Annotated in this window: 89 protein-coding genes and 2 pseudogenes; 52 read left to right on the top strand and 39 right to left on the bottom strand. The window is 73.8% G+C overall.

Annotation, left to right across the window (positions count from 1 at the left end; genetic code table 11):
- Positions 1–238: hypothetical protein (locus ACFZAU_RS30875; RefSeq protein WP_500554903.1), on the top strand; the 238-nt coding region annotated here is incomplete at its 5' end.
- A gap of 310 nt (positions 239–548) precedes the next feature.
- Here ACFZAU_RS30875 and fes read toward each other — a convergent pair.
- Positions 549–1,901, bottom strand: a complete 1,353-nt coding sequence (gene fes, locus ACFZAU_RS30870; RefSeq protein WP_500554870.1) for an enterochelin esterase — start codon at positions 1,899–1,901, stop codon at positions 549–551.
- Between the two features lie 172 nt (positions 1,902–2,073).
- Between fes and ACFZAU_RS30865 the strand changes: the two genes are divergently transcribed.
- The 3 genes from ACFZAU_RS30865 to ACFZAU_RS30855 all read left to right on the top strand — a co-directional run bounded on the left by ACFZAU_RS30865 (position 2,074) and on the right by ACFZAU_RS30855 (position 5,590).
- Positions 2,074–3,945, top strand: coding sequence for a DUF5107 domain-containing protein (locus ACFZAU_RS30865; protein WP_500554869.1), 1,872 nt, complete (start codon positions 2,074–2,076; stop codon positions 3,943–3,945).
- Between the two features lie 72 nt (positions 3,946–4,017).
- The gene (locus ACFZAU_RS30860; RefSeq protein ID WP_500554868.1) at positions 4,018–5,088 is read left to right on the top strand and encodes an RNA ligase (ATP); all 1,071 of its coding nucleotides are present in this window, start codon (positions 4,018–4,020) and stop codon (positions 5,086–5,088) included.
- Between the two features lie 88 nt (positions 5,089–5,176).
- Entirely contained in the window at positions 5,177–5,590 is a 414-nt protein-coding gene (locus ACFZAU_RS30855; protein ID WP_089222759.1) for an SseB family protein, read from the top strand.
- A gap of 75 nt (positions 5,591–5,665) precedes the next feature.
- Here ACFZAU_RS30855 and ACFZAU_RS30850 read toward each other — a convergent pair whose 3' ends face one another.
- Together ACFZAU_RS30850 and ACFZAU_RS30845 are read right to left on the bottom strand one after the other, a co-directional pair.
- The gene (locus ACFZAU_RS30850; protein WP_500554867.1) at positions 5,666–7,135 is read right to left on the bottom strand and encodes a bifunctional phosphatase PAP2/diacylglycerol kinase family protein; all 1,470 of its coding nucleotides are present in this window, start codon (positions 7,133–7,135) and stop codon (positions 5,666–5,668) included.
- Between the two features lie 162 nt (positions 7,136–7,297).
- A complete protein-coding gene (locus ACFZAU_RS30845; RefSeq protein WP_406270809.1) occupies positions 7,298–7,678 on the bottom strand; it encodes a DUF2795 domain-containing protein in 381 nt (126 codons plus the stop codon).
- 160 nt (positions 7,679–7,838) lie between these two features.
- Here ACFZAU_RS30845 and ACFZAU_RS30840 point away from each other — a divergent pair, with 160 nt between their 5' ends.
- Complete coding sequence (locus ACFZAU_RS30840) at positions 7,839–8,099, top strand: DUF6158 family protein (protein ID WP_361793579.1); 261 nt, start codon at positions 7,839–7,841, stop codon at positions 8,097–8,099.
- An 89-nt stretch (positions 8,100–8,188) separates the two neighbouring features.
- Here ACFZAU_RS30840 and ACFZAU_RS30835 read toward each other — a convergent pair whose 3' ends face one another.
- Positions 8,189–8,350, bottom strand: coding sequence for a hydrophobic protein (locus ACFZAU_RS30835; protein ID WP_499601368.1), 162 nt, complete (start codon positions 8,348–8,350; stop codon positions 8,189–8,191).
- Between the two features lie 169 nt (positions 8,351–8,519).
- On the opposite strand from ACFZAU_RS30835, the gene ACFZAU_RS30830 reads away from it, so the two are divergent.
- Positions 8,520–9,758, top strand: coding sequence for an aminotransferase class I/II-fold pyridoxal phosphate-dependent enzyme (locus tag ACFZAU_RS30830; RefSeq protein WP_500554866.1), 1,239 nt, complete (start codon positions 8,520–8,522; stop codon positions 9,756–9,758).
- A 337-nt stretch (positions 9,759–10,095) separates the two neighbouring features.
- Here ACFZAU_RS30830 and ACFZAU_RS30825 read toward each other — a convergent pair whose 3' ends face one another.
- Positions 10,096–10,758, bottom strand: coding sequence for a DedA family protein (locus tag ACFZAU_RS30825; RefSeq protein WP_500554865.1), 663 nt, complete (start codon positions 10,756–10,758; stop codon positions 10,096–10,098).
- Positions 10,755–11,537 (bottom strand): MBL fold metallo-hydrolase, encoded by a 783-nt coding sequence (locus ACFZAU_RS30820; protein WP_500554864.1) that lies wholly within the window; start codon positions 11,535–11,537, stop codon positions 10,755–10,757. The genes ACFZAU_RS30825 and ACFZAU_RS30820 overlap by 4 nt, the downstream gene beginning before the upstream one ends.
- A 146-nt stretch (positions 11,538–11,683) precedes the next feature.
- On the opposite strand from ACFZAU_RS30820, the gene ACFZAU_RS30815 reads away from it, so the two are divergent.
- Complete coding sequence (locus ACFZAU_RS30815; RefSeq protein ID WP_500554863.1) at positions 11,684–13,897, top strand: phage holin family protein; 2,214 nt, start codon at positions 11,684–11,686, stop codon at positions 13,895–13,897.
- Positions 13,898–14,085: 188 nt separating this feature from the next.
- The gene (locus tag ACFZAU_RS30810) at positions 14,086–14,517 is read left to right on the top strand and encodes a DUF7919 family protein (protein ID WP_500554862.1); all 432 of its coding nucleotides are present in this window, start codon (positions 14,086–14,088) and stop codon (positions 14,515–14,517) included.
- 12 nt (positions 14,518–14,529) lie between these two features.
- Here ACFZAU_RS30810 and ACFZAU_RS30805 read toward each other — a convergent pair whose 3' ends face one another.
- Together ACFZAU_RS30805 and ACFZAU_RS30800 are read right to left on the bottom strand one after the other, a co-directional pair.
- Positions 14,530–15,633, bottom strand: coding sequence for a calcium:cation antiporter (locus ACFZAU_RS30805; RefSeq protein WP_500554861.1), 1,104 nt, complete (start codon positions 15,631–15,633; stop codon positions 14,530–14,532).
- 62 nt (positions 15,634–15,695) lie between these two features.
- Positions 15,696–18,080 (bottom strand): SpoIIE family protein phosphatase, encoded by a 2,385-nt coding sequence (locus tag ACFZAU_RS30800; RefSeq protein ID WP_500554860.1) that lies wholly within the window; start codon positions 18,078–18,080, stop codon positions 15,696–15,698.
- Positions 18,081–18,238: 158 nt separating this feature from the next.
- Here ACFZAU_RS30800 and ACFZAU_RS30795 point away from each other — a divergent pair, with 158 nt between their 5' ends.
- Positions 18,239–19,252, top strand: a complete 1,014-nt coding sequence (locus tag ACFZAU_RS30795) for a helix-turn-helix transcriptional regulator (RefSeq protein ID WP_500554859.1) — start codon at positions 18,239–18,241, stop codon at positions 19,250–19,252.
- Between the two features lie 109 nt (positions 19,253–19,361).
- Here the strand turns inward: ACFZAU_RS30795 and ACFZAU_RS30790 are convergent.
- Positions 19,362–20,471: pseudogene (locus tag ACFZAU_RS30790) on the bottom strand (MFS transporter); the annotation flags it as partial.
- 7 nt (positions 20,472–20,478) lie between these two features.
- Here ACFZAU_RS30790 and ACFZAU_RS30785 point away from each other — a divergent pair.
- The 3 genes from ACFZAU_RS30785 (at position 20,479) to ACFZAU_RS30775 (ending at position 22,420) form a co-directional block, all read left to right on the top strand.
- Entirely contained in the window at positions 20,479–20,982 is a 504-nt protein-coding gene (locus ACFZAU_RS30785; protein WP_500554858.1) for a DinB family protein, read from the top strand.
- Between the two features lie 74 nt (positions 20,983–21,056).
- Entirely contained in the window at positions 21,057–21,908 is an 852-nt protein-coding gene (locus ACFZAU_RS30780) for an SCO4651 family lipoprotein (RefSeq protein WP_500554857.1), read from the top strand.
- Positions 21,909–22,021: 113 nt separating this feature from the next.
- Positions 22,022–22,420, top strand: a complete 399-nt coding sequence (locus tag ACFZAU_RS30775) for an OsmC family protein (RefSeq protein ID WP_500554856.1) — start codon at positions 22,022–22,024, stop codon at positions 22,418–22,420.
- A 15-nt stretch (positions 22,421–22,435) separates the two neighbouring features.
- On the opposite strand, the gene ACFZAU_RS30770 is transcribed toward ACFZAU_RS30775, so the two are convergent.
- From ACFZAU_RS30770 to rhaI, 3 genes are all read right to left on the bottom strand, one after another.
- The gene (locus tag ACFZAU_RS30770) at positions 22,436–23,923 is read right to left on the bottom strand and encodes a rhamnulokinase (RefSeq protein ID WP_500554855.1); all 1,488 of its coding nucleotides are present in this window, start codon (positions 23,921–23,923) and stop codon (positions 22,436–22,438) included.
- Between the two features lie 136 nt (positions 23,924–24,059).
- Positions 24,060–26,105, bottom strand: coding sequence for a bifunctional aldolase/short-chain dehydrogenase (locus ACFZAU_RS30765; RefSeq protein ID WP_500554854.1), 2,046 nt, complete (start codon positions 26,103–26,105; stop codon positions 24,060–24,062).
- A gap of 50 nt (positions 26,106–26,155) precedes the next feature.
- The gene (rhaI, locus tag ACFZAU_RS30760; RefSeq protein ID WP_500554853.1) at positions 26,156–27,322 is read right to left on the bottom strand and encodes an L-rhamnose isomerase; all 1,167 of its coding nucleotides are present in this window, start codon (positions 27,320–27,322) and stop codon (positions 26,156–26,158) included.
- Between the two features lie 311 nt (positions 27,323–27,633).
- Between rhaI and ACFZAU_RS30755 the strand changes: the two genes are divergently transcribed.
- From ACFZAU_RS30755 to ACFZAU_RS30730, 6 genes are all read left to right on the top strand, one after another.
- On the top strand, positions 27,634–29,154 hold the full coding sequence (locus ACFZAU_RS30755; RefSeq protein WP_499601354.1) for a sugar ABC transporter ATP-binding protein: 1,521 nt from the start codon (positions 27,634–27,636) through the stop codon (positions 29,152–29,154).
- Positions 29,151–30,206, top strand: coding sequence for an ABC transporter permease (locus tag ACFZAU_RS30750; RefSeq protein ID WP_499601353.1), 1,056 nt, complete (start codon positions 29,151–29,153; stop codon positions 30,204–30,206). The genes ACFZAU_RS30755 and ACFZAU_RS30750 overlap by 4 nt, the downstream gene beginning before the upstream one ends.
- The gene (locus tag ACFZAU_RS30745) at positions 30,199–31,230 is read left to right on the top strand and encodes an ABC transporter permease (RefSeq protein WP_500554852.1); all 1,032 of its coding nucleotides are present in this window, start codon (positions 30,199–30,201) and stop codon (positions 31,228–31,230) included. The genes ACFZAU_RS30750 and ACFZAU_RS30745 overlap by 8 nt, the downstream gene beginning before the upstream one ends.
- A gap of 98 nt (positions 31,231–31,328) precedes the next feature.
- Positions 31,329–32,414, top strand: a complete 1,086-nt coding sequence (gene rhaS / locus ACFZAU_RS30740) for a rhamnose ABC transporter substrate-binding protein (protein ID WP_500554851.1) — start codon at positions 31,329–31,331, stop codon at positions 32,412–32,414.
- A 10-nt stretch (positions 32,415–32,424) separates the two neighbouring features.
- Complete coding sequence (locus tag ACFZAU_RS30735) at positions 32,425–33,453, top strand: LacI family DNA-binding transcriptional regulator (RefSeq protein WP_499601350.1); 1,029 nt, start codon at positions 32,425–32,427, stop codon at positions 33,451–33,453.
- A 558-nt stretch (positions 33,454–34,011) separates the two neighbouring features.
- Positions 34,012–34,596: a GNAT family N-acetyltransferase gene (locus tag ACFZAU_RS30730; RefSeq protein WP_500554850.1), complete on the top strand. Its 585-nt coding sequence runs from the start codon at positions 34,012–34,014 to the stop codon at positions 34,594–34,596.
- A gap of 57 nt (positions 34,597–34,653) precedes the next feature.
- On the opposite strand, the gene ACFZAU_RS30725 is transcribed toward ACFZAU_RS30730, so the two are convergent.
- Positions 34,654–35,997 (bottom strand): diacylglycerol/lipid kinase family protein, encoded by a 1,344-nt coding sequence (locus ACFZAU_RS30725; RefSeq protein ID WP_500554849.1) that lies wholly within the window; start codon positions 35,995–35,997, stop codon positions 34,654–34,656.
- A 154-nt stretch (positions 35,998–36,151) separates the two neighbouring features.
- On the opposite strand from ACFZAU_RS30725, the gene ACFZAU_RS30720 reads away from it, so the two are divergent.
- Positions 36,152–36,502, top strand: a complete 351-nt coding sequence (locus ACFZAU_RS30720; RefSeq protein ID WP_500554848.1) for a hypothetical protein — start codon at positions 36,152–36,154, stop codon at positions 36,500–36,502.
- Between the two features lie 28 nt (positions 36,503–36,530).
- Here the strand turns inward: ACFZAU_RS30720 and ACFZAU_RS30715 are convergent, their stop codons facing one another.
- The gene (locus ACFZAU_RS30715; RefSeq protein ID WP_500554847.1) at positions 36,531–37,724 is read right to left on the bottom strand and encodes a glycoside hydrolase family 3 N-terminal domain-containing protein; all 1,194 of its coding nucleotides are present in this window, start codon (positions 37,722–37,724) and stop codon (positions 36,531–36,533) included.
- 63 nt (positions 37,725–37,787) lie between these two features.
- Here ACFZAU_RS30715 and ACFZAU_RS30710 point away from each other — a divergent pair, with 63 nt between their 5' ends.
- A complete protein-coding gene (locus ACFZAU_RS30710) occupies positions 37,788–38,276 on the top strand; it encodes a TIGR00725 family protein (RefSeq protein WP_500554846.1) in 489 nt (162 codons plus the stop codon).
- A gap of 36 nt (positions 38,277–38,312) precedes the next feature.
- On the opposite strand, the gene ACFZAU_RS30705 is transcribed toward ACFZAU_RS30710, so the two are convergent.
- The gene (locus ACFZAU_RS30705; RefSeq protein WP_500554845.1) at positions 38,313–39,746 is read right to left on the bottom strand and encodes an aldehyde dehydrogenase; all 1,434 of its coding nucleotides are present in this window, start codon (positions 39,744–39,746) and stop codon (positions 38,313–38,315) included.
- Positions 39,747–39,911: 165 nt separating this feature from the next.
- On the opposite strand from ACFZAU_RS30705, the gene ACFZAU_RS30700 reads away from it, so the two are divergent.
- Complete coding sequence (locus ACFZAU_RS30700; protein ID WP_500554844.1) at positions 39,912–40,835, top strand: helix-turn-helix domain-containing protein; 924 nt, start codon at positions 39,912–39,914, stop codon at positions 40,833–40,835.
- 49 nt (positions 40,836–40,884) lie between these two features.
- Here the strand turns inward: ACFZAU_RS30700 and ACFZAU_RS30695 are convergent, their stop codons facing one another.
- A complete protein-coding gene (locus ACFZAU_RS30695; protein ID WP_500554843.1) occupies positions 40,885–42,528 on the bottom strand; it encodes a carboxylesterase/lipase family protein in 1,644 nt (547 codons plus the stop codon).
- A 253-nt stretch (positions 42,529–42,781) separates the two neighbouring features.
- Between ACFZAU_RS30695 and ACFZAU_RS30690 the strand changes: the two genes are divergently transcribed.
- The 6 genes from ACFZAU_RS30690 to ACFZAU_RS30665 all read left to right on the top strand — a co-directional run bounded on the left by ACFZAU_RS30690 (position 42,782) and on the right by ACFZAU_RS30665 (position 52,775).
- Positions 42,782–43,729 carry a MerR family transcriptional regulator gene (locus tag ACFZAU_RS30690; protein ID WP_500554842.1) on the top strand — a complete coding sequence of 316 codons (948 nt, stop codon included), beginning with the start codon at positions 42,782–42,784 and terminating at the stop codon, positions 43,727–43,729.
- Positions 43,730–44,016: 287 nt separating this feature from the next.
- Positions 44,017–47,880 (top strand): S8 family peptidase, encoded by a 3,864-nt coding sequence (locus ACFZAU_RS30685; RefSeq protein ID WP_500554841.1) that lies wholly within the window; start codon positions 44,017–44,019, stop codon positions 47,878–47,880.
- Positions 47,881–48,058: 178 nt separating this feature from the next.
- Positions 48,059–49,060 carry a helix-turn-helix domain-containing protein gene (locus tag ACFZAU_RS30680; protein ID WP_500554840.1) on the top strand — a complete coding sequence of 334 codons (1,002 nt, stop codon included), beginning with the start codon at positions 48,059–48,061 and terminating at the stop codon, positions 49,058–49,060.
- A 74-nt stretch (positions 49,061–49,134) separates the two neighbouring features.
- Positions 49,135–49,971: a PP2C family protein-serine/threonine phosphatase gene (locus ACFZAU_RS30675; RefSeq protein ID WP_500554839.1), complete on the top strand. Its 837-nt coding sequence runs from the start codon at positions 49,135–49,137 to the stop codon at positions 49,969–49,971.
- Positions 49,968–50,963: an MASE1 domain-containing protein gene (locus ACFZAU_RS30670; protein WP_500554838.1), complete on the top strand. Its 996-nt coding sequence runs from the start codon at positions 49,968–49,970 to the stop codon at positions 50,961–50,963. Before ACFZAU_RS30675 ends, ACFZAU_RS30670 begins: the two co-directional genes overlap by 4 nt.
- A gap of 87 nt (positions 50,964–51,050) precedes the next feature.
- On the top strand, positions 51,051–52,775 hold the full coding sequence (locus ACFZAU_RS30665; protein ID WP_500554837.1) for a GAF domain-containing sensor histidine kinase: 1,725 nt from the start codon (positions 51,051–51,053) through the stop codon (positions 52,773–52,775).
- On the opposite strand, the gene ACFZAU_RS30660 is transcribed toward ACFZAU_RS30665, so the two are convergent.
- From ACFZAU_RS30660 to ACFZAU_RS30650, 3 genes are all read right to left on the bottom strand, one after another.
- Complete coding sequence (locus ACFZAU_RS30660; RefSeq protein WP_500554836.1) at positions 52,776–53,669, bottom strand: hypothetical protein; 894 nt, start codon at positions 53,667–53,669, stop codon at positions 52,776–52,778.
- A 157-nt stretch (positions 53,670–53,826) separates the two neighbouring features.
- The gene (locus ACFZAU_RS30655) at positions 53,827–54,528 is read right to left on the bottom strand and encodes a response regulator (protein WP_500554835.1); all 702 of its coding nucleotides are present in this window, start codon (positions 54,526–54,528) and stop codon (positions 53,827–53,829) included.
- Positions 54,529–54,656: 128 nt separating this feature from the next.
- A complete protein-coding gene (locus ACFZAU_RS30650; protein ID WP_500554834.1) occupies positions 54,657–55,121 on the bottom strand; it encodes a Crp/Fnr family transcriptional regulator in 465 nt (154 codons plus the stop codon).
- 112 nt (positions 55,122–55,233) lie between these two features.
- On the opposite strand from ACFZAU_RS30650, the gene sulP reads away from it, so the two are divergent.
- Positions 55,234–57,012, top strand: a complete 1,779-nt coding sequence (sulP, locus tag ACFZAU_RS30645; protein ID WP_500554833.1) for a sulfate permease — start codon at positions 55,234–55,236, stop codon at positions 57,010–57,012.
- A 91-nt stretch (positions 57,013–57,103) separates the two neighbouring features.
- Positions 57,104–59,098, top strand: coding sequence for an ABC transporter ATP-binding protein (locus ACFZAU_RS30640; protein ID WP_500554832.1), 1,995 nt, complete (start codon positions 57,104–57,106; stop codon positions 59,096–59,098).
- A 36-nt stretch (positions 59,099–59,134) separates the two neighbouring features.
- Here the strand turns inward: ACFZAU_RS30640 and ACFZAU_RS30635 are convergent, their stop codons facing one another.
- Positions 59,135–59,488 (bottom strand): Zn-ribbon domain-containing OB-fold protein, encoded by a 354-nt coding sequence (locus ACFZAU_RS30635; RefSeq protein WP_499601330.1) that lies wholly within the window; start codon positions 59,486–59,488, stop codon positions 59,135–59,137.
- 72 nt (positions 59,489–59,560) lie between these two features.
- Positions 59,561–60,265 (bottom strand): TetR family transcriptional regulator, encoded by a 705-nt coding sequence (locus tag ACFZAU_RS30630; RefSeq protein ID WP_500554831.1) that lies wholly within the window; start codon positions 60,263–60,265, stop codon positions 59,561–59,563.
- A gap of 104 nt (positions 60,266–60,369) precedes the next feature.
- On the opposite strand from ACFZAU_RS30630, the gene ACFZAU_RS30625 reads away from it, so the two are divergent.
- Genes ACFZAU_RS30625 through ACFZAU_RS30615 form a run of 3 tightly spaced genes read left to right on the top strand, consistent with a single transcriptional unit; the run spans position 60,370 to position 63,341 of the window.
- Complete coding sequence (locus ACFZAU_RS30625; RefSeq protein ID WP_500554830.1) at positions 60,370–61,521, top strand: acyl-CoA dehydrogenase family protein; 1,152 nt, start codon at positions 60,370–60,372, stop codon at positions 61,519–61,521.
- Between the two features lie 31 nt (positions 61,522–61,552).
- Positions 61,553–62,338, top strand: a complete 786-nt coding sequence (locus tag ACFZAU_RS30620) for an electron transfer flavoprotein subunit beta/FixA family protein (RefSeq protein ID WP_500554829.1) — start codon at positions 61,553–61,555, stop codon at positions 62,336–62,338.
- Between the two features lie 40 nt (positions 62,339–62,378).
- Positions 62,379–63,341 (top strand): electron transfer flavoprotein subunit alpha/FixB family protein, encoded by a 963-nt coding sequence (locus ACFZAU_RS30615; protein ID WP_500554828.1) that lies wholly within the window; start codon positions 62,379–62,381, stop codon positions 63,339–63,341.
- Between the two features lie 75 nt (positions 63,342–63,416).
- On the opposite strand, the gene ACFZAU_RS30610 is transcribed toward ACFZAU_RS30615, so the two are convergent.
- Positions 63,417–64,049, bottom strand: a complete 633-nt coding sequence (locus tag ACFZAU_RS30610; RefSeq protein WP_500554827.1) for a TetR/AcrR family transcriptional regulator — start codon at positions 64,047–64,049, stop codon at positions 63,417–63,419.
- An 89-nt stretch (positions 64,050–64,138) separates the two neighbouring features.
- Here ACFZAU_RS30610 and ACFZAU_RS30605 point away from each other — a divergent pair, with 89 nt between their 5' ends.
- The 3 genes from ACFZAU_RS30605 to ACFZAU_RS30595 all read left to right on the top strand — a co-directional run bounded on the left by ACFZAU_RS30605 (position 64,139) and on the right by ACFZAU_RS30595 (position 67,939).
- Entirely contained in the window at positions 64,139–65,515 is a 1,377-nt protein-coding gene (locus ACFZAU_RS30605; RefSeq protein WP_500554826.1) for a GH1 family beta-glucosidase, read from the top strand.
- Between the two features lie 94 nt (positions 65,516–65,609).
- Positions 65,610–66,875: an MFS transporter gene (locus tag ACFZAU_RS30600; RefSeq protein WP_500554825.1), complete on the top strand. Its 1,266-nt coding sequence runs from the start codon at positions 65,610–65,612 to the stop codon at positions 66,873–66,875.
- 509 nt (positions 66,876–67,384) lie between these two features.
- Entirely contained in the window at positions 67,385–67,939 is a 555-nt protein-coding gene (locus tag ACFZAU_RS30595) for an HPP family protein (protein WP_500554824.1), read from the top strand.
- A 4-nt stretch (positions 67,940–67,943) separates the two neighbouring features.
- Here the strand turns inward: ACFZAU_RS30595 and ACFZAU_RS30590 are convergent, their stop codons facing one another.
- The 3 genes from ACFZAU_RS30590 to ACFZAU_RS30580 all read right to left on the bottom strand — a co-directional run bounded on the left by ACFZAU_RS30590 (position 67,944) and on the right by ACFZAU_RS30580 (position 71,079).
- Positions 67,944–69,332, bottom strand: coding sequence for an FAD-binding protein (locus ACFZAU_RS30590; protein WP_500554823.1), 1,389 nt, complete (start codon positions 69,330–69,332; stop codon positions 67,944–67,946).
- A 269-nt stretch (positions 69,333–69,601) separates the two neighbouring features.
- A complete protein-coding gene (locus tag ACFZAU_RS30585; protein ID WP_500554822.1) occupies positions 69,602–70,366 on the bottom strand; it encodes an alpha/beta hydrolase family protein in 765 nt (254 codons plus the stop codon).
- Between the two features lie 236 nt (positions 70,367–70,602).
- Positions 70,603–71,079, bottom strand: a complete 477-nt coding sequence (locus tag ACFZAU_RS30580) for a hypothetical protein (RefSeq protein ID WP_500554821.1) — start codon at positions 71,077–71,079, stop codon at positions 70,603–70,605.
- Positions 71,080–71,311: 232 nt separating this feature from the next.
- On the opposite strand from ACFZAU_RS30580, the gene ACFZAU_RS30575 reads away from it, so the two are divergent.
- A complete protein-coding gene (locus tag ACFZAU_RS30575) occupies positions 71,312–72,175 on the top strand; it encodes an alpha/beta fold hydrolase (RefSeq protein WP_500554820.1) in 864 nt (287 codons plus the stop codon).
- A 106-nt stretch (positions 72,176–72,281) separates the two neighbouring features.
- Positions 72,282–72,665 (top strand): nuclear transport factor 2 family protein, encoded by a 384-nt coding sequence (locus ACFZAU_RS30570; protein WP_500554819.1) that lies wholly within the window; start codon positions 72,282–72,284, stop codon positions 72,663–72,665.
- Here the strand turns inward: ACFZAU_RS30570 and ACFZAU_RS30565 are convergent.
- Positions 72,631–73,467: a helix-turn-helix domain-containing protein gene (locus ACFZAU_RS30565; RefSeq protein ID WP_500554818.1), complete on the bottom strand. Its 837-nt coding sequence runs from the start codon at positions 73,465–73,467 to the stop codon at positions 72,631–72,633. The genes ACFZAU_RS30570 and ACFZAU_RS30565 overlap by 35 nt on opposite strands.
- A 54-nt stretch (positions 73,468–73,521) precedes the next feature.
- Between ACFZAU_RS30565 and ACFZAU_RS30560 the strand changes: the two genes are divergently transcribed.
- The gene (locus ACFZAU_RS30560) at positions 73,522–74,508 is read left to right on the top strand and encodes a phosphotransferase family protein (RefSeq protein WP_500554817.1); all 987 of its coding nucleotides are present in this window, start codon (positions 73,522–73,524) and stop codon (positions 74,506–74,508) included.
- Here the strand turns inward: ACFZAU_RS30560 and ACFZAU_RS30555 are convergent.
- Positions 74,489–75,241, bottom strand: coding sequence for a class I SAM-dependent methyltransferase (locus ACFZAU_RS30555; RefSeq protein ID WP_500554816.1), 753 nt, complete (start codon positions 75,239–75,241; stop codon positions 74,489–74,491). The genes ACFZAU_RS30560 and ACFZAU_RS30555 overlap by 20 nt on opposite strands.
- A gap of 62 nt (positions 75,242–75,303) precedes the next feature.
- On the opposite strand from ACFZAU_RS30555, the pseudogene ACFZAU_RS30550 reads away from it, so the two are divergent.
- A pseudogene (locus tag ACFZAU_RS30550) lies at positions 75,304–75,959 on the top strand (exonuclease/endonuclease/phosphatase family protein); the annotation flags it as partial.
- Between the two features lie 53 nt (positions 75,960–76,012).
- Here the strand turns inward: ACFZAU_RS30550 and ACFZAU_RS30545 are convergent.
- From ACFZAU_RS30545 to ACFZAU_RS30535, 3 genes are all read right to left on the bottom strand, one after another.
- A complete protein-coding gene (locus tag ACFZAU_RS30545; RefSeq protein WP_500554815.1) occupies positions 76,013–76,840 on the bottom strand; it encodes an aldo/keto reductase in 828 nt (275 codons plus the stop codon).
- 141 nt (positions 76,841–76,981) lie between these two features.
- A complete protein-coding gene (locus ACFZAU_RS30540; RefSeq protein WP_500554814.1) occupies positions 76,982–78,814 on the bottom strand; it encodes an AMP-dependent synthetase/ligase in 1,833 nt (610 codons plus the stop codon).
- 214 nt (positions 78,815–79,028) lie between these two features.
- Entirely contained in the window at positions 79,029–80,552 is a 1,524-nt protein-coding gene (locus ACFZAU_RS30535) for an MFS transporter (RefSeq protein ID WP_500554813.1), read from the bottom strand.
- A gap of 123 nt (positions 80,553–80,675) precedes the next feature.
- Here ACFZAU_RS30535 and ACFZAU_RS30530 point away from each other — a divergent pair, with 123 nt between their 5' ends.
- Positions 80,676–81,650, top strand: a complete 975-nt coding sequence (locus ACFZAU_RS30530) for an Lrp/AsnC family transcriptional regulator (RefSeq protein WP_500554812.1) — start codon at positions 80,676–80,678, stop codon at positions 81,648–81,650.
- On the opposite strand, the gene ACFZAU_RS30525 is transcribed toward ACFZAU_RS30530, so the two are convergent.
- Positions 81,628–82,482, bottom strand: coding sequence for a LysR substrate-binding domain-containing protein (locus tag ACFZAU_RS30525; protein WP_500554811.1), 855 nt, complete (start codon positions 82,480–82,482; stop codon positions 81,628–81,630). The two genes, ACFZAU_RS30530 and ACFZAU_RS30525, sit on opposite strands and share 23 nt — an antisense overlap.
- Before the next feature lie 123 nt (positions 82,483–82,605).
- On the opposite strand from ACFZAU_RS30525, the gene ACFZAU_RS30520 reads away from it, so the two are divergent.
- Positions 82,606–83,658: a bile acid:sodium symporter family protein gene (locus tag ACFZAU_RS30520; RefSeq protein WP_500554810.1), complete on the top strand. Its 1,053-nt coding sequence runs from the start codon at positions 82,606–82,608 to the stop codon at positions 83,656–83,658.
- Between the two features lie 31 nt (positions 83,659–83,689).
- On the opposite strand, the gene ACFZAU_RS30515 is transcribed toward ACFZAU_RS30520, so the two are convergent.
- Together ACFZAU_RS30515 and ACFZAU_RS30510 are read right to left on the bottom strand one after the other, a co-directional pair.
- Positions 83,690–84,061: a DoxX family protein gene (locus ACFZAU_RS30515; RefSeq protein ID WP_500554809.1), complete on the bottom strand. Its 372-nt coding sequence runs from the start codon at positions 84,059–84,061 to the stop codon at positions 83,690–83,692.
- 30 nt (positions 84,062–84,091) lie between these two features.
- Positions 84,092–84,946 (bottom strand): MBL fold metallo-hydrolase, encoded by an 855-nt coding sequence (locus tag ACFZAU_RS30510; protein ID WP_499611522.1) that lies wholly within the window; start codon positions 84,944–84,946, stop codon positions 84,092–84,094.
- Between the two features lie 75 nt (positions 84,947–85,021).
- On the opposite strand from ACFZAU_RS30510, the gene ACFZAU_RS30505 reads away from it, so the two are divergent.
- Together ACFZAU_RS30505 and ACFZAU_RS30500 are read left to right on the top strand one after the other, a co-directional pair.
- Positions 85,022–85,267: a hypothetical protein gene (locus tag ACFZAU_RS30505; RefSeq protein WP_500554808.1), complete on the top strand. Its 246-nt coding sequence runs from the start codon at positions 85,022–85,024 to the stop codon at positions 85,265–85,267.
- Complete coding sequence (locus ACFZAU_RS30500; protein ID WP_500465974.1) at positions 85,267–85,860, top strand: histidine phosphatase family protein; 594 nt, start codon at positions 85,267–85,269, stop codon at positions 85,858–85,860. Before ACFZAU_RS30505 ends, ACFZAU_RS30500 begins: the two co-directional genes overlap by 1 nt.
- Before the next feature lie 29 nt (positions 85,861–85,889).
- Here ACFZAU_RS30500 and ACFZAU_RS30495 read toward each other — a convergent pair whose 3' ends face one another.
- Positions 85,890–86,264 carry a cupin domain-containing protein gene (locus ACFZAU_RS30495; protein WP_500554807.1) on the bottom strand — a complete coding sequence of 125 codons (375 nt, stop codon included), beginning with the start codon at positions 86,262–86,264 and terminating at the stop codon, positions 85,890–85,892.
- Positions 86,265–86,354: 90 nt separating this feature from the next.
- Between ACFZAU_RS30495 and ACFZAU_RS30490 the strand changes: the two genes are divergently transcribed.
- From ACFZAU_RS30490 to ACFZAU_RS30470, 5 genes are all read left to right on the top strand, one after another.
- A complete protein-coding gene (locus ACFZAU_RS30490; RefSeq protein WP_500554806.1) occupies positions 86,355–86,807 on the top strand; it encodes a MarR family winged helix-turn-helix transcriptional regulator in 453 nt (150 codons plus the stop codon).
- Positions 86,808–87,121: 314 nt separating this feature from the next.
- Positions 87,122–88,639, top strand: coding sequence for a GMC family oxidoreductase (locus tag ACFZAU_RS30485; protein WP_500554805.1), 1,518 nt, complete (start codon positions 87,122–87,124; stop codon positions 88,637–88,639).
- Between the two features lie 638 nt (positions 88,640–89,277).
- Positions 89,278–90,279 (top strand): GlxA family transcriptional regulator, encoded by a 1,002-nt coding sequence (locus tag ACFZAU_RS30480; protein WP_500554804.1) that lies wholly within the window; start codon positions 89,278–89,280, stop codon positions 90,277–90,279.
- A gap of 138 nt (positions 90,280–90,417) precedes the next feature.
- Positions 90,418–91,170 (top strand): hypothetical protein, encoded by a 753-nt coding sequence (locus ACFZAU_RS30475; protein WP_500554803.1) that lies wholly within the window; start codon positions 90,418–90,420, stop codon positions 91,168–91,170.
- 88 nt (positions 91,171–91,258) lie between these two features.
- Positions 91,259–91,621, top strand: coding sequence for a UBP-type zinc finger domain-containing protein (locus ACFZAU_RS30470; RefSeq protein WP_499611502.1), 363 nt, complete (start codon positions 91,259–91,261; stop codon positions 91,619–91,621).
- 30 nt (positions 91,622–91,651) lie between these two features.
- Here the strand turns inward: ACFZAU_RS30470 and ACFZAU_RS30465 are convergent, their stop codons facing one another.
- The 3 genes from ACFZAU_RS30465 to fdhD all read right to left on the bottom strand — a co-directional run bounded on the left by ACFZAU_RS30465 (position 91,652) and on the right by fdhD (position 94,071).
- Complete coding sequence (locus tag ACFZAU_RS30465; protein ID WP_500554802.1) at positions 91,652–92,500, bottom strand: thioesterase family protein; 849 nt, start codon at positions 92,498–92,500, stop codon at positions 91,652–91,654.
- A gap of 2 nt (positions 92,501–92,502) precedes the next feature.
- Positions 92,503–93,093, bottom strand: a complete 591-nt coding sequence (locus ACFZAU_RS30460) for a TetR/AcrR family transcriptional regulator (RefSeq protein WP_500554801.1) — start codon at positions 93,091–93,093, stop codon at positions 92,503–92,505.
- A 126-nt stretch (positions 93,094–93,219) separates the two neighbouring features.
- The gene (gene fdhD, locus ACFZAU_RS30455) at positions 93,220–94,071 is read right to left on the bottom strand and encodes a formate dehydrogenase accessory sulfurtransferase FdhD (protein WP_500554800.1); all 852 of its coding nucleotides are present in this window, start codon (positions 94,069–94,071) and stop codon (positions 93,220–93,222) included.
- Positions 94,072–94,832: 761 nt separating this feature from the next.
- Here fdhD and ACFZAU_RS30450 point away from each other — a divergent pair.
- On the top strand, positions 94,833–95,792 hold the full coding sequence (locus tag ACFZAU_RS30450) for a rhomboid family intramembrane serine protease (RefSeq protein WP_500554799.1): 960 nt from the start codon (positions 94,833–94,835) through the stop codon (positions 95,790–95,792).
- Between the two features lie 121 nt (positions 95,793–95,913).
- Entirely contained in the window at positions 95,914–96,594 is a 681-nt protein-coding gene (locus tag ACFZAU_RS30445; RefSeq protein ID WP_499611489.1) for a GntR family transcriptional regulator, read from the top strand.
- Positions 96,595–96,634: 40 nt separating this feature from the next.
- Here ACFZAU_RS30445 and ACFZAU_RS30440 read toward each other — a convergent pair whose 3' ends face one another.
- A complete protein-coding gene (locus ACFZAU_RS30440) occupies positions 96,635–97,150 on the bottom strand; it encodes a VOC family protein (RefSeq protein ID WP_499611487.1) in 516 nt (171 codons plus the stop codon).
- A 71-nt stretch (positions 97,151–97,221) separates the two neighbouring features.
- Between ACFZAU_RS30440 and ACFZAU_RS30435 the strand changes: the two genes are divergently transcribed.
- Together ACFZAU_RS30435 and ACFZAU_RS30430 are read left to right on the top strand one after the other, a co-directional pair.
- Complete coding sequence (locus ACFZAU_RS30435; protein WP_500554798.1) at positions 97,222–97,860, top strand: LysE family translocator; 639 nt, start codon at positions 97,222–97,224, stop codon at positions 97,858–97,860.
- Between the two features lie 28 nt (positions 97,861–97,888).
- Positions 97,889–98,206, top strand: a complete 318-nt coding sequence (locus tag ACFZAU_RS30430; RefSeq protein WP_500554797.1) for a chorismate mutase — start codon at positions 97,889–97,891, stop codon at positions 98,204–98,206.
- Positions 98,207–98,376: 170 nt separating this feature from the next.
- On the opposite strand, the gene ACFZAU_RS30425 is transcribed toward ACFZAU_RS30430, so the two are convergent.
- Positions 98,377–99,771, bottom strand: coding sequence for an OFA family MFS transporter (locus ACFZAU_RS30425; protein ID WP_499611478.1), 1,395 nt, complete (start codon positions 99,769–99,771; stop codon positions 98,377–98,379).
- Between the last annotated feature and the right edge of the window lie 214 nt (positions 99,772–99,985).

The raw sequence follows: 99,985 nt of genomic DNA, 5'->3' as shown, positions 1-99,985 counted from the left end.
GGTCAAGGTCATGGACTTCGGCATCGTCCGTGCCGTGGGCGATGCCGGCCTGACGATGACGCAGACCGCCGCCGTGATCGGCACCGCCCGGGGCCCGCGGTGGCGTCCGTTCCGGGCCCAGCCGGAGGGCCGCCGGTGCCGGGAGGCCTCCACCCGTTGCGGCGGAACGCCTCCGGGCGGCGCCCGGTCGGCCCGTCGGCTCACGGCCGTGGTCATCGCGGCTTCCACGCGATGCTGACCCGGAGCGGTCAGGTCAAGGTCATGGACTTCGGCATCGTCCGTGCCGTGGGCGATGCCGGCCTGACGATGACGCAGACCGCCGCCGTGATCGGCACCGCCCGGGGCCCGAGGTGGCGTCCGTTCCGGGCCCGGCCGGAGGACTGCCGGGGCAGGAAGCCCCCACCAGTTGAGGCGGAGCCCCTCCGGGTCGGCCCGCCGGCTCACGGCCGTGGTCATCGCGGCTCGCACGCCCGCCACCCTCGCCGCCGCCCGAGGCGGTCCGTGCCGGGGACGTCGCCTCCCCGGCACGGGTGCGTCGCGAGGCGGCGTCAGACCGGTTCCGTGTCGGGGCGGGCCGGGACGCGGGGGCCGGGGAGAGTACCCGGGAAGGGGCCGCGGAGCAGCGAGGCGAGGCCGTGGGCGAGTTCCTCGCGCCAGCACAGGTAGTCGTGGCCGCCGTTGTACTCGTGGTGGGCCACCTCGTAGCCCTGGGCCAGCAGGGCGTCCCGGAGCCGGCGGACCGCGGCCGTCAGGCCCCACTCCTGCAGGCCGGCCGACAGGTGGAAGCGGACCGGTCTTCGGGCCAGCGACGCCACGCGTCCGGTGAGCCATTCCTCGGGCAGCGCCTCCGCGCGGTGCCCGGCCGGCCACCAGAAGGCGCCGGACTGCGCGAGGACGTTCCCGAAGCACTCGGGGCGCCGTAGCGCGGCGTACGCCGCGGCCAGCCCGCCGAGGCCCTGGCCGGCGACGACGGTGCGCGCCGGGTCGCCGCTGACCGGCCACCGGCGGGCCGCCCAGGGCAGCAGTTCGCGGGTGAGGAAGGCCACGAAGCCGTCGTCGCAGGTGAGTTCGCGGCGCCGGGTGTCGCTGTCCAGCGCGTCCGGCATCAGTGCGACGAGCGGCGGCAGCGCGCCGCCCGCCACGAGCCCGTCGAGCAGCGCCGAGACGTCGAGGTGCTGCTGCCACACGTCCCCGTCGAGCAGCACCACCACCGGCAGCCCGGCCAGGTCCTCGTAGCCGGTCGGCGCGTAGGCCCACACACGGCGCCAGTTGCGCAGGTGCGCGCTGCGCATGGTGTGGACGGAGACCTCGCCCACCGGCGGCCCCGACCGGTCCCGCCACGCGCCGAGGGGCGCGGGCGCCGCGGGAAGGGCGACCACCGAGAGCGGCTCGGTGCCCCAACGGGTGGGGAAGACGGTCCGGTTGAGCGGATCGCGCCGCGGGTGGCGCCGCAGCCCGCGCAGGTAGGCCTGCCCCTTGGGCCCCGAGGGGGCCGCGGCGGCGCCGTCGCCCTCGTCCACGCACAGCGCGTACGTGGCGCGCCAGTCGGCGCGCATCCTTATCGTCCAGTGCCACACGTCCGTGCCCGGCAGGCGCGACATCAGGTTGCCGGCCAGGTCGTCAGGGTCGAGCACCTGGTTGGGCAGGGCGAGTACGGCGCGCGTCGCGCTGTCGCCGCGCCAGAGGAAGGTGACGGCGGCGTGCCCGGGGTCGCCGTCCAGGCGTTCCACCAGGGGTGTGCCCTCGGCCTCCACGGCCCGCCAGAACTCCGCCTCGCGCTCCGGGTGGGCGGCCAGCGCCGCCAGCCGCGGACTGCGCGCGCGTTCGACGGGGGCGGGACGTGGGACGCGGGGCGCGCGCGAGGGCGTGCCGTTCGGTGGTCCCCACAGCGTGGACAGCATGATCGGCAAACCCTCCCGGACCCGTCCGACGGCAAAAGAAGGCCAAAATGACGTTCACCATATATTGAAGTCCGCACGCGGCAGGCTCCGTGAGGTGCAAACCCCTGACGGCACGGGCCGATACGGGGTTCCATGTCCTCACCCGACCACCGGTGACAGAGAGAGGGACCTCTTGGCCACCACCGTGCGACGCACCACCCTCACCCTCCCGGCCAGCCCGCTCGACCCGGCCGAGAGCGCCGAGCTGCCGCCCGGCATGGCCCGGCGCATCGCCTACGGGCAACTGCGCACCCTGCTCCCCGTACCGCGCCTCGACGGCTACACCCGCGAGCGTGTGTCCACCGAACTGGACGCGCTCGTCCTGGAGAACGACCGGCTGCGCGCCACCGTGCTGCCCGGTCTCGGCGGGCGCCTGTACGGGCTGCACCACAAGCCCACCGGACGCGAGCTGCTGCACGCCGACCCCGTCCTGCAGTACGCCGAGTTCGGCCTCGCAGGGGCCTGGTTCTCCGGCGGCGTCGAATGGAACCCCGGCGCCACCGGGCACACCACGCTCAGCTGCGCCCCGCTCCACGCCGCCCGCGTGCCCGCCCCCGACGGCGGCGAGATGCTCCGCCTCTGGGAGTGGGAGCAGCTGCGCGACCTGCCCTTCCAGATAGACCTGTGGCTCCCCGAGGGCTCCGACTTCCTCTACGCGGGGGTACGCGTCCGCAATCCTCACCACCGGACCGTTCCCCTCTACTGGTGGTCCAACACCGCCGTACCCCAGACACCCGGCACCCGCGTCGTCGCACCCGCCTCCCACGCCTGGCACTTCGGCGCCTCCCGCACCCTCCAGCGGGTGCCCGTCCCCGAGGCGCCCACCGCATCCGAGCACCCCGCCGACTGGTTCTACGACCTGCCCGACGGAGCCCGCCCCTGGATCGCGGCGCTCGAAGCCGACGGCCGCGGCCTCGTCCAGACCTCCACCGACGCCCTCCGCGGCCGCAAGCTCTTCGTCTGGGGCCGGGGCGCGGGCGGGCGGCGCTGGCAGCGCTGGCTCGCGGGGGACGAGGGCGACGGGCCCGGCTACCTGGAGATCCAGGCCGGACTCGCCCCCACCCAGCTGGAGCACCTGCCGCTCGCCGGGGGCGCCGGCGTCAGCTGGCTGGAGGCTTACGGCCCGATGGCCACCGCGCCCGGCGCGGATCCGCACGCGGTGGCGGAACGCCTGGAGGCGGTCCTGCCGCGCGAACGGCTGCGCGCCGCCCACGAGGAGTGGCTGCGCGCCGCCGACACCGAGCCCAAGGACGTCCTCGCGACCGGTTCCGGCTGGGGCGCGCTGGAGGTCACCCGCGGCCGGTTCGACCTGCCCGGTACGCCCTTCGCCGCCGACACCCTGGGCGAGCGGCAGAAGCCCTGGCTGGAACTGCTGCTCACCGGGGTCTTCCCGCGGCTCGACGGCGACACCGTCCCCGGCGCGGGGCTCGTCTCCCCGGAGTGGCGGGAACTGCTGGAGACCGCGGGCACCTACGACGGCAACGCGTGGGCCCTGCACTACCACTTGGGCCTCGCCCAGTGGCAGGCCGGCGACCGCGCGCAGGCCGTGCGCAGCTGGGAGCGGGCCGCCGCGGGGCCGCGACCGTGCCTGCCGCTGCGCTGCCTCGCCGTCGCCGACCAGGCCGACGGCAACCGGGAGCGCGCCGCGCAGCGCTACCTGGACGCCTTCCGGGCCGTCCCCACAGGCGACGCCTGGGCCACCGCCGCGGCCGCCCTGGCCCGCGAGGCCGTGCCCGCGCTCCTGGCCGCCCGCCGCCCGGACGACGCCGCGGCCGTCCTCGGCGCCCTGCCCGCGGCCACCCGGGCCCGCGGTCGCTTCCGGCTGCTGCACGCCCAAGTCCTGCTCGCCGCGGGGGACGTCGCGGGCGCGCGGGGCGTCTTCGCGGAGGGGTTCACCGTCGACGACCTCAGGGAGGGCGAGGAGTCGCTGCACACCACCTGGCGGGCCCTCACCGACGAACCGCTGCCCGGCGGGTACGACTTCCGGATGGCCCCCGCGCCCTGAAAACCGTTCGCCCGCGGCGCGCGGCACCCCGCACAGTGGTGCGATCCACGTACCACCACGAGGGGGAACCCGATGTCGACGCTGCGCGTCACGGCCGAGAGGCTCACGGTCCACGACCACCCGAACGCGGACGCCCTGGAACTCGCCCAGGTCGGCCTCTACCGGGCGGTCGTGGCCAAGGGCAGCTACCGGACCGGCGACTTCGCGCTGTACATACCCGAGCAGTCCGTGCTGCCCGCCGGGCTCATCGCCGAACTCGGCCTGACGGGACGGCTCGCGGGCCCCGCGGCCGACCGCGTCAAGGCGGTCCGGCTGCGCGGCGAGCTGTCCCAGGGCATCGTCTGCTGCCCGGCCGCGCTCTCGGGCACGGACCTGGCGCGGGCCGCCGAGGACGGCACCGACTTCGCGGAGCGGCTCGGCATCACCAAGTGGGCGCCGCCGGTCCCGGTGTCGATGAGCGGCGACGTGGAGTCCGCGCCGGAGTTGCTGCCCTGGATCGACGTCGAGAACGTCAAGCGCCACCCCGGCGTCTTCACCACGGGCGAGCAGGTCGCGATCACCGAGAAGCTGCACGGGACGGCCTGCTGCCTGACCTACGTCGCGGACTCGGGACGCGTGCTGGTGACCTCCAAGGGACTGGGCGCCCAGCGCTTCGCCCTGAAGGAGGCCGACCGCAACCTCTACTGGCGGGCGGTCCGCGGACACGGCCTGCCCGAGGTCGCCGCGGCCCTCGCCGGCCGGCTCGGCGCCACCCGGGTGGCGATCTTCGGCGAGGTCTACGGCGCCGGCGTCCAGGACCTCGGCTACGGCGCCGACGCGGGCCGCGACACGCCCGGCTACGCGGCCTTCGACGTCGCCGCCGAGGTCGACGGGGCCGTCCGCTGGCTCGACCCCGCCGAGGTCCTCCCGGCGGGGAGCGTGCCGCTGGTGCCCACGCTGTACGAGGGCCCGTTCGACCTGGAGGCCGTCCTGGAGCTGGCGCGGGGCGCGGAGACCGTCTCCGGCCGCGGCCTGCACCTGCGCGAGGGCGTCGTGGTCCGGGCCGTCCCGGACCGGCACAGCCCCGAGCTCGGCGGTCGCGCCGTCCTGAAGGCGGTCAGCGACGCCTACCTCACCCGCAAGGGCGGCACCGAGTACGAGTGACTCCCGCCGAACGCGCATGACCGTTCCCTCGCTGGGTACGCGCAGCCCCCGAGCCACCCCGTACGCAAGCAACGGAAAGGGAACGGCCATGACCGATTTCACCACTCCGAACGGTGCGCAGCCCCCGGCGCAGCGAGCCCTGCACGAGATCGCGACCGGTGGTGACAACGCGGCCGCGCTCAGCACCCTGGCGGCCAGCGACATCCTGCTGCCGGTGCCGGCGCCGCCGGAAGAGCCCGCGGGGGACGGGGCGGAGCAGGAGACGATCAGCCTGCCGGTCTTCGAGCAGGAGGACGGGACGAAGCTGGTCCCGGTCTTCACCTCGGAGGTGCGCCTGGCGCACGCCCTGCCGAACGCGCGGGGCTACCGGATCCTGCCGCTCGCGGCGCTGAGCAGCGGCTGGCCGTCGGACGACCTCACGCTCGCGATAGACGCGGGGTCGCCGGACACCCTCACCATCAAGGGCGAGGGCGTCCGGGCGCTGGCCGGCCTGTCGGGCTGACGGCCCTCCGCCCGTCCCACCCGCCACGCGGGCCGCGCCCCTGGGGAGCGCGGCCCGCGTCGCCGTGCCCGGTCGTCAGAGCGGCCGGTAGACGGTCAGGGCCTCGTTGGCCTTGTCGATGACCAGGTCGCGCGGCGCGGGCGCCACCTCGCCGTCGAAGGCCAGGCGGGTGCCGGGCTCGACACCGCCGATCCGCAGCCGTCGCAGCAGGGCCGTCGTCGAGCCGGTGAGGGCGGCCGCGAGCAGACGGGTCCGGGCGTAGGGGCTGCCGGGGACGATGCGCACGTCGAGCTGCCCGTCGGACAGGGCACGGCGGCGCATCGGCGCCGGACCGATGCTGCGGTAGGCGCCGTTGCCCGCGAAGAGCATCCACACCGAGTGCCGCCGGCCGTTGATGTCGAGGTCGATCGGGGTGGAGGTGCGCAGCACGTGCAGTGCGGCCAGCACCCCGGCGGGCCAGCTGCCCACGCGCCGCGACCAGCGTTCGCGGTAGCGCACGAGGTCCGGGTAGACGCCGATGCTGAAGGTGTTCAGGAAGACCGTGGAGCCCGCGGACCCGGCCTCCTCGCCGGCGGCGTCGCCGGTCGGGGTGACCCGTGCGACATCGACGGCGATCGCGGTGCCCTCCCGGACCGCCCGCGCCGCGTCGTCGATGCTCTCGATCGACAGGTCGAGCGCGAAGTGGTTGTACGTGCCACCGGGGGAGACCAGCAGCGGGACGCCGTGCCGCAGGGCGACGGACGCGGCGAGGCTGACGCTGCCGTCCCCGCCGTGGATGCCGAGCGCGCCGCCGGCCTCCGCGGCCTGCTGGGCGGCCTTCTCCAGCATCTCGGCGAGGTCGTCGTCCTCGGAGCACTCCTCGACGACGGCCTCGGGCAGCGCGTTCCGCAGCCGTTCGGCCGGCGGGCCGAGCAGCGGCGGGGGGCCGGAGACCTCGTTGACCACCGCGTACAGCCCGCGCCCGTCCGGCAGGGCCGGTGCGTCGGCCCGGGGGGTCGGGGGGACCGCCAGTTGCCGCCCGGTCGGCACGAGGCCGCGTACGGCCAGGGCCGCGCCCGCGCCGAGCGCCATCCCGGCGGCGACGTCGCTGGGGTAGTGCACACCGGTGTAGATCCGTGAGAACGCCACCGACCAGGCGACCGGCAGGACCACGGCACCCCAGCGGGGCGACTCCAGGGCGACGCCGGCGGCGAACGCGGCGGCCGACGCGGCGTGGCCGGAGGGGAAGGACGTCGTGCCGGGCTGCCGCGACAGCCGGCGGATGACGGGCACGGAGTCGAGGACCGGCCGGTTGCGCCGCACCGCGCCCTTGCCGATGGTGTTGACCACCGCCGACGCCACCGCCAGCGACCCGGCGCCGCGCAGGGCGGCGCGCCGGCCGGTGCGACCGCCGACGGCCGCGATGCCGGCGGCGACCCCGAACCACAGCAGCCCGTGGTTTGCGGCCCTGCTGAGCCGCGGCAGCACCGGCTCTGCGGCCGGCCACGAACGGGTCGCCACTTTCAGGAACAGCTCCTTGTCCCAGGCGCTCAGGATCCGGCGCACAACGACTCCCTCCACAATCGATCGATTCCCGGGCGGTACGGGTGGTGCGGGCGGTACGGGTGCCGCGGTCAGGGTCCGCGGTCCGGTGCGGCGGCGCGGCGCGCGGTGCCGGCGGAACGGCCCCGCGGCGCGCGCGCCGCGCCGGTGCGGTCCGTCCGCCGGTCAGGCCTCCGGGCGCATGCCCAGGGTCCGTACGACCTCCTGGACGTTGGCGTACCGCCGGTTGTCGCCGGGGAGCCCGTCCACCAGGTCGGTCAGGGGGTCCGGGGCGTGCCGGTCGCGCAGGGCGCGCAGCAGGTCGCCGCGCCGCGCGGGGAACGGCTGCCGGGTCAGGTGCCGGGCGAGTTCGAACCGCACGGCCGTGCCCTCGGGGGCGCCCGCCCAGGCCGGTCCGGTGCCGACCTCGGGGTCGTCGTCGGCGGCGGGTTCGGGGTCCTGCCACTCCTCGACCCGGGTGGAGTGCCCGGAGCGCAGCATCTCGCGCAGTTCGTGCTTCATCTCGTCGTCACGGTGGACGCTCAGACGGTCGCTTCCTCGTTGCACGGTGGCTCCTTTCCTCAGGGGTCAGGTCTCTCCATCGTCCACCCGTCTACCCGGACCGGGGATCCGATGCCCGTCGAATGACCTCATAAGCGGATGAATCCCCGCACCGGGGGTACCAAACGGGCGAGGTGACAGGAGGCGAAAGGAAGGTGCGCGCCCCATGAGCCGCTACCCCGGCGGGGTCGATCCCGCAGACCTGGACGAACGACAACTGGTGCAGGAACTGGAGTCGGTCCACCGGACCCGCCACGAGACGCTGCTCTACGGCTCCGGGGCGGCCCTCGACGCACACAACTCGCGGATGGCGGCGCTGGAGGGCGAGTACCTGCGCCGGCACCCCCAGCGGATGGTCTCCGCCGGCCGTACCCGGGCCGGGGCGAGGGCGCGGACGCTGCGGATGCCGGTCCAGGCCCAGCAGTAGCGGACGGGGCCCGCGGCACGCGCGGATCCGGGGCGCGCGGCCACCACGCGGCCACCGTACGCCCCGCGTCCCACCCGCGGCCGCGAGCGCTACCACCGGTACCAGCGCGAGCCGCCGGAACCGCGCCGTGCCACGAAGCCGAGCAGCCACAGCACCAGCACGACCAGGGCGACCCACCAGAGGACCTTGACGGCGAAACCCGCCCCGAACAGGACGAGGGCCAGCAGCAGGACGAGCAGCAGCGGGACCATGGGAACACCTCCTGGACTCCGGTTGCCCTCGATTCCCGGCGTCACGCGGGGGGAATCCGCCCGCCCCGGCGGCGCGAGCCCGCGGTGCGTGCGAGGGTGGCGGCGGAGGGCCGGGCCCTGACCCGGCCCCGCGGATCCCGCCGGTCACCCGATCCCACCGGAGGCACGGATGCAGCGGACCTCACCGCCGGTCCCGGCCGGGCACCTCGCGCGGACCGCCCTGCGGCCCGACTCCGGGTTGCCGGTTCCGGCGTACTGGGCGGACCGGTTGACCGCCGCCGTGCCGGGCGCCGGCGCCGCACCGGAACCGCCCGGCGGGGGTGAGGCGGTGCGCGCGGCCGCCGCGGGCTACTGGGAGCGCCGCGGGCTCACCACGACCGCCGCCGACACCGTGGCCGCGCCGGGCGCCGAGCCCCTGCTGCTGGCGCTGTTCGCCGCGGTGGGCGGCGACGTCGTGCTCCCCCGGCCCGCCGCCGCGTGGCAGGGGCCGCTGGTGCGGATGCTGGGCCGGCGCACGACGACCGTGCAGACCCCGGCGGTCGGGGGCGGCGCCCCCGACCCGTTCGCCCTGCTGGAGGCGGTACGCCGGGCCCGCGCGGAAGGCGCCGACCCGCGGGTGCTGCTCATGGCCGCGGCCGACGACCCCAGCGGGACCGTGACGCCCCCGGAACTGCTGCACGAGGTGTGCGAGGCGGCCGAGCAGTGCGGGCTCCTGCTGGTCTCCGACGAGACGTACGCCGACACCGTGCACCGTCCGCACGAGACCGTGCTGCTCACCCCCGCCGAGACGCTGCCCGGCCGGACGGTCGTCGTCATTGACCTGTGCGCGGCGCCGGCCCCGGCGTCCTGGCCCTCCGCGGTCGCCCGCTTCCCGGCGACCGCGGAGGGCGTACGACTGCGCGCCGCCGTCGTCGACCACTGCGCCGGGCTGCGCGCGGTGCTCCCTGAGCCGGTGGCCGCCGCGACCGCGTACGCGCTCTCCGAGGCCGACGACGTGCGGGCACACCTCGCCGCCGCCACGCGCCTGCACGCCGCCCTCGGAACCGCCGCCCACGAAGCGGTCACCCGCGCCGGCGCGCTCAGCCGGCCGCCCGAAGCGGGCTTCCACCTCTACGCCGACCTGGGCCCCCTGCGGCACGCCCTGTCCGCCGTGGGGGTCACCGACGCCCCGAGTCTGGAGAGCGCCCTCACCGCCCGCCTGGGCCGCCCCGTCCCCGGCGGCCACCGCTTCGGCGACGACCCCGCCGCCCTCCACGTCCGCATCGACACCGGCCCCCTCCACGGCACCGACACCTCCCAGCGCCACGCCGCCCTCACCTCCCCGACCCCGCTCCAACTGCCCCACGTCGCCGCCGCGTTGGCCGACCTGGAAACCGCGATCGCCGACCTGGCCCCGGGCGCCGCCTGAGCACCGTGGGACCCGTGGACGCCGCCTGCGGGACGGCACCATCCGCCCTTGCCCGCGGCCGGTTGCGCATGCGTCTGGGTGCCGCAGCCTCGGTCAGCGGCCTGAGGACGCCGGGCGCCGCTGGCGGGCGTGGTCCCGGCCCCGCCGGGAGGCGGTCAGTGGCCGGGTCGGTGGCCGAAGCGGTGACGGGCGGGTTCGGGGGCCGCGGGCACCGTGTGTCGCGGGGGCCGCCCGTGGGCCGGGGCTGTGCGGGAACCTCGGCGCGACCCGCCGCTGCCGGCGGCCCCATTGCGCAAGCGCGCGGGCGCGGACCCGTGCGAGCCCCCGCCGGAGGCGGTCAGTGGCCCGGGTGTTCCGCCGCCGTGTCGTCGGAGGCGGAGGCGGTGGAGCCGCGGAGGCGGCGCCAGAGCTGGGGGGCGGAGGCGATGAGGAGGGTGAGGGCGACGGCGAGGAGGACGCCCTGCCAGGGCTCGGGGAAGAGGGTGCCGCCGAGGATGCCGATGAGCTGGTAGGCCGCCGCCCAGGCCAGGCAGGCGGGGACGTCGCCGCGGGCGAAGCGGCGGACGGGCATCTCGGCGAGCAGGCAGGCGACCATCACCGGGATGCGGCCGGCGGGTATGAGGCGGGACAGGACGAGGACGGTGACGCCGTGCTCGTCGAGCCGGCGTTGAGCGTCCGCGAGGCGCGCGGGGTCGGCGCGCTCCTGCAACTGCCGCAGCCAGCGCGAGCCGTTGCGGGAGCGTACGCCGCGCTGGCCGAGCAGGTAGAGGCCCATGTCGCCGATGAAGGCGGCGCCCGAGGCGATGAGGAAGACCAGAGCCAGCGAGAAGGGGGCGGTCTGGTGGAAGGCCACGACAGCGGCGCTGCTGACGAGCGCGCCGGTGGGGACGACGGGCACCAGCGAGCCGAGCACGACCAGCAGGAAGAGCGAGGGGTAGCCGATCACCTGCCCGGTGGACTGGGAGGACGTCTGCTCCGCGAGCAGGGTGAGTCCGCTCACCTGGCGGCCTCCAGCAGCACGCTCTCGCCGTGTTCCAGCCGGTGCACCGCGACCGCGGGGGCGAGTTGCCCGGCGAGCCGGACGAACTCGTCGCCGGGGGAGTGGAATTCGTGCGGGCGGACGGCGTCCATGCCGATCGGCCAGTACGTCCCGTAGTGGATGGGCACGGCGGCGCGCGGGGCGAGTCGCGCGAGGGCCTCGGCGGCCCGGTACGCGTCGAGGTGGCCGGTGCCGAGGAACGGTCCCCAGCCGCCGACCGGCAGCAGCGCGGCGTCGCACGGGCCGACCTCGTCGGCCATCGCGTCGAACAGCCCGGTGTCCCCGGCGAAGTACGTGCGCTCCTCGCCCACCAGCACGTAGCCCAGGGCGGGGGAGCGGCGCTGCCCGTACGGCAGGCGCCGGCCGTCGTGCGCGGCGCTCACCACGCGCACCGTCAGCGTGTCCACCTTCACCTCGTCACCGGGTACGACCTCGGTCAGCTCCAGTCGCCGGTCCGCGGCCAGCCGCCGCAGCCGGGGCACCGCGGCGGGGGCACCGCGCGGCACCAGTACCCGGGTACCCCGGGAGAGCCGGGCCAGCGAGCCGGGGTGGAGGTGGTCGGCGTGCAGGTGGGAGACGACGGCGAGGTCGGCCAGGGCCGCGCCCGGCGGCGGGAGTGCGCCGCGCCGTCTGCGCAGGTGGGCCAGGCGCGGGGCGAACAGCGGATCGGTGAGCACCCGCACCCCCGAGTCCTGCACGGTCACCGTCGCGTGTCCCCACCAGGTGATCTCGACCGCCACTCGCGCCTCCTCGTCTCGCCCCGAGCCTATGCTCCGGCGTGCCCGCCGTGTGCCCCCGGTGCGCCGCGGGGTGCGGGGAGGACTGTGACAGTCTGGGGGCATTCGTGTTGGGTGCCGCGGGCAGACGTGAGGAGTCGTGAGGAGGGGTGGGCGTGCTGCGTCGGTGGCGGGCCGTCGGGGGCGCGATCGTCCGCGTGCTGGTCGTATGGGCGGTGTCGACGGCGACGATGGCCGTGCTCGCCGGGATCCTGCCGGACTTCCGCATCCAGCCGCCGACCGGCGACAGCCCCACCCGGATCGCGGTGACGGCAGCGGTCGCCGCCGGTGCCTTCGGCCTGCTGAGCGCCCTGGTCTGGCCGGTGCTCGTGCGCGCCGTGCTGCTGGTGCCCGCGCTGGTGCTGGGCCTGCTGGTGTTCTTCCTCAACGGTTCGCTGCTGCTGCTCGCGCTCCGCTTCACCCCGGACTGGCAGGGCGACATCGCGCCGGCCACGGCCGTGGTGATCGCCGCCGTGATGTCCGCGGCCTCGTCCGCGACGAGCACGACCCTCGCCATGCGCGACGACGCGGCGTACGGCCGGCGGCTGGCCCGCCTGGCGGGCCGGCGCCGGGTCGCGGGCCCCGGGGCGGCCGGTGCCGACGGCGCACGCGATCCGGGCTTCGTCTTCGTCCAGCTGGACGGCGTCGGCCACGACGTGCTGCGCGAGGCGGTGCGCCCGGTCACGCGCAAGGGGCGGCTGCGCCCGCCCGCGATGGAGACGGTCGCCGCATGGCTCGACGGCAGCCACCGGCTGGTGCCGTGGACGACCGACTGGAGCAGCCAGACCGGCGCCAGCCAGCTGGCCATCCTGCACGGCAGCAACGAGGACGTACCGGCCTTCCGCTGGTACGAGAAGGAGACCGGGCAGGTCATGGTCTGCAACCGGCCCTCCTGCGCGGCGGAACTGGAGCGCCGCGCGGTCGCCCGCACCGGGCGGCCCGGACTGCTGGCACCGGACGGCGCGAGCCGGGGCAACCTGTTCAGCGGCGGCGCCGAGCAATTGGCGCTGGTGATGTCGGTGTCGACGCGCCGCCGGCGGTTCTCCGCCGACCGGCTCGCGATGGCCCGGCTGCGGTCCCGGGCGGTCGGGGCCCCGGAGGGCGGCGATCCCGCGGCCGTCCTCGCCCGGGTGAGCGCCACCCGCTCCCGGACCGGCTACTTCGCGTACTTCTCCGACCCGGCCAACGCCGTGCGCACCGCCGCGTCCTTCCTCGCGGAGGTCGGCCGCGAGGTCACCGAGTCGGTCTCCGCGCGGGCGCGCCACGAACGTCCCCGGGTGCGGCGCGGCGGGCTCTACCCCTTCCTGCGGGCCTTCGCGACCGTCGTCGAGCGCGACGTGGCGGTGGCGGCCGTCGTCGGCGACATGCTCGCCGGGCGCGGCGCCGTCTACGCCGACCTGGTCGCGTACGACGAGGTCGCGCACCACTCGGGTCCCCGCAGCCGGGACGCGATGCGGGTGCTGCGGCGGCTGGACCGCGCGATCCGGCTGATCGCGGACGCCTCGCGGTACGCGCCGCGGCCCTACCGGATCGTGCTGCTCTCCGACCACGGCCAGAGCCACGGCGAGACCTTCGAGAGCGCGTACGGGCTGACACTGAGGGACCTGGTGCGGGCCGGGTGCGGGCTGCCCGTGCGCCGGCGCGCGCGGGGCACGGCCAGCGGCGCGGAGGCGCGTGCGGCGGCCCGGGCGGCGCTGCACCGCCCCGAGCACGGGGGCCGCTCGGGCGAGGAGCAGGAGACGGCCGGGCCGGCCACCGACCCGGTGGTGCTGGCCTCGGGGAACCTGGCGCTGATCTCCTTCCCCGACCTTCCGGGGCGCGCGGACCGGCAGGGTGTCGAGGCCCGCCACCCGGCCCTGCTGCGGACGCTGGCCGAGCACCCGGGCATCGGTTTCGTGCTGGTCCTGGACCGCGAGCGCGGGCCGCTCGTGCTCGGCGGGGACGGCGGCGAGCACGAACTGGAGACGGGCCGGGTCACCGGCCGCGACCCGCTGGCACCGTTCGGGCCGGGGGCGGCGGCCGCGGTGCTGCGCACCGCCCGCTTCCCGCACGCCGCCGACATCATGGTCAACTCCGCCTACGACCCCGTCACCCGTGCGGTGCACGCCTTCGAGGAGCAGGTGGGTTCGCACGGCGGCCTGGGCGGCGACCAGAGCCACGCCTTCCTGCTGCACCCGTTCGACCTCGACGGTCCCGATCCGCTGGAACGGCTGGTGGGCGCCGGGTCCGTGCACGGGCTGCTGGCCGGCTGGCTCGGCCGCGAGCCGGTGGTGCCCGCGCCGCGGGTCGAGGACGGCAGGGACGAGCAGCCGGTCGTCGGCTGACCCGCGCGGCGTCCGGGACTGGTGTCCGGCGCCGGTCTCCTTCGGGTGGACCGCACCGCCTTCGGGAGCGCGCCGGCGGGGCCCGCCACGTACGGGTGATTGACCTACGGGCTCCGCTGCTGGACGCTTGCCCGCGATCGATCGGAGACGGTGCGCGCGGGCGGGGTCCGCGGGCGGGAGAGGCTGCGATGCCGTACTACGAGGACCTGGGCCCGTACGCCTACTTCACAGAAACGATTCCGCCGGACGTCTCCGCCCGTGCCGTCGGCTGGCTGGACCCGGCCCACCCCTTCCCGCGGGCCGAGCCCTCCGAGGAGTTCTCCGACCGTCTCTTCGCGCTGTGCCGCGACCACCTGTGCGCCATCACCCACGGCTGGTACGGCTGCACCCTGTGCCGCCGCAGGCTGATCGGGGGCGGCCGCTTCAACCCGGTGAGCGTCTCCCGCGGCGGCGAGCGCATCCTGGTGGGCCACGGCGAGGTACGGGTGGAGGGCGCCCCCGGCACCTGGCTGATCGCCCCCGACCTGGTCGTCCACTACGTCCTGGCCCACCACTACGCCCCGCCGGAGTCCTTCGTCGAGGCCGTCCTGTCCGGCCGCGTCGTCGCCGGCTGCCGGTAGGGCCCCGTCCGCTCAGGGGCTGATCGCCAGCACCACGTACGCCGCCAGCAGCGCCAGGTGCACCGCGCCCTGCAAGGGGGTGGCGCGTCCGGGTATCACCGTCAGCGTGCCCACGGCCACGGTGATCGCCAGCAGCACCATGTGCGTGGCTCCCAGCCCCAGCAGCAGCGGGCCGGACATCCAGAGCGACGCCACCGCGACCGCCGGGATGGTCAGCCCGATGCTCGCCATCGCCGAGCCGAGCGCCAGGTTGAGGCTGGTCTGGACCCGGTCGCGGGCGGCGGCCCGGACCGCGGCGATGGTCTCGGGCAGCAGCACCAGCAGGGCGATGACGACGCCGACGAAGGAGGACGGCAGACCGGCGTACTGCACGCCCTGCTCGATCGTCGGCGACTCCACCTTGGCCAGCCCCACGACCGCGATCAGCGCCACCACCAGCAGCGCCAGGCTGAACAGCGCGGCGCGGGCGGTCGGCGGCACGGAGTCCTCCTCCGAGACGTCGATCACCTCGCCGCCCGGCTTCACCGGCAGGAAGTACGCCCGGTGCCGTACCGTCTGCGTCGCCACGAACAGGCCGTACAGCACCAGCGACGCCAGGGCGGCGAAGGTGAGCTGGGCGGTGGAGAACCGCGGGCCCGGGGTGCTGGTGGTGAACGTCGGCAGCACCAGGCTCAGGGTGGCCAGGGTCGCCACCGTCGCCAGGGAGGCGCCCGTCCCCTCCGGGTTGAAGACGGCCACCCGCCGCCGCAGCGCCCCCACCAGCAGGCAGAGCCCCATGATGCCGTTGCAGGTGATCATGACCGCCGCGAAGACGGTGTCCCGGGCCAGGCCCGCGCTCTTGGGGCCGCCGTCCGCCGTCAGGGTGAGGATCAGGGCCACCTCGATCACGGTCACCGCCACCGCCAGCACGAGCGCCCCGTAGGGCTCGCCCACCCGGTGCGCCACCACCTCCGCATGGTGGACGGCGGCGAGCACCGCGACCGCCAGGAAGACCGCGACGACCACGACCACGGCCACCGGAAGCACACGTCCCCACGTCAGGGCCAGCAGGACCACCGAGAGCACCGGGACGAGGACCGTCCAGCTCAGGACGGCCACGGGGAAGCGAGCGGTCATGCATCCGAGACTGACAGCTCGTCAGGATCGGCGCGACGCGGGGAACCCGGACGTGCCGTGGCTCATCGTCCGGCCGGGGGAAACGCCTGTTCGGCCCAGATGGTCTTGCCCGCCGAGGTCTGCCGGGAGCCCCAGGCCTGGCTCAGCTGCGCGACCAGCAGCAGGCCGCGGCCGCCCTCGTCGTCGGACAGCGCGCGGCGCAGGTGCGGGGCGGTGCTGCTGCCGTCGGAGACCTCGCAGATCAGGGTGCGGTCGCGGATCAGCCGCAGCTGGATCGGCGGGGCCCCGTACCGGATCGCGTTGGTCACCAGCTCGCTCACCACCAGCTCGGTGACGAACACCGCCTCGTCCAGGCCCCAGGCGACCAGCCGCGCCGCCACCGCCCGCCGGGCGTCCGCGACGTGCGCGGGGTCGTCCGGCACGTCCCACACCGCGACCTGGCCGTCGTCGAGCGCCCGGGTACGGGCGAGCAGCAGCGCGACGTCGTCCACCGGGCGGTCCGAGGGGAGGGTCTTCAGGACGGTGTCGCAGACGGCCTCGATCGTCGGGGCGGGGGCGGCCAGCGCGGAGCGCAGCCGCGCCAGGCCGGCGTCCAGGTCGAAGTCCTGGCTCTTGACCAGTCCGTCCGTGAACATCGCCAGCAGGCTGCCCGCCGGCAGGTCCAGCTCGACAGCCTCGAACGGCAGCCCTCCCACGCCCAGCGGCGGACCCGCGGAGATCGGGACCATCTCGACCCTGCCGTCCGGGAAGCGCACCGCGGGCGCCGGGTGCCCGGCACTGGCGACGGTGCAGCGGCGGGCGATCGGGTCGTACACGGCGACCAGGCAGGTCGCCCCCAGCTCGCCGCTGGTCTCGGCGGGCGACACCTCCCGGCCCCGGCCGTCCTCGGGGTCCAGGTGCGTGACCAGGTCGTCGAGGTGGGTGAGCAGTTCGTCCGGCGCCAGGTCCACGTCCGCGAGGGTGCGCACCGCCGTCCGCAGCCGCCCCATCGTCGCCGAGGCGTGGATGCCGTGGCCCACGACGTCGCCCACGACCAGGCCGACCCTCGTGCCGGACAGCGGGATGACGTCGAACCAGTCGCCGCCGACCCCCGCCCGGGTCCCGGCGGGCAAGTAGCGCGAGGCCACCTCCACCGCGGCCTGCTCGCGCAGCCGCAGCGGCAGCAGACTGCGCTGCAGGGTCAGCGCCGTGGAGTGCTCCCGCGTGTAGCGGCGCGCGTTGTCGACGCAGACCGCGGCCCGTCCGGCGAGCTCCTCGGTCAGCGTCAGGTCGTCCTCGGTGAACTGCTCCGGACGCGCCCAGCGGATGAAGACCGCCACCCCGAGGGTGATGCCGCGTGCCCGCAGGGGCACGGCCAGCACCGAATGAATGCCGTACTCGTGGACCTTGGCGTCGCGCAGGCTGTTCTGCGCCAGCCACAGAGTGAAGTCCGGGTGCCCGAGCCGGCTGAGCACGGGCCGGCCGGTGGCCAGGGCCCGGGACGGCGGGGAGAACTCCGGGTACACGTCGAGCTCGCCGAGGTCGACCGCCGCGTCCGGGGCACGGCCGGACGAGGTGCGGTGGGCGACCCGGCGCAGCTCCACCCCGAGGCCGGGCGGACCCGGCGGGGGCTCCTCGCCGTGCAGCACCGAGTCCAGCAGGTCCACGCTGGCGAAGTCGGCGAAGCGCGGCACGGCCAGCTCCGCCAGCTCGTCGGCGGTGCGCACCACGTCCAGGGTGGTGCCGAGCCGCGCGCCGGCCTCGTTCAGCAGGGCCAGCCGCCGGCGCCCCCGGAACTGCTCCGTGCTGTCGAAGGCCGCGCTCGCCAGGCCCCGGATCCGGCCCTGCGGGTCCCGCACCGGCCACATCTCGGTGCTCCACGCCCGCTCGCCGCCCGCGGCCCCGGCGGCCGCCGGGCTCTCGTAGTGCACCGGCCGGCCGGTCTGCGCGACCCGCCGCAGGTGCTCGTTGAACCCCCGGCGCCCCTCGTCGTCCAGGAGCGGGCCGGTGAAGGGGCGGCCGGTGAGCTCCGCCGCGGGGACGCCGATCATGCCGGCCGCGGTGTCGTTGACCCGGTGGTAGCGCAGGTCCGTGTCGTACGTGGCCATGGCGACGGAGGACTGCTGGAAGGCCCACAGCAGCAGCGCCGTGTCCCGGTCGACGGGCGCGGCCGTCACGACGCAGCCGGCGGGCCGGTCGTCGGCGTCCAGCGCGGGGGAGACCCGCACGTCGAGTTCGCGTTCCCGTCCGTCCCCCAGGCGCGCCCGCACCCGCCCGCGCCACTCCCGGTCGACGGGGACCGCACCCGCGTCCGCACCGAACACCTCGTCGACGGGACGTCCCACCGCCTCCGGCGCCGGGCGCCCGAGCAGCCGTCGCGCCCCCGCGCTCCAACCCGTGACCGCCCCCCGCGCGCTGACGGTGACCACGGCCGTGGCGGCCGGGTCATCGGGGTCACTCGTGTTCATCGTCGGCGATCACACACCCGTCGCAGTCCCTATCCCCCAGAGTGCGCGCTCCACCGGGCGCCATCAAATCGGCCGTGTGCCTCGTGCCCGGCGGGCACATTCCGGCCTCCGCACGCCGGACCGCCGCCGCTGTCGGTGGGTGCGGAGATACTGCCGCCATGCGCGCGAGCCGGCTGGTCTCCCTCCTCCTGCTCCTCCAGTCGCGGGGCCGGATGACCGCCGCGGAGCTGGCGGAGGAGCTGGAGGTGTCCGTACGCACGATCTACCGGGACGTGCAGTCGCTGCACGAGGCGGGCATCCCGCTGTACGGCGACGCCGGGCACGAGGGCGGCTACCGGCTCCTCGACGGCTATCGCACCCGGCTGACGGGCCTGACCGCCGACGAGACGCAGGCGTGGTTCCTGGCCGCCCTGCCCGATCCGGCGGCGCAGCTGGGGCTAGGGGAGGCCGCGGCGACGGCGCGGCTGAAGTTCAGCGCCGCGCTGCCGCCGGCGCTGCGGGAGCGGGCGGAGCGGGTGCGGGAGCGCTTCCTGCTGGACGCGCCCGGCTGGTACAGCTCCGACGAGCAGGTGCCGCACCTGCCCGTGGTGGCCGACGCCGTATGGAACCGGCAGGTCGTGCGGGTGCGTTACCGCCGTTGGCGCGAGCCCGCCGAGACCGACCGCAGGCTCGAGCCGTACGGCCTGGTCCTCAAGGCCGGCCGCTGGTACGTGGTCGCCCACGACGGACGGGAGCCGCGGACGTACCGGGTCGACCAGATCCTCGACGTCCGCGTCCTCGAGGAGACGTTCGCCCTCCCGTCCGGCTTCGACCTGCCCGCGTACTGGCGGGAGTACCTCGCCGGCTTCCACGCGCGGCTCCACCGCGACGAGGCCCTGATCCGGCTGTCACCGCGCGGCGCCGAGCGGGTGCCCGCACTGCTGTCGCGCCCGGTGGCCCGGGCGGTGGCCGAGCACGGCGAGCGGGAACCGGACGGCTGGGTCCGCGCCCGCGTGCCCATCGAGTCGGTCGCACACGCGCACGGCGAGTTCCTCAGGCTCGGCGCGGACCTGGAAGTCCTGGCGCCGGATCCGCTGCGGAAGCTGCTGGCGGAGTCGGCACGGGCGCTGGCCTCCCTCTACTACGCGCCGCCGCGAGCCACACCGCCGCCCCCGCGGACGCCACCGCGCTGAGACCGGCGACCGCCGCGAAGCCGGTCGGCACCCCGGCGCGGTCGGTGACCGCCGACGTCCCGAGCATCACGGCCACGGTCGCGGCGAGCCCGTAGGCGTTCGCCGTCCCGAAGGCCCGCCCCACGCGGTCCTCGCCGACCGCCGTCATCAGCAGCGTCCGCGACGCGATGCGCGCCTGCCCGAAGACGAACGCCCCCGCCGGTACGAGCAGCAGCAGCCCCGTCACCCCGAACCGGGGCTGCAGCGCGAACAGCACCGCGCAGAGGGAGAAGCCGGTGAGCGCGAGCCGCAGGTCCCCCAGCCGGGCCCCGGTCCGCCGGTACGCGGCCGCCGCCAGCAGGAAGCCGGCGCCGCCGAGCGCGTCCACGGCGCCGACGACCGCGGCGCCCCGGTGCAGCTCGGCGATGACCAGCACCGGCATCAGGGCGTTGAAGACCGTCACCACCACACTGCCCTGCGCGTACAGCGCGACCAGCGGCCCGAGCGGCCGGCGCGACGGGACCGGCCGCGCCGCGGGCACCGCCGCGGAGTCCTTCGACGCGGAGCGCGGCCCCGGGCCGGGCCCGGTCGCCAGGACGAGGACCGCGGAGACCACGAAGGTGGCCGAGTTGAACACGAACAGCGGGGCGGGCCCGGCGTACTGCAGTGCGATCCCGCCCACCGCCGCCGACAGCAGCATCCCGCTCTGCAGGGCCATCTCGTAGCGGGCGTTGAAGCGCCGCAGCCGTCCCGCGGGCACCCGCTCCTTGACCAGTGCCGCGCTCACCGGCACGAAGAGCGCGGCCGTCACCGCCAGCGCGAAGTTGCTGCCGTAGACGACCACCCCGCGTGGCCAGCCCAGCGCCGTCCCAAGTGCCGGGACCAGGGCCACGACGGCGCTCAGCAGGTCGCAGCCCGCCCACAGCGCCCGCCGGTCGAAGCGGTCGGCCAGCCGGCCGAACCACGGGGACAGCACGGCCTGGGGGACGGCGACGGCGACGAAGAGCCAGCCCACGTCGAGCACCGAGCCCTGCGCCCGCACCATCAGCAGGGCGGCGGCGATCAGCTGGATGTTGTTGCCGAGGGAGGTGATGAACACGGCGGGCAGGAGGAGGCGTCGCGTACGTCCGGTGGTGGTCACGGGGACCGATGATCCGGTCCTCCGCTGACATCTGTTGTCAGGGGGACGCCGCGGGGCGCGGTTAATCGGTGGACGCGCCGGGGTCGTTCCCGACAGCATTCCGCCGATGACGCGAACCGACACCCCCACCGCATGGGACGAGCGCACCGCGCTGACGACCCTCCTCGACTACGCCCGTGACACCGCCCGCGCCAAGTGCGAGGGCGTCACCCCGGAGCACGCCCGCAGCGCCCCGCTCCCGGGTTCCCCGCTGATGACGCTCAGCGGACTGGTCAACCACCTCCGCTGGGTGGAGTACTACTGGTTCGAGGTGGTGTTCCTCGGCGGCGAGGACGAGGGCCCCTGGACGGACGAGGACCCCGACCGCGAGATGCGGATCGCCGTGGACATCCCCCTCGCCGACCTGCTGGCCGACTACGAGGCGCACACCGCCCGTTACCGCGAACTCGTCGCCGCGCACGAGCTGGACACGGTCGCCGAGCGGTCCATCCGCGACGGCCGCCGGCCCAACCTCCGGTGGATCCTGCTGCACCTCGTCGAGGAGACCTCCCGCCACAACGGCCACCTCGACCTCCTGCGCGAACTGGCCGACGGCACGACCGGCGTGTAGCGGTGTCGGACGGCCGCGATACGGTCCACAGCGAGCACACAGGATCGACCACGAACGACCCAGGGGTGGGCAGCATGATGAGCGAGACCAAGGGCATGAGGGAGAAGCGGCGGATACGGGTCGCCGCAACGGTGGGGGCCGCCGCCGTCGCGCTGGCCGCGACGGCGGGCTGCAGCGCCGCGCGTGACACGGCGGACGCGGTGAGCAGGACGGACTCGATCGCCCAGATCCTCGCCCGTGTCACCAGCCACACGCAGAAGACCGGTTCGGCCGAGGTCGACATGTCGACCGATCTGGGGCTGGGCAGCCCCGTCACGATGAAGGGCACCTACTCCTGGGGCAAGGGCGTCGCCTACGACGTCATGATGGACACCTCGGCGGCGCAGATGCAGCCGCTGCAGGACGACCCGGAGCTGCGGGCGCTGATGGTGGACGGCGCCTACTACTACAACGTCGACCCGCAGCCCGCCGGCCTGCTGAAGGGCAAGCACTGGCTGCGCGTCGACGTCTCCGCGGTCCTCGGCAAGGAGGGCGCCGCCGCGGTCGCGAAGAGCGGCGACCCGACGGCGGGGCTGCGCTACATCGGGCTCACCGAGGATGTCGAGGACCTCGGGAAGCAGACGATCCGCGGCCACGAGGCCCGTCACTACCGGGCGACCCTGGACAAGAGCCGGCTGGGCAAGGTGGGGAAGTCCCTCTCGTCCGCGGAGGAGAAGAGCATCTTCAACTCCGCCACCGGGCCGGTGGACGAGGTCACGATCGACGTCTGGGCGGACGGCAAGGACCTGCCGGTCCGTATGGTCCAGGTGATGGGCAGGGCGAAGGTGACCATCGACTTCCTCAAGTTCGGCGGGACCAAGGCCGTCACCGCGCCCCCTGCGTCCGACACGGCCGACTTCAGCTCGCAGTTCGCCTCGCAGCAGTAGGGCCGGGGAACCGGACGGCCGCCGAAGTGCTCTCCCACCGACCCGGGTTGCGGCATCATGCTGGAGGCTCCGGGGCGGGGTGCGGCCCCGGGGGCGGCGACGGGAGGCAGGGCATGGACGAGCTGTTCGCGGTGCTGGTGAGCGCGGGATCCTTCCTGGCGGAGGGCGGCGACGACGTCCGGCTCCCGCACCGCTGGACGCCCGGCGGCGTCGGGGTGCGGTCGGCGTTCACCGGCGGCCACGTGCTGAACCTCGCAGTGGCGGCCTGCGTGGTCAACGACCTCTACCGGGAGGCCGTGGCCGGCGGGCTGGAACTGCGGGGTGTCCGGGTGCGCGCGGAGGGCGGCTTCGACACCGCCCTATGGCGTTCGACCGGTATCTCGTACACCGTCGAGATCGACAGTGAAGCGCCCCGGGAACAGGTCGAGGCGCTGATCGCGACCGTCGAAGAGGTCGCCGAGATCCCGCGTGCCCTGCGCCAGGGAGTTGCCGTCAGCCGCTCGGCGGGCTGAGCGGCGGGGCGCCCCTCAGGGCCGCCCCGTCGCGCCGAACTCCGCCAGCCGTGCCGCCGCCGCGTCCCAGGCGCGGCCGTCCGCGGCCGGCTCGTAGGTGCGCAGCGGCTGGGTGGCGGCGACCAGGGCGCGCATCGCCGCCAGGCCGTCCGGGCCGTCGCCGATCGTGCCGTGGGCGCGGGCCTGGACGAGGATGTTGCCCAGGGCCGTGGCCTCCGTGGGGCCCGCGACGACCGGGAGGCCGGTCGCGTCGGCGGTGAACCGGCACAGCAGTTCGTTGCGGGAGCCGCCGCCGACGAGGTGGACGCGGTGGATGTCCCGGCCGGCGAGCCCGGCCGCCTCGCGGAGGGTGCGCCGGTGGGCCAGGGCCAGACTCTCCAGGATGCAGCGGACGACCGCGCCGTGGGACTCCGGGGGCCGCTGACCGGTCCGCAGGCAGAAGGCGTGGATCCGGGCGGGCATGTCGCCGGGTGCCAGGAACACGGGGTCGTCCGGGTCGATGAGGGCGGCGAAGGGTTCCGCGGCGGCGGCCGCGGCGAGCAGTTCCTGCAGGGGCCGCCCTTCCTGCCGCTGCTCCCACGTGCGGCGGCACTCCTCCAGGAGCCACATGCCCATGATGTTGCGCAGGTAGCGGATGGTGCCGTCGATGCCGCGCTCGTTGGTGAAGTTGGCGAGCCGCGAGGCCTCCGTGAGGACCGGGGTGTCCAGCTCCAGGCCCGCCAGCGACCAGGTGCCGCAGGAGATGTAGGCGAAGTGCGGTCCGGTGGCCGGTACGGCGGCCACCGCGGAGGCGGTGTCGTGCGAGGCCACGGTGACGACGGCGGTGCCCTCCGGCAGCCCGGTGTGGGCGGCCACGTGGGGCAGGAGGGTGCCGGCGTGGTCGCCCGGGCGCCGCAACGGCGGCAGCAGGCGCGGCTCGACGCCGAGCCGGCCGAGGATCTCCTCCGCCCAGGCGCCGGTGCGCGCGTCGAACAGGCCGGTGGTGGAGGCGTTGGTCTCCTCGGCGCCGATGGCGCCGGTGAGCCAGTGGGTGAGCAGGTCCGGGACCATCAGCAGGGTCCTCGCGGCCGCGAACTGCGCGCCCTCGCGGGCCGCCGCCAGCTGGAAGAGCGTGTTGAACGGCAGGTGCTGCAGCCCGGTGACCCCGTACAGCCGCTGCGCGCCGATGTCGTCCCTGACGCGTGCGGCGACGTGCTCCGTCCGGCCGTCGCGGTAGTGGTGGGGGTTCCCGAGCAGGGCGCCGTCCGCGTCGAGCAGCCCGTAGTCGACGGCCCAGCTGTCGATGCCGACCGACGTCACGCCGTCCCCGGCCCGGGCCGCCAGGCGCAACCCGTCCAGGCTCTCCCGGAACAGGGCGAGGACGTCCCAGTGCAGTCCGGTGGGCAGCCGGACGGGGGTGTTGGCGAAGCGGTGCACCTCGTCGAGGACGAGGTGGTCCGGGCCCACCCGGCCGAGGATGACGCGGCCGCTGGTGGCGCCGAGGTCGATGGCGGCGAATGGCACGTGGGCCCCTCGTGTTCTGGTCGTTCGGGTCGGAGCGACGGGTGCGGTCGGTGCGGTGCGGCGCACCGCGGGGGTCGGTGGAGGTACGGGTGCGGGGGAGCCGGCCGGCCGGCTCCCCCGCACGGTGTCGTCGGCGTCAGCGCAGGAACGCCGCCGCCACGCCGGCGTCGACCGGGACGTGCAGGCCGGTGGTGTGCGTCAGTTCGCCGCCGGTCAGGGCGAAGACCGCGTTGGCGACGTGCTCGGGGAGCACCTCGCGCTTGAGGATGGTGCGCCGGGCGTAGAACTCGCCGAGCTTCTCCTCCGGCACCCCGTACGTCGCGGCGCGCTGCGCGCCCCAGCCGGAGGAGAAGATGCCCGAGCCGCGGACGACCCCGTCGGGGTTGACGCCGTTGACGCGGATGCCGTGCTCGCCGAGCTCGGCCGCCAGCAGCCGGACCTGGTGCGCCTGGTCGGCCTTGGTGGCGGAGTAGGCGATGTTGTTGGGGCCGGCGAAGACCGCGTTCTTGGAGGCGATGTAGACGATGTCGCCGCCGAGCTTCTGCGCGACCAGCACGCGGGCCGCCTCGCGGGAGACGAGGAAGGAGCCGCGGGCCATGATGTCGTGCTGGAGGTCCCAGTCGCGGGCGGTGGTCTCCAGCAGCGGCTTGGAGATGGAGATGCCCGCGTTGTTGACCACCAGGTCCACCCCGCCGAAGGCCAGCAGGGCCTCGTCGAAGCCGGCCCGGATGGCCTCCTCGCTCGTCACGTCGACGGTGATCGCGACCGCCCGGTCGGGGCCGCCGAGTTCCTCCGCGACGGTCCGCGCGCCGTCGGTGTTGACGTCGGCGACCACCACGCAGGCGCCCTCCGCCGCGAGGCGGTGCGCGATGGCCCGGCCGATGCCCGAACCCGCCCCGGTCACCAGGGCGATGCGGGTCGCCAGCGGCTTGGGTTTCGGCATCCGCTGGAGCTTGGCCTCCTCCAGCGCCCAGTACTCGATGCGGAACTTCTCCGCCTCGTCGATGGGCGCGTAGGTGGAGACGGCCTCGGCGCCGCGCATCACGTTGATCGCGTTGACGTAGAACTCGCCCGCCACGCGCGCGGTCTGCTTGTCCTTGCCGTAGCTGAACATGCCGACGCCCGGGACGAGGACGATCGCCGGGTCCGCGCCACGGATGGCGGGGGAGTCCTCGGTGGCGTGCCGGTCGTAGTACGCCCGGTAGTCGGCGCGGTAGGCGGCGTGCAGCTCCTCGAGGCGGGCCACGGCCTCCTCGAGCGGCGCCGTCGGGGGCAGGTCGAGGACGAGCGGGCGGACCTTGGTGCGCAGGAAGTGGTCCGGGCAGGAGGTGCCGAGCGCGGCCAGCCGGGGGTGCTCGGCGTGCGCGAGGAAGTCCAGCACGGGTGCGGAGTCGGTGAAGTGGCCGACCTGCGGGCGGTCCTGGGAGGCGATCGCCCGCAGGACGGGGGCGAGGGCCGCGGCCCGTGCCCGGCGCTCGGCCTCCGGCAGCGGCTCCCAGCCGGGGAGCGCGGCGCCGAACGGGTCCTGCCTGCCGTGCTGCTCCAGGAACTCCTCGGCGGTGCGGATGATCCACAGGGCGTTGCGCTCGCACTCCTCGGAGGTGTCGCCCCAGGCGGTGATGCCGTGACCGCCGAGGACCACGCCGACGGCCTGCGGGTTGGCCTCCTTGATGGCGGCGATGTCCAGGCCGAGCTGGAAGCCGGGACGCCGCCACGGCACCCAGGCGACCTTGTCGCCGAAGCACTCCTGGGTGAGCTTCTCGCCGTCCGCGGCGCAGGCCAGCGCGATGCCCGAGTCGGGGTGCAGGTGGTCGACGTGGGCCGCGTCGACGAGGCCGTGCATGGCCGTGTCGATGGACGGGGCGGCGCCGCCCTTGCCGTGCAGGCAGTAGTCGAACGCCGCGACCATCTCGTCCTCGCGCTCGGGGCCCGGGTAGACGGCGGTCAGGGCGCGCAGCCGGTCCAGGCGCAGCACGGCGAGGCCGGCCTCGGTGAGCGTGCCCAGGTCGCCGCCCGAGCCCTTGACCCACATCAGGTCCACGGCGCCGCCGGTGACGGGATCGGTGGCGGTGGCCTTGGCGGAGGCGTTGCCCCCGGCGTAGTTGGTGTTGCGCGGGTCGGCGCCCAGGCGGTGGGCGCGCTCCAGCAGCGCGGCGGCTTCCGGATGGGTGGCGGGTGCCATGGGGTGTCCTTCGGGAGGGGAGGAACGAGGAGGTGCGGGGGCGGCGGGGCCTACGCGCCCCAGCCGGCCTGGGTGCCGCCGACGCGGTCGGCGACGATGTGCTCCTGCCAGCCGGAGGCGTGGTACGCGGCGACGGGGTCGGGGGCCAGCCCGCGCTCCTCGCGCACCTCGCGCAGCAGGGGGCGCACGTCGGTGTTGTACGCGTCCATCAGGACGGCGTTGGCGGCGAGGACGTCACCGGAGCGCTGGGCCTCGCCCAGGGCGTCGAGGTCCACCAGGAGGGCCTTGGCGGTGGCCTCCTGGACGTTCATCACGGAGCGGATCACGGCGGGGATCTTGGCCTCGATGTTGTGGCACTGGTCGAGCATGAAGGCCACGTTGGTCTCGGTCTCGAAGCCGCGGTTCTTGGCGACCTCGTGCAGGATCCGGAAGAGCTGGAAGGGGTCGGCGGCGCCCACCATCAGGTCGTCGTCCGCGTAGAAGCGGGAGTTGAAGTCGAAGCCGCCGAGCTTGCCCTGGCTCAGCAGGAGGGCGACGATGAACTCGATGTTGGTGCCCGGCGCGTGGTGACCGGTGTCCACGACGACCTGCGCCTTGGGGCCGAGCCGGAGGGAGTGGGCGTACGCGGTGCCCCAGTCCGGGACGTCGGTGGTGTAGAACGCCGGCTCGAAGAGCTTGTACTCCAGCAGCATCCGCTGGTCGTCGCCGAGCCGTTCGTAGACCTCCGCCAGGGCCTCGGCGAGCCGTTCCTGGCGGCCCACGACGTCGTCCTGGCCGGGGTAGTTGGTGCCGTCGGAGAACCAGAGCTTGAGGTCGGCCGAGCCGGTGGCGTCCATGATGTCGACGCACTCCAGCAGGTGGTCCGTGGCCTTGCGTCGGACCCGGGGGTCGGGGTGGCACACGCTGCCGAGCTTGTAGTCGTCGTCCTGGAAGACGTTGGAGTTGATCGCGCCCAGTTCCAGGCCGCGTTCCTTGGCGTGGGCGCCGAGCGCGGTGTAGTCGTCGACCCGGTCCCAGGGGATGTGCAGGGCCACCTTGGGGGCGACGCCGGTGAACTCGTGCACCTTGGCCGCGTCGTCGAGCTTCTCGTACGGGTCACGGGGCACCCCGGCCTGGGCGAAGACCTTGAAACGGGTGCCGGAATTGCCGTAACCCCAGGACGGCGTCTCGATCCGCTGGGCTGTGAGTGCGGCCTTGACGGCTGCGATGTCAGGCATGTCCACCTCGGATGGCTCGGTGAATCGGCTCAGTGAACCGGCTCCAGTGAATCGATTCATTCGGCTGTGAAGCTATCCACGTCCACCGGTGGCCGTCAAGGGGTCTGTCGGTCCCGATCCCCGTTATTGAATCGTGTCATCCGTACCGGGAAGGCGCGTTGTCGCTGTTCGTGCGGCGTTGTCGGCGCTGTTACCTGCGGGTTTCGCGAGGGTGCAGGTCAGGAGGGGGAGGCGACAGCTCTTGACGCGTTCGCGGGGCGGGGCTAGCTTCCCGGCAACTCCGTTGAAACATTTCATAGCAGGAGGGCGCAATGACGCACCCCGAACCGGAGACCACTCCGGTGCTCGCGCTCGAGGGGGTGAGCAAGTCCTTCGGTGCCGTTCGCGCTCTGCGCGATGTGTCGCTCCGGCTCCACGCCGGCGAGGCCCACGCCCTGGCGGGTGAGAACGGCGCCGGCAAGTCGACACTGATCAAGACCCTCGCGGGTGTGCACCGCCCGGACACCGGCACGGTGCTGCTCGACGGCCGGCCCGTGGAGTTCCACGGCCCGGGGGACGCCCGTGACGCGGGGGTCGCCGTCATCTACCAGGAGCCCACGCTCTTCCCCGACCTGTCGGTGGCCGAGAACATCTTCGTCGGCCGCCAGCCGCGCCGTTCGCTCGGCAGGGTCGACCACAAGGCCGTGCGCGAGGCCGCGGCCGAGCTCTTCCGCCGCCTCGGCGTGGACCTCGACCCGGAACAGCCCGCCCGCGGACTGTCCATCGCCGACCAGCAGTTGGTGGAGATCGCCAAGGCGCTCTCCTTCGACGCCCGCGTCCTGATCATGGACGAGCCGACCGCCGCGCTCACCGGCAGCGAGGTCGCCCGGCTCTTCGGCGTCGTCAGGTCCCTGCGCGAGCAGGGCGCCGCGGTGCTCTTCATCTCCCACCGCCTCGAGGAGATCTTCGCCCTCTGCCAGCGGGTCACCACCCTGCGGGACGGCGCGTGGATCGCCAGCGAGCCCCTCGACGGGCTCACCGAGGACGACCTGGTGCGCCGCATGGTCGGCCGTGACCTGGACGAGCTCTACCCCAAGCAGGACGCCGAGATCGGCGAAGTCGCCCTCAGCGTGCGCCGGCTGACCCGCGAGGGCGTCTTCACCGACGTCTCCTTCGAGGTGCGCCGCGGCGAGATCGTGGGCCTGGCGGGCCTGGTCGGCGCCGGGCGCAGCGAGGTCGCCCGGGCGATCTTCGGCGTGGACCGCCGGGACGCCGGCGAGGTCGTCGTCGGCGGCAAGCCGCTGCGCGGCGGCGCGCCCAGCCTGGCCATGGCCGCGGGGATCGCGCTGGTCCCCGAGGACCGCCGGGCCCAGGGCCTGGTGATGGAGATGTCCATCGAGCGCAACATCGGCCTGACCGGCTTCTCCGCCACCACCAAGGGCGGACTGATGAACCGCGGCGCCGAGCGCAGCCGCGCCCTGGACTGGGCCGTCCGGCTCCAGGTGAAGTACGCCCGGCTGGCCGACGTCGTCGGCACCCTCTCGGGCGGCAACCAGCAGAAGGTCGTCCTCGCCAAGTGGCTCGCCACGGCGCCCGAGGTGCTGATCGTCGACGAGCCCACCCGCGGCATCGACGTCGGCACCAAGGCCGAGGTGCACCGGCTGCTGTCGCGGCTCGCGTCCGAGGGCGTGGCCGTACTGATGATCTCCTCCGACCTGCCGGAGATCCTCGGCATGGCGGACCGCGTCCTGGTGATGCACGAGGGACGACTGACGGCCGAGATCCCCCGGTCGGAGGCGACCGAGGAATCCGTGATGGCGGCGGCGACCGGCCGCGTGAGGAGGGCGGCGTGACCGTGACCGCCGACACCCCGCAGCAGATCGCCGCGGACGAACCGACCGCGCCCCGCCGCTTCCTGGACCGAGTGCTGAAACTGCGGGCGCTCGCCGTGCTCGCCGTGCTCGTGGTCATGCTGGCCGCGACCCAGATCTACAACAGCGAGTTCCTCTCCCAGCAGGGCGTCAAGGACCTCCTGCTGAACGCGACCATCCTCGTGCTCGTCGCCGTCGGCCAGGCCATGGTCGTCATCACCCGCAACGTCGACCTGTCGGTCGGCTCGGTGCTCGGCATCTCGGCCTTCGCCTCCGGCACCTACCTGCACGGCGGCGGCAACCCGCTCGTCGCCGTGCTCATCGCGGTCGCCCTCGGCGTGCTCTTCGGCCTGCTGAACGGCCTGCTGGTGAGCCTGGGTCAGGTCCCGGCGCTGGTGGTGACCCTGGGCACGCTCTACATCATCCGCGGCATCGACTCCATCTGGGTCGGCTCACGGCAGATCACCGCGGGCGACCTGCCGGAGAGCTTCGTCGACTTCGGCCACGACGGCCTGTCGGTGATCCCCTACCTCGCGCTGCTGACGCTCCTCGTGCTGGTCGTGGCCGGCTACTACCTGCGCAGCTACCGCGGCGGACGCGACCTGTACGCGCTGGGCTCCAGCCCGGAGGCCGCCCGGCTGGCCGGCGTGCCGGTCCGCAAGCGGATCCTGACCGCGTACGTGGTGTGCGGGGCGCTCGCCGGTCTGGCCGGCGCGCTGTACCTCGCCCGCTTCGGCAACGTCGACTCCGGCACCGGCAACGGCTACGAACTGACCGTCGTCAGCGCCGTGGTGGTCGGCGGCGTCGCCTTCACCGGCGGCTCCGGGACCGTCTACGGCGCCGCGCTCGGCGCCCTGCTGCTGACCTCGATCAACAGCGTCCTGCCCTCCATCGGTGTCAGCTCGGTGTGGGTGCTGGCCATCGACGGCGTCCTGCTCCTGCTCGCCATCGCCGTCGACCGGATCGTAGCGCTGCGGGTGGCCGGCGTCCTCCGCAAGCGGGCCGCACAGATGAGGAGTGCCCACCATGCCTGAGACCACCGAGGCCCCCGCCCCGCTCGCCCGCCTCGGCGGCGCGGTGCGCTGGGACACCGCGGTCGGCGCCCTGCTCGTCGTCCTGCTGATCTGCTCCTTCTCCTTCGTGGACAACTTCGGCAACGCGTTGAACGTGTCCTTCCTGATCGGCAACACCCTGCCGATCGCGCTCATCGCGCTGCCCATGACCATGCTCGTGGTCTCCGGCGAGATCGACCTGTCCGTCGGCTCCACCGCCGGACTGTCCGGCGCCGTCATGGGCGCGCTGTGGAACGGCGGCATGGCGATCGAGACGATCATCCCGCTCTGCCTGCTCCTCGGCGCCCTGTGCGGCCTGGTCAACGGCCTGCTCGTGACCCGGCTCGGCCTGCCCTCGCTCGCCGTCACCATCGGCACGCTGGCCGCCTACCGCGGCATCGCGCAGATCGTGCTCGGGGCAGACTCCGTCACCGACTTCCCGCAGCAGTACCTCGACTTCGGCGCCGGCCGGATCGACGGCACCTTCATCCCGTACGCGGCGATCCCCTTCGCCGTGCTGCTGCTGATCGCCGTCCTGGTGCTGCATGCGACCCCCGTCGGACGCTCCCTGTTCGCGGTCGGCGCCTCGGAGGAGGCGGCCCGGTTCGCGGGAGTGCGGGTACGGCGGCTGAAGCTGGCCATGTTCGTGACGACCGGTCTGGTCTCCTCCCTCACCGGGATCTTCTGGGCGCTGCACTACGCCAGCGCCCGCTACGACAACGCCACCGGCCTGGAGCTGTCCGTCATCGCCGGCGTCCTGCTCGGCGGCATCGACTTCGACGGCGGCAAGGGCACCCTGGGCGGCGCCATCGCCGGTGTGTTCCTGCTCGGCGCCGGCCAGAACGTCATGAGCCTGCTCAACGTCTCGGCCCAGTCCCAGATCGTCGTCACCGGCGTGCTCCTGGTCATCTCCGTCCTCGCCCCGAGGATCGGCCGCCAGGTCATGCAGGCCAGGGCGCGCAGGAGGTCGGCCGACAAGGCCCCGGCCGCGCTCGCCGCCTCGTGAACCCCCACCTCCCCCCGCACACGTCCCACGGCACCACCGCCCCCCGCACCCCCTCCCGTCCCCACTCCGGCGCGCGCTCCGGCAGCGAAAGGATCACCATGTCCAGAACCCTCACCCGTCGTGCCACCGTCGTCGTCGCCGTGACCGCGGCCGTCGCGCTCGGCGCCACGGCCTGCGGCGGCACCACCAAGAACTCCTCCAAGGACAGCGGTGGCGGCGGCGCCAAGGCGACCGCGTCGGCCGACCCCAACGCGGCGACCAAGAAGGGCCTGACCGTCGCCTTCCTGCCCAAGCAGGTCAACAACCCGTACTTCACCATCGCCGACGGCGGCGGCAAGCAGGCCCTGGACGCGCTGGGCTCCTCCTACAAGGAGGTCGGCACCAGCAGCGGTACCGACACCGCCGGCCAGGTGAGCTACGTCAACACCCTGACCCAGCAGCAGGTCGACGCGATCGCCGTCTCCGCGCAGGACCCGGGCGCGCTGTGCACCTCGCTCAACCAGGCCCGCAAGAACGGCATCAAGGTCGTCACCTACGACTCGGACACCAAGCCCGAGTGCCGCGACCTGTTCGTCTCCCAGGCCAGCTCCGAGGACCTCGGCCGCACCGAGGTGCAGCTGCTCGCCGAGCAGATCGGCTACAAGGGCGAGATCGCGATCCTCTCGGCGGCCCAGACCGCCACGAACCAGAACACCTGGATCGACTTCATGAAGGACGAGCTCAAGGACCCCAAGTACAAGGACGTCAAGCTGGTCAAGGTCGCCTACGGCAACGACGACGCCCAGCAGTCCTTCCAGCAGACCCAGGGCCTGCTGCAGCAGTACCCCAACCTGAAGGGGATCATCTCCCCGACCACGGTCGGCATCAAGGCGGCCGCCCAGTACCTGGCGGGCTCCAAGTACAAGGGCAAGGTGAAGCTGACCGGCCTCGGCACGCCCAACGACATGCGCGCCTACGTCAAGAACGGCACCGTCGAGGCCTTCGAGCTGTGGGACCCGGCCAAGCTCGGCTCGCTCGCCTCGTACGCCGCCGTCGCCCTGGCCTCCGGCCAGATCTCCGGTGCGGAGGGCCAGAGCTTCAAGGCCGGTGACATGGGCAGCTACACCATCGGCAAGGACGGCGTCGTGGTGCTCGGCAAGCCGACCGTGTTCACCAAGGACAACATCGACCAGTTCAAGTTCTGAGAGCCCGGGCGTGGCGGAGAAGGGCCGCACGGTGGGGATCAAGGACGTCGCCCGTGAGGCGGGTGTGTCCGTGGGCACGGTCTCCAATGTGATCAACCGGCCGGACGCGGTCCCCGAGGCGACCCGGGTCCGTGTGCAGCGCGCCATCGCCCGGCTGGGGTACGTACGCAGCGAGTCCGCCCGGCAGTTGCGGGCGGGCCGCAGCAGGATCATGGCCCTGCTCGTGCTCGACATGGGCAACCCGTTCTTCGTCGACGTGGCACGCGGCGCGGAACGGGCCGCCCGGCAGGCGGGGCTCGGCGTGATGGTCTGCAACAGCGCCGAGAACCCGCAGGAGGAGGCCGCGTACCTGTCGCTCTTCGCGGAGCAGCGGGTACGGGGGGTGCTGGTGACGCCGGCCGACGCCGACGGCGGCAACCTCGCCGCGTTCCGGCGGCACCGCATCCCCTTCGTCCTCGTCGACCGGGTCGCGGCGGGCACCTCCGAGTGCTCGGTGTCGGTGGACGACGTGGCCGGCGGCCGCATGGCCGTCGGCCACCTGGCGGCCGCCGGGCACCGCCGGATCGCGTACGTCTCCGGCCCCGGGCACCTGCACCAGGTCCGGGACCGGCGTGAGGGCGCGTTCGCCGCCCTGGCGGAGGCCGGGCTGCCGCCGGAGACCCTGCGCGAACTGCCCACGGAGCGGCTGGACGTGGCCGCGGGACGGGACGCCGGCCACCGGCTGCTCGGCCTCCCGGAGCGGCCGACCGCCGTGTTCTGCGCCAACGACCTGCTCGCCCTCGGGGTGCTGCAGGCGCTGTACGCGGCGGGGGTGGACGTCCCCGGCGAGATGGCCATCGTCGGTTACGACGACATCGAGTTCGCGGCCGCGGCGGCCGTGCCGCTCACCTCGGTGCGGCAGCCCGCCGCGAACATGGGCGCGCTGGCCGCCGGGATGCTCCTGGAGGAGACCGGGCCGCAGGCCCGGGAGCACCGGCACCGTCGGGTGGTGCTCCAGCCGGAACTGGTGGTGCGTGACTCCAGCCTGATCCGTCGCTGACGCGGCGCCGGCCAGGCCCCGCCTGCGACAGGGGGTCGGTGGGCGGCCTGATCGGGCGTCCGGCGACGGCGCGGGTATGCGCGGTGCGGCGGCGGGCCGGCATCTTCGGGCCGACCGGGCCGCAGGCCCGGGAGCACCGGCGCCGGCGGGTGGTGCTCCAGCCGGAGTTGGTGGTGCGTGACTCCAGGCTGATCCGTCGTTGACGCGGCGCCGGCCGGGCCCGCCTACGGCAGGGGTCGGTGGGCGGCCTGATCGGGCGTCCGGCGACGGCGCGGGTTCGCGCGGTGCGGCGGCGCTGGGTGCTGCGGCGGCGGGCCGGCGCCTTCGGCCCGACCGGGCCGCAGGCCCGGGAGCACCGGCACGGTGGCTCGTGCTCCGGCCGAAGGCCTGCCTGCGGCGGCGGTGCGCCGGCCCGCGCCGGGGCGCCGCCGTTCGGGCGTCCGCTGATGGCGGGGTTGACGCGGTCCGGCGGCCGCCTGAGTGCGTTGAGCCGTTCGGGCGTCGCCCACTGCGAAAACCGCTGGACACGCGCCGGGGCGCCGCGCGAGCATCCGCGCTGTGACGGATGAACCCGACCGCCGGTCCCCGGCCCCGACCGGCCGGAGGTCGGTGGGACTCGTCGAGCTCCCGGGCACGGCCATGACCGCCCTGCTGGACGACGACCTCGCCCGGGCCAGTGCGGCGGCTGGGGTGGCGCTCACGGACTACTTCCTCACCGACCGGGCGAAGTGGGTCTGGCGGTACCGGCTCGATCAGCTCGCCTCGGACCCGCGCAGCGCGGGATGGCTCACCCGGGCCGTGGTGGCCGGGCCCGAAGGCGTCGTCGTGGGGTACGCCGGGTTCCACGGGCCGCCCGACGGCGCGGGCATGGTGGAGATCGGCTATTCGGTGGCCCCCGGCCACCGACGTCAGGGGTACGCCCGGGCGACGCTGACGGAGTTGATGCGTCGCGCCGCCGCCGAAGCCGCGGTCAGGACCGTGCGGGTGACGATCAGCCCCGGGAACACCGCGTCCCTCGCCACGATTTCCGGGTTCGGCTTCGTCGAGGTCGGGGAGCAGTGGGACGAGGTGGACGGCCTCGAACTCGTCCTCGAGGTCCCCGCCGCCCGGATCGGCCGCCGCCGGGACCAGCCGCCGGGCTGACCGGTCGCCGGTCCCGTCGACCGCGGTCCCGCCGCGCACGCGTGGGCCGGGGGCGGATCAGGAAGTGGGACGCCCGGCTGCCGTACGGCCCATGGTCAGGGCGAGTTTGCGCAGCCGGCGCCAGTCCGTGCGGACGCCGGTGGCCGGTACCCCGGGCCGGTCGCGGGGTACCCGGACGCGCAGCGCCCCGGGACGGATGCGGCAGTGCACGGGGGTGGGCAGGACGAGTGCCTCGCCGTCCACGCCCGCGTCGATCTCGGCGGCGTCGGCCGTGGTCACCACCTCCCGCGCCGTCGTCACCGTGAGCCCGGAGGCGACCCGGGGCCCCATCAGCAGCCCGGCCGCCTGTGCGGCGTTGTCGACCTTGACGCCGAGCACGCCCAGCAGACCGGTGTCGAGACGGTCCCGGCGGCCGAGCCCGGCCGGGTCGTCGGTCCGGTACGGGTTGTTGCTCACCAGCACCGCCTGCGGCTCCTCGAAGACGGTGTCCCCGGCCGTCGCCGTCAGCCGGGGTCCGGCGCGGTGGGTGAGCAGGTCGGGCAGGAGTTCCAGGATGGTGCCGACCTTGTCGTCCCGGTACGCGGGACTCTGCACGACCGCAGCGTACGCCCCGAAGGACACGTTGTTGACGAAGGGCCTGTCGCCCACGTAGCCGAGGTCGACCCGCAGCTCCACGCCGTCCCGGAGCGCGTCCAGGCAGGCCGCGGGATCGGCGCGGTCCAGCCCCAGGTCCATGGCGAAGTGGTTGCGCGTGCCCGCGCAGATCACCAGGAAGGGCAGGCCCCGTTCGGCGGCCACCCCGGCGACCAGCGCCTGCGTGCCGTCGCCGCCGGCCACCCCGAGGAGGTCGGCACCCTCGTCCGCGGCCCGCCGGGCGAGCTCGGCGACGTCCTGCGGACGGTCGGGATCAAGGAGCACGACCCGCGCGCCGAGCGCCTCCGCCTTCTCCTTGAGCCCGAAGGCGCCGACCTTGCCGCCACCGGACCGCGGGTTCATGATCAGGAACGGCCGCCGCGGCCGGCCCGCGATCCGCTCCCGCAGCCGCGCCTCGTGGGCCCGGGTGGCCCGCACGGCGGTGCGCCCGGCGACGACGGCCAGCGCCCACAGGCCGAGCGAGGTGACCACGACCCAGAGCAGGTTGGCCCGGTCGTAGTAGGCGAGGACGGCCAGCGGGGTCACCACGGTCAGCGCCACGGCCAGCGCCCGCACCACGCCGCGGCGGGTCAGCACCCACCACGCCCCCGCGGCGGTCACCGCGGTGCCGCCCAGCGCGGTCGCCACCAGCGCGATGCTGCGCAGCCCCGCGACCACCAGCGGCAGCGCCACGGCCGCCCCCGCCGCGGTCAGCGCCAGGCGGGCGAGCCAACGCTGCGCGACGTGCCTCCGGGAGAGGTGCCCCATGTCTCTGACAGTGCCACCGCACGGCCCCGGCCCGCCATCCCTGCCGTGCCCCCGGGTGGCGTCCCCGGCCCTCGGGCCCCGGTGCCACGTTCGTCCGGACGTCCCACAGGGGACCCCGTACGCCGTCACCGACACCCCGAAGGAGCCCGGGCCCGTGGACGAAGGCGGCGCCGCAGTCCGGGACTTCACCCGTCGCGACGGCTTCTGGAATCCGACCCGTACCCCGCCGGCGGACGAGAACCTGCTGCGGGCGGTGGAAACGCTCGCGAGCTCGTTCGGCAGGCGGGCCTGGAGCGTCCTGGACTTCCTCGCGGAAGTGGAGAAGGTGGCGTCCGGGGAGTCCCCGCGGTCCTCGGTGAACACCACGACGGCCTTCGTGCGCGTAGACGCCGACGGCGCGTTCGAGCTGTGCGACACGTACGGCCAGTTCGAGAACACCGTGGTCTCCGCCCGCGAGCCGGCCTCGATCCTCTCCGCCCTGGCGGCGCGGATCGAGGCCGGCTGACCGGCGGCGGCAGCCCCGCGCGGCGGCGTCAGCCGGTGCAGCGCAGCACCCCGGCCGCCTCCTTGGCCGTCAGCACGCGCCGCACGCTGTTCGCGACCAGCGTCCGCACCTTCGGTTCGTGACGCATGGCGTAGCGGATGCCCTCGGCCATCGTGGGGATGCCCTTGGGGGAGACGGTGAGGGTGAGGTCGCCGCCGGCGCGCAGGAAGGACAAGGCGCGCTGGCCGAGCGCCACGGACTGGGCGGAGGCCGCCTTGCCGAGGTCGTCGGAGATGATGACGCCCTTGAAGCCCAGGTCGCGGCGGAGGGTCTGATCCACGATCAGCGACGAGAACACGGCCTTGTGCTTCGGGTCGATGCGCTGGTACGTCGCCAGCGACACCATCACCAGCCCCGCGCCCGCGGAGATGCCCGCGCGGAAGGGGGCGATGTTGCTGCCCGTCCGGGTCAGCGTCGTGTCCGTCACCGAGGCGGTCGTGTCCGTGTTGCCCTTGACGCTGCCGAGACCGGGGAAGTGCTTGGGCGTGGTCAGCACCCCGGCCGCCTTCGAGCCCTGGACGTACGCCGTGACGTGCGGGGACACCACCCCGGAGGTCGAGCCGAACTGGCGGCCGTAGCGGCCGATGGGGGCGTTCGCGGTGCCGATCGAGGTGGGGACGATGTCGGCGACGGGCGCCAGGTTGACGTTGACGCCCGCCTTCTTCAGCTCCTTCGCCCAGCCCTCCGCCCGCGAGCGCAGCGTGGCCGTGGAGTACGTGCCCTGGGTCTTCCCGCTGGGGATCGTGGAGAAGCCCGTGCCCTTGAGGACCTGCACCTGGCCGCCCTCCTGGTCCGTGGAGACCAGCAGGCCGACCCGCTGCCCGGCCACGGTCTGCCCCAGGGACTTCTGCAGCCCGTCCACGAGCGTCCGGGTCTTCGTCACCGCTGACGTGCTGCGGCCGGCGAGGAACACCGACCCGACGGCGTAGGAGCGCATCGCGTCCACGTCGGCCTTGGGCGGCGTGGGCAGCTGGGCCGCGCCCATGAAGAGCTGGCCGACGCGCTGCGTGTCGTTCATCGCCGCCAGGACGCGGTCCGCACAGGACGCCTTGGGGACCGCTGCGCGGCTCGTGGCGACCATGGACTCGGGGGCGGACGGCGTGCCCTGGCAGGCGGCGAGGGTCAGCGTCGAGACCAGCAGGGCGAGGGACACGCGTCGGGGCGTGAGCACGTACGAGGTCACCCCTGCAGCGAATATCCTCGGCGTCGTCCCTGTCAATCGGAGCCGGAGCCCGCGGGAGGGGCCGTGACGAGCCGTTATGTCGCCGTGGTGGGTCCCGCCGAGGCCACCGGGCGGGAGCGCGACCTCGCCCGAGCGGTCGGTGAACTCCTGGCCCGGCGCGGGGCCGTCGTCGTCTGCGGCGGGCTCGGCGGGGTGATGGGCGCCGCTTCCGAGGGAGCCCGCGCGCAGGGCGGTACCTCCGTCGGACTCCTCCCGGGCCGGGACCGCCGGGCGGGTGACCCGTCCCTCTCCGTGACGATCGCCACCGGCCTCGGCGAACTCCGCAACGGCCTCGTCGTCGCCGCCTCCGATGCCGTGGTGGCGGTCGGCGGCAGCTGGGGAACGCTGAGCGAAGTGGCGCTCGCCCTGCGGACCGGCAAGCCCGTCGTCGTGGTCGGCGGCTGGGACGTGCGGGGACCCGGGCCCGCGGAGACGTTCCTGCGCGCCGACTCCGCCGAGGAGGCCGTCGAGGCCGTGGAGGCGGCGCTGGCGGAGTCCTCCCCCGGCGGCTGAGCAAGGCGCCCGGCCGCCGGGGAGGACACGCGCGGGTCAGATCGCGATGGTCTTCAGCTCGGTGTAGTGGGCCAGCCCCGCGGCGCCGAACTCGCGGCCGATCCCGCTCGCCTTGAACCCGCCGAAGGGGGCCGCCATGTCGGGTGCGGCGCCGTTGACGTGGAAGGTGCCGGTGCGGACCCGCCGGGCGATCTCCAGGCCGTGCTCCCGGTCCGCCGTCCACACCCCGCCGCCCAGGCCGTACGGGGAGTCGTTGGCGATGCGGACGGCCTCGTCCTCGTCGTCGAAGGGGATCACGACCAGCACCGGCCCGAAGATCTCCTCGCGGGCGATCCGCATCGCGTTGTCGACGTCGGCGAAGACCGTGGGACGCACGTAGTGCCCGCCCTCCAGGCCCTCCGGGACGCCGGGACCGCCCGTCACCAGCCGTGCGCCCTCCCGTACGCCGAGCTCGATGTAGGAGCGGACCCGCTCGGCCTGGTCGGCGCGGACCATCGGGCCGAGGAAGGTGCCCGGGTCCGCCGGGTCGCCCACCGTGAGGCCGTCGGCGAGCGCCGCTACCGCCGCGACGACCTCCTCGTAGCGGCCGCGCGGGGCCAGGATGCGGGTCTGCGCGACGCACGCCTCGGCGTTGTTGCCGAAGGAGCTGTACCTCAGGCCCGCCACGACCTCGTCCAGGTCGGCGTCCTCCAGGACGATCGCCGCGGACTTGCCGCCCAGCTCCAGGGTGACGCGCTTGAAGGTCTCCGCCGCGGCGCCCGCGATGGCGCGGCCCGCGGCGGTTGAGCCGGTGAAGGCGATCTTGTCGACGCCCGGGTGGCCGACCAGGTGGGCGCCGGCCTCGCGACCGCCGGGCAGGATGCTGACCACCCCGTCGGGGAAACCCGCCTCGGCGAAGAGCTCCCCGAGCAGCAGACCGTCCAGCGCGGTCTCGGGGGACGGCTTGAGCACCACCGTGCACCCGGCCAGCAGTGCCGGGACCAGCTTGGCCAGTGCCGACTGGTGCGGGGCGTTCCACGGGATCACCGCCGCCACCACGCCCACCGGCTCGCGGCGCACCACGGTCTGCCCGCCGCCGGCGGCCGGACGGCGCTCCTCCCAGGCGAGCTCGCCCGCGGCCCGCAGATAGCCCTGGGTCTGCACGGACACGGCCGGCTGCAGCATCGAGGTGAACCAGTGGGGGGAGCCGTTCTCGGCGGTGATCAGCGCGGCGATCTCGGCGGCCCTGGCCAGGTGCAGCTCGTCGAAGCGGGCCACGACCCGCATCCGCTCCTCGGGGCTCATGCGGGGCCACGGGCCCTCGTCGAAGGCGGCACGGGCGGCGGCCACAGCCCGGTCGACGTCCGCCGCGCCGGCCTGGGCGGCGCGGCCCACCAGCGAGCCGTCGTGGGGGGAGCGGACCTCGATCAGGTCCGGTGCGGCGGGGGCGGTCCAGTGGCCGCCGATGAAGAGCCGGTCATACGTGATCATCAGGATTCCTCGGGTCGTTCACGGAGGGGGTCGGCGCCGGCACGGCGGGTACCGGCCGGCGTCCGCTCCACGCTCCGCCCGGCGCCCCAGGGCCGGCCAGGGACGGAGTGTCCCTGGGACTGCCCGTACCAGGCACGCGTCCCGTCCGGTGCCGAGAATGGGGGCATGCCTTCCGCAGACCGCCCGCACCGCCCCGACAACGCGCTCGGGGACTTCCTGCGCGCCCGGCGGGGCGCGGTCGACCTCGAACGCCTCGGCCTGCCGGACGACGGCCGTCACCGCCGTGTCCCCGGGCTGCGCCGCGAGGAACTCGCCGAGCGCGCCCACGTCAGCGTCGACTACGTGGTGCGCCTGGAGCAGGGCCGCACCCGCCGGGTGTCCCAGGGCGTCCTGGAAGCGCTTGCCGACGCCCTGGAACTGGCCCCGGACGAGCGGGCCTACCTCTTCGCCATCGCCGACGTCACCCAGCCGAAGGCGTCCCGCCCGGCCCCGGCGCAACGGGTGCTGCCGCAGATCCAGCAACTGCTGGACGGCATGCGCGACGTCCCGGCGCTGGTGCTGGGCCGCCGGCAGGACGTCCTGGCGTGGAACGCTCCTGCTGCGGCGCTCCTGACCGACTTCGGCGCCCTGCCGCCCGAGCACCGCAACGTCATCCGGCTGACCTTCCTCGACCCCGGTTACCGCGCGCTGTACGGGGACGACTGGGCGGGCATCGCCCGCGAGTGCGTGGCCTCCCTGCGCATGGAGGCGGGCCGCTACCCCGAGGACCCGGCGCTCGCCGCCCTCGTGGGCGAACTCAGCGTCAAGGACGCCGACTTCCGCGCCTGGTGGGGCAGCCACCGGGTACGCGGGGCCCGGCCCCGCAGCAAGACCTACCAGCACCCCCTGGTCGGGCCCCTCACCCTGGACGTCCAGCAGCTCACCGTCGAGGGCCAGACCGGCCAGTCCCTGATCACCTACACCGCCCGCCCCGGCACCCCCTCGGCGGACGCCCTGCGCTTCCTCCTGCAGTGGTCGGCGTCCGGTGCGCCCGACGGGGACGCGGTGCGGGCCCGCGCGGCGCGCGACGCGGAGCGGCGGGACCGCTGACGGGGTCGGCGCTCGCGCCGCCCCGTCCCGGCCCCGCACGCGGGCGCGCTCACCGCGGCAGGCGGTCCCAGAACGAGCAGTGGTGCGCGGACGCCGCGTCGACGGGCCGGATCCCGCCCGGCCCGGGAGCCAGCGACTGCACCGACGGCGCGCCGGACGACGCGGGGCGCAGGACGGGCCAGACCCGGGCGCCGGGAGAGTTCGGGTCGCCGTTGCGCGCGAAGTGCGTCCAGTAGTCGACCATGCGGTCAGACAGGGCGCGCTGCTCCTCTGTCAGCGGCCTTTCGGTGGGGAAGGGCGGGAACAGGAACGGCATTTCGAAGCCGTGCGCCGCCCCGTAGGGGAAGCCCGGGTTCGCCGGCAGACCGCTGAGGACGGGGGCGTCCGGATCGCTGAACTGGTAGCCGTAGAGCGGGACGCCGGGGGCATGTGCGGCGACCGCCCGGCCGGCTGCGAGCGTGGTGCACGTCAGGGACCGGTCGGTCAGCACCGCCGCCCAGGCCAGTGCGGGCGTGGGGTGGTGCGCCGCCGGATACCGCGCCTCGACGGCCGCGGCCGAGGGCCCGAAGGCCTCGACGAGCCGGGCGCGGTAGTCGTCCTCGGTGAGGACGGGGAACGCGGCGAGCGACAGACCGACGAACATCCGCATCTCGTCGTGGTTGGTGCCCAGGAGGACCGGCATGCGGTGGAAGCGCCCCGACGCAAGCGCCCGGTCCGGAGCCACCGGGAGCAGCCCGTTGCCGAAGGCGGGCCGGTTGAAGGACTGCATCAACGGGGCCGTGGCGAGGCGCTCCGTGCCCTGCCCGCGCAGGCAGGCCAGCACCGCGTCTGCGTCGCCCGCCGTGCAGCCGAGTTGCCGGGCGGCCTCCACACCGGCCGTCTGGACGTCGCGCTGCGGGGCGAACGGCTCGTACGCCGGTGTACCGGGTCCGAGAGCGCCGCGCGGGAAGGACATGAAGCACGAACCGCTCTGGAGCAGCGCACGCTGGAAGAGCCCGGCGGCCGTCGGCGAGGTGAGGTGCGCGCAGACGCCGAGCGCGCCCGCGGACTCGCCGAACAGCGTGACGTTGCCCGGGTCGCCGCCGAAGCGCGCCGCGTTCGCCCGCACCCAGCGCAGGGCGGCCTGCTGGTCCGCCAGCCCGAACGGCGGGGCGGAGCCGAGCCCGGGGTGACCGAAGTAACCGAAGATCCCCAGCCGGTAGTTGACCGTGACGACGACCGTGTCCCCGCGGACCGCCGGCCGCCCGGTGTCGTAGTCACCGCCGGAACCGCCGAGGAACGCACCACCGTGCAGCCACACCAGCACGGGTCGCTTCTTGCGGGCCGGCTCGGGCGTCGTCGCCGGCGTCGTGACGTTGAGGTAGAGGCAGTCCTCCGACCCGACGACGGCGCTCGCCCCCGGTGCCGGCATCTGCACGCAGCGCTGAGCCGCCGTCGTCGCGTCCCGGACACCACGCCAGGCGGCGGCCGGCGCCGGGGCGCGCCAGCGCAGCGGTCCGGTCGGCGGCGCGGCGTAGGGAAGGCCCTGGAAGGTGGTGTACGAGCCGTGGGACACCCCGCGCACGAGGCCGTGGTCGGTCCGTACGACGGTGCCTCCCCGCCCCGCGGAGTGCGGGCCACCGGACGGTGCGCCGGTCGCCGGCGCGGCGGTCGCCGTGAGCAGCGCCACCGCGCAGAGCAGTGCGAAGAGCACCGCACGGAGCCTGTCTCTTCGGCACGGACGGGGAGCGGTGATGATCGGGGACATGCGTGACCACCGTTCTTGGTCGCAGGGGTACGGACGGGATCGGACGGGAGCGGACGGCATCGGACGCGGCCGCTCGGGTGCCCGGGGTCGTACGTCGCCGGCCGGGCCGGAACGGGGCCTGAGCGGCGGGGAAGGGCGGACCGGGGCGGCCGGTGATCAGTACGCTAGGACCTCCCCCGCGCTGGAGGTTCAAGGCACCGTGACGCAGGACACATGGAGCATCGGTGAACTCGCTGCGGGAACGGGGGTGCCGGTCAAGACCCTCCGTTACTACTCCGACAGCGGGCTGCTGCCCGTCGCCGCCCGCAGCGGCGGGGGCCACCGGCGCTACGGCCCCGAGGCGTGGGAGCGGATACGCCTCATCAGACGCTTACGGGCGCTGGACACCCCGATCGCGACCATCACGCAGGTGGTCACCGGTGAGCGTTCCCTGGACGAACTGGTGGCGACCGAACTCGAAGCGGTGCAGGAGCGGTTGGCCGAACTGCGGTGGCGTCAGGCCACGCTCGAGTCGCTGGACGACTGCCCCGGCGAGGAACGGCTCCGGCGGCTGGGGATCCTCGCCCGCGTGCAGCAGCTCCCGCAGGCACGCCGCACGCTCACCGACCACTGGTACCGCGAGCTCTCCGGGTCCCTGCCCAAGCGCCGGCTCGACATCATGATCGCCATGCTGGCCCCCGACCCGCCGCAGGACCCCGGACCCACGACGGTCCTGGCCTACGCCGAGCTCCATCTGCTCATCTCCACGCCCAGCTTCACCCGCTGGACCCAGGACCACGACGAAGAGATGAGGGACGCCCCGGCCTTCTACGGGGAGATCGAAGAGGTCGCCGGCCTGACGGCCGCCGCCGTGGCCCAGGGACTGCCGCCCGGCAGCGGGGACGCGGTGAACGCCTTCGTCGCCGCCCACGCCCGGGCCCGGCGGGAGTCGGACACCCCCGCCTTCCGCGCGTACCTGCACGCCCTGGTGTCGAGGTCGTCCGGCTTCGACGCCCGCCTGGAACGCTACTGGGGCCTGGTCGGCACGGTCACCGGCGGGCGCGTGCTGAACATGACGGTGGCCCACCGATGGCTGACCGCCGGACTGGCGATGTCGCTGACCGGCGGTGGACCCCTGCTGCCGGCTCCGGCCGGCCCGACCCCGTGAACGCCGGGACCCGGCAGGGGAGGCCGGCACCGGACGGCGGCCTTCGCGTGCGGTAGGGCACGGGTTCCTCCGGGGCCGAGGGCTGTGCTCCGGGGGGGGGGCGTTTCGTACCGTCCCGGGCGGGTTCGCCGCGACCTGGCGGGGGTCGTCGCAGGTTGCCCGAAGAGCCGTGTCGCCGTTGGGACATGTCACAGCTGTGACAGCTGATACCCGGTGACACCTCCCCGGCATCGGCAGATTCTGTCGGACAGCGCGTGACCCGGAGCTGTACGAAAGGTGTTTGGGTGATGGCAAGGTTCCGCCTCGCGGCGGCGATATCGACAGTGCTGGTGGTGACGCTCGGGGGCACCACGGCCGCCTCCGCGGGTACCGCCCCGGACGGGCCGGCGCGATCCGCCGACCGTGCCGGGACGTCCTCCGCCACCGTCCGGCTGGTGACCGGCGACCGGGTGACGGTGACGTCGGTGCCCGGTGGGCGGCACACCGCCTCGGTCCAGCCGGGGCCAGGCCGCGAACACATACCCTTCCGCACGATGGAGACCGACGGCGGGTCCCTGACCGTCCTGCCGTTCGACGCCGAGGCACTGGTGTCCGCGGGCACCCTGGACCGCCGGCTGTTCGACGTGACGGCGCTGGTCGCCGCCGGGCTCGACGAGGCGCACTCCGCCACGTTGCCGCTGATCGTCTCCTCGCGGCCCGAGCCGGTGCGGGACGGCGCGCGCGTCGCCGCGCAGGCGGCGAGGACCGCCGAGGCGACCGCCGACCGGCTGGTGGCGCTCCGCGCGGACCAGACCTCCTCGCGCACCCTGGAGAGCATCGGGGCCCGCTCCTTCCGCGTCGACGGCGACGAACTCGGCGCCTTCTGGAAGACGCTGAACCCCGGCGGGACCTCGGACGCCGTCCGGGTCGCGGTGACCCCGCGGGTCTCGCTGGACGGCAAGGTCAAGGCGGTGCTGGACCGCAGCACCGCGCAGATCAACGCGCCCACCGCGTGGAAGGCCGGGTACGAGGGCCAGGGTGTGAAGGTCGCGGTGCTGGACACCGGTGTCGACGCGAACCACCCCGATCTCGCGGGGCGCATCGCGGAGGCCAGGAACTTCTCCGACAGCGTGAACACCGACGACCACTTCGGGCACGGTACGCACGTCGCCTCCATCGTCGGGGGCAGCGGCGCGGCGTCGGCGGGGACCCGGCGCGGTGTGGCGCCGAAGGCGGACCTGCTGGTCGGCAAGGTGCTCGGTGACGACGGCTCCGGGTCGGAGTCCCAGGTCATCGACGGTATGGAGTGGGCGGCGGGCGAGCACGCCAAGGTCGTCAACATGAGCCTCGGCGCGGACATCCAGACCGATGGCACCGACCCGATGAGCCAGGCCGTCAACACCCTGACCGCGTCGACGGACACGCTGTTCGTCATCGCCGCGGGCAACGCCGGCCCGGGGCCGTCCACCGTGGGATCGCCGGGCGCGGCCGACGCGGCGCTGACCGTCGGCGCCGTCGACCGGGACGACTCCCTCGCCTCCTTCTCCAGCCGCGGCCCGCGCTTCGGCGACGGCGCCGTCAAGCCCGACGTGACCGCCCCGGGTGTGGGCATCGTGGCCGCCCGTGCCGCGGGCACCACCATGGGCGACCCGGTCGACGCGAACTACGTCGCCGCCTCGGGCACGTCGATGGCGACCCCGCACGTCGCGGGCGCCGCGGCGCTGCTGGCCCAGCAGCACCCGGGCTGGGGCGCGCAGCAGATCAAGGACGCGCTGATCAGCACCTCGCGCACGGTGCCCGGCACCAAGGTGACCGAGCAGGGCGGCGGCCGGATCGACCTGGCCACCGCCACCGGCACGGTCACCGCGACCGGCACGGTCGTGCTGCCCCCGGTCCAGAACGGCGGAACGGGGGGACGGCAGCAGGCGGCCACCGTGCGCTACACCAACACCGGTGACAAGAAGGTCGATCTGAAGCTGGCCGTCAAGCTCTCCACCGGAACCGGGCGCGCGCTGCCCGACGGGGTCGTCACCCTCGGCTCCGGCACCGTGAGCGTCGCGCCCGGTGCCACCGCCGACGTCCCGCTGAGCACCGACGCGGCCCACGCCGCGCGCGGGAAGTACTACGGCTACGTCACCGCCGCGGCGGCCGACGGCACCGTCGTCGCCCACACCACCGTCAGCCTCAACGTGCACGCCCCCAAGCACAAGCTGACCGTGATCGCCCGCGACGCCGACGGCAAGGTCATCGAGGGCGCCGCGCCCACGATCTGGGGCGCCGACGGGTTCGTGCAGTACAGCGGCGTCGAGCCCGCCGTCGCCGAGGTCGAGGAGGGCACGTACCAGCTCAGCTTCGGCACGCTGGACAGGGCCGCCGACGGCCAGGAGCTCCGCGAGGTGGTCAACCCGGAGGTGAAGGTCACCAAGGACACCACGGTGACGCTCGACGCCTCCAAGGTCACCGAGGTGAAGATCCGCACCCCCCGGCCCGCCGAGCAGCGCGGCATCATCAGCTACCAGACGTACCGGAAGATCGACGGCAACGGCCTGATCCAGGGCGTGATGTTCTTCGACATCGCCAAGCGGCTCTACGTCAGCCCCACCGCGCGCGTCACCGACGGCGACTTCGAGTACGCCTCGCGCTGGCAGCTGGTCGCCCCGCAACTGCGGGCGAAGGTCTCCGGCACGTCGTCGGCCTTCACCCCGTACTACGTGCCCGCCTCCCCGGCCTTCGACGACAAGGGCGCCAAGCTGACCGCCGTCGACGCCGGCACCGGCACCGCGGCCGAGCTGAAGAAGGCCGGCGTGCGCGGCAAACTGGCGGTCGTCCGCTGGAACTTCACCGACGACCGGGAGCTCGCCGGGGCGGCCGGGGCGGCCGGGGCCAAGGCGCTGATGCTGGTCGTGGAGGAGGGCTTCTACCCCTGGACGCGGTGGAGCCCGACCGGTGACCGGATGGCCGTGCCCACCATGCGTGCGGGCACGGCGGAGGGCACCGCGCTCCTCAAGAGCATCAAGAAGCGCACCGCCACGGTGGAGTTCTCCGGCACGGTGCGCAGCCCGTACCTGTACGACGTGATGCAGGTGTCCGCGGGCTTCGTCCCGAAGAACCTGGTGCACACCGTCTCCGAGCGCGAGAGCGCCGTGGTCCGCAGCACCTACACCCGTACCGGCGCCTCGCAGTGGGCGAGTGAGCAGCGCTTCGGGTGGCGTCCGTACCAGGACACCGCCTGGAACCAGTACAGCCGTGAGGTGCCGACGGGCCAGGAGCGCGTGGAGTACGTGAGCGGCGGGGACACCCTGTGGCGCCACACCGTGCACCACAACGTCGTCTTCGGCACGGACACCCCGCTCGGGGCAGGCATGCAGGACCTGCCGCGGACCTACCGGCCCGGTCAGAAGGCCACGGAGCGCTGGTTCGGGGCCGTGGTCCGGCCGTCGATCCCGCGCGGTGCGGCCTGGCCGTCGGTGCGCACGGGCGACACCCTGTCCGTCTTCGTTCCGGAGTTCAACGACTCCGGCACCGGCCACTACTCGTTCTACGAGCGCAACGGCTTCGGTGGCGGCATCGGAACCGGCGCGGCCCGCGCCGGCGACGGAATGCCGGTGGACGACACCGCCACCGCGGCGCTCTACCGCGACGGGAAGCAGATCGCCGCGTCCGACACGGGCGCCTGGGGCAACTTCGAGGTGCCCGCGGGCGACGCCGCGTACCGGCTGGACCTGACCACCGCCCGCACCTCGGACGACTGGCGGTTCGGCACCGGCACCCGCACCTCGTGGACCTTCCGCTCGGGCACCGCGGCGCAGCCGACGGCGCTGCCCCTGCTGCAGGTCGACTACGCCGTGCCGGTCGACGCCCGCAACGCGGTGGGCCCCGCCCGCCGCCACACCCTGGGCCTGGACGTGCGCATGCAGGACGGCACGGCCGCGCCGCGCGGGGTGACCGTGCGCGTGGAGACGTCCTACGACGACGGGCGGACCTGGACCCGGGCCGCCACGGCCCGCAAGGGTGGCGGCTTCACCGCCACCGTGGAGCGTCCGTCGCGGGTGCGCGGCGACGCCTATGTGACGCTGCGCGTGACCGCGACCGACGCGGCCGGCAACAGCGTCCGGCAGACGGTGGACCGTGCGTATCTGCACAGCGGCGCACGGGACTCCGGAGGACGGTGACGGTGGGGCGTCACCGTTGACACAGCGGCGGGTGCAGGGGAGTGTGGGCCCCGGCACCCGCCGCACCATTGGCGCGAAACATTCCCCGGGTATAGTCCGGCCGTTAACGATATGTGCGGCTTGTACGCCACCTGTGCGTACGTCGTGCGGACCCGTCCCGGACCCGGAGGAACGCGGCATGCTCGAGGTGGCTGGCCTCACCGCGGTCGAGGAGACCGTCTACCGGCTTCTGGTCACCACCGTCACCGCGTCGGCGGACGAGGTCGCCGCACAGACGGGCCTGCCACCCGGGCAGACGGAGGGCGTCCTCGCCTCCCTCGCCACCAAGGGGCTGGCCAGCCCCACCGACGGCCTCCCCCGGCAGTACGCCGCCACCCCGCCGGACGTGGCCCTGCTGCCGCGGCTGCAGCGCCAGGCCGACTCCCTCGACAAGGCCCGCACCGCGGTCACCGACCTGCTGGACAGCTACCGCAGCACCGTGCGCCGCCAGGACGCGGGCCAGCTCATCGAGGTCATCACCGGCGCCGAGGCGCTCCGCCAGCACCTGCGGCAGATGCAGGAGAACGCGCGCCACGAGATGCTCTGGTTCTGCAAGGCGCAGTACGTCGCCATGCCTTCGGGGAGCAACCGCGCCGAGTACGAGGCCCTCGCCCGCGGCGTGCGCTACCGCGTCCTGTACGAGCGGGCGTTCTTCGACGACGACGGGGCCATCGACAACGTCGTCGAGGGCGTCCAGGCCGGGGAGATGGCCCGCTCCGTGCCCCACCTGCCGCTGCGCCTCGCGGTCGCCGACCGCACCATAGCCATCTGCCCCCTGGTCCCGGGCGGCCCGCAGGGCAGCCCCAACGAACCGACCGCGGCGCTGCTGCGCGACAGCAGCCTCCTGGGGGCGCTGACCGCGCTGTTCGAACGCTACTGGGAGGACGCGGTGCCGCTGCACGTCAGCGCGTCCGGTGCGGTGAGCGGTGCCGACGGCGCCGACGACTCCGACCCGCTGAGCGAGACCGACCGCCGGCTGCTGTCGCTGCTCGTCGCGGGTGTCGCCGACAAGGCCATCGCCAGCCAGATGGGCCTGAGCCGGCGCACCGTCCAGCGCCACATCCAGCACATGATGACGCTCGCCGGCGCCGCGACCCGCATGCAGCTCGCCTGGCAGGCGGCCCGCCGCGGCTGGCTCTGAACGGGGTGCCGCAGGGCCCGCGGGCGTAGGGTGAGAGGTGGCGCGAGTGGCCAAGGCCACGGAGCGTTGGTGCCATGTCCCGACGTCACACCGCTCCCACCAGTAGCGCCGAGGAGCTGCTCAACACACTCGGGCAGCTCACCGGACGCATCCTCGAGCGGATCAAGATGCAGCAGGCTCGGGTGGAGTTGGCAGCCGCCCTCCAGCGGCACACCCTGGGCGCCGCCCTCCCGGGCGTCCCCGGGCTGCGCGTGGCGGGGCGCTACGCCCCGGCGCGCGACGGTCTCGACATCGGCGGCGACTGGTACGACGTGTTCCCCATGCCGGACGGCAGCGTCGGCTGCGCCATCGGCGACGTGCAGGGCCACGACGTCGAGGCCGCCGCCTACATGGGCCAGGTGCGCACCTGCCTGCGCGCCGTCGCCGTCGCCACCACGGAACCCGCGGAGGTGCTGGCCCGCACCAACGACCTGCTGATCTCCATGGGGTCCGGGCTCTTCGTGACGTGCACCTTCCTGCGCTTCGACCCGGCGACCCGCGAACTGGTCGACGCCCGCGCCGGGCACGTACCGGCGGTGTGGGCCACCGACGACGGACGCTGCGAGGTCGTGCTCGACGAGGGCGGCCTGCCGCTGGGCATCCTCGACGGCGAGAAGTACCCGTCGACCCGCCGTGTCCTGGCCGGCACCGGTGCCTTCGTGCTGGTCACCGACGGGGTGGTGGAGGGCCCGGGCCATCCCATCGACGACGGGCTGGCCCGCGTGGCGGAACTGGCCGCCGCCGGCTGCACCGCCGACCCCGACGAGCTGGCCGCCCGGCTGATCTCCGTCGCCGACCTCACCGGCCACAGCGACGACGCCGCGGTGCTCGTCCTCGGGCACGGCGGCCCCCGCGGGACGGCACCGCGATGACCGCCGGCGGCGAGGGCCTGCGGCGCCACCGGGCGACGGCCTTGTGGATCGTGGTCATGGCCGCCGCCTACTACGGCGGGGCCCGCATCGGACTGGAGCAGCAGCTGGTGCGCGGTCAGGTCACCCCGATGTGGCCGCCGACCGGGATCGCCCTGGTCGGCCTGCTGCTCGGCGGCATCCGGCTGTGGCCGGGCATCGCCGTCGGGGCGTTCGTGGTCAACATCGCGATCGGGCCGTCGTTGCTGCCCGTGCTGGGCATCGCGGCGGGCAACACCCTCGCCCCGGTGTGCGCCTGCCTGCTGCTGCGCAGGGTCGGGTTCCGCGTCGAACTCGACCGGCTGCAGGACGCCCTCGCCCTGGTCTTCCTCGGCGCGCTTGGCGGCATGCTGATCAGCGCGACCGTCGGCAGCGGCGTGCTGGCGGCCTCCGGGGCCGTGCCGCCCGGCGGCTTCTGGCCCACCTGGTCGGTCTGGTGGACCGGCGACGCGATGGGGGTGCTGGTGATCGCGCCGCTGCTGTTCGTCCTGCGCACCCTCAGGCCCCCGCGCGGGGTCCCGGCGTACCGCTGGGCGGAGGCGGCGGCGCTCCTCGCGGGCACCGCGCTCGTCACCTTCGTGGCCACCCACAGCACGCCCGGGCTGCTCTTCCTCGTCTTCCCGCTGCTGATCTGCGCCGCCTTCCGCTTCCAGCTGGCCGGGGCCGCGCCCTGCGCCCTGATCACCTCGCTCATCGCGATCGACGCCGCCGCGGCCGGGTCCGGCCCGTTCGCGGGGCACGACCTCTTCGCGAAGATGGTGACCCTCCAGGCCTTCAACGGGTCCGCCGCGCTGACCGCCCTGCTGCTGTCGGCGACCGTCACCGAACGGGAGCACACCCGCCGCGAGATCGAGCAGGTGTGCCGCAGGCTCGGCGAGGCGCTGTCCCGGCTGGCGCCCGACGAGAAGATCGAGCACTGGGCGGCCGTGCCGCACGCGGAGCGAGGCCCCGAGTAGCAGCGCCGTTCCGCGCGTCCTCCTTGCGGGGTGGCGCTACTTTGAGAGGGGGCCCCACGAGGGCCGCCACAGCGGACGGAGGTGCCGGTGGGGACTGGCGGCGGCAAGGACGCCGAAGGCCTGCCACGACTGCAGCTCGACGCCCTGCTGGACGAGCTGCAGTCGCGCATCGACGCGGTGCGGGGGACGCGGGACCGTGTACACAGCCTGCTGGAGGCCGTGCTGACGGTCGGCCGCGAACTGGACCTGCCCCAGGTGCTGCGGCGCATCGCGGAGGCCGCGGTCCTGCTGGTGGACGCCGAGTACGGGGCGCTGGGCGTCATCGGCGACGACGCGCGGCTGGCGCAGTTCCTGACGGTGGGCGTCAGCGACGAGCAGATCGAGGCGATCGGCCCGCTGCCCTCGGGGCACGGCATCCTCGGCGAGCTGATCCGTCACCCGGCCCCGCTGCGGCTGGAGGAGATCGCCCGGCACCCGGCCTCCCACGGCTTCCCGTCGAACCACCCGCCGATGCACTCCTTCCTGGGGGTGCCGATCCGGGTCCGCGACGAGGTGTTCGGCAACCTCTACCTGACGGAGAAGCGGGGCGGCAAGGAGTTCGACGGGGAGGACGAGACGGTGCTGTCCACCCTGGCCGTGGCGGCCGGGGTCGCCATCGACAACGCCCGGCTGTACGAGGAGGCCCGGTCGCGGCAGCGGTGGCTGGAGGCGAACGCGGAGATCACCCGGGGCCTGCTGTCGGGCATCGACGAGAACGCGGTGCTGGAGCTCATCGTGGAGCACGCGCGGCGCATCCTCGGCGCGGACCTGGGGGTGCTGGCCCTGCCGGCCGGAAGCGGCGGCATCACGATGGCCATCGCCACGGGCATCGACGCCGACGCCCACCGGGGGCTGACGCTGCCGTGCGAGGGATCGTTCACCGGCGCGGCCATGGCCGCGAACGAACCGCTGACCAGCGCCGACATCCAGCGCGACCCGCGCGTGGTGGCGGGCCCGCCGCGGTTCGAGGGCCTGGGCCCCGCGGTGGCCGTGCCGATGGCGACCCCGCAGGGGGTGCGCGGGGCGCTGCTGCTGGCCCGCGCCGAGGGGGAGGCACCCTTCACGGACGTGGAGACCGCGCCGCTGCTGGGCTTCGCCGGCTCCGCGGCCCTGGCGATGGAGCTGGCCGAGCGGCGGCGGTCGGCCGAGCAGCTGGTGCTCCTGGAGGACCACGACCGGATCGCCCGTGACCTGCACGACCTGGCGATCCAGCGGCTGTTCGCCACCGGGATGACGCTGCAGAGCGCGGTGCGCTTCGTCGACCACCCGCAGGCGAGCGAACGGCTGCTGCGGGCGGTGGACGACCTGGACGAGACCATCAAGATCATCCGCTCGACGATCTTCGGGCTGCGCAGCCACGACACCGGGCCCACCCGCCAGGGACTGCGGGTGCGGACGGCGAGGGCGGTGGAGGAGGCGGCGCCCGGCCTGGGCTTCACCCCGTCGCTGCGCATGGAGGGACTGATCGACACCGATGTGCCCGCCGCGGTCGCGGAACACGTGGTGGCCGTGCTCGGCGAGGCCCTGTCGAACGTGGCCCGGCACGCCAGGGCCCGCAGCGCGGAGGTGTCCCTGGTCGTCGGCTCGGGCACGTTGACCCTCACCGTCAGCGACGACGGCGTCGGCGTCCCCGAGGACGGTCACCGCAGCGGACTCGCCAACCTCGCGCAACGGGCGCACCGCCTCGGCGGCACGATGACCCTGGAGACCCCCGGCCAGGGCGGCACCCGCCTGGTGTGGCGGGTCCCGTCGGACGGCGGCCGGCCGCTCTGATCAGCCCCGCTCCGCGGCCTCGCGGACCGGCAGCCGCGGCGCCCGGTCCCCGGACGCCGCGGCACCGAACCGGACGAGCATCTGCAGCAGGCCCGGCCCGCAGTCGGTGGTGCGCATCGCCGCCCGCAGGTCCGGCCACTCCATCGCCTCGTGCAGCAGCGTCGCGTGCACGGTGTTCGCCGTCGCCAGGAGCACCACGCGCTCCATCGCCTGCCCGGCCCGCAGCCAGTCCGCGCACGAGTCGTGGGGCGTGCACAGCGCGGCCACCAGGGGCCGCCGCCCCGGGTCGAGGCCGGCTGCCGCGCCGGCCCCGGAGTCCTCGTGGACCCTGCCGCCCTGACCGACCGGGCGGCCCGCGCCCGTCACGCCCCGCTGCTCCGCCTCCGCGGTCAGCCGCAGCAGCCGCAGCGCCTCCTCGGTGCGCGGCAGGGTCAGCGACGCGCCTTCCGCGTGCGCGGCGTCGATCAGTTCCAGCACCACCGCCCCGGTCGGGCAGTGCGCGAAGTAGGGCGTACGGCAGCTGTGACGGCGCCAGATCGCGTCGTACAGGTCCTGGTACGCGCCGTCGTCCACGTGCCGCGGCCCGACCGGGCGCACGGCGGCGAGCAGATCGGGGTCGGCGGGTACGGGCAGCAGACGCACGACCGGTTCCCACCCGAAGTGGGCCAGCGCGACCCGCAGGTTGAACACCGCGGCGCCCACGGACACGTGCAGGGCGCGCGCCGCCGCCTCCGACTCCGGCACCCCCGGCTCGGGGACGGCACGCACCTGGAACGTGCCGGTGTCCGGATCGAGGCGGTACCGCCAGGGCCGGCTGCCGCGGAACGAAGGCGCGGCCACGGCCGCGGAGATCAGCTTCTCCAGGGTCGCCCCGTTGAGTGGGGTGGGATTCATGGCGCGCTCCCTCCGGCCGCGTCCTCCCACCCTGCACGCCCCGCCGCCCCACGGGGGAGGGCCGACCGGCCCTACCCCGTGGGCCGCCGGGGCATCCCGCGTCCGCGGCCCCACGGGCATCCGTTCCGCGCCCTCGGGCGCGGGTTTCCGCGGGGGCTCAGGGGCCGGGTCTGGGGGGGCCGCCCGACGTGCGGTGTTCCGTGGCGAGGACGGCGGCCTGGATGCGGCGTTCGACGCCGAGCTTGCCCAGCATGCGGGAGATGTGGTTCTTGACCGTCTTCTCCGACAGGAACAGCCGTTCCCCGATCTGCCGGTTCGTCAGCCCCTCGCCGATCAGTTCCAGGATCTCCCGCTCGCGCGGGGTCAGCCCGGACAGCGCCTCGTCCTGCGGCTCCGGCGGCTGCTCCTGTTCGCGCAGGCTGTTCATCAGGCGGGCGGTGGTCGCCGGGTCCAGCATCGACTGGCCGGAGGCCACCGTGCGGACCGCGGAGACCAGGTCGGAGCCCTTGATCTGCTTCAGCACGTAACCGGCGGCCCCGGCCATGATCGCGTCCAGCAGCGCGTCGTCGTCGTCGAAGGAGGTCAGCATCAGGCACGCCAGCCCCGGCATGCGCGAGCGCAGCTCGCGGCAGACGCAGATGCCGTCGCCGTCCGGGAGGCGCACGTCGAGGATCGCCACGTCAGGACGGAGTGCCGGGGCCCGGGCGAGGGCGTGGTCGACCGTGCCGGCCTCCCCGGCGACCTCGATGTCCGGCTCGGCGTCGAGCAGGTCGTGCAGCCCGCGCCGCACCACCTCGTGGTCGTCGACCAGGAACACCCTGATCGGCGCCCGCTCGCCCGACTCCCGTGCCTCGCTCATCCCGGCCCCCAGGGCATCCGTTCCCGATTTCCCGATCGCGCGGCCGCGCCCCGCCGACGTCCAGCAGACACGCCCGCGCACGCCGCCGCCACCGGTACCGCCCGGTCCGTGACCGGGCCACGCGTCCGTCAGTGCACCGTGCTGCCGCTGCCCTGCGGACCGTACAGGTCGAGGAGCCGGATGCGGGCCCCCTGCAGACGGTGCGCCACGATCTGCGCGACCCGCCGGGCCACCGCGCGCCCGAACACCGCGTCGGCCTCGCACAGCGCCCGCACCACCGTCGCGTCGAACTCGTCGGCCCGCACCGGGCTCTGCGTCCGCGCGCCCAGGTGCCAGGAGTACGGCGGGAAGAGCCACGAGCAGCCCAGCAGGTCCCCCGGGCCCAGGGTCTCGACGACGGCGGGCTGCCGCCCGGGCACGTGCAGGTCGAGCGCGATCGAGCCGGTGCGGATGATCCAGAAGCGGTCCGCCCGGTGACCCTCCTCGAAGATCCGGGCCCGGGCCGGGAAGGACACGTCGCGCGCGAGTTCCAGCAGCCGCCCGCGGGTCTCCGGTGGCAGCGCGTCGAGCAGGCCCGTCGTGGTGGTGGTCATCGCCGTCCTCCCTCTCGTCCGGTACGCCCTCCCCTCCAGGGTGCTCCGCCACCCGGTGGCGCGAGGAGGGGCCGTCCGGCCCCAACGCGGGGTCGTCGGGGAGGATGGGCCCATGCCGTCCGCCGTCTCCAAGCCCGCCCCGCCGCCCAGGAGGCCCGCCGTCGGGCGCGGCCGGCACGCACTGCTGCCGGGCCTCACCACCCTCCTCGGCTACCGCAGGGCGTGGCTGCGCGGCGACCTGCTCGCCGGCGTCACGGTGGCGGCCTATCTCGTGCCGCAGGTCATGGCCTACGCCGAACTGGCCGGGCTGCCGCCGGTGACGGGGCTGTGGGCCGTGCTCGCGCCGCTCGCGCTGTACGCCCTGCTGGGCTCGTCCCGGCAGCTGTCGGTCGGCCCCGAGTCCACCACCGCGCTGATGACCGCCACGGCGATCGCGCCGCTGGCCGCGGGCGACCCCGGCCGCTACGCCGTGCTCGCGGCGGCGCTCGCCGTCGTGGTCGGCCTGCTGGCCGTGGTGGCGTGGGCGGTGCGGGCGGGCTTCGTCGCCGACCTGCTGTCCCGGCCCGTGCTCGTCGGCTACCTCGCCGGAGTGGCCTGCATCATGGTCGTCGACCAGCTGCCCAAGCTGACCGGGGTGCCCGTCGAGGGCGCGGAGTTCTTCCCCCAGCTGGTCTCCTTCGTCACGCACCTGCCCCAGGCGCACGCCGGGACGGTGGCCTTCGCCGCCTGCGCGCTGCTCTTCCTCTTCCTCGTCCAGCGGTACGCCCCCCGCGCCCCCGGGCCGCTGTTCGCCGTGGTGGCCGGAACGGTCGTCGTCGGCGTCTTCGGGCTGGAGGGGCACGGCATCGCGGTCATCGGCGAGGTCCCCTCCGGGCTGCCCCGGCCGGCCCTGCCGACCCCCGGCGACCTGGCCCACCTGCTGCTGCCCGCGGTGGGCGTGCTGCTCGTCGGCTACACCGACTTCGTGCTCACCGCACGGGCCTTCGCCGGCCGGGACGCCGCCCGCCCCGACAGCAACCAGGAACTGCTCGCCCTCGGCGCCGCGAACCTCGGGTCGGGCGTCCTGCACGGCTTCCCCGTCAGCAGCAGCGCCAGCCGCACCGCGCTCGGCGCCTCCGCGGGCAGCCGTACGCAGCTGTACTCGCTGGTGGCGCTGGGGGCGGTGGTCTGCGTGCTGCTCTTCCTCAACCCCCTGCTGTCCGGGATGCCCTCCACCGTCCTCGGCGCCATCGTCGTCTTCGCCGCCTGCCGGCTGGTCGACGTCGCCGGATTCCGCCGCCTGGCGTCGTTCCGGCGCCGCGAACTGCTCCTGGCCCTCGCGTGCCTGCTGGGCGTGCTCGCGCTGGACATCCTGTACGGCGTCATGGTCGCCGTCGCGCTGTCGGTGGCCGAGATGCTGATCCGGGTGGCCCGCCCGCACGACGCCGTCGAGGGGCTGGTGCCCGGCCTCGCCGGCATGCACGACGTCGACGACTTCCCCCAGGCCCGGACGATCCCCGGCCTGCTCGTCTACCGCTACGACTCGCCGCTGTTCTTCGCCAACGCCGAGGACTTCCGGCGCCGGGCCCTCGCCTCCGTCGACCGGCAGCACGACCCGGTGCGGTGGTTCGTCCTCAACACCGAGGCCAACGTCGAGGTCGACATCACCGCCCTCGACGCCCTGGAGGAACTGCGCCGCGAACTCGCCGGCCGCGGCATCGTCCTCGCGCTCGCCCGCGTCAAGCAGGACCTGCTGGACGACCTGGACGCGTACGGCCTGACGGAGTCGGTGGGCCGCGAGCGCATCTTCCCCACCCTGCCCACCGCGGTCGAGGCATATCGCGCCTGGGCGGAGGACGGCGCCGACGGGGGCGGGAACGGGGCCGCCGGGAGCAGGGACGGGGCGCACTGACGGGAGCGGGCCACACGGCGCCACCGTGAGGAGCACCCTGTGGGGAGGCCGCCACGGCACCGCGCCGCGGCCGCCGCCGAGGGGGACGCTCATGACCACGCGGAAGCGGCAGGAAGCCCCGGGGAACCCCGACGCCCTCGCGCCCGAGGAGGTGTCCGAGTCCGAACGACTGCTGTTCGGCGGGCCCTTGCGGTACGACATGGGCTGGAACAAGCACGACGGCTCCTTCCTGGAACTCGGCCTGCGCGCGATGATCCGGCGGCTGCCGCAGCTCGTCGCCACCACCGTGCGCCTGGCCCACCGGTCCGACCCGCGGGCCCTGCGTGTCGTGGCGCTGGCCGAGGCGGGCCGCGGTGTCGCCCAGGCGGTCGGCCTGGTCGCCGTCAACTGGGTGCTCGCCCGGCTGCTGGTGCCCGGCGGGACCGCGGAGCGGCTGACGGGCGCCGCCCCGGCGCTGGCGCTCGTGGCCGCCACCGCGCTGATCGGGGCGCTGCTGCGCTCCGCCTCCACGGCAGGCACCGGCAAGCTGGAGCCGACCGTGGAACGGGCGGCCACCGAGATGTACCTGGAGCGTGTCGCCCGCGTGGAGCTCGCGGCCGTGGAGGACGACGAGTTCCACAAGCTGCTGGACTCGGCGTCCTGGGGTGCCGCCTCCGCCCGGCGGATGATCAACTTCTGCTCGTCGGTGGTCAACGCGCTGATCTCGCTGGCGGCTGCGGCCGGTGTGCTCACCGTGCTGCATCCGGGGCTGCTCCCGCTGCTGGCGCTGATGACCCTGCCCAGCGCCTGGAGCGCGCTCACCATCGCGCGCCGCCGGTACATCTCCTTCCACAACTGGGTGCAGCACGCCCGTGCCGGGCAGCTGCTGGGACGGCTGCTGATCGAGACGCAGGCGGCGCCCGAGGTCCGCGTCCACGACCTCGGGCCGTTCCTGCTCGGGCACTTCAGAGCGATGGCCGAGAACGGGGAGCGGGAACAGACCCGGCTGGCGCGGCTCGCGGCGCGCACCGGGCTCGTCGCGTCGGCGTGGACCGGGCTGGCCACCGCGGCGACGTACGGCGCGCTGGGCGCGCTGCTGTGGAGCGGGACGATGGCCCTGTCCGTGGCGGGCACGGCCGTCATCGCCATCCGCAGCGGGTCCTCCGCCCTCGACCGGCTCGTCGTCCAACTCGGGTACCTGCACGAGGAGGCGCTGTTCGTCGCCGACCTGGAGCGGCTGTGCGCGGAGGCGGACCGACGGGTGATCCCGTCCGGAGGCCGCGACCTGCCCGAGCGCGTCGAGGCCATCCACTTCGAGAAGGTCACCTTCAGCTACCCGGTCACCGCCGCGGCCGCGCCGGGCACGCCGCTGGTGAAGCCGCCCGCCCTGTGCGAGGTCGACGTCACCATCCCCGTCGGCCGGGTCGTCGCCCTCGTCGGACGCAACGGCAGCGGCAAGACCACCCTGGCCAAGCTGCTGTGCGGGCTGTACGCACCGGACTCGGGACGGATCCGGTGGGACGACGTCGACGCGGCCGAGGCCGACCGGGGGCAGATCACCGACCGGATCGCCCTGGTCTCGCAGGACGCCTACCGCTGGCCGTTCACGGCGCGGGTCAACGTCGGGATCGGCCGCCCCGGCGCCTCCCTGACGGACGAACGCCTCGAGGCCGCCGCCCGCTACTCCGGCGCCGACGAGGTCGTCGCGGGCCTGCCCCGCGGCTGGGACACCCTGCTGGGCCGCGGCTACAAGGGCGGCCACGAGATATCCGGCGGCCAGTGGCAGCGCCTCCAGCTCAGCAGGGCCCAGTACCGCGACGCCCGGATCCTCATCGTCGACGAGCCGACCAGTGCCCTCGATGCCCAGGCGGAGCAGCGGGTGTTCGACCTGATCCGGGAACTCGCCGCCGACGGGCAGACCGTCGTGCTGATCACGCACCGTCTGCACAGCGTCCGCCACGCCGACGTGATCTACGTCCTGGACCGCGGGCGGGTCGTCGAGCACGGTGCCTTCGCCGAGCTCATGCGGCCGGGAGCGGGTACCGGCGACTTCCGCGAGATGTACCTGCTGCAGTCCCGCCAGTACCAGCACCCCGAGCACAACTGACGTGCGACGGGCGGTGCCCGGGGCGGCGGCCGGCGGTCACCAGGCGTACCGGGACGCGGGCGGTTCGCAGAGCTCGAAGAGGAGCCCGCCCGCCTCGTCGCCGGGCGTGCGGGCCAGCCGGACGCGGGCGCCGTCGCGCACCTGCGTCGGCGAGGCGCCGACGACCCGGCCCCGTACCGAGAAGCCGTCGGAGAGGTCGACGAGGGAGGTGTCCCGCATCGAGCTGACGATGACCCCGGTGCCGTCGCTGCGGATCTCGTCGAGTTCCGTGGAGGCGCAGGTGGGGCACAGGAGGCGCTGGAAGGCGGTGTTGCCGCACCAACGGCAGCGCTGGACCAGCAGCCCGCCGTCAACCGAGGCGTCGTGCGCGTCGAGAGTCCGGTCATCCATGGCGCACACGATATGGCACTGAGTGCACTTTGGGAAGGCACTGAGTGCCCCGCCTGGACGCCGCGTGCCCGCCTACGCGGGGGAGCCCTCCTCCGCCAGGCCGGCCTCGATCTCCCGGACCACGCGCCACATGGGCGTCCGCCGCTTGGTGATCACGATCACCACGTCGTCCTCCGCCTCGGGGGCGCCCTGGCGCACGGGGTCCTCCCCGTTCCAGGCGGCGCGCACGAACTCCAGCGCGTGGTCCACGGCCGCGCCGGCGTCCCCCTCCGCCCCGGAACGCAGCCAGGTGCGCAGGCCGTTGTTGTGGGCGGCGACCACGGCGGCGGCGATCACGTCGGCCCGGAGCTTGCCGTCGGGGCGGTCCGCGTAGCGGGCCCCGAGGTAGTCGGCGATCGCGCGCTCGTAGCGCCAGACGACCGAGAGTTCGTACGCCCGCAGTCCCGGCACCTGCTTGGTGAGGCGGTAGCGCTGCACGGAGAAGGTGGGGTTCTCGGCGTACATGGTGAGCACCAGGCGCGCGGCGTCGCAGACCCGCGTCACGGGGTCGTCGGCGTCGGCGCTCGCCTCCAGGAAGCGGGTCATGTCGGCGAGGGCGCGCTCGTGGTCCGGGAAGACCACGTCCTCCTTGGACGGGAAGTAGCGGAAGAAGGACCGTCGCCCGACGCCGGCGAGGGTGACGATGTCGTCGATCGTCGTCGCCTCGTAGCCGCGTTCCAGGAAGAGCCGGAAGGCCGCGGCGACGAGGGCGTCCCGCATCGGGGGCTTGGTGGTCATGGAGGCGAACCTAACACCGGGGGACCGTCGATCAATGGCACTGAGTGTGCATAATTGAGGGTACTCGATGCCATGGAAGTCTGACGCGGACTGGAGTAACGGACGTGAGTGACAATTTCGACCTCTTCCGGACGTCGGAGGAGCACGACATGCTCCGGGACGCCGTGCGCTCCCTGGCCGAGGCGAAGATCGCCCCGTTCGCGGCGGAGGTCGACGAGCAGGGCCGCTTCCCGCAGGAGGCGCGGGACGCGCTGGAGGCCAACGACCTGCACGCGGTGCACGTGCCGGAGGCGTTCGGCGGCGCCGGCGCGGACGCGCTGTCGACGGTGATCGTGATCGAGGAGGTGGCGCGGGTGTGCGCCTCGTCCTCGCTGATCCCCGCGGTGAACAAGCTGGGGTCGCTGCCGGTGCAGCTGTCGGGCTCCGCGGAGCTGAAGGCGAAGTACCTCGGGGCGCTGGCCCGGGGCGAGGGGATGTTCTCGTACTGCCTCTCGGAGCCGGACGCCGGCTCGGACGCGGCGGGGATGAAGACGCGCGCCGTGCGTGACGGGGACTCCTGGGTGCTCAACGGCGTCAAGCGGTGGATCACCAACGCGGGCGTCAGCGAGTTCTACACCGTCATGGCCGTGACCGACCCGGACAAGCGCTCCAAGGGCATATCGGCCTTCGTGGTGGAGAAGGGCGACGAGGGCGTCTCCTTCGGCGCCCCGGAGAAGAAGCTCGGCATCAAGGGCTCGCCCACCCGCGAGGTGTACTTCGACAACGTGCGCATCCCCGCCGACCGGATGATCGGCGCCGAGGGCACGGGCTTCGCCACGGCCATGCGCACCCTGGACCACACGCGCGTGACGATCGCGGCGCAGGCGATCGGCATCGCGCAGGGCGCCCTGGACTACGCCAAGGGGTACGTGAAGGAGCGCAAGCAGTTCGGCAAGGCGATCGCCGAGTTCCAGGGCATCCAGTTCATGCTGGCGGACATGGCGATGAAGCTGGAGGCGGCGCGGCAGCTGACCTACGCGGCGGCGGCGAAGTCGGAGCGCTCGGACGCGGACCTCACCTTCTTCGGCGCGGCGGCCAAGTGCTACGCCTCGGACGCGGCGATGGAGATCACCACGGACGCGGTGCAGCTGCTGGGCGGATACGGGTACACGCGCGACTACCCGGTGGAGCGCATGATGCGCGACGCGAAGATCACCCAGATCTACGAGGGCACCAACCAGGTCCAGCGCATCGTCATGGCCCGCAACCTGCCGTAATCCGCAAACCGAGAGTGTGGAGGGACATCAAATGAGCCTGAGGATCGTTGTCGCGGTGAAGTACGTGCCCGATGCCACGGGGGATCGTCATTTCGCGGGGGATCTGACGACGGATCGGGATGCGGTGGACGGGCTGCTGTCCGAGTTGGACGAGTATGCGGTGGAGCAGGCGTTGCAGATCGCTGAGGCGTCGGATGACGCTGAGGTGACGGTGGTGACGGTGGGTCCGGCGGATGCGAAGGACGCGTTGCGCAAGGCGTTGTCGATGGGTGCGGACCGGGCGGTGCATGTCGAGGACGAGGGGTTGCACGGCAGTGATGTGATGGCGACGTCGCTGGTGCTGGCGAAGGCGGTCGAGCACGCGGGGTTCGATCTGGTGGTGACGGGGATGGCGTCGACGGATGGCACGGCGGGTGTGGTGCCGGCGTTGCTGGCGGAGCGGTTGGGTGTGCCGCAGGTGACGTTGTTGTCGGAGGTGAAGGTCGCCGGTGGTGTGGTGAGCGGGCGGCGTGATGGTGACACCGCGTCGGAGCAGCTTGAGGCGTCGTTGCCGGCGGTGGTGTCGGTGACGGATCAGTCGGGTGAGGCGCGGTATCCGTCGTTCAAGGGGATCATGGCGGCGAAGAAGAAGCCGGTGGAGTCCCTGGACCTGTCCGACCTCGGGGTCGATGCGGAGCAGGTCGGCTTGGCGGGTGCGTGGACGAAGGTCGATGAGGCGGTGGCGCGTCCGCCGCGGACCGCGGGTGTGATCGTGAAGGACGAGGGCGAGGGCGGCAAGCAGCTCGCGGAGTTCCTCGTGAGCCAGAAGTTCATCTGAGCAGCCACTTTCCCTCGAAGTCACAGGAGTAGGTAGTCCCATGGGTGAAGTCCTGGTTTTTGTCGATCATGTGGATGGTGCGGTCCGCAAGCCGACCCTCGAACTGCTGACGATCGCGCGGCGGCTGGGTGAGCCGGTGGCGGTGGCGTTGGGTGCCGGTGCGGGGTCGACCGCCGAGGTGCTGGCCGGGCATGGTGCGACGCGGGTGCTGGTCAGTGAGGCGGCGGAGTTCGGGCAGTATCTGGTGGTGCCGAAGGTGGATGCGCTGGAGGCTGCCGCGAAGGTGGTGGGTCCGGTGGCGGTGTTGGTGTCGTCGTCGGGTGAGGGCAAGGAGGTCGCGGCGCGGCTGGCGTTGCGGCTGGGGTCGGGTCTGATCACGGACGCGGTGGATGTGGTGGCCGGTTCGGAGGGTCCGGTGGCGACGCAGGCGGTGTTCGCGGCGTCGTTCACCACGAGGTCGCGGGTGACGACGGGCACGCCGGTGATCACGGTGAAGCCGAATGCGGCGCCGGTGGAGCCGGTGGCGGCCGCGGGTGCGGTGGAGGCGCTCACGGTGGAGTTCGGTGCGCTGGCCACGGGCACGAGGGTGGTGGCGCGGACGGCGCGGGAGGCGACGGGGCGTCCGGAGCTGACCGAGGCGGCGATCGTGGTGTCCGGTGGGCGGGGGGTTGGGGGTGCGGAGAACTTCGCGGTGATCGAGGCGCTGGCGGACTCGTTGGGCGCGGCGGTGGGTGCGTCGCGTGCGGCGGTGGACGCGGGCTGGTATCCGCACTCCAATCAGGTGGGTCAGACGGGTAAGTCGGTGTCGCCGCAGTTGTATGTGGCGGCGGGTATCTCGGGTGCGATCCAGCACCGTGCGGGGATGCAGACGTCGAAGACGATCGTGGCGGTCAACAAGGATCCGGAGGCGCCGATCTTCGAGCTGGTCGACTACGGCGTGGTCGGTGACCTGTTCCAGGTCGTGCCGCAGCTGACCGAGGAGGTCACCGCCCGCAAGGGCTGACCCCCCGCACCGGACGGCACCACCCACCGGAGCCCCGCGACGCCACCACGGCACCGCGGGGCTCCGGTGTGTCCGTCAGCCGCCCAGATAGCCGCGCAGCAGCCGCTTGCACTCGGCGATGAGTACTGGATCCCCCTCGGGGTCCCGGCGGAAGGCGCGCCGCAGGACCGCGTCGGCCGACTCGAGCGCGACGTGCAGCCGCACGCGGGCGGTCGCCTGGTCACCGTCGCCGAGCAGCCCGCCGACGAGGAACCAGAGCCGGTCGGCTACGGCCGCGTTGTTCTCCAGCACCGCGTCCAGCAGGTGGATGCTGCGGGGGTCCTCGCGGCCGATCGCCCCGAAGTCGACCACGCCGAAGCCCGGCACGGCGCGGCGCATCGCGACGTACTCCTCGACCGCCAGGTCCACCATCGCCCCGACCCGCCGCGGACGTTCGGCCTCCACGCGGCGGGCGAGCCGGTCGGCGAAGTGCCCCAGGTTCCGTTCGGCCAGGGCGGCCAGCAGCCCGTCGACACCGGGGAAGAACTGGTACAGCGTGCCGATCGGGACCCCGGCGCGCCGGGCCACCTCCTTGGTCGTGAGCGCCGTGTGGCCGACCTCGTCGAGCAGCCGCGCGCAGGCGTCCAGGATCCGGTCGAAACGTTCCCGGCTGCGCTGCTGCACGGGACGGCGGCGGAGCGGAGCGGACGGGTCGGGAGGTGCCTGCATGGTCCCACTCTGCCGGATCGGGTGTAGGTTGACGAGGCCCAACATGAGCTCGCCTCATGTTCTCGCGCTCGGCAGAGGAGAGGATCCCGATGTCCCCGCTTCCCGCCTCCTTCAACTGGGGTGCCTCCACCGCCGCCCACCAGATCGAGGGCGCCGTCGCCGAGGACGGCAAGGGGGCGTCGATCTGGGACACCTTCAGCGCCCGGCCCGGGGCGATCCGCGACGGGCACACCGGTGAGGCCGCCTGCGACCACTACCACCGGCACGCGGAGGACGTGGCGCTGATGAAGGACCTCGGGATCGACTCCTACCGCTTCTCGATCTCCTGGCCGCGCGTCCTGCCGGAGGGCCGGGGACGCGTCGAGCCGCGCGGACTCGGCTTCTACGACCGCCTGGTGGACGAGCTCCTCGCGGCCGGCATCACGCCCACGCCCACCCTCTTCCACTGGGACCTCCCGCAGGCGCTGGAGGACGAGGGCGGCTGGCTGAACCGGGACACGGCCCGCCACTTCGCCGAGTACGCGGCCGTCGTCGCCGGGCGCCTCGGCGACCGGGTCACACGCTGGATCACCCTCAACGAGCCCTTCGTCCACATGGCGTTCGGCCATGCCTTCGGCACCCATGCCCCCGGCCGCGCCCTGATGCTGGAGGCGCTGCCCGTCGCCCACCACCAGCTGCTGGCGCACGGGTTCGCCGCCACCGCGCTGCGCGCGCACGCCGCGGCCCCCGCGCAGGTGCTGATCGCCAACAACTGCACCCCGGTCAGGACCCCCGAGGGTGCCACCGACGCCGACCACGCCGCCGCCGCGGCCTACGACGCCCTGCACAACCGGCTGTTCACCGACCCGCTGCTGATCGGCGGCTACCCCGACCTGTCCCCGTACGGTCTGACCGACCCGACGTGGGGCGGTGTCGTCAGGGCGGGCGACCTCGACGTGGTCGCGGCGCCCCTCGACGGCCTGGGCGTCAACTACTACAACCCCACGTGGATCGCCGCCCCCTCGGCGGAGACAGGCCTGCCCTTCGACCTCCTGGAGCCGGACGTCGCCGTCCCGGGCCGCCCGTACCCGCGCACCGCCTTCGGCTGGCCGGTGGTGCCGGACGGCCTCACCGAACTGCTCACCGGTCTCGACTCCCGCTACGGGGCCGCGCTCCCGCCCGTCTGGATCACCGAGAACGGCTGCTCCCAGACCGACCGGCCGGCGGAGGACGGCGAGATCAGGGACGAGGCCCGGATCGACTACCTCCGCACCCACATCGAGGCCGTCGAGGCCGCGCACGCCCGCGGGGTGGACGTCCGCGGCTACTTCACCTGGTCGCTGCTGGACAACTTCGAGTGGGCCGAGGGCTACCACCAGCGGTTCGGGCTCGTCCACGTCGACTACGCGACCCAGCGGCGGACGCCGAAGGCCTCGTACCACTGGTACCGGGAGCGCATCGCGCAGGCGCGCCGCACCGCGCCCTGATTCCCCGGTGTCCCTTGGCGCCCCACCGCCCCCCCACTACACTCTCGCGAACATGAGATGACCTCATGTTCTCGGGTGCTGCAGGGGGAACCGCATGCGCCACACCGGTGAGGACGCCGCCCACGTCCCGGACACCACCTCGGCCGAACCGGCCGTACGGGTCCGTCCGGCCTGGACCGCCCTGCTCAGCCTGGCCACGCTGGCCGTCTTCATGGCCTTCATGACCCCGATCCAGATCCTGCTGCCGCTGCAGCTGGAACACATCGACCCGGCGGGGAAGCACACCGCGCTGTCCTGGGTCACCGGTGCCGGCGCGCTGGTCGCGATGGTCGCCAACCCCTTGGCCGGTGCCCTGTCCGACCGGACGGCCTCACGCTTCGGGCGCCGCCGGCCGTGGATCGTCGGCGGCGCGCTGGCCGGGGCGGCCGGACTCCTGGTGACGGCGGGTCAGCACACCGTCCTGGGCGTGGCCCTCGGCTGGTGCCTCGCCCAGGCCGGGCTCAACGCCATGCTCGCCGGCGTCACCACGCCCATCGCCGACCGCGTGCCGGTCGCCCAGCGCGCCGAGGTCTCCGGATGGACGGGCATCACCCAGTCCCTCGGCCTGGTCGTCGGCGCCGTCGTCACGACCACGGTGGTCACCGGGGTCGCCCCCGGCTACGTGACGATCGCGCTGCTGACCGTCCTCCTCGCGCTGCCCTTCGTGCTCCGCTTCGGTGAACCGGCGCTGCCCCGCGAGCTGCGTCCGCCCCTCGACGCGCGCCGCCTGATCGCCGGCCTGTGGGTGAGCCCGCGCCGCCACCCCGACTTCGGCTGGGCCTGGCTGACCCGCTTCCTGATCAACCTGGGCAACGCCATGGGCACGCTCTACCTGCTCTACTACCTCACCGACTCGGTCCGCCTGGAGGACCCCGACTCCGGCGTGCTGGTCCTCACCCTGATCTACACCCTGTGCGCGGCGCTCACCGCCGTGCCGGTGGGCGTGCTCTCGGACCGGGTGGGCCGCCGCAAGGGCTTCGTACGGCTCTGCGCCGTCGTCATGGCCCTCGGCGCGGTGCTGCTGGCCTGCGTCCACACCTGGCCCGCCGCCATGGCCGCCGCCGCGGTGCTGGGCGCCGGCTTCGGCGTCTACCTGGCCGTGGACCAGGCCCTGGTGACCCAGGTCCTCCCGGCCGCCGAGCACCGCGCCAAGGACCTCGGCGTCATCAACATCGCCAACTCCGGCCCCCAGGTGCTCGCCCCCGCCGTCGCCGCCCCCGTCATCGCCCACCTCGGCGGCTACACCGGCCTGTACCTCGCGACCGCGCTCGTCACCCTGCTCGGCGGTCTGCTGATCGCCAAGGTGCGCGCGGTCCGCTAGCGGCGCGGGGGGCCGGGGCCGAAACGGGAGCCGAAGCGGACGAGCACCCGGGTCGCGCCGCGAGGCAGGTCGGCGACAGCCGCCTCCGGCAGTTCCGCGACGACGGCGGCCAACCGTGCGGCGAGATCGGGCAGCGTCTCCCATGCGGCGTCGGGGACCGCGACAGCGAGCAGCAGGTCACCTCGTAGAACCGGGCGTCGAGCAGGGGTTCCGCGACGAGGAGCCGTACCGCGAGCGGCAGGCACAGACGGTCCACGGCGGCCATTCCCCCGCCGCGCCACACCGGATCGGGCCGGCCGCGCACGGATCGATAGAGGCCTTCGATCAAGCGATAGGAATGCGGTCTTGGACGCGGCACGTGCCGCGACGCGACGATCGAGGGCGTGATCCCCGTCGTCACGGAAGAGCCGCCGTGGGCCGGGTACGGGGATGATCCCGAGGAGTCCCCATGCTGATTCCGCGTGCCCGGGGGGCCTGTGCCCCGTCCTGCCCCGAGACCGGTCGCCCTCATGGCGACTGACGCGTCCGGGGCGACCAAGACCGTCGACGTCGCGCCCGGCGAGGCGGAGCCGGCGCCGAAGCGCCGCGGCAAACTCCACCTGCCGCGGCTGCCCCCGCGCACGATCGCCTCGGCGGCCGTCACGACCTCCGTCGGACTGGCCGTGCTGGTGGCGCTGGGCACGCTCACCCACCAGACGGTGCTCGTGCCGCCGCTGGCGGCCACGATGGCCATCGTCACCGCGACCCCCGAATCCCCGCTCGCCCAGCCCCGCCACGTCATCGGCGGCCACATGGTCTCCTGCCTGGTCTGCTTCGGCGTGCTCGCCCTCGGCTGGCACGGGCCCTGGGCCGCCGTCGTGGGTTGCGGCATCGCCTGCGGACTCGTGCTGCTGCTCAAGACGCCCCATCCGCCGGCCATGGCCACCGCCGTCATGATCATGCTGACCGCCCCGTCCGCCACCCACTTCGTCCCCCTGCTGGCCGCGGGCGCGCTGCTCCTCGTCGTGGTGCAGATGGTCTCCGCCCGGCTGCGTCGCGAGGTCTACCCCACGTCGTGGTGGTGAGCGCTCAGCCCGCCGCCGGGATGTTGTGGTTGAAGCGGAACACGTTGCCAGGGTCGTACCGCGCCTTCAGCGCCTTCAGCCGGCGGTAGGTCTCCGGCGGGTACGCCGACGGCGTCCGCCCCTCGATCGCGTCCGCGTGGGACAGGAAGGCAGGGTGCCTGCGGTCGCCCGGCCGGGGCGACACGCGCTCGGTGAGTTCCATGCCCGAGGCGGCGGTTCGCGCCGCCTCGCCGGGCGCCACGAATGTCAGCGTCAGCACCGCGAAGGCGGCGTCCCGGTTGCCGACGGCGTTGGGCGTCCCGGACGGCGCGGCCAGCGCGCCGCCGAGGTGCCGCACGTCGACGATGTCGATCCGCGTCTCGGCGTCCGGGCCCGCGGTGTCGAGGACGGCCTCGACGGCCTGCGGGGTCAGCTCGTCCAGCACGGCGAAGTGCTCGACGACGGCCCACGGTTCGGGGCCGTCGGGCACGATGCCCAGGCAGTCCGCGAAGGGCATCTCCGTCACCGTGTCCGCGAGCAGCGGTGCCGCGTGCCGCATCGGCGCGACGAGCCGGGCACCCTCCGCGGCCGGCGCGAGGCAGGAGACGCGGACGTTCACGGTGAGCGTGCCGCGCATGAACTGCGGGAGGAACGGCACGTCCGGCATCCGCATCAGGGCGAAGGAGGACGTGACCTCGTCCGGCGCGTCGGCCGTGAAGTCCCGGTAGGCGCGCAGGACCTGCCCGGCGTGCTCCCCGGCGTAGTAGAGGTTGCCCGCGTAGAGCTGCGTCACCGGGAACAGCGTGAACGCCATGGCGGTCACCACGCCGAAGTTGCTCTTGCCGCCCAGCAGCGCCCAGTAGAGGTCCGGCTCCTCGTGCGGCGCGACCCGCCGCAGTTCGCCGTCGGCGGTGACCACGTCCATGGCCTGCACGTGATCGGCCGCCCAGCCGTAGGCCCTGGCCATGCCGATGCCCAGTCCGCCGCCCAGCGTGTAGCCGACCACCCCGACCGACGGTGACGACCCCACCTGCGGCGCGAGGCCCTCGCGCGCCGCCGCGTCGACCACGGGCCCCCACAGGGTCCCCGCCTCGACGTGCGCCGTCCGGGCGCCCGCGTCGACGCGCACCCCGTTCATGCGCCGCGTGGTGATCAGCACCCCCTGGTCCATCGGCAGCGACGGCCCGTGCCCGGTGGTCAGCACTCCCACCGGCAGCCCGTGCTCCCCGGCGAACCGCACGGCGGCCTGTACGTCGGCCGGCGTCGCCGCACCCACGACCACCTGTGGACGGTGCGCCACGGCCAGGTTCCCTCTCGCGCACTCGGCGGCGTACTCCTCCCCGGGCGTCAGCACCTGGCCCGAGACGGTGTACGCCAGCTTCCTGACGTCCTGTTCAGAGGGAAGTTCGGTCATGGTTGCCTCCAGAGGGGCTCGTCGCCACAACTGGAACAATTACATGCAAACGGTAAAAAAGAGCCACGTGGACTGCCAATTACTGCTGAGTCAAGACCACGGAACGGACGCCTCCGTCCCGGATCGTGAGACATTCGGCGTCGCGCCCCGCAGGACCACCGGCACTCCGGCGAGCACGGGCCGCGCGTGACGCGCTCGGCCGTACCCGCACGGCCGGACGGCGCGGCCGCGGCGCCCGGACGGCCCGCCGGACGCCGCGACCGCCCAAGTCACGCCGAGGCGGTGACCGCCGCGCCGAGGTGCCGGGCGAAGAAGCGGACCGCGCTGTCCGCCTCGAAGCGGGGCAGCTCCTTGTGCTTGCCCGAGTTCACGTGCAGGGACTTCTCCTTCGAGGCGAAGGCGTCGAACAGCGCGAAACCCTCCTCGCGGGAGATGTGCTCGTCGTCCCACTGCAGGTCGAACTCGATCGGGACGGTGATCCGCCGCGCCTTCGCGGCCAGGACGTCGGGCCAGTGCTGGCCGAAGACCGCCGCCGTGACCCGGGGTTCGGCCGCCACGAACGGCAGGCCGATCGCGGTGCCCATGTTGATGCCCCAGTAGCCGACCGGCCCGCCGGCGCCGATCTCCGGTAGCTCCTGGAGGGCGTCCAGGAGCGCCCGGTACTCGGGGACGGCCAGCTGCGCCAAGTGGTCGTTGTAGCGGACGACGATCGGGCCCTCCGGCTCGCCGGCCGCCCGCGCCCGGAACAGCTCGGCGACCTCCGCCTCGTCGTGCGCCGTGCGCGGCCGGTCGCCGTGCCCGGGTGCGTCGAGGACCGCGACGTGGAAGCCGCAGCCGGTCACCAGGCGCTCCGCCCGGCCGGACATCGCCGGGTGCTTCTTGTGGTTGCCGCCGCCGTGGCCCATCAGGACCAGGGGCGCGATCCCTTCACGGGAGGCCGGCGACCAGAGGACACCGGGGACCCCGGCCACGGTGAAGTCGCGCTCGAGCACGCCGTTCGACGACGACTCGGCGGTGAACTGCAGGGAATGCATGGGTGCTGCCTTTCGGGAGTGCCTGGTTGTCGAGGCGCTCCCGGCGACACCTACGTCAGTCGCCAGACCGTGACGGCAAGGGGGAGCACCCACGGGGAACCGCGTTCATGGGTCTCACCTCCTCAGGCGACGTCACGTGCAGGCGAAGCTAGCAGAGCGGCGATCGGCGCGCCCGCGCATTTTCCGTCCCCGAGGCGTGGACATGCCCCACCGCGCCGCATCGCCGAGGCGCCGGGTCAGGCGATCCAGTCCTCGCCGCACCGATGCCGGTCCAGCCCCACGGCCGAGAACTCGTCCTCACCGCCGCCGGCCACCACGCCCAACCGCCTCAGCGCTTGGGAGATCGGACTGCCCGCGGGCGGAAAGGGCCGGCCCTCCTCCACATCGACCGGCCCCAGCACGAGGGTGCCCCCGTCCCACACGGCAGCTCGCTGCTCGCCCACACCGCCGAAGTACTCGGCCTCCACGTACGCCACCGGCCCAGCGGCCGACCAGTCGGCGAGGCGCCTCTCGAGCTCATCCGGCAACGGCGAGAAACCGGAACCGCCGACCCCGCCGACCTCGCCGTCCGCGACGGGACCGAGCAGCGCGTCGGACAGCGGCAGCAGCGACAGGCCCTGCCCGATCGACGCCGCCCGGGCGCCGGGCAGCTCCCTCGCCACGGCACCCAGCACCGCCTGTCCGGCGATCAACGCCCGAAGGTCGTACGCCATCCCCACGCCTTTCCCGGATCGGAGGTCCCGCCCCACCCCGGGGTGGTCATCGCCCGGAATCGAACCGGGGTACCGCATCGGGCGAGCCCGCGTACGGCGTCCTGGGCCGCTGGACGACGCATGACCGGTCGCAGCGTACCCGCCGGGCCGGGCGCCCCGCCTCCCCGTACCGTCTCGCCCGGAAAGCCGATCAGGCAGCCCCCAGATCAGGGTCACGAGGGACGATGTGGGGGTGGAGCTGCGTCGAACAGACGGCGGGGTGATCGCGGTCGAGGTGCTGGGGGAGCCCGACGCGCCTGCCGTGCTGCTCTGCCACGGGCTGGCCGACTCACGGCTGGCCGTGCACGGCTTCGCGGGCGCGGCCCACGCGCTCGGACTGCGCTTCATTGCCCCGGACCGCCCCGGTATCGGCGGCACCGACACCCGTCGCCTGACGCGGGTCGTTGACTGGGTCGCGGAAGCCGCCCTGGTCCTGGACGCACTGGACGTCGGCTCGGTGGCCCTGCTCGGTGTCTCGGGCGGCGGAGCGTTCGCGGCCGCCTGCGCGTCCGAGCTGGCTGACCGTGTCCGCAGTCTGCTGCTCATCGCGCCCCTCGGTCCGCCCGCCTGGCCCACCCGCGGCATGGCGGCCGGGCAGCGCGCGTCCTTGCAGATCGCCCGGCGTGCTCCGGCCTTCGGCGGCTGGTTCATGGGCCGCCTGGCCACGCTCGCGCGCCGGGAACCAGTGCTGTTCGTCCGTCTGGCGACCAGCGAGATGCCTGTCAGCGACCGGCTCGCCCTCGCCCAGCCGGACGAACGCGAGGCCTTCCTGACCAACTACCGGGAGGCGTTCCACCACGGCAGCCGGGGAGTCGCGCAGGATCTGCGGGTGCTGACCCGGCCCTGGGGCTTCGACCTCGAATCGATCAGCGTGCCCACGTCGATCCACCACGGGGACGCCGACACCACCGTCCCGCTCCAGCACGGCCGCCGCTTCGCCGCCGCGATCCCCGGGGCCCGCCTTCACGTCCACCCCGGCGAAGGCCACTTCTCGATTCTGACCGCACCCGAGCAGACGCTGGCGGCGCTCGCCGCCCCGCCATTACCCCCCGCGTAATCGACCCCGTCCCGCGGCACGGGCAGGGTGGTCGTACCGGGCGGGCGGGGTGGCGCACTCCACCCCGTCCGGCCGGGCCCAGACCGTTCGGACGAGGAGGACCGTGATGTCGCAGAACCGCTACGAGGCCGCCGTGGCCCGCTACTTCGAGGCATGGAACAGCACCACGGACGCGGAGGCGCGGGCGAAGGCCGTGGCCTTCGCGTGGGTGGAGGACGGCACGTACACCGACCCGTTGGCGCAGGTGGCCGGGCACGAGGCGATCGGGGCGCTGATCGCCGGGGTGGGGGAGCGGTTCCCCGGGTTCGTGTTCACGGCCGTGGGGGAGGTGGACGGGCACCACGACGTGGCGCGCTTCGCCTGGGAGCTGGGACCGGCCGGTGCGGAGCCCGGTGCCGCGCCGGTCGCCGGCTCCGACGTGATCACGCTCGCCGAGGACGGCCGGATCCGTTCCGTCAGCGGCTTCCTGGACCGGCTGCCCCCGGCGTGAGGGCCCGGAGGGCGGCGGCGGTCTCCGGGTCGGCGGGCAGGAAGGTCTCGACCGCCAGCTCGGAAACCGTCACGTCCATGGGGGTGTTGAAGGTGGTGGCGGTGGAGATGAAGGACAGCACCCGGTCGCCGTGCTCGATCCGCATCGGCAGGGCGAAGGGGAAGACCTCGGTGTCGTCCTGCGGCGCGGGCGCGGCGGGGTCCTCGGCGTGGCCGGCCGGGGCGGGGTAGGACATCAGCTCCTCGTACAGGGCGCGCAGCGGCTCGTGGCCGCTCATCGTGATCTGACGCTCGATCCGTTCCAACAGGTGCCCGCGCCACTGGCGGAAGTTGAGGATGCGCGGTGCCATGCCCTCGGGGTGGAGCGTGACGCGCATGGCGTTGAGCGGTGGCCGCAGCAGGTGCGGGGCGACGCCCTCCAGCAGGGCGCCCACGCCCTGGTTGGCGGCGACGACGTCGTACATGCCGTCCAGGACCAGCGCGGGGTACGGCTCGTAGGCCGCCAGGAGACGGTCGAGGCCCTCGCGCAGCGGGTGCATCGCGGGGTCGCCCAACGGGGTCTCCGGGTACGCGGGGGCGTAACCGGCGGCGATGAGCAGCGCGTTGCGCTCGCGGACGGGTACGTCGAGGTGCTCGGCGAGCCGCAGGACCATGCCCTGGCTGGGCCGGGAGCGCCCGGTCTCGATGAAGCTGATGTGCCGGGCCGAACTGTCGGCGCGCAGGGCGAGTTCCAACTGGCTGACGCGCCGCCGCTCCCGCCAGCCGCGCAGCAGCGTCCCCACACCCGCCGTGGTCGTCGTCATGCCCCGACCGTAACCCAGGTGTGGACAACGGTGCCGTCGTGGTGGGATGCGCCGATGGACCTCGAAACGCAGGTGGACGCCGGTGGGTACGACGCCGCCACACCCTGGTCGGACCTGGTGTGGCGGCGGGAGGCGATGGCCTGGGCGCGGGACGCGGCCGCCGCGCGGGGCATTGAGCCGCTGCCGTCGCGGGAGTGGCTTGCCCGGCTGCGGCCCTGGTCGGTGGTGGTGCGCGTGCCGACGGCCGACGGCTCCGCGGTCTGGTTCAAGGCCAATCCTCCCGCCTCCGCTTTCGAACCGGCGCTGACCGAGGCGCTGCACTCCTGGGCCCCGGGCCGGGTGCTGGTACCGCTCGCCGTGGACACCGACCGCGCCTGGTCGCTGCTGCCCGACGGGGGCCCGCTGCTGGCCGGAGAGGTGGACGGCCCCCACCGCTGGGAGGCCACTTTGCGGTCGTACGCCGCGCTGCAGCGCGCCACCGTCGGCCGTGTCGGCGAGCTGACGGCCCTCGGCGTGCCCGACCTGCGCCCGGCACGGCTGCCGGACTTGCTGGACGAGCTGATCGAGCGGACGGACGCCCCTGCGCGGGTCCGGGCGGTGCGGCCCCGTTTCGCCGACTGGTGCGCCGAGCTGGCCGCGTCCACGAACGGCTCGGCTCTCGACCACTCCGACCTCCACGAAGCGCAGGTCTTCACCGCCGGCGGCCGCCATGTGTTCTTCGACTGGGGCGACGCCGCCGTCGCCCACCCCTTCACCACTCTGCTGGTCGCGGCCCGGGTGATGCGCGGCCGTCACGGAGCGGACGCGCCGCGGGTCCTGGCCCGGATGCGGGACGCCTATCTGGAGGCCTGGACGGGCGGGGCGGGGGAGGATCTTCCCGCGCTGCGCCGTGAGGTGAGCCTGGCCTGCCGGGTCGGCCCGGTCGGCCGGGCGCACAGCTGGGGCCGGGTTTTCCCGGACCCGGCCGGCGGCACGCCGCAGGCTCCACGGGAGCACCTGGTGCGATGGCTGGCCGAACTGCTCAACGAGCCGCCGTTGTAGGGGAGTCCTTGGTGAGCGCGAGGAGGCGGTAGACCGGGTCGGGGCGGGCGGTGTCCTGGGCGGGGAGGGCGGCGAGGCGTGCGGCGAGGGTCTGTGTGTCGCCGGCGCGCAGGGAGAGCGCGGAGGCGAACTCGCCCGCCGCGATCCGGGTGGCGAGGTCGCGGGGGGCGCGGCCCTGGCCGTGGCCGGTGAAGTGGGCCCCGCCCGCCGGGCGCAGGCCGTGCGCGGCGCCCTGACGTACCACCCGTTCCTCCGCGTCGTACGCCTCCCGAATGCGGTACGGCGCGAGGAGCGCGTCGACGTCGCTGCCCACGTCGTGCCCGGCGTCCTTGTCGACGGTGGTGACGAGCACCCCGCCGGGCCGCAGCACCCGGGCGCACTCGGCGATCACCGCGGCCGCGTCCGGCAGCAGGTGGAGCACCCACACCGCCGTCACCGCGTCCAGCGAGGCGGTCGCGAACGGCAGCCGGTGCACGTCCCCCTGGACGATCCCCGGCCCCACCCGGCCGGCGGAGAGCCGGGCCATGGCCAGGGCGGCGTCGACGCCGAGCACCCGCAGCCCGGGCCGGCCGGTGTAACGGGCCGTCACCAGGCCGGTGCCGCAGCCGATGTCGAGCACGGTGCGGGCCGGGCGGGGTATCAGCCCGAGCACGGCGCCGGCCGCCGCCTCGGCCCGGGGGACGCCGCCGCGGGTGGCGTCGTAGATCGCGGCCTGCTCCTCGTAATCCAGCACGCCCGTAGGCTAGCCGCCTGCCATCTACCCGGCGGTAACCGGCTGCCCCTAGTCTCACGCTGACCCCGGTGCTGGGCCGGTCCAGGAGCGGCTGGGACCGCACCGGGGGCGCGTACAGTTCGCTCACGCCCGAGGACGGCGGGGTGACGGTCCTCATCAAGTGGCCCATCCTGGAGAGGGTCCAGCACGTGTACGGCGACGCGTGCGGCGCGGACTGGTTCTCCAACAAGGGCTTCGTCTACGTCGTCCTCGACGTGAACGGCACCCGGGTCCACGTCGTGGGCACCCACACCCAGGCCGACGACTCCGCCTGCGGCAGCGGTGAGGCCGCGAGCGTGCGCGCCGCGCAGAACCGGGAGATCGACGCCTTCCTCGACGCCCGTGCGTTCCCCGCGGCCGAGCCGGTGGTCGTCGCGGGTGCGGCGCCGAGTACGCCCGCATGCTCGCCGACCTGGACGTGGCGCCGCCCGACGCCGCCCCGGGCCCGGCCGACAGCTTCGACCCGGCGACCAACTCCGTCGCCCACGACCGCTACCCCGACGACCCCGCGCAGCGCCTGGACCACGCGCTCCTGCGCAACGGCCACGCGCGCCCGGCGCGCTGGGACAACCGGGTGCTCGACGAGCACTCCCCGCGGTGGTCGGTCACCAGCTGGGGCACCACCTACACCTTCGACGACTACTCGGACCACTACCCGGTCGTCGCGGGCGACGTCTGAGCACGCCCGGGCGCGGCGGCCCGCCGGGCCGCCGCCCCCCCGGCGTGCGCGCGTCAGTTGAAGGAGAACGGGTCCGGGCCGAGGCGCCCGCCGTCGTCGAGGGCGTCGATCGCGGCCAGGTCCTCGCCGTCGAGCTCGAAGCCGAAGACGTCGATGTTCTCGCGGATCCGCGACGGGGTCACGGACTTGGGGATCACGACGTTGCCGAGCCGGAGGTGCCAGCGCAGGACGACCTGGGCCGGGGTCCTGCCGTGCTTGGCGGCGACGGCGGCGAGCGCCGGCTCGTCGAGGAGGCCGCGGCCCTGGCCGAGCGGTGACCAGGCCTCGGTGGCGATGCCGTGACCCGCGTGGAAGGCCCGCAGTTCGCCCTGCGGGAGGTGGGGGTGCAGCTCGACCTGGTTGAGGGCGGGTACGACGCCGCCCTCGTCGAGCAGCCGCTGCAGGTGGGCGACCGGGAAGTTCGACACCCCGATGGCCCTGGCGCGGCCGTCGGCGTGGATCTTCTCCAGCGCGCGCCAGGTCTCCTGGTACAGGCCGCGGGCCGGGGCGGGCCAGTGGATCAGGTAGAGGTCCACGTAGTCCAGGCCGAGCTTGCCGAGGGAGGCGTCGAAGGCGCGCAGGGCGTTGTCGTGGCCCTGGTCGGTGTTCCACAGCTTGGTGGTGACGAACAGTTCCTCGCGCGGGAGGCCGGACGCGGCGATGGCGCGGCCGGTGCCGTGTTCGTTGCGGTAGAGCGCGGCGGTGTCGATGCTGCGGTAGCCGGCCTCCAGGGCCGTGGCGACCGCGGTGGCGGCCTCGTCGTCCGGGACCTGCCAGACGCCGAAGCCGAGCTGCGGCATGGTCACGCCGTTGTTCAGGGTGATGTCGGGAACCTTGCTCACGGTCAGGTCGTCCTCACTTCGTCGGAGCCGGACTCGCAATTCGTTCATCGTACAACGATCTCCGCGGCGGAGGCATTCCCGGCGTCCCGGGCGTCGCGAGCGTCCCGGGCATCGCGGGCGCCGCTCCGCGCCGGGGTCGCCCTACGAGTGGTAGAGGGCCTCGATCTCGCGGTTGTACGCCTTCTCTATCGCCCTGCGCTTCAGCTTGAGCGACGGCGTGAGCAGCCCGCCCTCCTCGGAGAACTGCCCGGCCAAGATGCGGAAGGTGCGGATCGACTCGGCCTGGGAGACGAGCGTGTTGGCGGCGACGACCGCCCGCCGGATCTCCGTCTCGAGGTCGGGGTCCCGGATCAGCCTGGCGATCGGAAGCTGCGGCTTGGCCCGCATGGCCAGCCAGTGCCCGATGCCCTCGGGGTCGAGGGTGATCAGCGCGCCGATGAAGGGCCGGTCGTTGCCGACGACGACGCACTGCGAGACCAGCGGGTGGGAGCGCACCCGGTCCTCCAGCACCACCGGCGAGACGGACTTGCCGCCGCTAGTCACCAGGATCTCCTTCTTCCGCCCGGTGATCGTGAGGTAGCCGTCCTCGTCGAGCGCGCCGAGGTCGCCGGTGGCGAGCCAGCCGTCGTGCAGCACCTCCGCGGTGGCCTTGGGGTTGTTGAGGTACTCGCCGAAGACCTGCCCGCCGTACACCCAGATCTCGCCGTCGTCGGCGATGTGCACCGTGGTGCCCGGGATGGGCAGGCCCACCGTGCCGAATCGTGTCTGCTCGGGCGGGTTGGCGACCGCGGCGGCCGTGCTCTCGGTGAGCCCGTACCCCTCGAAGATCCGCACGCCCGCGCCGTCGAAGAAGAGCCCCAGCTGCCGGTCCATCGCCGAGCCGCCGGAGAAGGCGTGCCGGACCTTGCCGCCGAGGGCGGCGCGCACCCTGCCGTAGACCAGCTTCTCGTACAGCTGGTGCTGCATCCGCAGCGAGGTGCTGGGGCCGGGGCCGGTGCCGAAGGCCCGGGCCTCCATCGCCTCGGCGTGCCGCACCGCCACCTCCACGGCCTTCTCGAAGGGCCCGAGCCTGCCCCCCGCCTCGGCCTTGCGGCGGGCGCCCTGGAAGACCTTCTCGAAGACGTACGGCACGGCGAGCATGAAGGTCGGCCGGAAGGAGGCCATCGCCGGCAGCAGTTCGGCCGCGGCCAGGTTGGGCTGGTGGCCGAGCCGGACCTTCGCGCGGACGGCCGCCACCTCCACCATGCGCCCGAAGACGTGGGCGAGCGGCAGGAAGAGCAGCGTGGACGCCTCGTCGCCGCGCTTGCTGTGGAAGACCGGCTCGTACCGGGCGACGACGTTGTCGCTCTCGGCCATGAAGTTGCCGTGGGTGATCACGCACCCCTTGGGGCGGCCGGTGGTGCCCGAGGTGTAGATGATCGTCGCGATGGAGTCCGGGGTGACCGCCGTGCGGTAGCGGTGCACCAGCTCGTCGTCGACGCTATGGCCGTGCAGGGCCAGTTCGGACAGCGCGTCGGAGTCCAGTTGCCACAGCCGCGTCAGATGGGGGAGTTCGTCGACGACCGCGCCGATCGTCATCGCGTGGTCCTCGTGCTCGACGACGCAGGCGACCGCCTCGGAGTCGTGCAGCATCCAGCGGACCTGGTCCGAGGACGAGGTCGGGTAGATGGGGACGGGCTGGGCGCCGATCGCCCACAGCGCGAAGTCCAGCACGGTCCACTCGTAGCGGGTACGGGACATCAGGCCGACCCGGTCGCCGAAGCGGATGCCCTGGGCGAGCAGGCCCTTGGCCACCGCGAGGACCTCGTCGCGGAACCCGGCGGCGGTGACGTGCTCCCAGTCCGCGTCGTCCGCCTTGCCGCGGCGGCTCAGCACGATCCGGTCCGGCTCTTCTTCGGCATTGACGAAGACGGCGTCCGCCAGACCACCGACCTGGGGTGCCGTCACCAGTGGGGGAATGGTGAACTCGCGCAACGTCGCTCCTCGACCGCCTCGGCGGTCACAGAACGTACCCGATACCACGTTGGGTGGGGAGGGGTGTGACATTCGGCTGTGAAGGCCCGCGTGGGCTCCCTCACACTCGCGTGACGAGCCGATTCCCGGTTACCGCAAGGAACATGGCGCGGGAGGACGGTTTCCGGGCGGACCGAGGTCCGCCCGGACTCTGCACCAAATCCCCTCGCGGGGATCACGGCCGCTCTACAGCCCCCACCGGCTCGGGGGCCGCCGCCGGCGCCCCGATCGGCCGTTCGCGGACGAGGACGAGCACGACCGCGCCCGCCAGCAGGCCGGCGACCCCGGCCGCCAGGGCCGCCGCGTCCAGGCCCGCGGCGAAGGCGGCGTGCAGCGCGTGGTCCGCCGCCGCGCGCCGCTCGGAGGGGACCCGGGCCAGCAGTTCCCGGGCGCCGCCGCCCGCGAGGGCGCGGGCCGTGTCGTGCGGGGCGGGGGCACCGGACGCGCTCAGCGAGTGCTCCATGCGCGTGGAGAGCAGGGTGCCGAACACGGCGACGCCGAGGGCGTACCCCAGTTGCCGGAAGGTGTTGACGGCGCCGCCCGCCATGCCCGCGCGCCGTGGCGGAACGGAGGCCAGCGCCGCCCCCGCGATGGCCGGGTTGACCAGCCCGACGCCGAGGCCCGCCACCACCAGGCCGGCGGTCAGCGCGCCCCAGCCGGAACCGGCGTCCAGCAGCGTCTGGGCCAACGCACCGGCCCCGATGAGCACCATCCCGCCGCCGATCACCAGCCGGTACGACGCCCCGTGCAGGAAGCGGCCGCCGACCGCGGAGGCGACGAAGGCCGCCAGCGCCAGGGGTATCAGCACCAGTCCGCCGCGGACCGGGCTCAGCCCGAGCAGCGTCTGCAGCCACAGCGAGGTGTAGGGCAGGAAGCCGAAGGCCGTCCCGCTGAGCGCCAGCGCGCCGACCATGATCGCCGTGAAGGAGGGGTTGCGGAACAGCGCCAGGTCCAGCATCGGCTGCTCCGCACGCCGCTCCACCGCCACGAAGACCACCAGCGCCGCCACCGCGCCGGCGAACGTCCACGCCGTACGGGCCGACGCCCACCCGGCCTCGTCCGCGCGGATCACCGCGAAGGTGAGCAGCCCGGCGAAGGCGGTGAAGGACGCCGTGCCCGGCCAGTCGATGCGGGCCCCGCCGTGGCCCCGCGACTCCTTCACCACCCGCAGCGTCAAGGCGATCGCCGCGACGCTCACGGGCAGGTTGACGTAGAAGATCCAGCGCCAGTCCAGCGCCTGGGTGAGCAGCCCGCCGAGCACCGGGCCGAGCGCCGCCGCCGCGCCGCTGACCGCGCCCCACACGCCCAGCGCCACCGACCGGTCGCGGCCCTGGTAGGCGGCGCCGAGCAGCGAGAGCGTCGTGGCGAACATCGCCGTCGCGCCGACCCCCTGCACCGCCCGCATCGCCACCAGGACCCCCGCGCCGGGAGCGAGTCCGCAGGCGAGGGAGGCCGCCGCGAACAGGGCCGTGCCCGCGACGTACATCCGGCGCCGGCCGATCACGTCGGCCGCCGAGCCGGCGCCCAGCAGCAGCGCGGCCAGTGCCAGCGCGTAGACGTCGATCATCCACTGGAGGTCGGAGAGCGACGCGTCCAGGGCGTCCGCGATGTCCGGCAGCGCGACGACGACGATCGTCACGTCGATGAGCAGCATGAAGGTGCCCAGACAGACCGCCATCAGCGGTCCCCACTTGCGCATGGTCCTTCTCCGTTCCGTTCTTCCGTTCCGTGGAGGTCCTCCGTACCATCGCGAGTGGGCCCGGGCTTCTTCCAGCCACGGGCACCCTCGCGAAGGAATCCGACACAAATGGAGGGACGGCGCATGGATTCCCACACGCTCGACGAGCTGGACATGCGGCTGGTGCACGCCCTGCAGCTCGACGGGCGCGCCCCCTTCAGCAGGATCGCCGAGGTCCTCGGCGTCTCCGACCAGACCGTGGCCCGCCGCTACCGGCGGCTCCGCGGCGACTTCGGGATGCGCGTGCTCGGACTGCCCGAACAGGAACTCCTGGGGCGCACCCGCTGGGCGCTGCGGCTGCGCAGCACCCCCGAGGCCGCCGAATCCCTCGCCAAGGCGCTGGCCCGGCGCGACGACACCGCCTGGATCTCCCTGATGTCCGGCGGCACGGAGGTGATGTGCGTGACCCGCCCGCGCAGCCACGACGAGCACGACGCGCTGCTCCTCGGGCGCCTGCCGCGCACCCCGAGCATCGTCGAGATCGGCGCGCACAGCATCCTGCACACCTTCTACGGCGGCGCGCTCGGCTGGTTCGCCAAACGCGGCGCGCTCACCGCCGGGGAGGTCGCCGCGCTGCGGCCGCCGCCGCCCGAGCCGCCCTCCGGCACGGTCGTCCTCGACGCCACCGACGAGGCCCTGCTGGCCGTCCTGGCCCGGGACGGCCGCGCCTCCTACCCCGAACTGCACCGCGCCACCGGCCTGTCGGAGTCCGCGGCCAAGCGCCGGCTGGAGCAACTGCGGGGCTCGGGCGTGCTCTACACCGACGTCCAGCTGGACACGGCGTGGATCGGGCACGACACCCGCGCCATCTTCTGGATCACGGCCGCGCCCGCCGCCCTCTCCTCCGTCGGGCAGGCCCTGGCCGCGCACCCCGAGACCGCCTATGTCGCCGCCACCACAGGAGCGTCCAACCTCGTCGCCGTGGTCATCTGCAGCAGCACACCGCAGCTCTACCGCTACCTCAGCGAGTGCGTCGGGGCGCTGGACGGGGTCCGGCACGTGGAGACCGTGCCGTCGCTGCGCCTGGTCAAGCAGATCACGACCGAAGGGATCCGCTGAGGATCGCCGCCGCGAGGGCGTCCGCCGCCTCCTGCGCCGCGGGCCGCCGCCGCCCGTGCAGCAGCACGAAGTCGACGCCGCCGAGCTCCGGCAGCCCGGCGCGGGCCGGCACCCGCACCAGGCCGGGCGGGATCAGCCCCTCGGCGTGCGCCATCACCCCGAGCCCGGCACGCGCGGCGGCCACCAGCCCGCTCAGCGAGCCGCTGGTGCACGCGATGCGCCACGCCCGGCCGTTGCGCTCCATGACCTCCAGGGCCCGCGCCCGGGTGATCGCGGGGGCCGGGTAGAGGATCAGCGGTACGGGTCGCTGGGGCTCGGGGCGGTAGCGTTCGCCGGCGATCCACACCAGCCGGTCGCTCCACACCAGCTGGCCGTGGGTGTCCCCGGACGCGCGCTTGCCGAGCATCACGTCCAGGCGGCCGGCGGCCAGCTGCCGGTGCAGGGTGGCCGACAGCTCCACCGTCAGCTCCAGGTCGACCTCGGGGTGGTCGCGCCGGAAGCCCTCCAGGATCTCGGGCAGCCGGGTCAGGACGAAGTCCTCCGAGGTGCCCAGGCGCAGCCGGCCGCGCAGCCGGGTGCCCGCGAACCACCCCGCCGCGCGCTCGTTCGCCTCCAGGATCGTCCGGGCGAAGCCCAGCATGGCCTCGCCGTCCTCGGTCAGTTCCACGCTGTGCGTGTCGCGCATGAAGAACCGCCGGCCGGCGGCCTCCTCCAGCTTGCGCACGTGCTGGCTCACCGTCGACTGGCGCAGGCCGAGCCGGCGCCCGGCCTGCGTGAAGCTCAGCGTCTGGGCCACGGCGACGAAGGTCCGCAGCTGCACCGGATCGAACACACGGCCAGCCTACCGCCCCCATCGCGATACGTGATGACAGTAAGTGCGGTCAAAGTCATTTACGATCGCCCGGTCAGCGGGCACTCTGGAGAGGGCCCCGTCCAGCACCGATGAGGAACCACCATGCGCCGCCTGCGTTACCCGTCCTGGCTCCCTGTGGACCCGTACATCGCGGCGCTGCTCGGCACCGTACTCCTCGCGGCGCTGCTGCCCGCCCGGGGCACCGGCGCCCACCTCGCGGGCGGGGCGTCCACCGGGGCGGTGGGGCTGCTCTTCTTCCTCTACGGCGTGCGCCTGTCCACCCGTGAGGCGATGGACGGACTGCGTCACTGGCGCCTGCACGGCACCGTGCTGGCCGCCACCTTCGTCGCCTTCCCGCTGCTCGGCCTGGCCTCGGGCTCACTCGTGCCGTACCTGCTGACGCCCGAGCTGCACACCGGGCTGCTGTTCCTGTGCCTGGTGCCCTCGACCATCCAGTCCTCGATCGCCTTCACCTCCGTCGCCCGCGGCAACGTGGCCGCCGCCATCTGCGCCGGCTCCTTCTCCAGCCTCGCGGGGCTCGTCCTCACCCCGCTGCTGGCCGCGCTGCTGCTCGGCGGGAGCGGCGCGGGCCTCTCGGCGGACGCGGTGCTCGGCATCGTGCTGCAGTTGCTGGTGCCCTTCGTGGCGGGCCAGCTGCTGCGGCGCTGGATCGCCGGCTTCGTCACCCGCCACAAGAAGGTGCTCGGCCTGGTCGACCGGGGCTCGATCCTGCTGGTCGTCTACACGGCGTTCAGCGAGGGCGTGGTGCGCGGCATCTGGCACCAGGTCACGCCGCTGCGCCTGCTGGGGCTGCTGCTCGCCGAGGCCCTGCTGCTGGCCGCGATGCTCGGCCTGACCTCGTACGGCTCGCGTCGGCTCGGTTTCCCCCGCGAGGACCGGGTGACCATCGTCTTCGCCGGGTCGAAGAAGAGCCTGGCGGCCGGACTGCCCATGGCCTCGGTCCTGTTCGGGGCCCAGGCCGGGCTGATGGTGCTGCCGCTGATTCTCTTCCACCAGATGCAGCTGATGGTGTGCGCGGTCCTCGCCAAGCGCTGGGCACGGCAGGCGGAGGCCGCGCGGGCCGCTGAGGCCGCCGCGCCCGCCGCCGCCCCGGCCGTCGCGCGGTCCCGGGAGGTCGTGGCCGGCCGCAGGTGAACCGGGCCCGGCCGTCCGGCGGCGGGACCGCTCAGCGCAGGGCGGCAACCCCGAGGACCGCGAGCGCCATCGCCAGCAACAGCGCGTAGGCGACCAGGGCGCGCCCGCGGTCACCGTGGCGCAGCTGGCGCAGCAGCACCCAGGCGAAGATCCCCGCCTCCAGCGCCGCCCCGGCGACGCCGACGGGCGGGTGCCACAGCCCCACGAGCACCGTCACGGCGCCGAGCGTGTGCAGGGTGCCGAGCAGGGTGACCACCCACAGGCGCCGCCCCTCCAGCACGCCCAGCCGGGTCAGCTCGTCGAGCCGTTCCAGGCCGGGCCGCGCGCGCATCAGCTGGGCGACCGCGGAGGGGACGACCTCCAGCAGCAGGAGGACGGTCAGCGCGACGGCGAGGGCGAACACCCGGACAGTGTGCCGTACGGTCGAAGGCGCTCAGTCCGTGCGGCAGATGACGAACCCCGGGTAGGGGTGGCGGCCGGGCCGGTCGCCGATCTCCTCGACCGCCCGCCGGACCTCGCGGAGCTGGTCCACGCTCATCTCCAGCGGCGGCTCGTCGGGCTGGTGGGTGGTGCGGACGGGGTAGTCCACGCCCGGCTCGCGGGTCATCTCGATGTGGCAGCCCAGCACATGGGTGACCGGGCGTTCCGCGGCGAAGGCGACCAGCCGGTCGAGGGTGCGGCGGAAGGCGGGCCAGTCCTCGACGTACAGCCGGCCCGGGTAGACGGTGTCGCCGGTGAACAGGAAGCCCGTCGCCGGGTCGTAGTAGGTGACGGCGGAGGCGTGGTGGCCGGGGGTGGCCAGGCACTCCAGGACCCGTCCCCCGAGGTCCAGGCGTGCCACGCGGTCGGGGTCCTGGGTGAGGCCGAGGAAGTCCCAGGCGTCCTCGCGGTCGGCCGGCACCACGACGGTGTCCGGGCGACCGGCGAACTGCGCGTCCCCCGCGACGTGGTCGCCGTGGGCGTGGGTGTGCAGGACCAGCAGTTCGTAGCCCGGCCGCTGCAGGGCGGGCGGGCGCAGTTCGAACAGCTCGTCCACGACCTCCCGCAACGGGAAGAACTCCTCCTCCGCGGTGGCCCCGGTGTCCAGGAGCACCGCGCGGTCGTCCCCGAAGAGCAGGAAGAGGAACGGCGCCTCGTAGTGGACCGCCTTGTTCTGCCGCAGGACGAAGGTGCGTTCGTCGTACTCGAACACCTGGATGTCCGGGTCGGTGTTGTGCTTCGCCGACGGCGACCCGTGGATCCAGCGCACGTCGAGCGGCTCCGGTGCCGAAGGGGCGGACGCGTTCATCGGATCTCCTTCGGGCGGTCGTGCCGCGGGGGCAGCGTTTTGTGCGCCCCGCGGGTAGGGAGGGACACTGTCCACGTGACCTCGGAGGCAGCGGTGGCGACGCACGTCCACCCTAGCGGCGACCCCGCCCCGGACCGCGACGCCGGCCGGGCGTCCGGTACGGCGGCGCCGGAGCCGCCGGGCACCGGCCACGAGGGCCACAGCGCCGCCGCGCACCGGCCCGCGCACCGCCGCGGGCCGGGACACCGCGCGTCCCGCGCATTCCTCAGCGAACCCGACGGCAACGACACCGGGGCCGTCCCCACGGAGGTGGCTCCCTGATGGCTCCGCGCCTCGTGCTCGTCCGGCACGGCCAGACCGAGTGGTCCCAGACCGGCCAGCACACCGGCAGGACCGACATCCCGCTCACCGAGGAGGGCCGGGAGGCCGCCCGCCTGCTGGGCAAGCGGCTGGCCCGCGCCCCCTGGCACGACTTCCCGGGCGCCCGGGTCCGCACCAGCCCCCTCCAGCGCGCCCGCGACACCTGCGAACTCGCCGGTTTCGGCGACCGGGCGCAGACCTGGGACGCGCTGCGCGAGTGGGACTACGGCGAGTACGAGGGCCGTACGTCCCCGGAGATCCGGGAGGAACGCCCCGGCTGGGTGATCTGGCGCGACGGGGTCGTCGGCGGCGAGACCTCGTGGCAGGTCGCCAACCGCGCGGACGAGGTGGTGGCCTGGGTCAAGGAGGAGGACAGCGACGCGGTCGTCTTCGCCCACGGGCACTTCCTGCGCACCCTGGCCGCCCGCTGGCTGCGGCTGGACCCGATGCGCGGCATGGTGCTGAGCCTGGCCCCGGCGTCGTTGTCGGTCCTCGGCTGGGAGTACGGCGACCCCGCGATCACCCTCTGGAACGACACCGCCCACCTGCAGTGACGCGCTGACCGGCGGGGTGCCCGCCGGCGTCAGCGGGCCCAGGGCGGGCTGATCCGCGACCCGTCGGCGAGCACCGCCTCCAGACCCACCCCGGTGGTCACCCACACGGTGGCTGGGCCGTCGCCCGGGTTCTCCAGGGCCAGGCGGGCCCCGGCGGGCGCCGTGGCGACGTCACCGGGGGACAGGTCGTACGCCTCCCCGTCGATGGTCAGGCGCGGACCGCCGGACAGGACGAGGAAGACCTCCTCGCGGCTGATGGTGTGCGCGGGACCGGCGGTCCCGGCAGGCACCTCGCCGCGCCACGCGCACAGTTCGGTGCTGCCGGTGGCGGTGCGGGCGTACGACACGAAGCGGACACCGTGCAGGTCGTGGACGACGGCGTCGGCGGAACGGACGACGGGCATACGGACTCCTGTTCCCGGATAGGCAAGCAACTTGAGCAAGTCGCTTGCCTATATGCTCAAGCTGCTTGCGCACTGTGTCAAGGTGGCCGCATGAAGGACGAAGAGGCCCTGGCGATGGCCCTGGGCGTGAACCTGCTCGCCGCCGCCGGAGCCCTCACCGCCGCGATCCATGACGGCGTCGTCGCCCGCGGCTTCCACGACCTGCGGCCCGCCCACGGCTTCGCCTTCGCCCGGATGGCCGCGGGCGGCGCGACCGTCACCGAACTCGCCGCGCACCTCGGGGTGACCCGCCAGGCGGCCGGGCAGCTCGTCGACGAACTCGAGGCCAAGGGCTACGCCGAACGCCGCCCCCATCCGGACGACGCCCGGGCCCGGCTGGTCGTCCTCACCGACCGCGGCCGTGCCTGCACCCGCGCCGCCGACCAGGCCGCCGCCGACGCGGTACGCCCCTGGGTCGGCGTGCTCGGCGAGGACCGCCTGCGCGCCCTCGTCGCGGACCTCGGCCGCCTCGCCCCGGGCGGCCCGGTCCGTCCGACGTGGTAGGCGGTTTCGCTGTGGCCTCACCGCTTCCGAGCGCCAAGCGCGCGAGTGGCGGGATGTGGGGGTGGTGCTGGCGACAACCGTGGACGGTTCGCGAATTTACGTACGTAGTATCAACGAGTGTCCGAAATGAAGGCGATGTCACTCACGCACGCGGGATAGTGCTCGAACACTGCCGGCTTCCGCTGGGGCAGTGCCCGATGTGACGGCGTTGCGCCCGGCCGAAGGCGCCGCCGAGTGACAGGCCGGGAGCGCTGCCGGCGCGCTGCGATGGTGCGCCGATCGCTTCACCATTGCTCGTTGGCGGGATGGCTGGCATGGAAACCACGGAGAGTTTCGACTACATCGTTGTCGGTGGTGGCACGGCGGGATGCGTGCTGGCGGCGCGCCTGTCGGAGGACCCGGGCCTGAGCGTGCTGCTGTTGGAGGCCGGTCCGCTCGACCCGGTGCCCGACATGGCGGACCCCAGGCGGTGGTGGCAACTCGTGGGGTCGGCGGTGGACTGGGATTACGAGACGGTGCCGCAGCCGGGGCTCGGGGACGGGGTGCTCAGGGTGCCGCAGGGCAAGGTGCTCGGCGGGTCGAGCGGTATCAACGGGGTGATGTTCATCCGTGGTGACCGGTTCGGCTTCGACGCGTGGGATGCCGCCGGTGCCGCCGGCTGGACGTACGACTCCCTGCTGCCGTACTTCAAGCGCAGCGAGCGAGCCCCAGGGCGCGACCCGGCTCAACGGGGCATGAACGGGCCTGTTTTCGTCGAACAGCCGGGAGCCACCGCCCGGCTCTGGGAAGCGTGCTTCGAGGCGGCTGTCGAGGTCGGACATCGATTCAACGAGGACTGCAACTCGGGGTCGGGGGAGGGGGTGTCGTTTCACGACAACAACATCCGTGACGGGCGGAGAGTGAGTGCGGCGGACGCGTACCTGACCGCTGCGACCGGCCGCCCCAACCTGACCGTGCGCGGGGACGCCCACGTTCAGCGACTGCTCCTCGAGGGCACTGTGTGCCGGGGTGTCATTTATCGTGTGGGCCACCGGACGACGCAAACCGTTGCAGACCGGGAAGTGATCGTGACGGCCGGGGCGATCCCGTCCCCCGCGCTGCTGCTGCGATCCGGCATCGGGCCCGCCGATCATCTGCGGTCAGTGGGTGTGGACGTGGTGGTGGACCTGCCCGGCGTCGGTGAGAACTTCCATGACCATGTGAAATCGCAGGTGACGTACACCGCGCGAACTCCGGTGTCCGTGAGCGACTGGGCGCGCAAACCGCATGTGCTGCTGCGCAGCGCGCCGACAGCCCGCCCTGACCTGCATCTGCTGTTCACGGACTTCCCGGTGCGGCCTCGCTGGCAGCCCCAGGTCTGCAGCGGGTACTCCGTGGTCTTCGGACTGATGACGCCGGCCAGTCGCGGACACGTGCGACTGGCCAGTGCGGACCCGGACCGGCAGCCACTCGTCCATCCGAACCTCCTGGGCGATCCCGGGGACCTTGACCAGATGCTCCGAGGGCTTGACGCCGCGCGGGAAGTCGGGTCCGCTTCGGCCCTGGCCGGACTGCGTGACCGAGAGGTGTACCCCGGTCCTGACGTGGTGACCGATGCGGAGCGTCGGCACTACATCAGAAGCACGGCAACGAGTTACACGCACTTGGTCGGCACGTGCCGGATCGGTACGGGTGCCCTGGCTGTTGTCGACCCGGAGCTTCGGGTGCGCGGCGTCGACAACCTGCGCATCGCCGACGCCTCGGTGATGCCGTCGGTGCCCTCGGCGAATACGAACCCGGCGGTCTTCGCCATCGCCGAGCGCGCGGTCGACCTCGTGAGAGACGGGCAATGACACGGCGGTACGTGCCAGGTCGAAACCACTGAGACCCACCGGAGTCGGGTCGCGGGCAGAGGCATCGGCTGGTCGATGTCGGCCGTTCGTCGGTACGCCGTGCCCGATTCCGCCACCAGATTCCTGTAGGGCCACATGAGAGACGCATCGGAGGAAGATCCCATGACCGACGGGGCCAATCCCGCTGTCCGTGCCAACGCCGGCTCGGCCCGTGACTGTGAACACTGCCGCGGATGGGGAACCATCGTCAGCGACCTCGGACACCATGGACTGTGCCCGGAGTGTCAATTCACGGGCGAGGAGCCCACCCGCACGTCGCGGAGCTGGAGGGTTCGCTGCCGGCGGCTGTGGTGCCGGGCCGTGCTGACCCGTCTTTCACGCTGGACCCGCTGCGACGCGCCAATATGCCAATGAGTTTCGGGTCGGTCCGCTATCGCCTTGGGTATCAGCGAGCTTTTTCCTCACGGCCGCCGTGTGTCGAAGTCGATGTTCGGGTTCGCGGTATAATCGAGAATCGCGTCGAGGAAATTCTCAGCAAGCCGCCTGCTGTCACGCCCGTGGACGTACCGGGATGCCCCCGATGCGCGCCCCCACGGGAGGCGTGGTGGGAACGACCTCACCCTCGATGAGGGGTGACCATGGACCTGCCGAAGCATCCCTCCACCTCGCGCGGCCGTGATCACCATGTCGTCGCTGTGGTGGTCGTTCCCGACGCCGTCACGCTCGAGGTGCTGATCGCGCAGCAGGTGTTCGGACCTGCTGCATGGTCCGACACCCCCAAGCATCGTGATCCTCCCTACGAGGTCGTGCTGTGTGGTGAAGATCCTCGTGTCACGCTGCCCTCGGGGGCCGACCTCGGCGAACTCGCTCCCCTGGACGTCGTCGAGGACGCCGACACTGTCATCGTCCCGGGCATCGAGAACCCGCTCGCCCTCAGGAGCGATGCCCTGTTGTCGGCCATCCACGGCGCTCTGACGGCAGGTGCACGCACGGTGTCGTTCTGCGGTGGTGCCTTCGTCCTGGCGTACGCCGGAGTCCTCGACGGGCGGCGCGCCACCACGCACTGGCTGTACGCCGAAGAGTTCCGGGAGATGTTCCCGGACGTGAGACTGGAACCCGAGCACCTATTCGTGGACGACGGGCCGGTCCACACATCCGGAGGTGTGTTCTCCGCCCTGGACCTCGCCCTGCACCTTGTGGCCGAGGATGTCGGGCAGGCCTACGCGAACGACCTCGGACGACTCCTGGTCACCATGCCTCACCGTCCGGGGGGTCAGTCTCAGTTCGTCAAGAGTTCCCTGCGTGCCGACGACGCCACCGCTGCGTGGTCACTGATGCCCTGGATCCAGGAGCACCTCCATGAACCCCTGACCCTCGCCCGGCTGGCCGCACAGGAACACGTGAGCGAGCGGAGTCTGCTGCGGAAATTCCGCCGTGATGTGGGAATGAGCGTCTTCGACTGGATCAGTCAGGAGCGCGTGAACCGCGCGAAACAATTGCTGGAGACGACCACATTTCCCATCGCGGACATTGCGGCAATGGCCGGTTTCGGATCTGCCGAAAGCCTCCGGCGGAACTTCCGGAAGCATGTAGGCATCACCGCCGGAAGCTACCGTGCGACCTTTCACAGCGTGGCATAGCACGCGATGCACGTTCGACGGCACCAGGCGCAGCACCACCTGACCGCCAGGGGAGTACCGGCCGGCCACCCCAAAGTGCGACGCCGCGACTCCCCTGCCCCGTAGGCCCGTTGACGCCCCCACGTAGCATCGGCGCTCGTGACCGCGCACCCCGCTCCCGTACCCGCCGAGTTCGTCCGCTTCGCGGTCGCGCTGGAACCCGACGAGCTCGCCTTCGGCCACGCCACCGGCCGTGTCACGGACGAGGACGCACGATGGCTGGCCTTCCTGCGCCGGTGCGACCTGGGGGAGCGCGGGGGGAGGTTCGCCGCGCTGGCGGAGGCGGAGCCGGAGGTGTGGCGGCAGGCCGCCGCCGAGGCGGGACCGGATGCCGGGCGGGTCTGGGCGTACCTGGAAGGGCTGCGGCTCGGCGAGCACGACCCCGCCGGGCGGCGGGAGTTCCTGGTCGGGCGGGCGGCGGCCGGGCGGGGCATGAACTGGGCCGACTCCTCGGCGCTGCTCGGCACCGACCGGCCCGAGGAGGTCGACGCCGCCTTCGAGCGCGGGGAACCGCTGGTGGGCGTCGCGGTCATCGGGCTGGCGCTCACCCACCCGGACGCCGCCGCGATCCTGCCCCGCGTCGCCCGCGCGCTGGAGGCGCCGCACGAGGAACTGCGCCGCCAGGGGGTCGTGGCCCTGGCCCACGTCGCCCGCCTGCACGCCACGGTCGACGCCCGCTGCCTGGAACTGCTGCGCGGCCTGCCGCCCGGGACCGAGGCCCACGACGACATCCTGGCGTTCGTGCCCCTGCGCAGGCTGCCGTGGTGGCTGCGCGCCCCCGGGTGCACCCGCCGCCTGCGTTTCCTCGTCCGGCATCCCGGCAGCCTGCTGCGCCGTCGCCGGGGGCGGTGAGGGCCCGTTCCGGTTCGCCCGGTGGCGGCAGGTGAGGGCGGTTAGCATGCCAGGAGGACGTGATCGCGGTTAAGGAGGCGGGTCCACCATGGCGGACGACGTCACGATCCCCGGCATCGACCCCACGGCCAGGCCGAGCGGCGCGGGCTGCGCCGACTGCGGCGCCGGCCAGGGGCCGGGCTGGTGGCTCCACCTGCGCCGCTGCGCGCAGTGCGGGCACATCGGCTGCTGCGACTCCTCGCCCTCCCAGCACGCCACGCGGCACGCGAAGGAGGAGGGCCACCCGTTCATCACCAGCTACGAGCCCGGTGAGGAGTGGTACTGGAACGTCGAGACCGAGGAGTACTACGACGGTCCCGTCCTGCCCCCGCCGAACTCCCACCCGGAGGCCCAGCCCGCGCCGGGCCCCGCGGGCAAGGTCCCCGAGGACTGGCAGGCCCTGCTGCACTGAGGACGGACCGCGCCCCCGCGGGCGTCGCGGCTACGCGGCGCCCTGCGGCAGCCGTACCCGGGCCAGCTGCCGGGACTGCGCGACGAGGCGGCCCGCGGAGTCCCACACCTCGGCGTCCTCCTCCATGTAGCCGTCCGCGAAGTTGCGCGTGGAGTGCTTGAGCCGCAGCCACCCGGGCTCCGGCCTGGCCCGGACGTGGGCGGTCAGCTCCAGCGTCGGCGCCCACCCGGGTATCCCCAGGTCGAAGCTGGCCGGCGGCAGGGTGTCCACGGCGAGCAGCAGCATCAGCGGGTCCGGCTCGCGGCCGTCGGGCATGCGCAGCCAGCCCTGGACCAGTCCGCGGCCCGAGGGGGCGCCGACCGCCCAGCCGACGGTGTCCGGGTCCAGGCGCAGTTCGATGCGCTCCAGCATCGGGGACGTCTTCAGGAACTCCGGCGGCGCCGCGTCGGTGCCGACGCAGTCCTGCGGCGGCGGCATCTGCGGGGGAGTGGCGGAGGTGCGTACGTCGCCCGCGTGGTCGTGGCCGTCGAGGTCGCCGTAGGTCGCGAGCGCCCGCAGCCGCTCCTCGCCGTCCTGCACGAGGGAGACCACGCCGGTGGAGACCGTACGGCCGCGGCGCAGCGTCTCCGTGCGGGCGGTCACCGGGCCCGGCAGCGAGGTCGACAGGTAGTAGGCGCTGATCGAGAACGGATCCCGGTGCCCCTGCCCGTCGCCGCCCAGTTCCTCGGCGAGCGCCCGGCCGGCGAGGGCGAGCAGCAGCCCGCCGTTGACGCCCATGCCGATCCGCCAGCCCTCGTGGAGCTCGGCGTCGTAGACCGAGGGCTCGCCCGGACGTGCCGTGACGGCCGTCTCGCGGTCGAATCCGTACTTCTCATGCATCGTCAGTGTTCCTTGAGGTCGAACGAGGTGAAGAGCGCGTCGAGCGCTTCGTCGATGGACGTGGCGCCGGTGCCCAGGGCCAGCGAGCCCCACAGCCACAGCTGCGCCACGCCGTGCAGGCCGGACCACACGGCGCCGGTCAGCGCCCGGGTGTCCGCACCGGGCCGCCAGCCCTCCGCCTGCGCGGCGCGCACGAGCACGAGGAGGTGGTCGTCGAAGGCCGACAACCCGGCCCGGCCGAGTTCCTTGTCCCGGGGGTCCAGCAGGTCGTGCCGGAACATCAGGGTGAACATCGCCGGCCGTCCCAGGGCGTACGCCACGTAGCCGCCGGACCCGGCCCGCAGCCGCGCGGCCGCCGAGGCGCCCTCGGGGCACGCGCGCACGGCCGCGCCGGCGCGGGCGTTGAGTTCCCGGAAGCCCACGGTGGCCACGGCGGACAGCAGCGCCGCCCGGTGCGGGAAGTGCTTCAGCGGCGCCCCGTGCGAGACGTCGGCGCGCCGTGCGATGGCCCGCAGGGTCAGCCCTTCGACGCCCTCGTCGTCCAGGACGGCGAGGGCGGCGTCGAGCAGGCGCGCGCGGGGGGCGGTGGTCATGGTGGACAGTGTCCACCCCGAGGTGGACAGTGTCTACCTCGGGTTCACGGCTACGGCGGGACCGGCCGGCGCAGGGGGCGCACCTCGCCGGCCGGTCCTGCACGCGTGTACGCGGGCCGGGACGGGTCAGACCCGCCCGGCCGCAGGCGCGGGCAGGGCGATCCGTTCTTCGCCCGCGTACACGTTCATGGAGGTGCCTCGCAGGAAGCCGACGAGGGTGAGTCCCGACTCGGCGGCGAGGTCGACCGCGAGCGAGGACGGAGCCGAGACGGCGGCGAGCACCGGGATGCCGGCCATCACGGCCTTCTGGGCGAGTTCGAAGGAGGCCCGCCCGGAGACCATCAGGATCTTCCCGGCGAGCGGCAGCAGGTCCTGCTGAAGGGCGCGGCCCACGATCTTGTCCACGGCGTTGTGTCGGCCGACGTCCTCGCGGAGGTCGAGCAGTTCGCCCTCGTCCGTGAAGAGCGCGGCCGCGTGCAGGCCGCCGGTCCGGTCGAAGACCCGCTGCGCCGCGCGCAGCCGGTCGGGCAGCGCGGACAGCAGCGCGGGCTCGAGCCGCAGCGGCGCGGGGTCGGCGATGGGCCAACGGGCCGTGGTGCGCACGGCGTCGAGGCTGGCCTTGCCGCACAGGCCGCAGGAGGACGTCGTGTAGACGTTGCGCTCCAGCGTGATGTCGGGGACCGGGACCCCGGGGGCGAGGCGCACGTCGACGACGTTGTAGGTGTTGGACCCGTCGACGGTGGCGCCCGCGCAGTACACGATGTTCGCCAGCTCGTGCGCGCCGCCGAGCACGCCCTCGCTGACGAGGAAGCCCGCCGCGAGCGCGAAGTCGTCGCCGGGGGTGCGCATCGTGATCGCGAGCGGTTTGCCGTTGAGCCGGATCTCCAGCGGTTCCTCGGCGACGAGGGTGTCCGCCCGGTGGTCGACCGCCCCGTCCCTGATCCTCAGTACCCGACGTCGTTCGGTGACCCGTCCCATGTCGATCAGTCCCGGTTCTGTACGCGCTGGAAGCCGAATCGGCCCTTGTTACAGAGGTTGCCACGGGTGGCAGCGCCGTAGTCCGGCACGGTCACCTCGACGAATCCGTCGGCCCGGGGCTCTCCGTTTCCCGGACGAATACTGTGTACAGTATTCGTCTGCTAGGGGTCAAGGGGTCGTAAAAGCGGTCCCCGGCCGGCGTCCGGCCGAAGGGAGTTCGGCCGCAGTTCGCGGGGCGTGCCGAGGGCGTTCGGCGGGGACCTGAGCCGACGGGGCCGACCGCCCCGGCCGGGGGAAGTACGGCAAGGGCGCGGCGCGGCCATCGGCGCCTGCGGTGCGTCGCGGGACACGGCCGTCGGGAGCCACGGCGCGGACGACCTTCCGCGCGGGGAGGGGAAGGCGACCTTCAAGGTGCGCCTCACCCCCGGACCGGACCGGCGCCCGCGGCCGCACCGCCCCGACCGGCGAGGAGACGTACGACGAGGCCCGGGCGCCGTCCGCCACCCCCCCGGCACCGTGTGACGGAGGAAGACGTCATCCGCCGCCGCCGGACTCCCGGACGCCGCCGTCTGCCCGGGGCCGAGCGCGCGCGACCCCGTCTCCGCGGACCCGGGCGCAACGACGCCGCCGACCTGACCGCGGTCACCGTCGTCCTCGTCGACCGGGCTTGCGGTCCGCGCAGGGAGGCGCAGGCCGGAGGGGTTTGACGCACTGCGCCCGGGCTGGGTACAAACGTGCGACTCCACCGTCCCGTACGCCACATGGGGGGCTTCGCGCTCGTGAGCACCACGGACACCGACCAGGGCACCGAGCCGCCGGTCACCACCTGCTACCGGCACCCCAAGCGTGAGACGTACGTCCGCTGCACCCGCTGCGACCGTTCCATATGCCCGGACTGCATGCGCGAGGCGGCGGTCGGCCACCACTGCCCGGAGTGCGTGAAGGAGGGCGGCCGGAGCGTCCGCCAGGCGCGCACGGTCTTCGGCGGCCGGGTGGCGGCCTCGGGTGTGCCCGTGGTGACGTACGTCCTGATCGCCCTCAACATCGCCGCCTACCTCGGCGAACTGGTCCGCTCCGACCTCGTCGTGCGCTTCGGCGGCCTGGGGCAGGGGCTGCTGGGCCCCGACGGCCTGGCCTACGTCTACGACGGCACGGTGTACCCCGGCTACGAGGCCATCGGCGTCGCCCACGGCGAGTGGTACCGCCTCATCACCTCGGCCTTCCTCCACCAGCCGCCGGATCAGGGCACCTTCGGGATCCTGCACATCCTGTTCAACATGTACTCGCTGTGGACCCTCGGCCCGGCCGTCGAGGCCCAGTTGGGGCGGATCCGCTTCGTCTCGCTCTACCTGCTCTCCGCCCTCGGCGGCTCCGTGCTGGCCTACCTGATCGCCCCGCAGGAAGGCGGTGTCGGCGCCTCCGGCGCGATCTTCGGCCTGGGCGCCGCCTACTTCGTCCTCAGCAAGCGCCTGCGCAACGACCCGATCGGCGGGCGGCAGCTCCTGATCGGCCTGCTGGTGTGGATGGCCGTCTCCGCGGCCGTCACCTCCTGGCAGGCCCACCTCGGCGGCCTGCTCGCCGGTGGCGCCGTCGGGCTCGTCCTGGCCCACGCGCCGCGGAAGCACCGCGCCCTCTGGCAGGCGGCCGGGATGACGGCGATGCTGTTGTTGCTGGTGACCCTGACCGTCCTGAAGACCTCCCAGCTCACCGGGGCCGCATAGCCGGGCCCCGCGCCCCGGGAGTGTGAAGAGCGTCACCCTTGGGCGTGGTGTCCGCGCTGGGCGGCTGCGCGCGTAGACTGTAGACGAAAGCCAATCATCCCCGGGAAAGGTTGGGGCGTCGATGCTGTCCAGCGGGCTGTCGCAGGGATCCGTGCCCAAGCTCCAGCGTCCGGGCCCCCTGCGCGAGCAGGTGTACGAAGCGCTGCTCGAGCTGATCATCACCCGCTCGCTCACCCCGGGCCAGCACCTGGTGGAGACCGAACTCGCCGGCCACCTCGGGGTCTCCCGCCAGCCGGTGCGCGAGGCCCTGCAGCGCCTCAACACCGAGGGATGGGTCGACCTGCGCCCGGCCCAGGGGGCCTTCGTCCACGAGCCCACCGACGAGGAGGCCGACCAACTCCTGGTCGTCCGCGCCCTGCTGGAGACGGAGGCGGCCCGCCTCGCCGCGGCCAACGCCACCTCCAAGGGCCTGGAACGGCTGGAGGAGCTGTGCGAGGCGGGCGAGGCGGCCGTCGCCGCCGACGACGTCGACGCGGTCGTCGCGGCCAACGCCGCCCTCCACGCCTGCGTCATGGAACTGGCCGGGAACACGGTGCTCGCCGAACTCGCCCGGCAGGTCGAGCGGCGCGTGCGCTGGTACTACACCCCGGTCGCCCGGCAGCGCGGCATGCAGTCCTGGGTCGAGCACCGCGAGCTGATCGCGGCCATCGCCGGACGCGACGGCGAGCGGGCCCAGCAGGTCATGCGCGCGCACACCGAGCACACCAGGACCTCGTACCACCAGCGGTCGCACGAGGACTGAGCGCGCCGCCGGTCGCCCGCCCCGCCGGGCTCCCGTCGCCTCAGAACAGCGGTTTGCCGTCGAAGCGGCCGAGGTCCTCCCGGTACAGCTCCACGTTGACCCCGTTGGGATCGCGGATGTAGAGGCTGTCCTCCACGCCCCGGTCCGGCCCGAGGTACTCCGTGCCGGTCTCGTCCAGCCGGCGCTTGGCCTCGGTGAACTGCTCCGCGGTCACCGACAGCGCCAGGTGCTGCAGCCCGCCGATCGTCTCGTGCTGCTCGGGGTGCTCGTGGCCGGGGAAGTCGAAGAACCCCAGCAGGTTGCCGTGGCCGATGTCGAAGAAGAAGTGGCTGGAGCCCGCGTAGTCCCGGTTCTCCACCAGCTCCACCAGCGGGAACCCCAGGAACTCCTGGTAGAAGCGGATGGTCTCCTCGACGTCCCGGCAGATGAACGCGACGTGGTGCACCCCCGCCGCCCGCGTCGCCGGTCGCGCCGCCGGCTCGTGCAGGTACCTCCCGCGCAGTTCCTCCCGCCGGGCCCGTACGGCTTCCAGCTGCTCGCCCTGCGGCTCACCCATGATCGATCCCGCCTCCTCGTACCCGCTCTTAATGCGGTGCGCGGGAAGTTATACCCGATTAGCCTCCGGGCATGGTGTCCTTCGACCGACTCGTGGCCTTCGCCCTGGTATCGCTGGTGCTCGTGGTGATCCCCGGCCCCAGCGTCCTCTTCGTCATCGGCCGCGCGCTCGCCCACGGGCGCCGCGTCGCGCTGACCTCCGTCGCCGGCAACACGCTCGGCTCGTACGTCCTGGTGGTCGCCGTCGCCCTCGGCGTCGGCCCGGTCGTGGAGCGCTCGGCGCTGCTGTTCGCCGCCCTCAAGCTGGCCGGCGCCGCCTACCTGGTGTACCTGGGCGTCAAGGCGCTGCGGCACCGCAAGGACCTCACCATGGTGTCCGGGAACGCGGGAGCGGCGCGCGGCGCCCTGCGCACGCTCGGCGAGGGCTTCGTGGTCGGGGTCTCGAACCCCAAGACGATGGTGTTCTACGCGGCGGTGCTGCCGCAGTTCGTGGACCGCACGGCCGGCCATGTCACCGTGCAGATGCTGCTGCTCGGCCTGGTCTTCAACGTGATCGCCCTGGTCTCGGACAGCGCCATGGGCCTGGTGGCGGCGGGCGCCCGCTCGTGGTTCGCCCGGTCCCCGCGCCGTCTTTCGCTGGTCGGCGGCGCCGGCGGCCTCGCGATGATCGGCCTCGGCGTGACCGTCGCCGCGACGGGACGTGCCGACTGACCCCCTTCCCGCTGGTTAGGCTGGGCGGATGGACGACGGACACGTGGACGACACGGCCGCCCTGGAGCGGCTGCGCCACCTGCGCGGCAGCATCGACAACCTGGACGCGGCCCTGGTGCACCTCCTCGCGGAACGCTTCAAGGCCACCCAGCAGGTGGGCGAGCTGAAGGCGGCGCACAACATGCCCCCGGCCGACCCCGGGCGCGAGGCGGAACAGATCGAACGGCTGCGGCGGATGGCCGAGGACGCCCACCTCGACCCGTCCTTCGCGGAGAAGTTCCTGAAGTTCATTGTCGAAGAGGTCATCCGCCACCACAAGGCGATCGCCGCCGACCGCTCGGCCTGAACGCCGCGTGGGCCCCGGTCGTGGCGTTCCACGACCGGGGCCCACGTCATTCCGGCACGATCCCCTAGGACACGGGGGTGGTCCGGGGACGCCGCGGTGGACGGGAGGAACACCCGGTCGTCGGGCACGGCGTGCGGTGCCGGAGCCCCGGGTGCTCTCCGGTGGTCACGTCAGATCGCCTCCCTGCTGGTGGGCTGCGGGTTGGGCGTGATGTCCTTCTTCTTGGGGCGTCCCGGCGGGGTGAGGAAGAGGGCCACGAAGCCGGCGAACAGCGAGATCGAACCGGCGAGGGTGAACGCCCCGCTGTGGCCCCAGTGGCTGACCACGAAGGCGCCCATGCCGGAGCCGAGCAGACCCGAGACCAGCTTGGAGCTGTACACCAGGCCGTAGTTGGACGCGTTGTTGTTCTCACCGAAGTAGTCGGCCGTCATCGCCGCGAACATCGGGAAGATCGCGCCGCCGCCGAAGCCGGAGATGGACGAGAAGATCAGGAACAGCGGCAGGTTCTTGATGTCCGCCGACCACAGGATGCCGTACTGCGCGAGGCCGAGGACGAGGCAGACGAAGATCAGGCACTGCTTGCGCCCGTAGCGGTCGGACAGCCAGCCGATGACGCCGCGGCCCGTGCCGTTGACGATCGCCTTCAGGGACATGGCCGTGGCCACGATCCCGCCGGCGAAGCCCGCCTCCTCACCGATGTCGACCTGGAAGGCGATGCCGAAGATGTTCACGCCCGAGGTGCACAGCAGGCAGAACCACATCAGGGCCACCCGGCCGGTCCGCCACGCCTCGGCGGGGGTGTACTGCCGCACGGCGGGCGGGTTCTTCTCCATGGCGCGCCGGGCCCGCGGGTCGTCCGGCACCTTCAGCGGGTCGACGTCGGCCGGCCACCAGTTCTTCGGCGGGTCCTTGAAGAAGTAACCGGCCACCGCGACGGTCAGCGCGAGGAAGACACCGACCGAGACCAGCACCCAGCGGAAGTTGGTCAGGTTCATGTAGCCGGTGAAGAGGAAGACGAACGGCACCGAGCCGTAGGCGAAACCGCCGTTGACGAAGCCGGTCTTGCCTCCCTTCCGCTCCGGGTACCACTTGCCGACCATGTTCACGCAGGTCGCGTACACCATGCCGGCGCCCATGCCGCTGAACATGCCGAAGCCGATGTACGCCACGACGACGTGCGGTGCGTACGCCAGCGACAGGTAGCCCAGGAAGGTGCCCAGGGCGCCGCACATCATCGCGTAGCGCGCCGGCAGCTTCCCGGACTCGCGGAGCTTGCCCGCCGGGAAGGCCACCGCGGCCTGGAAGAACACCCAGACCCCGAGCATCCAGAAGATGTGCAGACTGCTCCACGAGTGCGCGGTGTGGAGCGTGTCCTCGGCGGACGCGAACGCGTACTCCGCCGAGCTGATGCCCATCATGCCTACCCACGGCAGGATGACCATCCACTTGCGCTTCCGGCCCATGATGTCCAGGTCGGTCTCGCCGACGCGGAACACCCGGCCGTTGTGGTCGGTCACCTCTCGGTAGGTGACGGGTGTTTGGGACGTCGATGTCGTTGACGCCATTGTCATGATTCCCCTGCCTCGAAAGAGTCTGGCCAGCGCCCCCTGGACCTGGGGCCGGGGGGGGGGGGGGGGGGGGGGGGGGGCCCCCCCCCCCCCCCCCCCCCCCGGGGGCCGGGCGCCCCCCCCCCCCCCCCCCCCCCCCCCCCCCCCCGCCCCCCCCCCCCCCCCCCCCCCCCCCCCCCCCCCCCCCCCCCCCCCCCCCCCCCCCCCCCCC

Source organism: Streptomyces sp. NPDC008238 (assembly GCF_042956445.1).
Lineage (GTDB): Bacteria > Actinomycetota > Actinomycetes > Streptomycetales > Streptomycetaceae > Actinacidiphila.
The sequence above is the reverse complement of the archived record's forward strand: the minus strand, read 5'-3'. Positions and strand labels throughout refer to the sequence as shown.

What these genes read in the sequence shown, in the direction of transcription:
- fes (WP_500554870.1), bottom strand. Translation starts at nt 1,901, where the DNA reads ATGCTGTCCACGCTGTGGGGACCACCGAACGGCACGCCCTCGCGCGCG.
- ACFZAU_RS30860 (WP_500554868.1), top strand. Translation starts at nt 4,018, where the DNA reads ATGTCGACGCTGCGCGTCACGGCCGAGAGGCTCACGGTCCACGACCAC.
- ACFZAU_RS30855 (WP_089222759.1), top strand. Translation starts at nt 5,177, where the DNA reads ATGACCGATTTCACCACTCCGAACGGTGCGCAGCCCCCGGCGCAGCGA.
- ACFZAU_RS30840 (WP_361793579.1), top strand. Translation starts at nt 7,839, where the DNA reads ATGAGCCGCTACCCCGGCGGGGTCGATCCCGCAGACCTGGACGAACGA.
- ACFZAU_RS30835 (WP_499601368.1), bottom strand. Translation starts at nt 8,350, where the DNA reads ATGGTCCCGCTGCTGCTCGTCCTGCTGCTGGCCCTCGTCCTGTTCGGG.
- ACFZAU_RS30830 (WP_500554866.1), top strand. Translation starts at nt 8,520, where the DNA reads ATGCAGCGGACCTCACCGCCGGTCCCGGCCGGGCACCTCGCGCGGACC.
- ACFZAU_RS30810 (WP_500554862.1), top strand. Translation starts at nt 14,086, where the DNA reads ATGCCGTACTACGAGGACCTGGGCCCGTACGCCTACTTCACAGAAACG.
- ACFZAU_RS30805 (WP_500554861.1), bottom strand. Translation starts at nt 15,633, where the DNA reads ATGACCGCTCGCTTCCCCGTGGCCGTCCTGAGCTGGACGGTCCTCGTC.
- ACFZAU_RS30800 (WP_500554860.1), bottom strand. Translation starts at nt 18,080, where the DNA reads ATGAACACGAGTGACCCCGATGACCCGGCCGCCACGGCCGTGGTCACC.
- ACFZAU_RS30795 (WP_500554859.1), top strand. Translation starts at nt 18,239, where the DNA reads ATGCGCGCGAGCCGGCTGGTCTCCCTCCTCCTGCTCCTCCAGTCGCGG.
- ACFZAU_RS30785 (WP_500554858.1), top strand. Translation starts at nt 20,479, where the DNA reads ATGACGCGAACCGACACCCCCACCGCATGGGACGAGCGCACCGCGCTG.
- ACFZAU_RS30780 (WP_500554857.1), top strand. Translation starts at nt 21,057, where the DNA reads ATGATGAGCGAGACCAAGGGCATGAGGGAGAAGCGGCGGATACGGGTC.
- ACFZAU_RS30775 (WP_500554856.1), top strand. Translation starts at nt 22,022, where the DNA reads ATGGACGAGCTGTTCGCGGTGCTGGTGAGCGCGGGATCCTTCCTGGCG.
- ACFZAU_RS30765 (WP_500554854.1), bottom strand. Translation starts at nt 26,105, where the DNA reads ATGGCACCCGCCACCCATCCGGAAGCCGCCGCGCTGCTGGAGCGCGCC.
- rhaI (WP_500554853.1), bottom strand. Translation starts at nt 27,322, where the DNA reads ATGCCTGACATCGCAGCCGTCAAGGCCGCACTCACAGCCCAGCGGATC.
- ACFZAU_RS30755 (WP_499601354.1), top strand. Translation starts at nt 27,634, where the DNA reads ATGACGCACCCCGAACCGGAGACCACTCCGGTGCTCGCGCTCGAGGGG.
- ACFZAU_RS30745 (WP_500554852.1), top strand. Translation starts at nt 30,199, where the DNA reads ATGCCTGAGACCACCGAGGCCCCCGCCCCGCTCGCCCGCCTCGGCGGC.
- rhaS (WP_500554851.1), top strand. Translation starts at nt 31,329, where the DNA reads ATGTCCAGAACCCTCACCCGTCGTGCCACCGTCGTCGTCGCCGTGACC.
- ACFZAU_RS30725 (WP_500554849.1), bottom strand. Translation starts at nt 35,997, where the DNA reads ATGGGGCACCTCTCCCGGAGGCACGTCGCGCAGCGTTGGCTCGCCCGC.
- ACFZAU_RS30705 (WP_500554845.1), bottom strand. Translation starts at nt 39,746, where the DNA reads ATGATCACGTATGACCGGCTCTTCATCGGCGGCCACTGGACCGCCCCC.
- ACFZAU_RS30700 (WP_500554844.1), top strand. Translation starts at nt 39,912, where the DNA reads ATGCCTTCCGCAGACCGCCCGCACCGCCCCGACAACGCGCTCGGGGAC.
- ACFZAU_RS30685 (WP_500554841.1), top strand. Translation starts at nt 44,017, where the DNA reads ATGGCAAGGTTCCGCCTCGCGGCGGCGATATCGACAGTGCTGGTGGTG.
- ACFZAU_RS30680 (WP_500554840.1), top strand. Translation starts at nt 48,059, where the DNA reads ATGCTCGAGGTGGCTGGCCTCACCGCGGTCGAGGAGACCGTCTACCGG.
- ACFZAU_RS30675 (WP_500554839.1), top strand. Translation starts at nt 49,135, where the DNA reads ATGTCCCGACGTCACACCGCTCCCACCAGTAGCGCCGAGGAGCTGCTC.
- ACFZAU_RS30670 (WP_500554838.1), top strand. Translation starts at nt 49,968, where the DNA reads ATGACCGCCGGCGGCGAGGGCCTGCGGCGCCACCGGGCGACGGCCTTG.
- ACFZAU_RS30660 (WP_500554836.1), bottom strand. Translation starts at nt 53,669, where the DNA reads ATGAATCCCACCCCACTCAACGGGGCGACCCTGGAGAAGCTGATCTCC.
- ACFZAU_RS30655 (WP_500554835.1), bottom strand. Translation starts at nt 54,528, where the DNA reads ATGAGCGAGGCACGGGAGTCGGGCGAGCGGGCGCCGATCAGGGTGTTC.
- ACFZAU_RS30650 (WP_500554834.1), bottom strand. Translation starts at nt 55,121, where the DNA reads ATGACCACCACCACGACGGGCCTGCTCGACGCGCTGCCACCGGAGACC.
- sulP (WP_500554833.1), top strand. Translation starts at nt 55,234, where the DNA reads ATGCCGTCCGCCGTCTCCAAGCCCGCCCCGCCGCCCAGGAGGCCCGCC.
- ACFZAU_RS30640 (WP_500554832.1), top strand. Translation starts at nt 57,104, where the DNA reads ATGACCACGCGGAAGCGGCAGGAAGCCCCGGGGAACCCCGACGCCCTC.
- ACFZAU_RS30635 (WP_499601330.1), bottom strand. Translation starts at nt 59,488, where the DNA reads ATGGATGACCGGACTCTCGACGCGCACGACGCCTCGGTTGACGGCGGG.
- ACFZAU_RS30630 (WP_500554831.1), bottom strand. Translation starts at nt 60,265, where the DNA reads ATGACCACCAAGCCCCCGATGCGGGACGCCCTCGTCGCCGCGGCCTTC.
- ACFZAU_RS30620 (WP_500554829.1), top strand. Translation starts at nt 61,553, where the DNA reads ATGAGCCTGAGGATCGTTGTCGCGGTGAAGTACGTGCCCGATGCCACG.
- ACFZAU_RS30615 (WP_500554828.1), top strand. Translation starts at nt 62,379, where the DNA reads ATGGGTGAAGTCCTGGTTTTTGTCGATCATGTGGATGGTGCGGTCCGC.
- ACFZAU_RS30610 (WP_500554827.1), bottom strand. Translation starts at nt 64,049, where the DNA reads ATGCAGGCACCTCCCGACCCGTCCGCTCCGCTCCGCCGCCGTCCCGTG.
- ACFZAU_RS30605 (WP_500554826.1), top strand. Translation starts at nt 64,139, where the DNA reads ATGTCCCCGCTTCCCGCCTCCTTCAACTGGGGTGCCTCCACCGCCGCC.
- ACFZAU_RS30600 (WP_500554825.1), top strand. Translation starts at nt 65,610, where the DNA reads ATGCGCCACACCGGTGAGGACGCCGCCCACGTCCCGGACACCACCTCG.
- ACFZAU_RS30595 (WP_500554824.1), top strand. Translation starts at nt 67,385, where the DNA reads ATGGCGACTGACGCGTCCGGGGCGACCAAGACCGTCGACGTCGCGCCC.
- ACFZAU_RS30590 (WP_500554823.1), bottom strand. Translation starts at nt 69,332, where the DNA reads ATGACCGAACTTCCCTCTGAACAGGACGTCAGGAAGCTGGCGTACACC.
- ACFZAU_RS30585 (WP_500554822.1), bottom strand. Translation starts at nt 70,366, where the DNA reads ATGCATTCCCTGCAGTTCACCGCCGAGTCGTCGTCGAACGGCGTGCTC.
- ACFZAU_RS30580 (WP_500554821.1), bottom strand. Translation starts at nt 71,079, where the DNA reads ATGGCGTACGACCTTCGGGCGTTGATCGCCGGACAGGCGGTGCTGGGT.
- ACFZAU_RS30570 (WP_500554819.1), top strand. Translation starts at nt 72,282, where the DNA reads ATGTCGCAGAACCGCTACGAGGCCGCCGTGGCCCGCTACTTCGAGGCA.
- ACFZAU_RS30565 (WP_500554818.1), bottom strand. Translation starts at nt 73,467, where the DNA reads ATGACGACGACCACGGCGGGTGTGGGGACGCTGCTGCGCGGCTGGCGG.
- ACFZAU_RS30560 (WP_500554817.1), top strand. Translation starts at nt 73,522, where the DNA reads ATGGACCTCGAAACGCAGGTGGACGCCGGTGGGTACGACGCCGCCACA.
- ACFZAU_RS30535 (WP_500554813.1), bottom strand. Translation starts at nt 80,552, where the DNA reads ATGCGCAAGTGGGGACCGCTGATGGCGGTCTGTCTGGGCACCTTCATG.
- ACFZAU_RS30530 (WP_500554812.1), top strand. Translation starts at nt 80,676, where the DNA reads ATGGATTCCCACACGCTCGACGAGCTGGACATGCGGCTGGTGCACGCC.
- ACFZAU_RS30520 (WP_500554810.1), top strand. Translation starts at nt 82,606, where the DNA reads ATGCGCCGCCTGCGTTACCCGTCCTGGCTCCCTGTGGACCCGTACATC.
- ACFZAU_RS30510 (WP_499611522.1), bottom strand. Translation starts at nt 84,946, where the DNA reads ATGAACGCGTCCGCCCCTTCGGCACCGGAGCCGCTCGACGTGCGCTGG.
- ACFZAU_RS30500 (WP_500465974.1), top strand. Translation starts at nt 85,267, where the DNA reads ATGGCTCCGCGCCTCGTGCTCGTCCGGCACGGCCAGACCGAGTGGTCC.
- ACFZAU_RS30495 (WP_500554807.1), bottom strand. Translation starts at nt 86,264, where the DNA reads ATGCCCGTCGTCCGTTCCGCCGACGCCGTCGTCCACGACCTGCACGGT.
- ACFZAU_RS30490 (WP_500554806.1), top strand. Translation starts at nt 86,355, where the DNA reads ATGAAGGACGAAGAGGCCCTGGCGATGGCCCTGGGCGTGAACCTGCTC.
- ACFZAU_RS30485 (WP_500554805.1), top strand. Translation starts at nt 87,122, where the DNA reads ATGGAAACCACGGAGAGTTTCGACTACATCGTTGTCGGTGGTGGCACG.
- ACFZAU_RS30480 (WP_500554804.1), top strand. Translation starts at nt 89,278, where the DNA reads ATGGACCTGCCGAAGCATCCCTCCACCTCGCGCGGCCGTGATCACCAT.
- ACFZAU_RS30470 (WP_499611502.1), top strand. Translation starts at nt 91,259, where the DNA reads ATGGCGGACGACGTCACGATCCCCGGCATCGACCCCACGGCCAGGCCG.
- ACFZAU_RS30465 (WP_500554802.1), bottom strand. Translation starts at nt 92,500, where the DNA reads ATGCATGAGAAGTACGGATTCGACCGCGAGACGGCCGTCACGGCACGT.
- ACFZAU_RS30460 (WP_500554801.1), bottom strand. Translation starts at nt 93,093, where the DNA reads ATGACCACCGCCCCCCGCGCGCGCCTGCTCGACGCCGCCCTCGCCGTC.
- fdhD (WP_500554800.1), bottom strand. Translation starts at nt 94,071, where the DNA reads ATGGGACGGGTCACCGAACGACGTCGGGTACTGAGGATCAGGGACGGG.
- ACFZAU_RS30450 (WP_500554799.1), top strand. Translation starts at nt 94,833, where the DNA reads ATGGGGGGCTTCGCGCTCGTGAGCACCACGGACACCGACCAGGGCACC.
- ACFZAU_RS30445 (WP_499611489.1), top strand. Translation starts at nt 95,914, where the DNA reads ATGCTGTCCAGCGGGCTGTCGCAGGGATCCGTGCCCAAGCTCCAGCGT.
- ACFZAU_RS30440 (WP_499611487.1), bottom strand. Translation starts at nt 97,150, where the DNA reads ATGGGTGAGCCGCAGGGCGAGCAGCTGGAAGCCGTACGGGCCCGGCGG.
- ACFZAU_RS30435 (WP_500554798.1), top strand. Translation starts at nt 97,222, where the DNA reads ATGGTGTCCTTCGACCGACTCGTGGCCTTCGCCCTGGTATCGCTGGTG.
- ACFZAU_RS30430 (WP_500554797.1), top strand. Translation starts at nt 97,889, where the DNA reads ATGGACGACGGACACGTGGACGACACGGCCGCCCTGGAGCGGCTGCGC.
- ACFZAU_RS30425 (WP_499611478.1), bottom strand. Translation starts at nt 99,771, where the DNA reads ATGGCGTCAACGACATCGACGTCCCAAACACCCGTCACCTACCGAGAG.